This is a genomic window from Telluria sp. LT1R51-2 (assembly GCF_059685775.1).
Genome location: NZ_JCASIM010000002.1, coordinates 798,778 through 914,120 on the forward strand (window position 1 = coordinate 798,778; position 115,343 = coordinate 914,120).

Consider the following 115,343-nt stretch of genomic DNA (forward strand, 5'->3'; position numbering starts at 1 on the left):
CCTGCGCCGCCTGATCGAGCGCCACTTCAAGTACACCGGCAGCACGCGTGCGCGCAACCTGCTCGACGACTGGGCCAACAGCCGCAGCAAGTTCGTCAAGGTGTTCCCGACCGACTACAAGCGCGCGCTCGAAGAGATGCATTTCTCGAGCATGGAAGAAGCGAACGACAAGATCGATCAGGCCGCGTAAGCAGCCGCGGACCAACGACCAAGGAAAATATTGTGGGCAAAATTACCGGTTTCATGGAATTCGAACGGCAGGAAGAGGATCATCTCGAACCGGTCGCGCGTCTGAAGAACTACAAGGAGTTCGTCATCACGCTGACCGACGCGCAGGCGAAGGTGCAGGGCGCGCGCTGCATGGATTGCGGCATCCCGTTCTGTAATACGGGCTGCCCGGTCAACAACATCATCCCGGACTGGAACGACCTGGTCTTCCATGGCAATTACCGCCAAGCGCTGGAAAACCTTCACTCGACGAACAACTTCCCCGAGTTCACCGGCCGCATCTGCCCGGCGCCGTGCGAGTCGGCCTGCACGCTCGGGATCAACGACGATCCGGTCGGCATCAAGTCGATCGAGCGCAAGATCATCGACACCGGCTGGGAGCATGGCTGGGTGGTGCCGCAGCCGCCGGAGCAGCGCACGGGCCGCAAGGTCGCCGTCGTCGGTTCCGGGCCGGCCGGCCTGGCCGCAGCCCAGCAACTGGCGCGCGTCGGCCACGACGTGACGGTGTTCGAAAAGAGCGATCGCCTGGGCGGTCTGTTGCGCTACGGGATCCCCGACTTCAAGATGGAAAAGGACCTGATCGACCGCCGTGTCGAGCAGATGCAGGCCGAGGGTGTCACGTTCCGCACCGGCGTCCTGATCGGCAAGGACTTCCCGGCGAGCGTGAGTAATATGGCGCGCGACACCATCTTCCCCGAAGACCTGGAAAAAGAATTCGATGCCGTGATCATGGCCGGCGGCGCCGAGCAGCCACGTGACCTGCCGGTGCCGGGCCGCCAGCTCAAGGGCGTGCACTTTGCGATGGACTTCCTGCCGCAGCAAAACCGGGTCAACGCCGGCGACAAGCTGAAAGACCAGCTGAAAGCCACCGGCAAGCACGTGATCGTCATCGGCGGCGGCGACACCGGCTCGGACTGCGTCGGCACCTCGAACCGCCACGGCGCAGCGTCGGTCACGCAATTCGAACTGCTGCCACAGCCACCGGAACACGAAAACAAGCCGCTGGTCTGGCCGTACTGGCCAACGCGCCTGCGCACCTCGTCGTCGCACGAAGAAGGCTGCGAGCGCGACTGGGCGGTGGCGACCAAGCGCCTGGAAGGCAAGGGCGGCAAAGTCGAAAAGCTGATTGCCTGCCGCGTCGAATGGAAGGACGGCAAGATGACGGAAGTGCCGGATTCCGAATTCGAACTGAAAGCCGACCTGGTGCTGCTGGCGATGGGCTTTGTCTCGCCGGTGCAGCAGGTGCTCGACGCGTTTGGCGTGCAGAAAGACCCACGCGGCAATGCGCGCGCCACCACCGAGGGCGACCTGGCCTACCAGACGTCAAACCCGAAAGTATTTACGGCGGGCGACATGCGGCGTGGCCAGTCGCTGGTGGTGTGGGCGATTCGCGAAGGCCGTCAATGCGCGCGTGCAGTCGACGAGTTCCTGATGGGCGCGTCAGTTTTGCCGCGCTAAGACATTAGTCCAATGGCGGTCGTGCAATGCGATCGCCATGTTCGCCGGCTTGCAGACAACCCGGCGATGCATGACAAACTATTTATAAATTGTCACTTGCTAATTCGCAAAGCTATCCCCAATTGGATGCTGCGATGCAAAATAGCCTGGCACGCTGCCGACCTATCACGCGACTGGTATCGGGCGGGTTATGTAAATATGTTTCAATTAGTTTGATTCCCAACAAGGAATCGCAATATTGTCATGTATGCATAATCGAATGAAAACAATCGCTTACAACGTTAAATAGCTGACTGAACAGTTATTAGTGTTGTAATGTCACGTCGTCTGCCGGGGGTAAAATCGGGTCCCTCAAGCGGGTAAATAGCTTTCTGCACTACAATACCGGATTCCCTAACCTCAAATGATGCTGTGTCGAACCTAGTCGAAATCCGCGATCTGCATTTTGCTTACGGTGAGCGTTCCATTCTGTCGAATCTGCGCATGGATTTCCCACGTGGCAAGCTCATTGCTGTCATGGGTGGTTCCGGTTGCGGCAAGACGACGGTGTTGCGTCTCATCGGTGGCCAGATTCGCCCCCAGCGTGGCGAAGTCCGCATTGGCGGCGAAGTCGTGCACAGCCTCGATACGCAGGGGCTGTACCGCCTGCGCCGGCGCATGGGCATGCTGTTCCAGTTTGGCGCCCTGTTTACCGACCTGTCGGTGTTCGATAACGTGGCGTTTCCGCTGCGCGAGCACACCGACCTGCCCGAAGAACTCATCCGCGACCTCGTGCTCATGAAGCTCAATGCCGTGGGCCTGCGCAATGCGCACCGCCTCAAGCCGGCCGAGATTTCCGGCGGCATGGCGCGCCGCGTGGCCGTGGCGCGCGCTGTGGCACTCGATCCCGAACTGATCATGTACGACGAGCCGTTCGCCGGCCTCGACCCGATCTCGATGGGCGTGACCGCCAACCTGATCCGCAACCTGAACGATGCCCTCGGCTCGACCTCGATCCTCGTCTCGCACGATGTGCAAGAGTGCTTCGCGATTGCCGATTACGTGTATTTCATGTCCGCTGGCAAGATCGTCGCAGAAGGCACGCCGACCGAACTGCGCGTGTCGACTGACCCGTACGTGCGCCAGTTCGTCAACGCCGAGCCGGACGGTCCGGTGCCGTTCCACTATCCCGGCAAGACGCTGGCCGACGACCTGGGCCTGGGAGCGCGCACATGATCGCCCGCTTCCTCGGTTATATCGGTTGCTCGGTGCGCGAAGGCCTGGCCGGTCTCGGTTTCGCGATCCGCTCGTTCCTCAGCATCCTGCGCGTGTCGCCCGGCGCGTTCCGCCGCCCGGGATTGATTTCGGAGCAGATCCACTTCATCGGTAACTATTCGCTGGTGATCATTGCCGTGTCCGGCCTGTTCGTCGGCATGGTGCTGGGCCTGCAGGGCTATTACACGCTGAATCAGTACGGCGCCGAGCAGATGCTGGGCCAGGTGGTTGCGCTGTCGCTCGTGCGCGAACTGGGTCCGGTCGTCACCGCGCTGCTGTTTGCCGGCCGTGCCGGCACGTCGCTGACGGCGCAGATCGGCCTCATGAAAGCAGGCGAGCAATTGTCGGCCATGGAAATGATGGCGATTAATCCGGTCCAACGGGTACTGGCGCCGCGTTTCTGGGCAGGCGTGATTGCCATGCCGGTGCTGGCAACGGTGTTTTCGGCCGTTGGCGTGATGGGCGGCTACCTCGTCGGCGTGAAATTGATCGGCGTGGATGAAGGTTCTTTCTGGGCCCAGATGCAATCTGGCGTCGATGTGCGCGCTGACGTACTGAACGGCGTGATTAAAAGCTTTATCTTTGGCATCGCCGTGACCTTTACTGCCCTGTTCCAGGGGTACCAGGCCCAGCCGACGCCGGAAGACGTCTCGCGTGCGACCACGCGTACTGTCGTGATTGCATCGCTGCTGGTCTGGGGGCTGAACTTCGTCATGACCGCCCTGATGTTCAATAAATAACTAACACGGTTTTAGGGTAATAAAATGCATCGCAAAACTATCGACGTCTGGGTTGGCCTGTTCGTGCTGCTGGGTTTGGCGGCACTGCTGTTCCTGGCCTTTCAGGCCGGCAATCTGAAATCCATGTCGTTCGGGCAGACGTATTCCGTCAGCGGCCGGTTTGACAATATCGGCGGCCTCAAGCCGCAGGCACCCGTCAAGAGCGCCGGTGTGGTGGTCGGTCGCGTGGGCGAGATTGCCTTTGACGACAAGAGCTTCCAAGCATCTGTGCGCCTCGATCTGGACACTGACTATAAATTCCCAAAAGACAGTTCGTTGAAGATTCTGACCGCAGGTCTGCTTGGTGAGCAATATATCGGTATCGAAGCCGGTGGTGACACGAACAATCTGGCCGAGGGTGACCGCATCATTCGCACGCAGTCGGCAACCGTCCTCGAAGACTTAATTAATCAATTTATCTACAGCAAGGCTGCTGATGGAAAGGAAGGTAGTCAATGAACTACACCAACACGCTTTCGCACGTGCGTCTCTGTGCCGCCGCCGCTGCTGTCCTGGTTCTGACCGGTTGCGCGACCACCGCGAACAATCCGCAGGATCCGCTCGAAGGCTATAACCGCGCCGTCTATTCGTTCAACGACGCCGTCGACCGCACCGTGCTCAAGCCGACCGCGACCGTCTACAAGAAGGTCTTGCCGAGCTTCGCCCAGACGGGCGTGAACAATTTCTTTGGCAACCTGTCGGATGCCTGGAGCTCGATCAACAACTTCCTGCAAGGCAAGGGCGAAGCCGGCGCGACCGATTTCGGCCGCGTGGCAGTCAACACGACCTTCGGTATTTTCGGTCTGCTGGACATCGCGTCCGAAGCCGGCATGCAGAAGCACAACGAAGATTTCGGCCAAACGCTGGGAAAATGGGGCGTGCCGAGCGGTCCGTACTTGATCTTGCCGCTGCTGGGCCCATCTACGGTACGTGATACCGCAGCATTGCCAGCCGATTTCGCGGGCGACATCTGGACCTACAAGACGCCGGTCAACTGGCGCAATGTGGGTACGGGCGTTCGCATCATCGACAAACGCGCCACGCTGCTCGACGCCTCGGGCCTGATGGAAGACGCCGCACTGGACCGCTACGAGTTCCTGCGCGACGGCTACCTGCAACGCCGCCAGAGCCAGGTCTACGACGGCAATGTGCCGCGCCAGGCTGATGACGTCGCCGAGCCAGCACCTTCCGAAACGAAGTAAGTTGAAAGGAATACGATGAAACCATTCATGCACCTGATCGCCGCCGCCGCAGTCACCGCAGCCTTTTCCACGAGCGTGATCGCCCAGCCTGCCGCCAGCGCCGAAGCGCCGGACGTGCTGGTCAAGCGCATCAGCGCCGAAGTGATCGACAGCGTCAAGAGCGACAAGGCCATCCAGTCGGGCGACCGCAGCAAGATCATGGGTCTGGTCAATACCAAGATCCTGCCGTACGTCGATGCCGAAAAAATGACGCAGCAAGCCGCTGGCCGCCACTGGCGCACCGCCACGCCGGACCAGCAAAAGCGCCTGACCACCGAGTTCCGTAACCTGCTGGTCTACACGTACTCCGGTGCGCTGTCGACCATCAAGAACGAGACCGTCGAGTTCAAGCCAATGCGCGCCGCCGCCACCGATACCGATGTCGAAGTGCGCTCGCAGGTGAACGTCGCCCGCGGCGAGCCGATCACGCTGAACTACCGCCTGGCCAAGAACGGCAACGGCTGGAAGATCTATGACGTGAACATCCTGGGCGCCTGGCTGGTCGAGACCTACAAGAGCACCTTCAACAGCGAGATCAGCAAGACCGGCGTCGATGGTCTGATCAAGCGCCTGGCCGACCGCAATGCGCAACTGGCGTCCAAGCCGCTGGCTGCACCGGCAACGAATGGCTGAGGCAAACCCCATGCTGACGATCGACGCCATGACCTTCGACAGCGCCAGCCTGGCGCTGGCGCAGGGTGAGGCGGCGATCAGCGCCGGCGAGACCGTGTTCGATCTGGCAGGCGTCAAGTCCGCCGATTCGTCGGGCGTCGCCCTGCTGCTGGCCTGGCAGCGCCGCGCGCAAAGCGCCGGGCACCGTCTCACGTTCATCAACGTGCCGGACAACGTGCACAAGCTGGCGGCCCTGTACGGGGTCGACACGCTGGTCGCACCAGCATGAATACGGGCAGCTTAGGCTGCCCGTTTTTTTTGCGCGTTTCACCATGGGTGCCCGCACGGCGTCCCGCCGGGTTTCTCCGCCTGGCCCGCTTGACATTGCGATTTCACCTATAATGGACTGTTTCCCTGCACGGTCCTGGTGCGTTCCCCAGCCGGCCTCCGTTTTGTTTTGACTATCGCGCGTCGCGCCTCCCATTTCGCATGACTGCAATCCAGATTGACCGTGTCGAGAAGAGCTACAAAGGCTTCAAGGCACTCAAGGGCGTGTCCCTTTCCATCGAAGAGGGCGAGTTCTTTGGCCTGCTGGGCCCGAATGGCGCCGGCAAGACCACCCTCATTTCCACCATCGCGGGCCTGATCCGGCCCGACGCCGGCAGCGTGAAAATCCATGGCCACGACGTCGTGACCGATTTTCGCGAAGCGCGCAAGCGCCTGGGCGTCGTGCCGCAGGAGCTGGTGTTCGACCCGTTCTTCACGGTGCGCGAAACGCTGCGCCTGCAGTCGGGCTACTTCGACATCCGCAACAACGATGGCTGGATCGACGAAGTGATGCACAACCTCGACCTGACCGACAAGGCGGACGTGAACATGCGCGCGCTGTCGGGCGGCATGAAGCGGCGCGTGCTGGTGGCGCAGGCCCTCGTGCACCGTCCGCCGGTCATCGTGCTGGATGAACCGACCGCCGGCGTCGACGTCGAACTGCGCCAGACGCTGTGGAAGTTCATCGCGCGCCTGAACCGCGAAGGCGGCCACACGGTGGTGCTCACCACCCACTATCTCGAAGAAGCGCAGGCCATGTGCCAGCGCGTGGCGATGCTCAAGCAGGGCAATGTGGTGGCGCTCGACACGATGAGCACCCTGCTGCGCCGCGTCTCGGGCTCGCAGCTGGTCGTGCATCTGAAGTCCGGCGCACTGCCGGCTGAACTGCGTCCGCTCGTGTCGCACGACGAACCCAATAACGGCAACAACAAATACACGCTGCGCGTGAACGACTACGCCGATGTCGAGCCGATCCTGGCGCGCCTGCGTGAAGCCGGCGCCGTCATCGACGAGATGCAACTGCAGCAGGCTGACCTGGAAGATATCTTCATCCAGATCATGGAAGAGGGTAAGCAATGAATCTGTTCTCCATCGGGTTCCGTACCCTGTTCTACAAAGAATCGCTGCGCTTCTGGAAGGTGGCCACGCAGACCGTCGCCGCGCCGGTCGTCACCGCCATGCTGTACCTCGTCATCTTCGGCCATGTGCTCGACGGCCGCGTCGAGATGCTCGAAGGCGTGGCCTACACGTCATTCCTGATTCCTGGCCTCGTAATGATGAGCGTGCTGCAAAACGCGTTCGCCAATTCGTCGTCGTCGCTGATCCAGTCCAAGATCAGTGGCAACCTGGTGTTCATCCTGCTCGCGCCCCTGTCGCACGCCGAGATCCTGGCGGCGTATGTCGGCGCGGCGGTGCTGCGCGGGATCGCGGTTGGCGCCGGCGTGTTTGCGATCACCGCCTGGTTTGCGCACCTGACGTTTGTCGCCCCCGTGTGGATCGTCGTGTTCGCGATCCTGGGCGCCGCGATTCTCGGCACGATGGGCGTCATCGCCGGCATCTGGGCCGAAAAATTCGACCAGCTGGCCGCGTTCCAAAACTTTTTGATCATGCCGGCCACGTTCCTGGCCGGGGTGTTCTATTCGGTACAAAAACTGCCGCCATTCTGGCTGGCCGTCTCGCATTTCAACCCGTTCTTTTATATGATTGACGGGTTCCGTTACGGGTTCTTCGGCCAGTCCGATGTGTCGCCGTGGACCAGCCTGGCCATTGTGTCCGTGTTCTTCGCGGTGCTGACGGCCATGGCGATCAACCTGCTCAAGCGCGGCTACAAGCTGCGCCACTAAAAATTTTTGGAGTTATTGTGGCCACCACACCCGAACTGATTCACGGCTATCTCAGCGCCGGCCTGGAATGCACCCACCTGACCGTCAATGGCGACGGCCAGCACTTCGAGGCGGTGATCGTCTCGCCGGCGTTCGTCGGCAAGCGCTCGATCCAGCGCCACCAGATCGTGTACGCCGCGCTGGGCGACCGCATGCGCGAGGAAATCCACGCGCTGTCGATGAAAACCCTGACCCCTGAAGAATTCAAAGGCTAATCATGGACAAGCTCCAGATCGTTGGCGGCAAACGCCTGCAAGGTGACATCGCGATTTCCGGCGCCAAGAATGCGGCGCTGCCCATCCTGTGCGCTGGCCTGCTCACCGCGGGTGACCTGCACCTGTCCAACGTGCCGCGCCTGCATGACGTGCGCACGATGCTCAAGCTGCTGGAAACGACTGGCCTGAAAATCGATCTGGACGACGAACACGTCACCATGAACGGCAGCGCGATCAACAACCTGGTCGCGCCGTACGAACTGGTGAAGACCATGCGCGCCTCGATCCTGGTGCTGGGTCCCCTGCTGGCGCGCTTCGGCGAAGCCAAGGTCTCGCTGCCGGGCGGCTGCGCCATCGGCTCGCGTCCGGTCGACCAGCACATCCAGGGTCTGCGCGCGATGGGCGCCGAGATCACGATCGAAGGCGGCTACATCCACGCCAGGGCCACTAAGCTCAAGGGCGCGCGCATCCGTACCGACATGATCACCGTGACCGGCACCGAGAACCTGCTCATGGCCGCAACGCTGGCCGACGGCGAGACGGTGCTCGAAAACGCCGCACGCGAGCCGGAAGTGACTGACCTGGCCAATCTGCTGGTGGCGATGGGCGCGAAGATCGAGGGCATCGGTACCGACCGCCTGGTAATCCAGGGCGTGCCGGAACTGCATGGTGCCAGCCACGCGGTGATCTCGGACCGCATCGAGGCGGCGACCTTCCTGTGCGCCGTTGCGGCCACCGGCGGCGACATCCAGCTGACCAATACCCGCACCGACATCTTCGACGTGGCGCTCGATAAACTGCGTGAAATCGGCCTGCAGCTGACTGTTGGCGCGGACACCATCCGCGCGAAGATGGATGGCCGCCCGCAGCCGGTGTCGTTCCGCACGACCGAGTATCCGGGCTTCCCGACCGACATGCAGGCGCAGTTCATGGCCGTCAACACCATCGCCGGCGGCGCCTCGCGCGTGACCGAGACGATTTTTGAAAACCGCTTCATGCACGTGCAAGAGATGAACCGCCTGGGCGCGCAGATCACGACCGACGGCAATACCGCGTTCATCGACGGCGTCACGCGCCTGATCGGCGCACCGGTCATGGCAACCGACCTGCGTGCTTCGGCTTCGCTCGTCATTGCCGGCATGGCCGCCGAAGGCACGACGCTGATCGACCGCATCTACCACCTCGATCGCGGCTACGACCGCATGGAAGTGAAGCTGTCGGCGGTGGGCGCCGACATCGTCCGCATCAAGTAATCACATCGAATCACCATGACTTTTACCAGCAATACGGACGAGACCCAGCTGATCCTGGCGCTGTCCAAGGGCCGCATCTTCGAAGACACCCTGCCGCTGCTGTCGGCTGCCGGGATCGAGGTGCTGGAAAACCCCGAGACCTCGCGCAAGCTGATCCTGCCGACCAATGACCCGGGCGTGCGTGTGCTGATCGTGCGCGCCTCCGACGTGCCGACGTATGTCCAGTACGGCGCCGCCGATTTCGGCGTGGCCGGCAAGGACGTGCTGCTCGAGCATGGCGGCGAAGGGCTGTACCAGCCGATCGACCTGCGCATCGCCGAATGCCGCATGTCGGTCGCGGTCAACGCGGGCTTCGACTACGAAAGCGCCGTGCGCCAGGGCGCGCGCCTGCGCGTGGCGACCAAGTTCGTCAACACGGCGCGCGAGCACTTTGCCCGCAAGGGCGTGCACGTCGACCTGATCAAGCTGTATGGCTCGATGGAGCTGGCGCCGCTGGTGGGCCTGTCCGACGCCATCGTCGACGTGGTCTCGACCGGCGGCACGCTGCGCGCCAACAACCTGGTCGAAGTCGAAAAGATCATGGACATCTCCTCGCGCCTGGTGGTCAACCAGGCTGCGCTCAAGCTCAAGCGCGAGCGCCTGCAACCGATCCTGGACGCGTTCGAACGCGCCTCCAAAGCAAAAGGCTAGACGCAAAATGGCAGTACAAATCCGCAAGCTCGATTCGACCGCACCCGACTTCGCCACCACGCTGAGCGCGCTGCTCGCGTTTGAAGCCGAAACCGACGACGCCATCGAACTGGCCGTGGCCGGCATCCTGCGCGATGTAAAAGCGCGGGGCGACGCCGCCGTGCTCGAATACACGAACAAATTCGACCGCATCCCGAACGGCGGCGCGACCTCGATGGCGCAGTTCGACGTTCAGCAGGCCGAGCTCGAAGCAGCGCTGGCTGCGCTGCCCGGCGACCAGCGCGCCGCGCTGCAGATCGCGGCCGACCGCGTGCGCGTGTACCACGAGCGCCAGAAAGAATCGTCGACCGGCTTTACCTTCACCGAGCCTGACGGCACCGTGCTGGGCCAGCGCGTCACGCCCCTGGACCGGGTCGGCATCTATGTCCCGGGCGGCAAGGCAGCGTATCCATCGTCGGTCCTGATGAACGCGATTCCGGCCCACGTGGCGGGCGTCAAGGAAATCATCATGGTCGTGCCCACCCCGGACGGCGTGAAGAACCAGATGGTGCTGGCCGCGGCGGCGATTGCCGGCGTCACGCGCGTGATCACCATTGGCGGCGCGCAGGCGGTTGGTGCGCTGGCGTATGGCACCGAGACCATCCAGGCCGTCGACAAGATCGTCGGCCCCGGCAACGCGTATGTCGCCGCCGCCAAGCGCCGCGTGTTCGGCACGGTCGGCATCGACATGATCGCGGGGCCATCCGAAATCCTCGTGCTGTGCGATGGCACCACCGATCCGGACTGGATCGCGATGGACCTGTTTTCGCAGGCCGAGCACGACGAACTGGCGCAAGCCATCCTGCTGTGCCCCGACGCCGACTACATCGCACAGGTCGAAGCGAGCATCCACAAGCTGCTGCCCACGATGCCGCGCGCGGCCACCATCACCACGTCGCTGGGCGACCGTGGCGCGTTGATCAAGGTGCGCAGCATGGATGAAGCGTGCGAGATCGCCAGCAGCATCGCGGCCGAACACCTCGAGATCTCGGCTGAAGCTCCACAACAGTGGGCCGATAAAATCCGCCACGCCGGCGCGATGTTCCTGGGCCGTTACTCGTCCGAGTCGCTGGGCGACTATTGCTGCGGCCCGAACCACGTGCTGCCGACCTCGCGCACGGCGCGCTTCTCGTCGCCGCTGGGCGTGTACGATTTCCAGAAACGCTCGTCGATCATCCAGGTCAGCGAAGCGGGCGCCCAAACGCTGGGCAAGGTCGCGGCCACGCTGGCGTATGGCGAAGGCCTGCAGGCGCACGCGCGCAGCGCGGAACTACGACTCGATCCCGTTCCTTTGCCAACTGCACCCCAGGCATCATGAGCGACTGGGTCAACCAGGTATTCTGCGAGGATGCGCTGTCAGGATTGGCGCGCATCCCGGACGGGTCCATCGACCTGATCCTGACTGACCCGCCGTACAACCTGGGCAAGGACTATGGCAACGCTTCGGACCAGCAAAGCGTCGAGGCCTACCTGGCCTGGACCGAACAGTGGATCGATGCGGCGGTGCCGAAGCTCAAGCCCAACGGCAGCCTGTACATTTTTCTCACGTGGCGCTTCACGCCCGAGATCTTCGTGATGCTGAAAAAACGCATGACGATGATGAACGAGATTATCTGGGACCGCCGCGTGCCGTCGATGGGCGGCAGCGTGCGCAGCTTCTCGTCGGTGCACGACACGATTGGCTTTTTCGCCAACCGCAAGGATTACTACTTCGACCTGGACGCGGTGCGCATCCCGTATGACGCCGCGACCAAGAAAGCCCGCTCGCGCTCGATCTTCATCGGCGCCAAGTGGCTCGAAGTGGGTTACAACCCGAAGGACGTCTGGAGCGTCTCGCGCCTGCACCGCGAGCATCCGGAGCGCGCCGACCACCCGACGCAAAAGCCGCTCGAGATCATCGAGCGCATGGTCAAGGCGTCGTGCCCGCCGGGCGGGATCGTGCTCGACCCGTTCATGGGCAGCGGCACGACGGCCATCGCCGCCAAGCGCCTGGGGCGCCAGTACACCGGCTTCGAACTCAATCCCGCGTATTGCGCCATCATCCACGAGCGCCTGGCGGCGCCGGAGGTGCCAATGACCGGGGCAAAAAAACGCAAGGCGGCCAAGGCCGCCATGGCCACACTCTCCACGGAAGAAACTTCATGACCGACATCGCCAAACTGATCGAGAACACCATTCGCGCCGACGTGCGCGCCGTGGGCGGATACCACGTGCCGGACTCGGTTGGCTACGTCAAGCTCGACGCGATGGAAAACCCGTACCAGTTGCCGGACGACCTGCGCACGCAGCTCGGCGCGCGCCTGGCCGACGCGGCCCTGAACCGTTATCCGGTGCCGTCGTACCGCACGCTGAAGGACGCCATCTGCGCCAAGCTGGGCATCCCGGCCGGCTACGACGTCCTGCTCGGCAATGGCTCGGATGAGCTGATCACGATCCTGGCGACCACGATTGCGCGCCAGGAACGCGACGGTTCCAAGCGCGCCGTGGTGATGGCGCCGGTGCCGGCGTTCGTCATGTTTTCGCGTTCGGCGCAGTTTGCCGGCGCCGATTTTGTCGGCGTGCCGATCAAGCCCGACTTTTCGCTGGACCTGCCGGCGATGCTGGCCGCTATCGACGAGCACAAGCCGTCGCTGGTCTTTCTCGCGTACCCGAACAACCCGACCGGCAACCTGTATGACGCGGCCGACATGGAAGCGATCATCAACGCGCTGGGCGAGCATGGCGTGGTCGTCGTCGACGAAGCCTACCAGCCGTTCGCCAAGGTCAGCTTCATGGACCGCCTGCCGCAGCACCCGAACATGGTCGTGATGCGTACGCTGTCAAAGCTCGGCCTGGCCGGCATCCGCCTCGGCTACATGACGGCGGCCGCGCCCCTGCTGGCCGAATTCGAGAAGGTGCGTCCACCGTACAACGTGAATATCCTGACCCAGGTGGCGGCCGAATTCGCCCTCGAGCATCTGGATGTGCTGGACCGTCAGGCCGAGCTGCTCAACGTCGAGCGTACCCGCCTGGCCACGGAACTGGCTGGCCTGCCGGGCGTGGAAGTGTTCCCGTCGGCCGCCAATTTCATCGCGCTGCGCGTGCCCGATGCCGAGCGCGCCTGCAAGCTTCTCCACGGCGAGAAGGTCCTGATCAAAAATTTGAGTAAAATGCACACATTGCTGGCCAACTGCATCCGCGTCACGGTCAGCACGCCGCAAGAAAACGACCAGTTCCTGACCGCCCTGAAGGCTTCCCTGTAGTAGCGTCCCGTAGTTACGTACCTTGAAAAGCGCCCGAGCAATGACCCGTACCGCCGACATTACCCGCAATACCAACGAAACGCAGATCCGCGTCTCGATCAACCTGGACGGCACCGGCCGCCAGAAGCTCAACACGGGCGTGCCGTTCCTCGACCACATGCTCGACCAGATCGCACGTCACGGCATGTTCGACCTCGAAGTCGAAGCCGTGGGCGACCTGCACATCGATGCGCACCACACGGTCGAAGACACCGGCATCACGCTCGGCATGGCCGTGGCCAAGGCCATTGGCGACCGCAAGGGCATCCGCCGCTATGGCCACGCCTACGTGCCGCTGGACGAAGCGCTGTCGCGCGTCGTGATCGACTTCTCGGGCCGCCCGGGGCTGGAAATGCACATCCCGTTCACGCGCGCCATGATCGGCACGTTCGACGTCGACCTGACCGGCGAATTCTTCCGCGGTTTCGTCAACCACGCCGGCGTGACGCTGCACATCGATAACCTGCGCGGTGTGAACGCGCACCACCAGTGCGAAACCGTGTTCAAGGCATTCGGCCGCGCGCTGCGCATGGCCAGCGAACTCGATGAACGCGCCGCCGGCATCATCCCGTCGACCAAGGGCAGCCTGTAAGGCGAGACGCGACATGGCCAATAAAATTGTTGTGGTCGATGGACTGGGCAACCTGCGCTCGGTGGTCCAGGCGCTGCGCGCCGCCGCGCCCGAAGCCGACGTGCTCGTTTCCAGCTCGGCCGCCGACCTCGATGCGGCCGACCGCATCGTGCTGCCGGGGCAGGGCGCGATGCGCGACTGCATGAGCAGCTTGCGTGAATCGGGCCTGGAAGACGCGCTGCTGCGCGCCGCGAAGACGCGCCCGATCATGGGCGTGTGCGTGGGCGAGCAGATGCTGTTCGACGCCAGCGAAGAAAACGGCGGCACGCCGGGCCTGGGCCTGTTGCCGGGCAAGGTCGTGCGCTTTCAGCTGGATGGAAAACTGCAGAACGACGGCTCGCGCTTCAAGGTCCCGCAAATGGGCTGGAACCGCGTGCGCCAGTCGCGCGCGCACCCGCTGTGGGATGGCGTCGACGACAACAGCTACTTCTATTTCGTGCACAGTTATTACGCAGCGCCCGAAAACGCGCATGATGTGATCGGCGAAGCCGATTACGGCGGCCCGTTCTGCTGCGCTGTCGGCCGCGATAATATCGTCGCCACCCAGTTCCACCCGGAGAAAAGTGCGGCAGCGGGTTTACGCCTGTACCGTAATTTCATCCACTGGAATCCTTGATTCATCCTCGTATTTAACCCGTTAACTCTACCGACAACGACCATGCTGCTGATCCCCGCCATCGACCTGAAAGACGGTCACTGCGTTCGCCTCCAACAAGGCGATATGGAACTCGCCACCGTGTTTTCCGAAGATCCTGCCGAAATGGCGCTGCACTGGCTCAAGCAGGGCGCGCGGCGCCTGCACCTGGTCGACCTGAACGGCGCATTTGCGGGCAAACCGAAGAACGAATCGGCCATCAAGTCGATCCTGCAGATCGTGCAGGAATACGCCGAAGACAACGGCATCGACGAAATCCCGGTCCAGCTGGGCGGCGGCATCCGCGACCTCGACACCATCGAGCGCTACCTGGATGACGGCATCAGCTACATCATCGTCGGCACCGCCGCCGTGAAGAACCCGGGCTTTCTGCACGACGCCTGCGGCGCCTTCCCGGGCCACATCATCGTGGGCCTGGACGCGCGCGACGGCAAGGTCGCTACTGACGGCTGGAGCAAGATGTCGGGCCACGAAGTGATCGACCTGGCCAAGAAGTTCGAAGGCTACGGCGTCGAATCGATCGTCTACACCGACATCGGCCGCGACGGCATGATGGGCGGCGTGAACATCGACGCGACCGTCAAGCTGGCGCGCGCGGTGAAGATTCCCGTGATCGCCTCGGGCGGCGTGCACGTGCTGGCCGACGTCGAAGCGCTGTGCGCGGTGCAGGACGAAGGCATCGAGGGCGTGATCTGCGGCCGTTCGATCTACGAAGGCACGCTCGACCTGGCTTCGGCCCAGGACCGCGCCGATGAACTGACCGAAGGCGCTGGCGCCTGATTCCATGCTCGCAAAACGCATCATCCCCTGCCTTGACGTCACTGGCGGCCGGGTCGTCAAGGGCGTCAACTTCAACGAGTTGCGCGACGCCGGCGACCCGGTCGAAATCGCGCGCCGCTATGACGCACAAGGCGCCGACGAAATCACCTTTCTCGACATCACCGCCTCGAGCGACGGCCGCGACCTGATCCTGCCGATCATCGAAGCCGTCGCCTCGACCGTGTTCATTCCGCTCACCGTCGGTGGCGGCGTGCGCAAGGTGGAAGACGTGCGCCGGCTGCTCAACGCCGGCGCCGACAAGGTCAGCATGAACACGTCGGCCGTCACCAACCCGCAGCTGGTGTTCGACTGCGCCCACAAGCACGGTTCGCAGTGCATCGTGGTGGCGATCGACGCCAAGCAGATTACGCCGGGCCGCTGGGAAGTCTTCACCCATGGCGGGCGCAATGCGACGGGGCTGGATGCCGTCGAATGGGCGCGCAAGATGGAAAGCCTCGGCGCCGGCGAGCTGCTGCTCACGTCGATGGACCGCGACGGCACCAAGTCGGGCTTCGACCTGGGCCTGACGCGCGCCGTGTCCGACGCCGTGGGCATCCCCGTGATCGCCTCGGGCGGCGTCGGCGGCCTGGAAGACCTGGCCAACGGCATCCTGCAGGGCCACGCCGACGCCGTGCTGGCGGCCAGCATTTTCCACTATGGGCAGCACACGGTCGGGGAAGCCAAGCGCTTCATGCATGACCGCGGTATCCCGATGCGCCTGGAGTAACGCAATGACAACGAATGCCAAATGGCTCAACAAGGTGCGCTGGGATGAACAGGGCCTGGTGCCCGTCATCGCACAAGAGGCAACCAGCGGCGACGTGCTGATGTTCGCCTGGATGAACCGCGAAGCGCTCACCCGCACCGTCGAATCGGGCGAAGCCGTGTACTGGAGCCGCTCGCGCAAGAAGCTGTGGCACAAGGGCGAAGAGTCCGGCCACATCCAGAAGGTGAGCGAAATCCGCCTGGATTGCGACGAAGACGTCGTCCTGCTCAAGATCGAACAGGTCGGCGGAATCGCCTGCCATACCGGACGCCACTCATGCTTCTTCCAGAAGTACGACAACGGCGACTGGCACAGTGTCGAACCGGTGCTGCAGGACCCCGACACGATTTACTCAAAAGACAAGAAGACCCCATGAGCGTTACCCTGGCCCGCGTCGCGGCCGTGATCGAATCGCGCAAACCCGCCAATGGCGGCGACCCGGCCGCATCGTATGTTGCCAAGCTGTTCGCCAAGGGCGACGACGCCATCCTGAAAAAGATCGGCGAGGAAGCTACCGAACTGGTGATGGCCGCCAAGGACGCCCGCGTCGATGGCGACGCCGCCAAGGTGCTGTACGAATGCGCCGACCTGTGGTTCCACTCGCTGGTGCTGCTGGCCAAGTTCGACCTCACGCCGCAGCAGGTGCTCGACGAGCTGGCGCGGCGCGAAGGCGTGTCGGGGCTGGACGAGAAAGCCGCACGCACCGACGCCTGAGCCTGCGCGCCGGCCGGCGTGCCAACTGTTTGAACCGGTGTCATAATCAGTGCCTCGTCGTCATGGCGATGTCATGGAGCCTTGGTACGATGCCGGTGCTCGCTTGCGTGTCATGCAATGTAATCATCTGGAGACCGAATGGATAACTGCATTTTTTGCAAGATCGTTGCCAAGCAAATTCCGGCTGCCATCGTCTATGAAGACGACGACGTGCTGGCGTTCAAGGACATCAATCCGGCAGCGCCCGTGCACTTGCTGGTGATTCCAAAGGTGCACGTGGCCACGTTGTCCGATTGCACCGACGAGCATGCGGCATTGTTGGGCAAGATGCTGGCGCTGGCGCCGAAACTTGCCGAGCAAAATGGTATTGCGGTCAAGACATCGGCCGATGGCACGCCAAGTGGCGGTTTCAAGACGCTGATCAATGCCGGTCCGGATGGCGGGCAAGAGGTGTATCACCTGCACTTGCACATGTACGGCGGTCCGCGTCCATGGCGCGGGCTGGGACTGTAGGCAGCGTCTAAGTCTGGGTTAAGTTCGGGTTAAGTTCGATTAGGAGCAACGGGCTCCCGCATCGCATATACTCGGTGTGTATGCAGTTTGCGCTTCACTAATTTTTCAGGCGCCAGGCGCCATCAGGAGAACAACATGGGTGGATTGAGTATTTGGCACTGGGTCATCGTGCTGGTGGTCGTGATGCTGATTTTCGGCACCAAGAAGATCAGCAATATGGGTTCCGATCTGGGCAAGGCCGTCAAGGGCTTCAAGGATGGCGTCAAGGGTGACGAAGAGCGCGCTGCCGAAGCAGAAGCCGCCCGTGTCCAGGCAACGCAGCAGGTGGCCGACAAGTCGACCATCGACGTGGAAGCCCGCGACAAGACCCGCCTGTAACCCGGCGTCCTCATGATCGATCTTGGACTGTCGAAAATCGCGATCATCGGCGTTGTCGCGCTGATCGTGATCGGGCCGCAAAAGCTGCCCAAGGTGGCGCGCATGGCTGGCACGCTCTATGGGCGTGCCCAGCGTTACCTGCATGACATCAAGTCCGAGGTCAGCCGTGAAATCGAACTCGACGAACTGCGCAATCTGCACAAGGAAGTGCAGGACCGCGCGCAGTCGTTCAAGAACGACGTCGAATCGGCGACGAGCGAATTCGGCTCGTCCGTGACCAGCCACGTCGATGAAGTCGAGGCATTGTGGGACGAGCGCGGCTCGGATCCATCTGCCCACGTGATCATGCCCACCGTGGCCGACATCGACCGCAAGGCCAAGGACTTCCGCCGCAAGAAGCTGGTGCGCACTTCCAGCGTGCCGGCCTGGTACAAGAACCGCCATGGCACCAAGCGCCATGTGATGTCGGGCGCGGCCCGCGTGCGCAAGTACCGTCCCGGTGCCGGCACGAATTCCACCTCCTCTTTTTTCTGATCGCCTAGCTGATGACTGAACAAGCCGCCGGCGAAGATACCTTCATCTCGCACCTCGTCGAGCTGCGTGACCGCCTGGTCAAGGCCTCGATCGGCATTGCGATCGTGTGCGCCGCGCTGATGGCGTGGCCTGGCCCGTCGCAGATCTACGACCTGATCGCAGCACCGATGATCGCGTCGCTGCCGCCAGGCTCGACCATGATCGCTACCGGCGTGATTTCGCCGTTTCTGGTACCGATGAAGGTCACGCTGCTGCTGTCCTTCATCCTGGCGCTGCCCTGGGTGTTTTACCAGGCCTGGGCCTTTATTGCGCCGGGCTTGTACGCCCACGAAAAGCGCCTGGTGATGCCGCTCGTGATTTCGTCGTCGCTGCTGTTCATCGGCGGCGTGGCGTTCTGTTACTTCTTCGTGTTCGGCCGTGTGTTCCACTTCATCAGCGCGTTTGCACCGACGTCGATTGCCGTCACACCGGATATTGAAAACTACCTCGATTTCGTGATGTCGATGTGCCTGGCGTTCGGCGCCTCGTTCGAAGTGCCGGTGGTCGTCGTGATCCTGGTGCGCATGGGCATCGTGCCGATCGAGAAGCTGCGCGAAGTGCGCTCGTATGTCATCGTCGGCGCGTTCGTCATCTCGGCGATCGTCACGCCGCCGGACGTGGTCAGCCAGCTGGCGCTGGCCATTCCGATGTGCCTGCTCTACGAGCTGGGCCTGATGGTCGCACCGATGTTCGCCCGCGCCACGCGCGCACCCGAAGAAACGGCGTAACAAACGTCCCGTCACGATCCGGGGGGGGCGGCACCTCAAGGTGCCGCCCCCTTCACACTTTTACTGCATCAACTCCGAAATCATCTTGACCGGCGCATTGCCGTAGCTCAGGAACTGGTCGTGGAACGCCTTCAGGTTGAAACGCTCGCCCAGCTGCGCCTTGCGACGCTCGCGCAGTTCCATGATCTGCTCGTAGCCGCTGTAGTAGCTGGTCAGCTGGACCGACGTCAGCGTCGCGCGGCGCCATTTCTCATCGGCTTCCTGGCGTGTCTGGAAGGCCTGGCGCGTCAGCAGATCGATCGCCTGCGCCTGGTTCATGCCGTTCACGTGCACGCTGTAGTCCAGGATCGTGTTGGTCACGCTGCGCAGGTTCCACTTCGAGTACATCAGCCACATCTCGGGCGCGTTGTCGCCATAGCCCGATTCGAGCATCATGCGCTCGCCGTAGACCGCCCAGCCTTCGACCATCGCGCCATTGCCGAACAGTGACTTGATCAGCGACGGCGAGCGGTTCGCGTGCACCAGCTGCGCATAGTGGCCGGGAATCGCTTCGTGGATGTTCAGGATCTGCAGGATCCATTCGTTGTACTCGCGCAGGCTGCTCTCGGCCTGGGCATCCGTCAGGCTGTCCATCGGCGTGACGTTGTAGTACGTCTTGTCCTTAGAACGATACGGGCCCGGTGCATCGATGCTCGCGCCGGCGACGCCACGCTGGTACATCGGCGTTTCGCGCACTTCGAGGGGTTTGCTCGGGTCGAGCGTCAGCAGGTCATGCTTGATGACCCAGTCCTGCAGCAGCGGGATCTGGCGCCGGATCTCGGTGAAGAAGTCCTGGCGCTTGACGTGACGGGCGGACAGCTTGTCGATCATCATGCCAATCTTCTGGAAGCGCTCGGCTGGCTTGGTCACGCCGGCCATGTAGCGCGGCCACAGTTCGTCCGAAATCTTGTCCATGTGCGTGAGCAGCTCTTCGCGCGTGGCCAGGGCCTTGCGGTAGGTCTGCTCGGCGCTGCTGGACGACTGGATGTCGAGCGCGAACTTCTGCTCGTACAGCGCCTTGCCGATGCGGAACGGCCGGGCCTGGCCATTGGCGGCCTGGCGCTTTTCCATGTCGCTCAAAAAGTCGACGTAGCCCAGCACCGCAGTACCGGCGTTGGCGATGCGCTGCGCGAAGATGGTCTTTTCCTGCGTGGTCAGGATCGATTCCTGCGCCGCCTTGCCCAGGTCGGCCAGCACCGCCAGCGTGCCCGGCGCCTGGCTGATCGCCAGCTGGGTGTGCTCGCGCGTCGGCGTCTTGATCGACGCCTGTGCGGCCGCGTAATAGGCAGGCACATCGGTCAGGCGCTTGAGGATCGTGCGCAGGCGCTGCGGCTTGGCCGCGTAATCGGTATTGAGGATCAGGTCGAGCGGCGCGGCGATGTTGTAGGCCGACGGGTTCCACTCGAACTCGCGCCAGGTGGTCAACGCCCAGCGGTCCTTTTCCAGCTTGTTGAGCAGCAATACCAGGTCGGTGCGGTAGCGCGGCGAGAGCTGCTTCGGATCGAGCTTGCCGAATTTTTCCAGCCACTCGTTGGCAAAGGCCAGCTGCTTGGCGCGGGTGGCAGGGTCAGGCAGCGTCAGGTTCGCGGCCTGGTCGAACTTGCCGACATAGATACCGCCTTCCGGGTCGACGCGCCACAGCGCAGTCAGGTACTGCATGCTCAGCGTGGACATGCGGCGATCCAGGCGGCCTTCGCTGGCTTTCGCCGGCGCGGCGCTGTCGCTGGCGCTGGCACTGTTATTTGTACTCGTGCTGGCGGCAGCGGCGGTCGCCCCAATGGCGGCGGCGCCGACGACGGCCTTCTTGGCCTTGGTCGACTTCTTGACGACCTTCGTCGACTTCGCCTTGCTCTTGGCTGGCTTGGTGGCGGCGCTGGCCGGCGCCAGTGCGAAGCAGGCCAGCACGGCTGCCAGCGCGATTTTCGTTTTTATCATCGTATTCGGCCCTGTAACAAGTGTGAATTCGTGATCCGCAACGGCGCGAATCGCGTGCAGGTTAGCACCAAACCCGCCGTTTGCGGACGGATGAAACATTCCGACACGAACGGGACAAAGTGCAATATTACTGTTCTATCAAGGCAGTGTTATCTGCCCAGTCCCGTGCGCAGCATGTCGAGCATATCTGTTGGTGACATGCGCGCGGCCATCTCGGTGCCTTCGAGCAGGCTGTCGGCCAGGTCGCGCTTGTGGCGGTGCAGGTCGACGATGCCTTCTTCGATCGTGCCGCGCGCGACCAGCCGGTAGATCGTCACCGGGCGCTGCTGCCCCATCCGGTGCGCGCGGTCCGAGGCCTGGTCTTCCACCGCCGGGTTCCACCACGGGTCCATGTGGATCACGTAGTCGGCCGCCGTCAGGTTGATGCCCACGCCGCCCGCCTTCAGGCTGATCAGGAACATGTCGCCGTCGCCGGCCTGGAACGCGTCGACCCGCTTTTTGCGCTCTTGCATCGGCGTGGACCCGTCAAGGTACTGGTAGCGCACGCCCTGCGCGTCGAGGTGCTGGCGGATCAGGCTCAGGTGGTCGACGAACTGGCTGAACACCAGCACCTTGTGGCGGTTCTCGATCAGGTCGGCCGTGAGCCGCGCGAACGCGGCCAGCTTGCTGCTGATGATGCCGGCGCCCGGCGCGACCAGCTCGGGATTGCAGCAGGCGCGGCGCAGCCGCATCATCTCGGCCAGGATCTCGATCGACTTCTGGCCTTCGGGTGCTTCGAGCGCAGCCAGCTTGTCGAGCGCCTGGCGCCGCAGCGATTCGTACAGCGCGCTTTCCTCGGCGCTCAGTTCGACCGGGATGACGATCTCGGTGCGCGGCGGCAGTTCGGCCAGTACCTGCGCCTTGGTACGGCGCAGGATGAACGGCGCGGTCAGACGCCGCAGGCGCGCGCGGGCGGCAACTTCGGCGCGCCGGTCCTTCACCTTCTCGGACTGGGCTTTTTCAATGGGGCCGGCAAAGCGCAGCTGGAACTGCTCGGCACTGCCCAATAAACCCGGATTGATGAAGCGGAACAGGTTCCACAATTCGCCCAGGTGGTTTTCCAGGGGCGTGCCGGTGGCTGCCATTCTAAAGTCGCCCTGCAGCGCCATCACGGCCTGCGAGCGCTTGGTGTGCATGTTCTTGATCGCCTGCGCCTCGTCCAGCACGATGCTGTGCCAGCGGCGGCCCTTGAAGCGCGCCGCCTCCTGCTGGAGCAGGCCGTAGCTGACGATGACGACGTCGAATGGCCCCGCGTCGTCGATCGTCGCGGCGCGCTCGCCGGGCCCGAACAGTTTCAGGTTCAGCGTCGGCGCAAAGCGCGCCGCCTCGTCGATCCAGTTCAGGCACACGGTCGTCGGCGCGACCACCAGCGCCGGGCCATCCTTGGCGCGCGTGAGAAGCAGCGCCAGCGCCTGCAGCGTTTTACCCAGACCCATATCGTCGGCCAGGCAAGCGCCCACGCCCCAGTGGGCCAGGCGCGCCAGCCACTCGAAGCCGTCGAGCTGATAGTCGCGCAACTCGGCCTGCAAGGTCGATGGCAGCGTGGGCGTGAAGGCGGCGCTGTCGGCCATGCGCGTCAGGTGCGCCTGCCAGGCCTTGTCCCCGTCGACACTGCCTGCCTCGCCCGCCAGTTCACCCAGCGCGAAGCTGGCCAGCGCGTGGGTGCGGATGCCGTCGCCATGCAGTTCGCCATACGCGCCCAGCTCCATCAGGCGCCGGTGCAGTTCATCGGACAGGGCCAGGTAATCGTTGTCGCCCAGCGCGACAAACCGGCTGCCGCTCTCGCGCAGCTTTTCCAGCAGCGTGCGCAGGCTCATCACGCGGCCTTCGTCGATGACGATGTCGCCGCTGGCAGCAAACCAGTCGCGCTCGCGCCGGATCTGTACCCGCACCGATTTGGAGGTCGCTTTTTTGGTGACGCGGAACGATTCGCCCTCGGGCCAGGCCACGACGATCGAGGCCGGGTCCAATCCCCTGAGCTCCTCGACCAGTTCGAGTGCCAGCATCGGTTGCCCGAGCAGCCATTCGCCGTGTTCCTGCTCGCCCTGTTCCAGCACGACGCAGGCGCCGACGAGCTGACGTTCGGCCTCGCGCTCGGCGTTCATGTCGCGCTGCGCTTCGGTGCGGATGCCGTCGACATCGGCGATCACGCTGGCCGCGCCTTCGCCCGGGCCGTAGTAGGCACCGCCTGGCAGCGGGCGCACCAGCAACTGCATGCGCAGGCCTTGCTGGTAGGGCCGCAGGTGAATGTGCATGCGCGCATCGGCCGGCACGGTCTCGATGTCGGCGCTGCTCGCACCGATGTCCGACTGCACGGTGACGCTGGACGCCACCGCGCCGATGGCGCGCAGCACGCGGCGCTCGGCCGACAGCGGCACGTCCAGCCCGGCGCCGACAATGGCGGCGATGCGGCGGTGTTCGTCGTTGATGCGCACCAGGCGCAATCGCGTGGGCGTCTCGAGCGTGATGACCACGTCGCCGTCTTCGTTGTCGATCGGCGGCTGCAGCGCGATCGACACCTTGTCGCCCTGTTTTTTCACCAGCAGTTCCGGTTCGCCTGGCAGCAGTTCGACGCGTGTGCCGGGGGAGGCCATCCAGAACAGCAGCGGATGGCCGACCAGGGCGGCCAGCGCCTTGTGCACTTCGAGCTCGAAGCGGATGCCGCTGCCGGCGTAGTAACGGCGCCCGGCAATCGCATTGATCGCCTGCAGGTCCTGCGCCGTGAGGAACTCGAGCTGCGCGCCTTCTTCGGCCAGGCGTTTCAGGCCCAGCGCGCGGCCGCGGCTCCACGCGCCTTGCGCATCGCGCTTCTGCTCGCGCGGCTCGATTTCCTGCACGCCCAGGTGCGGGTCGTGGCGGATCAGCCAGACCAGGCGCGATTCCTTGACCTGCTCCACCGTAAGGGCGGGCTGCAGGTTGATCAGCGCGTTGAGCTGGCGCTCCCACGGCTCTTCGCGCGTGAACCAGAGCGCCATGTCGGGCAAGCGGTGGCGCTGGCGCAGTTCGCCCGCACGCGCCTCGTGAATCAGATAACCCGCCTGGCCCATCTGGGCCAGCACGCCGGCCAGCTGCGCCGACCACAGGTCGAACCCGGCCAGCTCGGATTGCGCCAGCATGTCTTCCAGGCGCGCACGCTGGCTGTTCAACGCGGGCAGCGCCAGCCAGTAGTGGATCAGCGCACGGAATACGGTCGGTTCCAGCGACAGTTCCCAGCTGCGGGTGGCGAATAGACCCGCGTCGACGGTGCCGCGCCGGATTTCATGCAGCATGCCGAGCTGGAACCAGATCGCGTTGTCGGGCCGCTGCACGGCGCGTGTTTCGATCTCGAGCCAGGCATCGGCCAGCTTGCGGTGCGCCGGTTCAGTGCTGCGCAACAGGGCGGCCACCGCGATGTGCGCGCAATGGCCGCTGAAGGTGGCCTTGCGCTTGCCGGTCTCGCGCCGCAACTGCTTCAGGGCCGCGTCGACGCCCGCCAGGCCGCCGTCGACATCGTCGCGCAGCAGCTGCACGACGCTGCGCAGGAACAGGCCCGGTGAATCGGTCATGTCGGCGACCAGGTCAAGCGCATCGTCCAGGCGCCCGCACAGGATGTAGTGCTCGCCCAGCGCGCGGCGCAGCAGGCTTTCCGGGCTGCTATGCATGATGTAGCCCTCGGCGCAGGCGCGCACCGCCGGGGCCAGCGCCGGCTCGCTGCGCACATGCACGACCAGGACGTGCAGGACGGTCTCGCGCAGGCGCGGGTGGATGCGCTCGATCAGCGCCGGCGTGAACGGACGCGCGCAGACGTCGACCAGCGGATGCAGATAGCTCGCCTCATGGCAGGCCAGGCAGGCGTCGAGCAGCGGCGTGACGACGTCGATGTCTTGCCGCGTCAGCAGCGCGATGCGCAGCAGGGCCAGGCCCTGGCGGTAACTGCGCAGCATCAGGTGGCCCTGCCAGTCGCGGCGCACGGTCGACACCGCGCCATACGCACCCGCGACGACGTCGAACAGGCCGCTGTCGAGGGCAAAGTCGAGCACGGGCCAGCTGGCCACCGGGGCCAGCCCCAGCCCGCGTTCGTTGGCATCCACCAGCAGGCCTTCGGCCTTCAGGCGCGCCAGTTCGTCGGCCCACTGCGCGGCCGGCAACGGGGCATTCAGTGCCCGCATGTGCTCGAGGATGCGCTGGCGGCCCATCGGCTCGCCGGCGATCGCCAGCAGCGTCAGGATCGCGTGTTCTTCGGCGCTGCAGGCCGCCAGTTGCGCCCGCACGTCGTCAGGCAGTGGGCCACCCTTCATGCGTCGAGATTCTCGATCTCGATGGCGGGCAGGTCGGCCGGCACGGCAATGCCGAACACGCGCAGGTAGAAATACAGCTCGGCTTCGAGCGTGCGCACCACGCTGTCGGCCTTGCGGAAGCCGTGGCCTTCGCCTTCGAGCGTCAGGTAGGCCACCGGCAGCTTTTGCGCGCGCAGGGCGTCGACCATGCTTTCGGACTGCTGCGGCGGCACGACCTTGTCGTCCAGGCCCTGGAAGAAGATCATCGGGCTGCGCAACTTGTCGCTGTGGTGGATCGGCGAGCGTTCGCGGTACACGGCCTGGGCGCGCTCGGGCGGCGCGGTCAGGTAGGCGTTGTAGCGCGACTCGAACTTGTGCGAATCCGCATCCAGCCCGGCCAGGTCGGACACGCCGTAATAGCTGGCGCCGGCCTTGAACACGTCGTGGAAGGCCAGCGCCGACAGCACCGTCAGGCCGCCGGCGCTGCTGCCGCGAATCAGCAGGCGCTCGGGGTCGACCGCACCGATGGCCGCCAGGTGGCGTGCACCGGCCACGCAATCCTCGACATCGACCACGCCCCACTGGTGCTGGAGCAGGTTGCGGTAATCGCGCCCAAAGCCCGTGCTGCCGCCATAGTTCACGTCCAGCACCGCGAAACCGCGGCTGGTCCAGTATTGGGTGGAGAGCTTGAGCGTGCTGGTGGCCATGCTGGTCGGGCCGCCGTGGCCGATCACGATCAGCGGTGGCAGTTCGTCCGGCAGCGGCGCGTAATCCGGATTGGCCGGCGCATAGTAGAACGCGTACGCAGTGCGGCCGTTGGCGCTTGGATAGCTGATCGCCAGCGGCACGGCCAGATACGACGTGGCCGGCAGTTGCGGGATCGAGTGCGCCAGCACCTCGAGCGGCGCGCCGGCCAGGTCGATGCGCGCCAGTTCGGGCGCAATGGTCGGCGCGCCGCCCAGCAGCGTCACGATGTCACCGCTGACCTTCACGTCGCGGATGTCTTCATAGGGCGTTTCCAGTGGCATCAAGCTGCCGTCGTGGGTGGAGACGATGCCCAGGTGGCTCACGCCCATCTCGATATACGCGCACACAATCTGTTCTTCGGAGCGGAAAGCATACTGCGACCCGCCAAAGTTCCACTGCGGGACGCCGAATTCGGCCGCGCGCTCGCACAGGGCGTGAACGGCGTCAGCGGCGTAACGGTACAGATTCCACCAGCCGCTGCGATCGGACACGAAGTGCAGCACGCCGCCAGGTGACCATTCGGGCTGGCAGATCGCTTCATCCGCCCCGCCGGCGATCAGGCGCCGGTTGACGATCGCGCCATCGGCGGCCACGTCGCCCAGCCACAGTGCGGTGCCTTCCCACGGCATGTGCGGCAGCTCCCAGCACAGCCAGGCCAGCTGGCGGCCATCGGGCGACAGGCGCGGCGCGGCGTAGAAGTCGCTGCCCTCGACCAGCACGGTCTCGGCGCCGTCAAAGCCCACCGCGCACAGCGTGTTGACGGGATAGGTCGCGCCCGGCGAATGGTCTTCGCGCACCGCCACCAGACGATCGCGCCCGGCGTCGAGCACGAAGTCGGCAAAGCGGTGGCCGGTGTCGGCGGCCGTGACGGCAACCGGCTGGCCAGCGTTCTCGACCCGGTACAGGCGGTTGTCCGCATGGTGCGAGAACCAGGCGCCGCCGCCGCTCAGCAGGTACGCGCCACCGCCATATTCATGCACGCGGCTGCGCACATTGAACGGCGCCGGTGTCAGCTCGCGCGTGCCGTCGGCGTCGTGCACCATCAGCGTCATGCGCCCGCCTTCGCTGGTGCGCCCCTCGAGCCAGCCGATGGCGGCGCCGTCGGGCATTGGCTGCGCCAGTGGCACGGCGCCGGCAGCAACGACGGCGGCAGTGATCGGGGAAGTCCAGGCGCCGCATGGCGTGGCTTGTTTGCTGGTGGCAACGGTCATAGAGGGGCTTTTTCGAAGGGTGGACGAGCATTATAGTGCGCCCCCAAGAATGCGATAATAGGCGTCTGCCTATCAAACCGATGCCTCCCATGCCACAATTTGCCCCGCTCCAGAACGACACCTTCCTGCGTGCGCTGCTGCGCCAGCCGACCGACTACACCCCGGTCTGGCTGATGCGCCAGGCGGGCCGCTATCTGCCGGAATACCGCGCCACCCGCGCGCGCGCCGGCTCGTTCCTGGGCCTGGCAAAAAATCCCGATTACGCCACCGAAGTCACGCTGCAGCCGCTCGACCGCTTCCCGCTGGACGCGTCGATCCTGTTCTCGGACATCCTGACCGTGCCGGACGCAATGGGCCTGGGCCTGTATTTCGCCGACGGCGAGGGCCCGAAGTTCGAGCGTCCGCTGCGCACCGAAGAGCAGGTCCACGCGCTGGAAGTGCCCGACATGGCCTCGCTCGACTACGTGTTCAAGGCCGTCACGCAGATCCGCGGCGCCATCAATGGCCGCGTGCCGCTGATCGGTTTCTCGGGCAGCCCGTGGACGCTGGCCTGCTACATGGTCGAAGGCGCCGGCTCGCGCGAGTTCCACACCGTCAAAAAGATGCTGTACAGCCGGCCGGACCTGATGCACCGCATCCTCGACATCAATGCCAAGGCCGTCACCGCCTACCTGAACGCGCAGATCGACGCCGGCGCGCAAGCCGTGATGATCTTCGATTCGTGGGGCGGGGCGCTGGCCGATGGCGCCTACCAGACCTTCTCGCTGCACTACATGCAGCAGATCCTGGCCGGCCTGCAGCGCGAAAAGGATGGCGTGCGCATCCCGGCCGTCGTGTTCACCAAGGGCGGCGGCATCTGGCTCGACCAGATGGCCGATATCGGCGCCGATGCGCTGGGCCTGGACTGGACCGTGAATCTGGGCACGGCCCGCGCGCTGGTCGGCGACCGCGTGGCGCTGCAGGGCAACCTCGACCCGGCGATCCTGTTTGCCGCGCCGGACCAAATTGCAGCGGAAGTCGAGCGCTCGCTGACCGCCTACGGCACGCCATCGAATGGCCACGGTCACGTGTTCAATCTGGGCCATGGCATCTCGCAATTTACCCCGCCGGAATCGGTCACCGCAATGGTCGAGGCAGTGCACAGCTTCAGCCGCAAGCAGCGCGCCGCGTAATCCTGTTCACGGCTTGCTGCGCACTCGCAAGAGCGCGATCGCAAGCCGACTTCCTCACTTGTTCACAACTTCCGCAAATCCGATAAACCGTCCTGTGGACATCTCGACTTTTCGTGTTTACGCGCAAGTCGATGATTCATAAGTGTTTTCTTTCTTGCTTATGCGATCTGGCTGTCTTCTCGCTAAACCTTGTCCAGGGGAATTCAGCCTGATTTGGCGCCTTGTTCACAAAGTTATCAACAGGCGCTGCAAAGACGGGGAAAAGTGCTTGGTTTACCGAGACTTAGCGTGAAACTTCATGTGTTGCCTTAACTTTATGACGCATCGCAGCGAGTTTTCCACGGAAAATTGCAGAGTTATGCACAAGGCGCGAAATGTGCTCGAGGTTGTTAACAGGTTTTCGGGTGATTTTGCAAGTCGTTGATTATGAAGACTAAAATTATCTTGAATTCGAGAATTTTCGTCTGTGACTTGATCTAACGTAAACCTTTGATGGGGTCAAGTCCCCCACTATTCACAAAGTTCTCCACAGATTTGCACAGGGTCCAGATTGTCAACCAGCACTCCCGCACCGGTCGAACCGTACTGCTTTCTCGAAGTCGTGATCGATACGCCGCTCAACAGCAGTTTCGACTACCGCTGGCCCTGTCAGCCGGGTGATGAACCGCTGCCCGGCCAGTTGGCGCTGGTGTCGTTTGCGCGGCGCGAGGTGATGGCCCTGATCGTCGCGGTCAAGTCCATCAGCGATGTGCCGCCCGAAAAACTCAAGGATGCGCTGGCTGTGCGGAGCGAACTGGCGCCACTGTCCGGGCGCTGGCTCGCGCTGGCGCGGTTCGCTGCCGAGTACTACCAGCGCCCGCTCGGCGAAGTCGCGTTGCCCGGCCTGCCGAAGAACCTGCGGGTGCCCAAAACAGTGGCGCTGGGGCGCGCGCTCAAAAAACTGGCCAAGCTCGACGCCGGGCAGGACGCGACCGCAGTGGGCATGCCCGTGCTGAACACGGCCCAGCAGGAGGCGGCCGACGCCATCGGTGGCGCCACCGGTTTCAAACCGTTCCTGTTATGGGGCGTCACCGGCAGCGGCAAGACCGAGGTCTATCTGCAAGCCTGCGCCCAGGTGCTGGCGCGTGATCCCCAGGCGCAGATCCTGATCATGGTTCCCGAGATCAACCTCACGCCGCAGCTCGAAGGCAATATCCGGGCGCGCTTCCCGGGCATGATGCTCGCCACGCTGCACAGCAGCCTGTCCGAGGGCGAGCGCATGCTGCACTGGCTGGCCGCGCACCTGGGCCAGGCGCGCATCGTGCTGGGCACGCGGCTGTCGCTGCTGGCGTCGCTGCCCCACTTGCAGCTGATCGTGATCGACGAAGAGCATGACCCGTCGTACAAGCAGCAGGAAGGCTTGCGCTATTCGGCGCGCGACCTGGCGGTCTGGCGCGCGCACCAGCTGGGGATTCCGATCGTGCTGGGCTCGGCCACGCCATCGCTCGAATCGTGGCACCACGCCCGCTCGGGGCGCTATACAAGGCTCGACCTGCGCGAGCGTGCCGTGCAGGATGCGGTGCTGCCGCGTGTGCGCCTGATCGACATGGAGCGCGACCGCGGGCGCGATGGCCTGACCGCCGAGATGGTCGCTGCGCTGCGCCTGCGCCTGGAGCGCGGTGAGCAGTCACTGCTGTTTCTGAACCGGCGCGGCTATGCCCCTGTGATCTCCTGCGACGCCTGCGGCTGGATCAGCGATTGCACGCGCTGCACTGCCTTCATGGTGCTGCACAAGCCCGAGAACCGGCTGCGCTGCCACCACTGCAGCCTGGAGCTGCGCATCCCGCGCTCATGCCCGACCTGCGGCAACGTCGACATCCAGCCGCTGGGCAGGGGCACGCAGCGCGTCGAAGAAGGCTTGCGGGCGATGTTCCCCGAGGCGCGCATCCTGCGCATCGATGCCGACTCCACGCGCCTGAAGGGCAGCGCGCAGGCGGCGTTCGACAGCGTGCACCGGGGCGAGGTCGATATCCTGATCGGCACCCAGATGGTCGCCAAGGGCCACGACTTCAAGAAGCTCACGCTGGTGGGCATCCTGAATCCGGATACGGCGCTGTTCTCGCAGGACTACCGCGCCAGCGAGCGCCTGTTCGCGCAGCTGATGCAGGTGGCGGGGCGGGCAGGGCGGGCCGGGGCCCCATCCGAGGTGCTGGTGCAGACCCGTTACGTGCAGCACCCGCTGTACGGCGCGGTGATGCGCCACGATTACGAGCGCTTTGCCGGCCAATTGCTCGATGAACGGCGCGAAGCGGGCCTGCCGCCGTACATGTACCAGGCCTTGCTGCGGGCCGAGGCGCGCGAGCTGCCGATCGCAATTGCATTTCTGGAAAGCGCGCGCGACTGCCTGGCGCACGACGGGATCCTGATCAATGACCCGATCCCGATGACGATGACGCGGGTGCACAATATGGACCGCGCCCAGTTGCTGGTGGAGTCCAGCTCGCGCCCGGCCTTGCAGGCATTCCTGCGCGCGTGGATGGAAGCGCTGCGGGCCATGAAGGCCCGCGTGAAGTGGTCGCTCGAAGTCGACCCGCTCGATATTTAAGCTGCGCTGGCAGCCTTGCGTGCTGCCTGACGCCGACGGCTGGCATAACCCATCATGCCCAGGCCGGCGCCCAGCAGCAGGCCGCTGGCCGGTTCAGGCACTTCACCCGGCGGCACTTCGCCGCCGACTGTTTGCACGCCGAACGTGATGGTGCCGAAGTTCCAGATGCCGTCCGGGCCATCGAAATCATCGAACCCTTCGAAGAATTCCAGGCGCAGGATGCCGTCGGCGCCGACAGCGAAACTCAGGTCCAGGTCGACCAGGTCGGCGAAACCGTTATACGTTGCGGTGCCCGGGCTGTCATCGTTGAAACCGGGGTTGAAGTACACGCCATCGGTCTGGTCGGCGTTTTCGAACGCGAGGGTCAGTTCAGACAACCAGCTCGGCGAAAACGCGGTCAGGTTGGCCGAAAAGGAAACGTTGGTAATGATCGAATTGGCGCCGACGTTATAGGTCAGCACCGTGTTGCTGGCGTCGCCGTATTCCCCAAAACTGGTAATGCCCGACACGTTGACGACCAGCGGTGCGGCAAATACGGATGAGCAAGCGAACAGCGACAGGCTAACAAGCAATTTGTTCAGCGTAGCGAGTGACATGACATCTCCTGGGTTGGGTTGAGCCCGGGGTGTATGCAAATACCGTGCCGCAGTGAAGAACCCATCCATCCTGTTGATTCCGTTAGGAAAAATTAAAGCAATATAAATTGGTGTTCGGAATCTGTAAAAGTGGTCGACATGGTTTTATGCCTATTGGTTTTGATTCTTTGGCGCGCTGGCGCGGCGTCCCGCCCGAATCGCCACCATGACGCGTGAAATAGCGTATCGTTTTGCCTGTCAACAGTGAAAGAGCACCATGAAACAACTGAACGTGGATGTCGCCGTCATCGGCACCGGCACCGCCGGCATGACGGCCTATCGCGCGGCCAAGGCCCAGGGCGCGCGTACCGTGGTCATCGAGGGCGCGCACTATGGCACCACCTGCGCCCGGGTCGGCTGCATGCCGAGCAAGCTGCTGATCGCCGCCGCCGAAGCGGCGCACACGCTGCACTCGTCGGGCCCGTTCGGCGTGCATGCCGGCGAGGTGCGGATCGATGGCCCGGCCGTGATGGCGCGCGTCCAGCGCGAACGCGACCGTTTTGTCGGTTTCGTGCTCGAGGCCGTGGAAGCCATTCCCGTCCAGGACCGCCTGCAGGGCCACGCGCGCTTTACCGGCCCGTGCACGCTGCAGGTCGACGACCATACCGAGATCCACGCCGGGCGCGTCGTCATCGCCACCGGCTCGACACCGCTGCGCCTGCCGCAGCTCGAGAACGTCGGCCCTGGCATCGTCACCAGCGACGACGTGTTCTACTGGAACGACCTGCCGGCCTCGGTGGCCGTGATCGGCACCGGCGTGATCGGCCTTGAACTGGGCCAAGCCCTGAGCCGTCTCGGCGTGCGCGTGCGTTTCTACGCGCGCGGCGGCTCCATCGCCAACATCAGCGATCCCGAAGTGCTGCGCTGCGCGGCGCACGTGCTGGGCGACGAAGTCGACATCGCGTTCCAGAGCCAGATCATGGGTGCAGAACAGGAGGGCGACGAGGTGGTCTTGCGCGTGCGCGACGCGCTGGGCAAGGAGAGCAGCGAACGCTTCCAGTACGTGCTGATGGCGGCCGGGCGCACGCCGAACGTGCATGACCTGGGACTGGAGCTGACCGGCCTGGAGCGGGGCGACGACGGCATCCCGACTTTTGATGCGCGCACCATGCAGTGCGGTACCAGCCATATCTTTATCGCGGGCGACGCCAACGACGAGCGCCCGTTGCTGCACGACGCGGCCGACCACGGCAAGATCGCCGGCGACAATGCGGGCCGCTACCCCGACGTGCGCCCGGGTCTGCGCCGCACGCCGATCGCGGTGGCCTTCACCGAGCCGAATATCGCCACGTTGGGCAAGAGCTATCGAGAATTGTGCGCGGGCGGACAACGCAAGTTCGCCGTGGGCAGTGTGTCGTTCGAGAATCAGGGCCGCAGCCGTGTCATGTTGCAGAACAAGGGGATGCTGCGGGTGTATGCCGAATACGGCTCGCGCCTGTTCCTGGGCGCCGAGATGATCGCGCCGCGCGCCGAACATCTGGCGCACCTGCTGTCATGGGCGTGCCAGATGCGTCTCACGGTCGACCAGATGCTGGAGATGCCGTTCTATCATCCGGTGATCGAAGAGGGCGTGCGCACGGCGCTGCGCGACCTGGCGACCAACCTGGCGCAGGGCGAAAGCAGCACCCTCGCAGCCGACTCCCAGCCGGGTCTGTAAACTGCGCCGCCGGATCGCCGGATCGCCGGATCGCTGAATCAGTTGAGCAGCGTGGTGGCCAGCTTGCCCTGGCCGGCCAGCTGGCGCAGGATGCGCACGGTGTCGATGTCGGCTTCTTCGTAGGCCGACTTCTTGAATTCGTCGTACATCGCATTGGCCTGGTCGACGTGTTCGCCCATGCCGTCGTCGTAGCAGAAGCGCACCAGCAGCATGGCGCTGGTGGGCGCCTCGATCACCATGCGCAGCGTCGAGGCGGCGATGTCGCCCTGCGCCGGCACGTCGTAATGCACTTCCTGCAGCGGGGTCAGGGTCACCTTGTCTTCAATCACCAGCGGGCCGAAGGTCAGGCGGCGGCGCATGATGCCGGCGTCGCGCTCGAGGATCTCACAGGTGTCCAGGTGCGGAATGAACAGTTTCGGCTGCTCGGCGCGCAGCACCAGGCCGTGCCACAGCTGCTCGCGGGTAAGCGTGTCGAGCAGCGGGTTCATCGGATCGTTGATTTCGACGAGATGTTCGAATTTCATGGGGCAGATTTCCAGAAAAATAGGGCGGCAGCGTAGCGCGTGGCGTCGCGCGCTGCAAAGGTCGCATGGTACCCGATCCCGGTCTGCCTCGCAGGAGCATGCGGGGAAGCAGGCGCGCAACGGCGCCCTGTTGCAATCCGGCCTGGCTGCCGCGCGCCATCGCCCGCTGTGCGCGCCAGATTGTTACAATCGCTCTCTGTCCCACCGAAAACTTCCCCATGTCAAACGCACCAAAGTTCGGCCTCAACGGGCCGCAGAGCGAAGCCGCGCTGTATCTGGACGGCCCTTGCCTGGTGCTCGCTGGCGCCGGGTCCGGCAAGACGCGCGTGATCACGCAAAAGATCGCCTACATGATCGAGCACTGCGGCTACGATCCGCGCACCATTGCCGCGCTGACCTTTACCAACAAGGCGGCGCTCGAGATGCAGGAGCGCATCGCCAAGCTGCTCAAGCAGCCGAAGCAGGCCAAGCAATTGACCGTGTCGACCTTCCACTCGCTGGGCGTGCGCATCTTGCGCCAGGAAGCAGCCGGGGTGGGGCTGAAGGACAAGTTTTCGATCATGGACAGCGACGACTGCTACACGATCGTGTCCGACCTGGCGCTGAGCACCGACAAACAGGAAATCCGCCGCATCCAGAACACGATTTCGCTGTGGAAGAACGGCCTGGTCGACCCGGAAGACGCGATCAAGGCCGCGCGCGACGAAGACGAGGCGCAAGCCGGGCGCGTCTACCGCAGCTATGTGGCCACGCTGCAGGCCTACCAGGCGGTGGACTTCGACGACCTGATCCGCCTGCCGGTGGAACTGTTCCGCAACAACGAACCGATCCGCGACCGCTGGCAGCGCCGCCTGCGCTATCTGTTGATGGACGAATACCAGGACACCAATACCTGCCAGTACGAGCTGGTCAAGCTGCTGGTAACGGGCCTGGGCAAGAAGCCGATGTTTACCGCCGTGGGCGACGATGACCAGGCGATCTACGCCTGGCGCGGCGCCTCCGTCGAAAACCTGAAAACGCTGCAGGTCGATTTCCCCGACCTGCGCGTGATCAAGCTCGAGCAGAACTACCGCTCCACCACCCGCATCCTGCAGGCGGCCAATGCGGTGATCGGCAACAACCCGAAAATCTTCGAGAAGTCGCTGTGGTCCGAGCACGGCCTGGGCGAGCCGATCAAGGTGATGGGCATGCAGAACGACGACCAGGAAGCGGACCAGATCGCGATGCTGATTTCGTCCGAGCACTTTCAGCGCAAGAACAACTGGTCCGATTTCGCGATCCTGTACCGTGGCAACCACCAGGCGCGCGTGATGGAGCAGGCGCTGCGCAAGGAGCGCATCCCGTACACGATGTCGGGCGGCCAGAGCTTCTTCGACAAGGCCGAGATCAAGGACATCATTGCCTACCTGCGCTTGATCGCCAACCAGGACGACGATCCGGCCTTCATCCGCGCCATCACGACGCCCAAGCGCGGGGTGGGCATGGCCACGCTCGAAGTGCTGGGCGAATTTTCGAAGCAGTGGAACTGCTCGCTGTTCGAGGCGGCGCGCAAGGGCGGCATCGAGGCCAAGCTGGCCGAACGGCAACTGGGATCGGTGCGCAACTTTTGCCACTTCATCAGCGAGCTGGAAGACCGCGCGACGCGGCCCGGGCCGCTGGGCGCCGGCGACCATGCGGCCGAGGTGCTCGACGACATGATGAAGGAAATGAATTACGAGCATTACCTGTACGAAGGCTTCGACGACCGCGCGGCCCAGGCCAAGTGGCAGAACGTGCTCGAATTTACCAACTGGCTCAAGGACCGCGGCCGTGGCGGGCGCGACCGCGATGGTGAAGAAAAGAACTTGCTGGAACTGACGCAGATGGTGGCGCTGATGTCGATGCTCGAAGGCCAGGACGAAGAGCAGGATGCGGTACGCATGTCGACGCTGCACGCGTCAAAAGGGCTGGAATATCCGCACGTGTACCTGGTCGGCGTGGAAGAGGGGATCCTGCCGCACAAAGGCGACCCGGACGCCTCCATTGAAACGATCTCGGCGCGCATCCAGGAAGAACGGCGCCTGATGTACGTGGGGATTACGCGCGCCCAGCGCACGCTGCACGTGAGCTGGTGCAAGCGGAGAAAACGCGCTGGCGAGCTGGTCAATTGCGACCCGTCCCGTTTCATCAAGGAAATGGCGCTGGACGTCGGCGAGGCCGCGCCGATGGAGTCGGAAATACTCAGTCCGAAGGCAAGACTGGCGAGTTTGAAAGCCTTGCTGGCAACACCGAGGCCGGTTCCGGAGTAGACCGTGGCGCGGCGGCGGTGTCGGGTTTGAACCTGCCATGGCGTGATCCTCGGGCAAGCCTGTACTGCTGGCATAATGCCGGTTTTACCGGAGTGCGCCGTGGACCAGGAAGAACGTTTCGTCAATCTTGAAATCAAGCTCTCCCAGCAGGAAGACCTGCTCGATGAGCTGAACAAGACCATCTACCGCCAGGAGCGCCGTATCGACGAGCTCGAGGCGATGGTAGGCAAGCTGGCCGACCACCTGCGCTCGCTGCGCGACGCCGGCCAGGCGCCACTCAACGAACGCCCCCCGCACTACTAAGTCACCCGACTTGCGTCAGGTGCTGCCCCAGGCGCTGGCCCAGGCACAGCAGGGTCAGTGTCGGCGGCAAGCCCCATGGCTTCGGGATCACCGACGCATCGCACACATACAAACCCGGCGCGCGCGTACGCAGATCGGCGTCGACCCCGGCGCCGATGCGCACGCTGCCGCCCGGATGCGCGGCGAAATGCCAGCTCTTGAACACGTGCTGCGCGCCGGCCGCCTCCAGGATCGTGCGCGCCATCCGTTCGCCCTGCTGCAGCCGCGCGCGATCGCCAGCGCTCAGGCGCTTGTCGGCCCAGCGCGGTCCGACGCGCCCGCTGATATCGTCACGAATCTTGACCATGATGCAGAGGGTGCGCCGGTGCGCAAACAAGCGGTCCACGCGCCCGACCTGCGTCGCGAAGGCCTGGTACATCGGGCGCGGCAAGGTCAGGTCGGCCAGCGCGATGCCGGCTTCCGGGTCATGCCAGCCGGCCGCCATCGGCACTTCGGCGCCGCCATCGATGTCGGCCACACTGCCCATCACGGCCACCACCGGATCGCTGAAGAACGGCGCATCGCGCGGCCCCAGCCCTGATGCATGCAGGATGCGCGGGCTGCCGATCCCGCCGCCACTCAGAATCACCAGCGGCGCGTGGATCGTCTGCAGCTGCCCGTCCTGCTTCACCTCGACACCACTGGCCCGGCCCTGTTCCAGCAGCACGCGCGTGACGCGGCTGCCTGTTTGCAGCACGGCGCCAAGCCCCACCGCCTGCTCGACGAAATCACGGGCACTCCACTTGGCGCCGTACGGGCAGCCATAGGTGCAGCGCCAGCAGCCGCTGCGGCACAGCGCCGGCCGGATCATCTTGTCGAGTTTTTTCCAGTCGATGCCGGCCGCATGCGCCGCCGTCATGATGCGCGTGGCCATGGGACCGACCAGCGTATCGGGCAGGGGCGCGAGCGGCAGTTCCGCGCGCAGTGCGGCCAGGCTCGGGGCCAGGTCGATGCCGTACGCAGCGAAGTACGCCGCCGGTGGCGCAGCGGCAGTGGCGAAATTGACCGCCGAGCTGCCGCCCAGCGTCGTGCCACCCACCAGCAGCGACGCATCGCGGTGGATGAAGGCGCCGCGCCCGGGCACGGCCGCCATCGACGCCATCTGGGTGACGGTGCCGGCGAGCGGTGCGGCGCCGCCCTGTTCGAGCAGCAGGACCCGGCTGCCGGCGCGCGCCAGTTCGCGCGCGACGCTGGCCCCGCCAGGGCCGGTGCCAACCACGATGGCGTCGAAGGAAGAGGAAGAAAGGGTCATGGAAAGGGGCTGCAAAGGGGCCCCGATGCTAGCACGAGGCTCACGAAATCCCGTCAATACAGCGGCTGCGGATTGATACATTGCGCTACTTTTTAATTGTTACAAGCGCCATGCAAGCCTGCTATGATCTTCAGCGCACTGCTGTCGAGCCGTTGGCGACAGCGCCCTTCCTCAGTGTTAGCGAAAGACCTCATGATCCGTCCTCAACTGCTCATCGTGGCAGCCGGCGTCGCGCTGGCGTGTTCCGCCATCGCAGCGCCTGCCGCACCCGCCCTCGACGCTTCCAATCCGTTCGCCAAGCCCAGCAGCCTGCCGCTGCAATACCCGGCGTTCGACAAGATCAAGGATGCGCACTACCTGCCTGCATTCGCTGCCGGCATGCGCGAAGAACTGCGCGAAGTCGAGGCGATTGCCAACGACAAGGCGGCGCCGACCTTCGACAATACGATCGTGGCGCTGGAAAAATCCGGCCAGTTGCTGGCGCGCGTGAACGCGACCTTCAGCAATCTGCACGGCGCCAACACCAACGACACGCTCGACGCGGTCGATCGCGAGATGTCGCCCAAGCTGGCGGCGCACACCGATGCAATCCACCTGAACGCGAAGCTGTTCGCGCGCGTCAAGGCGCTGCACGACAAGCGCGCTTCGCTCGGCCTGGATGCCGAATCGACACACCTGCTCGAGCGCTACTACAAGGAATTCGTGCGCGCCGGTGCCAACCTGTCGGCGGCCAACCAGGCCAAGCTGAAGGCCTACAACGGCGAGATCGCCTCGCTGCAGTCCGACTTCCAGCAGCGCGTGCTCAAGGGCGCGAATGCCGCCGCCCTGATCGTGAACACCCGCGCCGAGCTGGCGGGCCTGTCGGACGCCGAGATCAATGCCGCCGCTGCTGAAGCGACCAAGCGCGGCCAGAAGGGCAAGTTCGCGATCCCGATCGTCAACACGTCGATCCAGCCTGGCCTGTCGGTACTGACGCACCGCGCCACGCGCGAGCGCCTGATGAAAGCCTCGCTCGAGCGCGGCACCAAGGGCGGCGAATTCGACACCACCAAGCAGGTGCTGCGCCTGGCCAAGCTGCGCGCCGAACGCGCCGTGCTGCTGGGGTACCCGAATTTTGCGGCCTACTCGCAAGAGCTGGAAACCGCACGTGACCCGGCCGCCGTCAACAAGCTGCTGGGCGACCTGGCCAAGCCGGCCGTCACCAACGCGAAGAAGGAAGCCGTCGAGATCCAGGCTGCAATCAACAAGGACGGCGGCAAATTCGAGGTGGCAAGCTGGGACTGGCCGCTGTACGCCGACAAGGTGCGCGCTGAGAAATTCAATTTCGACGACAGCCAGCTGCGCCCGTACTTTGAACTGAACCGTGTGCTGGTCGATGGCGTGTTCTTCGCCGCGACCAAGGAATACGGCGTCACGTTCAAGGAGCGCAAGGACCTGCCGACCTACGACCCCGACGTGCGCACCTTCGACGTGTACGACGTCGACGGCAAGCTGCTGACGATCTTCATCTTCGACCCTTACGCACGCAGCAACAAGCAGGGCGGCGCCTGGATGAACGAGTACGTCTCGCAATCGCACCTGCTGGGGCAGAAGCCCGTCATCGGCAACCACCTGAACATTCCGAAGCCGCCAAACGGCGAGCCGACGCTGCTGACGTACGACGAAGTGGTCACCGCGTTCCACGAGTTCGGCCACGCGCTGCACGGCATGTTCTCGGATGTGAAGTACCCGAAATTCTCGGGCACGAACGTGCCGCGCGACTTCGTCGAGTATCCGTCGCAGGTCAACGAAATGTGGGTGACCTGGCCTGAAGTGCTGGCCAACTACGCCAAGCATTACAAGACCGGAGCGCCGATGCCGAAGGACTTGCTGGACAAGGTCGTCGCGTCGAAGAAGTTCGGCCAGGGCTACACCACCACCGCCTACCTGGCGGCGGCGCTGCTCGACCAGCGCTGGCACCAGATCACGCCAAGCCAGGTGCCGACCGACGTGCTGAGCTTTGAAGCGAAGGCGCTGGCCGATGCGGGCGTCGCGTACGCGCCGGTGCCACCGCGCTACCGCAGCGCGTACTTCTCGCACTCGATGGGCGGCGGCTATTCGGCCGGCTACTACGCCTACCTGTGGAGCGAGCGTCTGGACGCCGAGACGGTCAAGTGGTTCACCGAAAGCGGTGGCCTGACGCGCAAGAACGGCGACCATTTCCGCAAGACGCTACTCTCGCGTGGCGGCACGCAAGAAGCGATGGACCTGTTCCGCAACTTCCGTGGCCGCGATCCGGTCATCGGCCCGCTGCTGGAACGCCGCGGCCTGACCGCGACGCCGTCGAACGACTGATGCCAGCGCGCCGCATGTGCCGCCACGAGCGGTGCATGCGGCGCGCTGCGCCATTGAGGTACCCTTTTTCTCCCATCGCACAAGAGACTTCATGAACCGTCCAAAACTGCTGCTGATCGCAGCCGGCGTTGCCCTTGCCACCATCGCGTTTTCCAAGTCGGCCAGCGCCGCGCTGCCAGCCTCGAATCCGTTCGCCAAGCCGAGCACCCTGCAGTACGGCTACCCGGCCTTCGACAAGATCAAGAACGAGCACTTTGCGCCGGCGTTCGACGAAGGCATGCGCGAGCAGGCCGCTGAAATCGGCAAGATTGCCAACAACAAGGCGGCGCCGACGTTCGACAACACGATCGTGGCGATGGAGCGCTCGGGCCAGCTGCTGGGGCGCGTGCGCGCCGTGTTCTACACGCTGACCGGTTCGTACACCAACGACACGCTGCAGGCGCTGGACAAGGACCTGGCGCCGAAATTCGCGGCCCACAGCGACGCGATCCGCCTGAACCCGGCCCTGTTCGCCCGCATCAAGACGCTGCACGACAAGCGCGCCACGCTTGGCCTGGACGCCGAATCGGCATTCCTGCTCGAACGCTACTACAAGGACTTCGTGCGCGCCGGCGCCAACCTGTCCGCGGCCGACAAGGTCAAGCTCAAGGACTACAACGGCAAGCTGGCCGCGCTGCAGACCCAGTTCAGCCAGAACGTGCTGAAGGAAGTCAACGCCTCGGCCTTCGTCGTCGACACCCGCGCCGAACTGGCCGGCCTGCCCGAGAAAGCCATCGACGCGGCCGCTGCCGAAGCGAAAAAGCGCGGCCTGGAAGGCAAGTTCGTCATCCCGGTCGTCAACACCACGCAGCAAGCGCCATTGGCCGTACTGACCAACCGCGCCACGCGCGAAAAACTGCTCACCACGTCGATGATCCGCGGCAGCCGCGGCGGCGAATTCGACAACCGCGACGTCGTGCTGCAACTGGCGAAACTGCGCGCCGAACGCGCCGAGCTACTGGGCTACGAGAACTACGCCGCCTACTCGCTCGAAGACCAGACGGCCAAAAACACCACGTCGGTCAACAAGCTGCTGGGCGACCTGACCGCGCCGGCCGTGCGCAACGCGAAGAAGGAAGCGGCCGAGATCCAGGCCGTGATCGATGCAGAGAAGGGCGGCTTCCAGCTGGCCGCGCAGGACTGGGCGATCTACAGCGACAAGGTGCGCACCGCCAAGTACGCGTTCGACGCCAACCAGCTCAAGCCGTACTTCGAATTCGACAACGTGCTGGAGAAAGGCACGTTCTTCGCTGCGACCAAACTCTGGGGCATCACCTTCAAGCGCCGCACCGACCTGCCGACCTACGACGCCGACGTGCGCGTGTATGACGTGTTCGAAGAAAACGGCGCCCACCTGGCGATCTTCGTGGTCGACCCGTATGCGCGCCCGAACAAGCGCGGCGGCGCATGGATGAGTTCGCTGGTCGACCAGAGCTTCCTGCTCGACAAGAAGCCCGTCATCACCAACAACCTGAACCTGACCAAGCCAGCCCCGGGCGAGCCGACCCTGCTGACCTGGGACGAAGTGCGCACGACGTTCCATGAATTCGGCCACGCGACCCACGGCTGGTTCTCGAAGGTGAAGTACCCGCGCTTCTCGGGCACCAGCGTGCCGCGCGACTATGTCGAGCTGCCATCGCAGGTCTACGAAATGTGGATGGCCTGGCCCGAAGTGATGGCCAGCTACGCGAAGCACTACCAGACCGGCGCCGTGATGCCGAAGGAACTGCTGGACAAGCTGCGCGCGTCGCAGAAGTTCAATGAAGGCTACCGCACCACCGAGTACCTGGCCGCCGCCGTGCTCGACCAGCGCTGGCACCAGCTGGGTTCGAAAGCCATTCCGACCGACGTGAAGACGTTCGAGCAGCAGGCGCTGAAGGACGCGGGCCTGGACTTTGCACCGGTCCCGCCGCGCTACAGCAGCACGTACTTCTCGCACGCGATGGGCGGCGGTTATTCGGCCGGCTACTACAGCTATCTGTGGGCCGAGCGCCTCGACGCCGATGCCGGCGAGTGGTTCAAGGAAAACGGCGGTCTGCAGCGCAAGAACGGCGACCGCTTCCGCACGATGGTGCTGTCGAAAGGCGGCACCGTCGATGCGGTCGAGATGTACCGCGCCTTCCGTGGCCGCGATCCGGTCATCGAGCCGCTGCTCGAGCGCCGCGGCCTGAATTGACGCCAGGGCAGCCGGCTTGCGCCGGCTGCCAGCAGGTCCTTATCCTCATCGTGAAGAGTAAAAGAACATGAAACATACCCACCTTATCCTGGCGGCCGCCGTCAGTGCCGCGGTCGCCAACTTCGCATTCGCCGCACCTGCACCAGCGACTGCCGCACCAATGACCGCTGCGGCACCGTTCGATGCGAGCAACCCGTTCGCCAAAGAGAGCAGCCTGCAATACAACTACCCGGCCTGGGACAAAATCAAGGACGAGCACTTCGCGCCGGCCTACCTTGAGGCGATGCGCCAGCATGCGGCGGAGATCGAGAAGATCGCCAACAACAAGGCTGCGCCGACGTTCGAGAACACCATCGTGGCCATGGAGCGCTCGGGCCGCATGCTGAACCGCGTGAGTGGCGCCTTCGGCACGCTGTCGGGTTCCTACACCAACGACACGCTGATCGCGCTGGGTCGCGATATCGCGCCGAAGCTGTCGCAGCACAGCGACGCGATCCGCCTGAACGGCAAGCTGTACGCCCGCATCAAGGCGCTGTACGACAAGCGCGCCAGCCTGAAGCTCGACAGCGAATCGGCCTACCTGCTGGACCGCTACAACAATGACTTCGAGCGCGCCGGTGCCAAGCTGTCGGACGCCGACAAGGAAAAGCTGAAGGCCTTCAACAGCCAGCTGGCCGCGCTGCAGACCAAGTTTGCGCAAGACACGCTGAAAGAAGCCAACGCCTCGGCGCTGGTCGTCGGTTCGCGCGCCGAACTGGCGGGCATGAGCGACAAGGCCATCGACGCCGCTGCCGCCGAAGCCAAGAAACGCGGCCTGGATGGCAAGTTCGTTTTGCCGGTCGTGAATACGACGCAGCAGGCATCGCTGTCGGTGCTGACCAACCGCGCCACCCGCGAAAAACTGCTGGCCGCGTCGATGGCGCGCGGCAGCCGTGGCGGGGAATTCGACACCCGCAACACCGTGCTGCAGATCGCCAAGCTGCGCGCCGAGCGCGCTGTGCTGCTGGGCTTCCCGAACCACGCCGCCTACAACCTGGAAGAGCAGACCGCCAAGACCACCGACGCTGTCAACAGCCTGCTGGCCGAACTGGCCACGCCGGCCGTGAACAACGCGAAGAAGGAAGCGGCCGACATCCAGAAGGTGATCGATGCGGAGAAGGGTGGCTTCAAGGCAGCAGCCCATGACTGGAGCTTCTACAGCGACAAGGTGCGCGCCGAACGTTACGCGTTCGACGCCAGCCAGCTGCGCCCGTACTTCGAACTGAACCGCGTGCTGGTCGATGGCGTGTTCTTTGCCGCCACCAAGGAATTCGGCATCACGTTCAAGGAGCGCAAGGACCTGCCGGGCTACAACGAAGACGTGCGCGTGTTCGACGTATTCGACGTCGATGGCAAGCAACTGGCGATCTTCACGCTCGACCCGTACGCCCGCTCGAACAAGCGTGGCGGCGCCTGGGCCAACGCCTGGGCCAGCCAGAGCAAGCTGCTGGGCACGAAGCCCATCATTGCCAACAACCTGAACATTCCGAAGCCGGCCGCCGGCGAGCCAACGCTGCTGACCTACGACGAAGTGCGCACCATGTTCCACGAATTCGGCCATGCGTTGCACGGCATGTTCTCGGACGTGCAGTATCCGCGCTTCTCGGGTTCGCGCGTGCCGCGTGACTACGTCGAGTTCCCGTCGCAGGTCAACGAGATGTGGATGGCCTGGCCGGAAGTGCTGGCCAACTATGCCAAGCATTACCAGACCGGCGAGCCGATGCCGAAAGCGCTGCTGGACAAGGTGCAGGCGTCGTCGCAGTTCAACGAAGGCTTCCGCACCACCGAGTATCTGGCCGCGGCGCTGCTGGACCAGGCCTGGCACCAGCTGGCGCCGAACCAGATCCCGACCGACGTGCTGGCGTTCGAAGCGCAGGCGCTGAAAAAGGCCGGGGTTGACTTCGCGCTGGTGCCGCCGCGTTATCGCAGCACGTACTTCTCGCACACGTTCTCGGGCGGTTACTCGGCCGGTTACTACGGTTACCTGTGGGCCGAGAAGCTCGACGCCGACACGGTCGAGTGGTTCAAGGCCAATGGCGGCCTGACGCGCAAGAACGGCGACCATTTCCGCAAGACGCTGCTGTCGCGGGGCGGTACGCTGGACGCGATGCAGATGTACCGTAATTTCCGCGGCAAGGATGCGGATATCAAGCCGCTGCTGGAGCGTCGTGGGTTGACGGGTAATTAACGGCATCGCGCGTTGCCGAACAACGAGGGCTCCTGCGCAGGCGGGGGCCCCTGTTCATTTCGCTCTCCGCACGGCCGTGTTCTCTCCCACGCCCTCCATGCCTTACAATGAAATCGACCAATCCACGGAGACCACGATGCAACCCGAACACGATGCCGACCTGAAGGCACGCCTGAAAGCCCTGCACCGCGAACTGCAGGAAACCGGTGACACCGATGTCGAACTGGAAACGCTGCTGCGCCAGCTCGATGGCGATATCGAGAAAGTGCTCGACCGCCGCGCCGAGCAGGAGCTCGATGCGAATACCTACGGCCTGGGCTCGCGCACGCAAGAGCTGGCAGCCAGTTTTGCCGCCCGCCACCCGCGCGTCGAGCACGGCTTGCGCGAACTGGGCCAGATCCTGTCGAACATGGGCATTTGACCTGCGCTGCTGAAATAGTAGGCTAATAGCCACAAGTCATTGATTTTAAGCCATTTTTCGGGGCCTTCCATGCTCCGTAAATGGTTTTCCGGTACAATGCCGGGCAATGAACTCCCCTGCCAATCTCTTTGCGACGGTCGCCAAGCGCTCCAGCCGCGCCCCGACCGCACCCTTCCTCCCGATGTCCCGCGCCGAAATGGACGCATTGGGCTGGGATTCGTGCGACATCATCCTGATCACGGGTGACGCCTACATCGACCACCCGAGCTTCGGCATGGCGCTGGTCGGCCGGCTGCTCGAAGCGCAGGGGTACCGGGTCGGCATCATCAGCCAGCCCGACTGGACCTCGGTCGAGCCGTTCCGCGCACTGGGCAAACCCAATCTGTACTGGGGCGTCACCGCCGGCAATATGGATTCGATGGTCAACCGCTACACGGCCGACCGCAAGATCCGCTCCGACGACGCTTACACGCCCGAAGGCGCACCGAACAAGCGCCCCGACCGCGCCGTGACCGTCTATTGCCAACGCGCCCGTGAAGCATTCCCCGGCGTGCCGGTGATCGCCGGCAGTATCGAAGCCTCGCTGCGCCGTATCGCCCACTACGATTACTGGTCCGATAAAGTGCGCCGCTCGGTGCTGTTCGAATCGAAGGCCGACCTGCTCATCTTCGGCAACGCCGAGCGCGCGCTGGTCGACCTGACGCGCCGCATCGCCGCGGGCGAAAACATCAAGACGATCCGCGACCTGCGCGGCACGGCGTTCCTGGTGCCGCTGGGCTGGCTGCCGGACGAAGAGTGGAGCGTGCACAATTCCACCCGCGTGGACGTGCCGGGCCGCATCGACAAGCAGCCGAACCCGTACGCGATGGCGCTGGAAGACCCGACAGCCTGCGCGCTGGACAACGCGGCGCCCGAGCCCGAGGTCAAGCCGATCATGATCATGACGCGCGAGCAGCGCCAGGCCGCGGCCCGCGAAAAAGCGGCCAAGACCGTCGTGCGCCTGCCGAGCTTTGAAACCGTCAGCGTCGACCCGGTGATGTACGCGCACACGTCGCGCGTGTTCCACCTCGAGTCGAACCCGGGCAATGCGCGCGCGCTGGTGCAGGCGCACGGCGACCGCGACGTCTGGCTGAACCCGCCGCCGCTGCCGCTGGCAATGGACGAGATGGACAATGTCTACGACATGGCCTACGCCCGCGCGCCGCATCCGAGCTACGGCAAGGCGCACATCCCGGCCTGGGAAATGATCCGCTACTCGGTCAACATCATGCGCGGCTGCTTCGGCGGCTGCACCTTCTGCTCGATCACCGAGCACGAAGGGCGCATCATCCAGAGCCGCTCCGAGCCGTCGATCCTGCGCGAAATCGAACTGATCCGCGACACGACCAAGAACTTCGCCGGCACCATCACCGACCTCGGTGGCCCCACCGCGAACATGTACCGCCTGGCGTGCAAGGAAAAGACGATCGAGGAAAGCTGCCGCCGCCTGTCGTGCGTGTACCCGACCATCTGCAGCAACCTGGGCACCGACCACAGCAAGCTGATCTCGCTGTACCGCAAGGCGCGCGCGATCCCAGGCATCAAGAAGATCCTGATCGGTTCGGGCCTGCGCTACGACCTGGCCGTGCGCTCGCCCGAGTACGTCAAAGAGCTGGTTACCCACCACGTGGGCGGCCTGCTCAAAATCGCACCGGAACACACCGAAGCGGGCACGCTGTCGAAGATGATGAAGCCGGGCATCGGCGCGTACGACGAGTTCAAGCGCATGTTCGACAAGTACTCGCTCGAAGCCGGCAAGAAGCAGTACCTGATCCCGTACTTCATCGCGGCGCACCCGGGCTCGACCGACGAAGACATGCTGAACCTGGCGCTGTGGCTGAAGAAAAACAACTTCAAGCTCGACCAGGTGCAGACGTTCACGCCGACGCCAATGGCGATGGCCACGACGATGTACCACTCGCGCCGCAACCCGCTGGCCAAGGTGACCGAGGATTCGGAAATCGTCGAGACGGCAAAGAGCGGCAAGACGCGCAAACTCCACAAGGCGTTCCTGCGCTATTACGATCCCGAGAACTGGCCGATCCTGCGCGAGGGCCTGTATCGCATGGGTCGTGGCGACCTGATCGGTAACAGCGACCGGCACCTGATCCCGGCCCCGGGCGGCGAGATGGCCAGCGGCTCGCTGCGCGAAGAGCGCCGTGGGCCGGGCATGGCGCCGAAAGGGCGGCCAGCCGATGGTGCGCCGAAGCGCACGATGGGCGCCGGCGCACCACGCGGCCGCACCGACCGTACGCCGGCCACCACGCCGTTCATGGCGCCGCCGTCGAAGGTCAAGCCCTCGATCCTGTCGACCATCAAGGCCAAGCCCAAGACCGTGCGCAAGTAAGCGCGCTCGAAGCACCAAAAAAAACCGGCGCTTGATGCGCCGGTTTTTTTTCGACAGTACCTTATTGCCCGTTACGGTTTGGTCTTCAGTTTCGCATTCGGCGTTGGCGCGCCGCGCCGTTCGCGCGCGATGTCCAGGTCCATGCTGGCCTGGCGCGTGCGCAGCGAATTGGCATAGCGGTGGCGCGCCCGCAGGCGCGGGTGCGTGACCAGAACGCCCAGCGTCTCGCCGATCACCATCACCACGCCCAGCAGCGGCAACACCAGCATCAGTCCCACCACGCCCGCCAGCATGCCGCCGACAAAGATCATCAGCACCGTCACCAGCGGATGGATGTGCAGGCTGCGTCCCAGCGTGGCCGGCATGAAGATGAAGTCGTCCAGCAGCCGCACCAGCACGAACACGCCAATCGCGCCGTAGGCCATCAGCGGGTTGCCCGGCGCATCGGTCGACGCGACGATGACGACCAGCGCGCAGCCGGCAATCGAGCCGACGAACGGCACCCACGCCAGCACCGCCGAGATCAAACCCAGCAGCAGGGGCGAGGACACGCCGATGATCCACAGGCCCAGCGCCAGCACGATCGTGTCGAGCACGGTCAGCTTGAGCAGGCCTTCGAAGTAGCGGCGTGCGGTCTGGTCGACTTCGTGCAGCAGGTACAGCGCCGGCTCGAAGTAGGCGTTCGGCACCGCGCGCGCCAGGAACTTCTTGAAGCGCACACCGTCGCGCAGCAGGAAGAAGCTGAGGAACGGCGCCAGGAACAGCGACGGCACCCAGGTCACGATGCCGACGACGATGTCGCCCAGGTGATTCTGCGCAAAGTCGCTGGTGTAGGTGGTGAACGCGCGGTTGACGGTCGAGGTCAGGCGCATCTCGGCCAGCAGCGGGAATTTTGCTTCCAGCAAACCCATCGAGTTGCGCACGAAGGCGACGCCGCCGTCGAGATACAGGCTGATCGTCGCTTCCCATGAATCTTCTTCGGGGCCGTCGCCCCAGGCCATGGCCGCCGTCAGCGCCAGCGCGGTCAGGGCAAAGAACAGCGTGCAGACCCACAACGCGGCGGCGTTGCGGCCAAAGCCTGAACGCACCATGCGCTGCATCGGGCCTAGCAGGATGTAATACAGGACAGCGCCGAAGATGAAGGGCAGGGCGAGCCACAGCAGCTTCTGGACGACGAGCAGCAGCAGGCAGGTACCGCCGATGATGCCGGTCCAGACGACCGGGCCGGCCCGCTCGGGGCCGTGGGCAGGGTCGAGGTGGGTGCTCACAGCGCTTCCAGCTGCGGCCGGCCCGTGCCCATCCATTCACGCAGGCGCAGGCCAATGTGGCGCGCCAGTGCCAGCGAGATCTTGTAGCCGATCACGGCGTCGGTTTCCATCAGGCCCAGAAAGTCGGCGCGGAAGAACACGGCCACTTCGCACGGTTCCAGGGCGCGCGCCTGGGCATTGCGGGGCGAGTTGTCGAGCAGCGCCAGGTCGCCAAAGAAGCCGCCCGGTTCGAGTTCGGCCACGACCTGCGTCATGCCCTCGTGCAGGCGGCTGATGCGCACCCGGCCGCTCATCAACAGGTACAGCGCCTGGCCTTCTTCGCCCTCGTCGAACATGATTTCGTCTTTCAGATAGCGGCGCTCGTGCAGCAAGCCATCGACGATCTTGAGTTCCAGCGGCGTGAGTGCCGCAAACAGCGATGAGCTCTTGAGCCGATGCAGGCGCGGCGACATGCGCGGCGGTTTGAGAAAACGAAAAATCAAGGCGTGCTCCAGGGTGGTGCGGTCTGTTGTCTGTTTGATTATCCGCGATCGTATGCTGCCACGCATCAAAAAGCGTCGCGTGCGCACGGCGGTGTGGCGGCATGTCCATAGCCCGCGTCAAGCGTGCGCTCGCCCGCATTAAAAAACGTGTAACATAATTCCATAGAGCAACATAAATGGTCTTTTTGTAATTTCCGCACGCGCTGGGAGGCGAGGCGGAGCGCAAGTGCCTTTTCAAGGACAGGCAGTGATTGATATACAGACTTTTCTTCTTGCACTCGGTATCGGCAACGTCGGTTTTGCGGTTCTGATGGCGGGATATACCCACTGTGCGGCGCCCAGTCCCGGGCTGCGCCTGTGGATGTGGGCGCGGCTCGGCATGGGCGTAAGCCAGCTGATCGGCTGGGCGAGTCCGTTGCTGGGCTGGCCGCTGATCGTCGGCCTGGAGGGCCTCGTCTGGATTCTGGCGATGTCGCTGGAAATGGCGGCCTATTGTGTTTTTTTCGGCTTCGCGCGCTGGGGCCGGGTGCTGCTGCCGATCACGCTGCTGTCTTCTGCCATCGTTGTGGCTGGCGCAGTGCGTGGGGCCGATCACGTCCAGCTCAGTGCGCTCGTGGGCGCCGTGGTGGCGTTCTTCGCCGCCGCCATGGCGTGGGCGCTCCTGCGCCGGCGCAGCGCTTCGCTGCTGCAGCGGATCATCGGCGTCAACGATGCGCTGTTCGCCACGGCCGTTGCCGTCTGGGTCGTGTCGGGATGGCTGGGCGAGGGCCCGCTCGATCACGGCATCGCCCAGCAGGTGGCGTACCTGACAGGCTACCTGCTCATGATCGTCAACGGCTTTGGGTTTTTGTTGCTGTGCAAGCAGAAGGACGATCAGCGCATGGCGAAGCTGGCCTCGACCGATTGCCTGACCGGGCTGCCCAACCGTCACGCATTTCTGGAGCAGGCCGACGGCGCGCGCCTGCTGGCCCAGCGCCAGCGTACCGGTCTTGGCCTGTTGATGATCGACATCGACCACTTCAAGCAGATCAATGACCGCTGGGGCCATGCGTCCGGCGACGAGGCACTGGTCGTGTTCGCCCGCACCGTGCGGCATCTTCTGCGCGAGCACGAAACGATCGGCCGCCTGGGTGGTGAAGAATTCGCGCTGCTGCTGCCCGGCGCCGATCTCGATGGAGCGGTGCAGGCGGCCGAGCGGCTGCGCCGGGCGATCCGTGAAGCCACGGTCATCACCAGCGGGCCGACCTACCGGATGACGGTCAGCATTGGTGTGGTAGTGCTCGATCCGCATGAAGATCTGGGCGGGGCGATGGCGCGCGCCGACCATGCGTTGTACGCGGCCAAGCGCGCGGGGCGGGATCGGGTGGAAATCGGGGAGCTGGTGCGCAAGCGGGCCTAGCGTGAAAGCAGGGTGGCAAAGCGACGCAGAAAAAGAAAAAGGGCCCGACGAATCGGACCCTTCTTCAGTGATGCTGGCGGAGCGGACGGGGCTCGAACCCGCGACCCCCGGCGTGACAGGCCGGTATTCTAACCAACTGAACTACCACTCCGTTTTACTAAGATCAGCCTTCGATCCATCGTCGAGATGCTTGGTGGGCGCTGAGAGGCTCGAACTCCCGACCTAATCCGTGTAAGGGATCCGCTCTACCAACTGAGCTAAGCGCCCATCTCGTTGATGTCTACTGACGCTTGTCATTGCGTCGAAGAGGACCGAATTATAGAGGGTGGGTTTGAGGGTCTGCAAGAGGTTTTTCGAAAAAATATCGAAAGCGCTATTTTTTCTGGTCATCCCCCCCTGCCGCGGCCAACGATATGCATGTGTTGTAATCATGGCGTCAACGAGTTATTTGCTTGCCCGACTGATAACCATCACGGACAATACCGCCTTTAGCAAGTCGGCAACCTTAAAACATCGCAAAGATGGGCGCCATAGATGCGCGTTGCCGAGGGCGGGGTAGCACCGCCCGCGCACCCGGCGGGGGGGCGTTGGAAAAGAAGAACGGAGACACCGGTTCTTTTATCATCACCAGGAAAATACTCCATGACCAAGATGTCCAAGATGCACAAGCGCGTCACCTGCTCCCATGGCGCAGCGCTGGCGTTCCTCGTCCTGCTGCCGATCGCCCAGGCTGCAGCCCAGACGGCGGCCCCGGCCGAACCGGCACCCGAGTCCCTGCAGCTGCAATCGGTCACCGTGACCGCGCAGCGCCGTACCGAGAACATCCGCGACGTGCCGGTGTCGGTAACGGCCCTGAAGGGTGACAAACTGGACGTCCTGGTCTCCGGTGGCGATGACATCCGCCTGCTGGCCGGCAAAGTGCCGAGCCTGAACGTGGAATCGTCGAACGGCCGTACCTTCCCGCGCTTTTACATCCGCGGCTACGGCAATACCGACTTCAACACCTTCGCCTCGCAGCCGGTCTCGCTCGTGTACGACGACATCGTGCAAGAAAACCCGATCCTCAAGGGCTTCCCGATCTTCGACCTGGCCAGCGTCGAAGTGCTGCGCGGCCCGCAGGGCACGCTGTTCGGCCGTAACACCCCGGCCGGCGTCGTCAAGTTCGAGTCCGAAAAGCCACGCCTGAACAGCACCGAAGGCTACTACAACGTGTCGGCGGCATCGCACTACACGTTCAATGCCGAAGGCGCCGTCAACGTGCCGCTGTCGAGCAACGTGGCAATGCGCGTGTCGGCCGTTGGCCAGCACCGCGACGACTACGTCGACAACTACAGCACCCCGGCCAAGACCACCAAGCGCGGTGAGCTCGACGGCTACAACGAACACGCCGAGCGCGTGCAGTTCCTGTACAGCAAAGACGGTGTTACCGGCCTCCTGGGCTTTCACCAGCGTCAGACCAATGGCAGCGCGCGTCTGTTCCGCGCCAACCTGATCAAGAAGGGCAGCAACACCTTCGCCGATGGCACCGATCTGGACCAGATCGTCAGCAATGCCCAGAATGACCAGGACCTGAAAACCAACGGCATCAACCTGCGTCTGGAATGGGATCTGGGCGGCTACAAGCTGTCGTCGATCACCGGTTACGAGCACATCATCGGCTACTCGAGCCGCGGCGACATCGACGGCGGCACGCCGACCGGCCCGGGCTTCATCCCGTTCCAGGTCGAGACCAACGGCTACATCAACAATCTGGACCAGTACAGCCAGGAATTCCGCGTCGAATCGCAGAACACCGGCCCGTTCAACTGGCAGACCGGCGTCTACTTCTTCGATGAAGACGTCACCGGCGGCAGCGACAACTTCGACAGCACCACCTACGCGCGCACCTCGCGCCTGGTGTCGACCCAGAAGAACAAGGCCTGGGCCGCGTTCGCTTCGGCAACGTACAACCTGACCCCTGACTGGACCATCCGCGGCGGCCTGCGCTACACCAAGGACGAGAAAGAGTTCCGCACCATCGAAGCGACCAACGTCGTCCAGATCGGCCCGTCGTCGGTCGAAGCGGACAAGAAAAAGGTCAGCTGGGATCTGTCGGCCACCTACAAGCTCACGCCTGACGTGAACGTGTACGGCCGCGCCGCAACGGGCTTCCGCGCCCCGAGTATCGCTGCTGCGTCAGCCTCGGTGCCGATCACCGTGGCCGATGCCGAGACCATCAAGTCGGTCGAGCTGGGCATCAAGGCTGACCTGTTCGAGCGCCGCGCACGTGGCTCGTTCTCGATCTATGACTACACGATCGAAGACCAGCAGCTGACCGTGGTGGGTGGCAATTCGAACGTCAACCGCCTGATCAACGCCGACAAGACCAAGGGCCGCGGCGCCGAGTTCGACTTCGAAGCAGCGATCAGCACCGCCCTGCGCATGAGCGCCGGCGCGAGCTACAACTACACGCAGATCCGCGACGGCAGCCTGTCGGTCAACCGCTGCGCGCAGTGCACGATCACCGATCCGATCAACGGCGCCGGCCGTGTCGTGATCGATGGCAATGCACTGCCACAGGCACCGCGCTGGACCTTCAACGCGACGGCCCGCTACGGCGTACCGTTCCGTGACGGCGAGCTGTACTTCTACACCGACTGGTCGTACCGCAGCAAGGTCAACTTCTTCCTGTACGAGTCGACCGAGTTCACCGGTGCACCACTGACCGAAGGCGGCGTGCGCGTCGGCTACATCTTCGGCAATGGCAAGTATGAAGTGGCTGCCTTCGGCCGCAACGTGCTCGACCAGCGCCGTATCACTGGCGCGATCGACTTCAACAACCTGACCGGCTTCACCAACGAGCCGCGCCAGTGGGGCATGCAATTCAAGGGTAATTTCTAAGAATTACCCGGCCTCGCAAGAGGCTGGCGTGTCACAAACCGAAAGGGCCGCGCATTGCGCGGCCCTTTTTTGCATCTGAGAACGATGCGATAAACCTTCGTCAACAAATTTTAGGTATCAAGTATTTGGCCGAATTTATGCTTCGCCGAACAAAACATGGTTTTGCAAAATTCAGGCATGTAACCGTTGTATGCACGCTTCACTCCCGCAGGTTTGCGTTCCGGTAAATCTTTCTTTCGCGCTACGCTGGCTGAGCCGCCTCGATGCGGCGCCGGCAATGTCCGGACTTACAACGATACGGGCGAGCCCTTTCGCCCGACGGAAAACCTTGAACAAGGAAGAAAAATGAAGCAAACGCATTCGATTCGTCCTGTCGTATTGAAGATGTGCGCTGCGGTATCCCTGGCGCTGGCCGCGGGCGCGGCCGTGGCGGCCGCAGGCGATGCGGCGTCCCCGGGACCGCAGTTCATCGTGGAAACCGACCGTATCATCGTGAAGTACCGCGACGCGCAACCGGCCGTGAACGGCCTCGCTGCGCGTGTGGCCAGCACCAGCAGCGAACGCAAGGCCAAGCTCGACCGCGCCGGCCAGCAGTTCGGCATGGTGGTCAAGGAAAGTCACCCGATTTCCACCGGCGCGAAAGTGTTCAAGCTCGACCGAAAGCGCAATCTTGCCGAAGTGAAGTCCCTGGCCGCCGAGATGATGGCGCGCGATCCGTCGATCGAATATGCCGAGCCGGACCGCATCATGACGCACATGGCCACGCCGACCGACCCGCGCTATACCGACCAGTGGCACTACTACGAAACCGCGGGTGGTCTGCGCCTGCCGGCCGCCTGGGATGTCTCGACCGGCGCCGGCGTGATCGTGGCCGTGATCGACACCGGCTCGCGGCCCCATGCCGACCTGAGCGGCCAGCAACTGGCCGGCTATGACTTCATCAGCACCGCCGCCATCGGCAACGACGGCGATGGCCGCGACAGCGATGCGAGCGACCCGGGCGACGCGGTCACCGCCGGTTCCTGCGGCAATGGCCAGCCGACCCGTGACCAGCCATCGAGCTGGCACGGCACGCACGTAGCCGGCACGGTGGCAGCGCGCACCAACAACGGCGCCGGCGTCGCAGGCGTGGCCTACAACGCCAAGGTCCTGCCGGTACGCGTGCTGGGCAAGTGCGGCGGCTACACGTCCGACATCGCCGACGCGATCACCTGGTCGTCCGGCGGCACGGTCTCGGGCGTGCCGGCCAACGCCAACAAGGCGCGCGTGCTGAACCTGTCGCTGGGCGGTGGCGGCGCCTGCGATGCAACCACGCAGAACGCCATCAACGGCGCCCGCTCGCGCGGCGCGGTGGTGGTGGTCGCTGCCGGCAATGACGCCGTCAACGTCAGCAACGCCAGCCCCGCCAACTGCTCGGGCGTGATCGCAGTGGCGGCTACCGGCCGCACCGGCGGACGGGCGTCGTACTCGAACTTCGGCACCCTGGTGGATGTGGCAGCGCCTGGCGGCGATGGCGCCTCGGGCGTGCTCTCGACGCTCAACAGTGGCACCGGCGCACCGGCTGCGGACAGCTACGCGGCCTATCAGGGCACGTCGATGGCCACGCCGCACGTGGCCGGCGTGGCAGCGCTGATGCTGGCGGTCAACACCAACCTGACGCCGGACGAGATCGAGTCGAAACTGAAGTCGACGGCGCGCGCGTTCCCTGCCAGCTGCTCGGGTTGCGGCACCGGCATCGTCGATGCGGCCGCTGCCGTGGCGTCGGCCACGGGTGGCGGTGGCGGCACACCCGTCACCACGCTGGCAGAGAGCGAGTCGAACAACACAACGGCGACGGCAGACCCGGTCACTGCCAGCAACACGACTGTCACCGGCAACCTGGGCAGCACGACCGACACCGATTACTTCCGTGTCGATCTGCCGGCGGGCAAGACGTTGGCAGCCAGCCTGACCCCAACGTCGACGACGGCCGACTACGATCTGTACGTGTACAGCAGCACCGGCGCTCAGCTGGGCACCAGCCAGAACGGTGCCGGCGCGACCGACAGCGTCAGCTCGGCCAACACCACCACCAGCACAGCGGTCCGGTATGTCCGTGTGACGTATTACGGAGGTGGCACCGGCGCAACCAATGGCCGTTATACGCTGAAACTGAACTGGTAAGACCGTGACCCCTGCGTCCTGGCATGCCATGGGGCAGGGCAGTTCTTGACTCCGGAACACGCGCGAATCGTTCGCGCGTGTTTTTTTTTGCGGTCAGGATTATCTGTTCATGATTGTTAATTAACTGAAAAAGGGCGTCACATATTTTGTATTTACAAAGTTGCGCCAAAGAAAAAATGTTATTGAGGAAACGACTTGTGTAAGTGTTGTAACGATGCCGACCGGGTGTGAATTTCCACGCGACATGATATTTCCTTCAGGCTACTCTGGCTGAGCCGCTAGGGTGCGGCACCGATGCCGCTGGTCAGCCATGACTCGGATGCATCGACATACCTGATGCAGAACTTGAACGGGGACAAATCATGAAGCAAAGACATTCGACACAAACTGCGGGATACACGCGGTGCGCAACTCTCTGGTTGGCGCTGGCATCTCTTCCGGCGTTCGCGGCTGGCACCGGCGCGGGTGCCCAGGACCTGCAGTCCATCGTGGAAACCGACCGCGTCATCGTGAAGTACCGTGATGCCCAGCCCGCCGGCAATGGGCTGGCGGCGAGCATGGCCGATACCAGCACCCAACGCAAGGCCAGGCTCGATCGCGCCGGCCAGCAGTTTGGCGTGATGGTGCGGGAAAGCCACGCGCTGTCGAACGGCGCGAAAGTGTTCAGGCTCGATCGCCGGCACAAGCTGGCCGAGGTGCGTTCATTGGCAACCGAAATGATGATGCGCGATGCCGCCATCGAGTATGCCGAGCCGGACCGTATCCTGACGTATGCGGCCACGCCGACCGACCCGCGCTACACCGACCAGTGGCACTACTACGATACCGTTGGCGGGCTGCGTCTGCCGGCAGCCTGGGATATTTCCACCGGCGCCGGCGTGGTGGTGGCCGTGATCGACACCGGTTACCGTCCACACGCCGATCTGAGTGGGCAGATCCTGCCTGGCTACGACTTCATCAGTACGGCCGCGATCGGCAATGACGGCAATGGGCGCGACAGCGACGCGAGCGACCCGGGCGACGGCGTCACGGCCGGCGCCTGCGGTGGTGGCCAGCCGCTCTATGACCAGCCATCCAGCTGGCACGGCACGCACGTAGCCGGCACGGTAGCAGCGCGTACCAACAACGGCGTCGGCGTGGCGGGCGTGGCCTACAACGCCAAAATTCTGCCGGTGCGCGTGCTGGGCAAGTGCGGCGGCTACACATCCGACATTGCCGATGCCATCACCTGGGCGTCCGGCGGTACGGTTGCGGGCGTGCCGGCCAATCCCAACAAGGCGCGCGTGCTGAACCTGTCGCTGGGCGGGGGCGGCGCCTGTACTGCGACGATGCAGAATGCGATCAACGGGGCCCGCTCGCGCGGCGCGGTCGTGGTGGCTGCGGCGGGCAATTCGGCCATGGACGTCAGCAACGCCAGCCCGGCCAATTGCGCCGGCGTGATTGCGGTTGCCGCCACAGGCCGTACTGGCGGGCGGGCACGCTATTCCAACTTCGGCGCCCAGGTCGCGCTGGCCGCGCCGGGCGGCGACGGTGCGTCGGGCATACTTTCCACACTCAACAGCGGCCGGAGCGGACCGCTGGCGGATACCTACGCGGTCTACCAGGGCACGTCGATGGCCGCGCCGCACGTGGCCGGCGTGGCCGCACTGATGTTGGCGACCAACACCAACCTGACGCCGGACGAGATCGCAACAAGGCTGAAGTCGACGGCACGCGCGTTCCCGGCCAGTTGTGCCGGGTGCGGCGCTGGCATCGTTGATGCAGCCGCCGCGGTGGCAGGGGCCAGGAGCATTGCTGCGCCCGTCGTGGTTACCGAAAGCGAAGGGAACAACACGATCGCCACGGCCAATCCGATCAACGGCAGCATCACCGGTAATATCGGTACGACGACGGATACCGATTACTTCCGGGTCGATCTGCCAGCCGGCAAGACATTGAAAGCCAGTCTGAGCGCGGTGCTGGCTACGGCCAACTACGATCTGTACGTGTACGACAGCGCAGGCAGGCAACTGGGTGGTAGCGTGAACCTGGCGGGCGTGGCCGACGCCATTGGGCTGACCTATATCGGCACCGGCACGGCAGTCGTCTATCTGCAGGTACGCTATGTCAGCGGCGGCACCGGCACGAGCAACGGTCGGTATGCGCTATCGGTGACACGGTAAGCTGCGGGTTCGCACCTTGCCGGTGCGTGCGCGGCCAGGTTGGCAGCGTGATCTGCGTTATTTCACATGGCACGTTGATTGCATGCATACAGGGTTCCCTGCCATGCAGTCATCGACCGGAGTCCATCATGAAATTGCGCACCATTACGCTCGCGACCGCCCTTGCCCTGGCCATGTTTGCACCCGCAACGGCGGTGTTCGCCCAGACCGCCGACAAGCTCCCGCTGCAACCGCTGGCCGACAAGCCAGGGCGGGTCGTTGTTCCCGGCACCAAACACGAGGTGTATTACGTGCCCTCGACGGTGGAGACGGTCACCTGGGGCTACTTGCCGAACGCGGCCACCAAACCGGTGCTGTCGATCCCGTCCGGCGCGACGATTGTCTTCGATACGCTGTCGCATGAAGGCCTGGTCGAGGACCAGGGCCGCAATCCGCTGGCGTATTTTGGCAGCCAGGGCATTCCGGCCAATATGGTCCTCAAGGATGGCATCGCCATCACGGGCTCGTCGATGGCCCATGATTTTGCCAAGGACGGGCCGCATATCGTGACGGGACCGGTGGCGATCGACGGCGCCGAGCCGGGGGACGTGCTGAAGGTCGAGCTGCTGTCGGCCGTGCCGCGCGTGCCGTATGGCGTGATTTCGAATCGCCACGGCAAGGGAGCGTTGCCGGGCGAGTTCCCGGAAACGCCGAAGCCGACAGCAGATGCCTCGGCCGCCAACCCGGGCGCGTACAACAATGTATCGGTGTTCACCCCGATCCGGCGCACCAAGGCCGGCAAGTGGGAAGCCGTGATGAAGACCGCCAACGGCACCGAAGTGACGTTCCCGACCGCGCCGTTCATGGGCGTGATGGGCGTGGCGGCGGACACGACCAAGCCGGTGCACTCGGTGCCGCCCGGCCTGTACGGCGGCAATATGGACATCAACGACCTGGGCGTCGGCTCGACCGTCTACCTGCCTGTGCTGGTCAAGGGCGGTAACTTCTACACGGGCGACCCGCACATGGCGCAGGGTGACGGCGAGGTGGCGTTGACCGCACTCGAGCATTCGATGCGCCCGACCTTCCGCATCACGGTGCTGAAAAAGGGCGACCCCGGTATTCCATCGCGCTCGGGCAGCCTGGCCAGGCCGCTGGGCGAGACCGCCGATCACTGGGTGACGATCGGCCTGAACCCCGATCTGGACGAAGCGATGAAGGACGCCACACGTGAATCGATCCGCTTTCTGACCGAGATGCTGGGGATGGACCGTCCCACCGCATTTGCCTACCTGAGCGCGGCCAGTGACTTCCAGGTCAGCCAGGTCGTCGACGGCACCAAGGGCGTGCACGGGATGATCCGCAAGGCCGACTTCAGCAAGGTAAAGAACGGGTTCACCGAGAAGGCTGCCAAGAAATAAGCAAGATTTGCACGGGGGAGATTTTTAGAAGATACTGTATGCAATTACAGTCATCGACCCCGGCAGTGTGTGATCGCATGGGGCGGCCCGCCAGCGTGAACGCCCCAGCCCGAAAAATCATCCACTGCGATTGCGACTGCTTTTATGCATCGGTCGAGATGCGCGACGATCCGTCGCTGCGCGGCCGGCCGCTGGCAGTCGGCGGGCGTGCCGACCAGCGTGGCGTGGTTGCCACCTGCAATTACGAGGCGCGCCGGTTCGGCATCCATTCGGCGATGGCCACGGCCCAGGCGATGAAGCTGTGCCCGGAACTGGTGGTGATTCCGCCTGCGATGGAGAAATACCGCATCGCGTCCAGCCAGATCATGGCCATCTACCAGGATTACACGGAGATCGTCGAGCCGCTGTCGCTCGACGAGGCCTACCTGGACGTGACTGATTCGCCGCACTGCAAGGGCAGCGCGACGCTGATCGCACAGGAGATCCGGCGCCGTATCGTCGAGACGGTGGGCATCACGGCTTCGGCCGGCGTGGGCCCGAACAAGTTCGTCGCCAAGATTGCCAGCGACTGGAACAAGCCCGACGGCCTGTTCCTGGTGCGGCCCGAAGAAGTCGACGCGTTTGTTGCGGCGCTGCCGGTCAAGAAGCTGCACGGCGTGGGCAAGGTCACGGCCGAGAAACTCAACCGGCTCGGCGCCCAGACCTGCGCCGACCTGCGCGGCTGGAGTCTGGACAAGCTGCAGGAGCACATGGGCAGCTTCGGCGTGCGGCTGTATGACCTGAGCCGCGGGATCGACCATCGCGAAGTGAATACCTCGCGCGAGCGCAAGTCGATCAGCACTGAAGAAACCTACACGCCGGACGTGCCCGACCTGGCCGCCTGCCTGAAGCTGCTGCCCGACTTGCACGAGCATTTGCTGGGCCGCATCAAGCGGGCAAATGCTGAAAAATTCATCAACAAGCTGTTCGTGAAGATCAAGTTTTCGGACTTCCAGCAGACAACCGTCGAATGTGTGGGATATGCGCCAATGATCCCGACGTATGCGCGTTTACTGGAGACCGGCTGGGCGCGCGCCAGCCGGCCGGTGCGATTATTGGGCGTCGGCGTGCGCCTGGGCGACACCGAGATTGTGGAGCAGTTACGGCTGTTCGACGATTCTCTGGATGACGCGACAACCCCCTGACATTTTTGACGCTGCGGCTGCTGTGCAGCGTAGAATGTCGTTCCCTTGTATTAGTGAAACAATCGGATTAAGCCTATGTGGTTCAAGAATCTCCAGATCTACCGCCTGCCGGCCCCTTGGGCCTACACCCCTGAACAGCTGGAAAAGGCTCTCGAGCCGGGCAGCTTCGTGCCTGCTAACAGCAACGAATTGTTGCGCCAGGGCTGGGACGCACCGCGCCCGAATGGCGGCCTGGTCCATGTCGTGAACAAGCAGATGCTGATCATGCTGGGCACCGAAAAGAAATTGCTGCCAGCATCGGTCATCAACCAGGTGGCCAAGGCCAAGGCGGCCGAGATGGAAGAAGCGCAGGGCTTCCCGCCTGGCAAAAAAGCCATGAAGGAACTGAAGGAGCGCGTGGCCGACGAACTGCTGCCGCGCGCCTTCACGCTGCGCAGCAACGTCTGGACCTGGATCGACCCGGTCAATGGCTGGCTCGTGGTCGATGCGGCCAGCCCGGCCAAGGCCGACGATGTCGTCAAGCTGCTGCTCAAGGCCGTCGACAAGATGCCGCTTGAGTCGCTCCGTGTGCAACGCTCGCCGGTTGCCGTGATGACCGGCTGGCTCGAAGCCGATGAAGCGCCGTACGGCTTCACGATCGACCAGGACACCGAACTGCGCGCTACGGGCGAGAGCCGCGCTGCAGTACGCTACGTGAAGCACACGCTGGAACCGGACGACATCCGCCGCCACATCGCCGCCGGCAAGCAGTGCACACGCCTGGCCATGACCTGGAACGACCGCGTCAGCTTCGTGCTGACCGAGTCCCTGGCGATCAAGGGCATCAAGCCGCTTGACGTGATCAAGGAAGGCGAAAGCGCGACCCACAACGACGACGAACGTTTCGACAACGATATCGTCCTGATGACGGGGGAGCTGTCGAAGATGCTGGCCGATATTGTCGAAGCGCTGGGCGGCGAAGCCAAGGCGTAAGCAGGCGTCAGATACACGGCCCCCGAGCGGGCGTCGGCCGGATCGAACGGCTGGACATGGCGTCCGGCCGTTTTTCGTTTTTCTTTATAATTCCTGGAACACGCCGGCGCTGCGGTTCTTGGTCACGTTATCCCAAGGGAACACCTGACCGTTCATCGCCACGTAGACGCCGGCCGGCAGCACTTGTGCGACGCCGCAGGCGAAGCCCAGGTTGAACAGCGCGTCGGAATTGGCGATCGAGTAAGGGATCATGGCGCCGGTCAGCACGATGGTCTGGTCCAGGCCCGCCGCGCCCAGCACAGCGGCCGTCTCGCGCATCGTGTCGGTGCCATGCACGATCACGATGGCCTTCTCGGATGCGGCTTGGCACGTCGTCAGCACTCGCTCGCGGTCGGCATCGGCCATCTCGAGCGAATCAAGCAGCGGCAGCACGTCCAGCGCTACCGGCACCGTCATGCGGCTGCGCTTGATGACCTCGGGTAAATGGCTTTCGGCGAAGCCCAGCACGCCATTGAGTTCGTTGTAATGCTTGTCGAAAGTGCCGCCGGTGGCGATGAGTCGCAAAGTCATGTTGGTTTATCCACTCGCTGAAAAAAGGTCCTCATGATATCGCCAAACCATCAGCGATCTCCAGGCGACTGCGCTAGAATCGTCCGGATCGGATGAGTATTTTCCCCATCGTTTTCCTTTTCTCCTGTCTATTTCCATATTTGCCATGAAAGCAGTTGCCCCCGGAACCGTGATCTTCCAGCGCCATCGCGGCTATGGCGTGATCACGCATGTCAACCTGCTCACCGGGTGGGTGTCGGCGCGCTTTGGCAACGAGTCGCGCGCGCAAGACCTGAACCTGTCGAACGACGAGGTGCAGCACGCCGACGGCGAGCCGATCCTGTTCCGGCGCGCCCCGCCCGACCGCATGCCGCACGCGCGCCTGATGGCCGTCGTGCGCGCGCTGCACGAGGCCGGTTACCAGAAACTGTATCTGTACTCGTGGCCCAAGCCGTCCGGCCTGCACTGGCGCTGGCACCTGTTCACAGGGCCGCGCAACTGGATGCAGCGCACCTGGCGCGAAGGCTGGTATGGCTCGGGCGCCGAGTACAACAACAACCCGGTGATGGGCTGGAACGATGTGCCGGGCGCGAGCACCGATGAGCTGATTCATGCACTGGCCAAATTCGATCCGCAAGGGCTGGCCGAGGCGCTGGGCCGTGACGAGGATCACACAGCGTGGTTCGCACAGGCATGCGACCTGCTGCTGCCCGGCTACATGTATAGCCTGAACATGGAGCGGCCGCCGGGTGGCGGCCTGATCGAAGCGCCACCGGTGCCGATCGTCCCGGTGCGCGCGGGCCTCAAACCCTATGCCGGGCCGGATATCGGCTGGCCGCCAGGCTGGGCCGGGCTCTGGACCGGCACGCATGTGCTGCCGGCGCCGAAGATCAACATCAAAGGCGAGCCGGAACTGCGCTGAGCCTGCGGTGTCTTGTAATCAGCGTTTGTCCAGCGCTTCCGGATTGAGAATATTGGTCGGCGTACCCTGCGCGAACTGCACGATATTCTCGAACGCCGCCCTGAAATACAGCTCGTAACTGTCCTGTTCGACGTAGCCGATGTGGGGCGTCGCCAGCACGGTCGGGATGCGCAGCAACGGTGAATCCGGTCCCAGTGGCTCGCTGGTAAACACGTCCAGCGCCGCCATGCCCGGGTGACCTTTCTTCAAGGCGCTTTCCAATGCGCCATCGGCCACCAGCTCGGCGCGGCTGGTGTTGACGAACAGTGCGTCCGGCTTCATCCGTGCCAGATCGCTTGCCGTGACGATGCCACGGGTCGATTCGGCCAGGCGCAAGTGCAGGCTCAGCACATCGGCCATTTCGAACAGCGCCTCGCGCGATGGCGCCGCCTCAAAGCCATCGGCGACTGCCGCCTGCCGGCTGGTGTCGCTGCCCCACACCACCACGCGCATCCCGAACGCCCGCGCATAGCCGGCCACCAGCTTGCCGATCTTGCCGTAGCTCCAGAGCCCGAGCGTGCGGCCGTGCAGCACGCGGCCCACGCCATTGAGCACCGGATTGGTCGAGGCCGTCTGCCACAGTCCTTCTTTCAGATTGGTGGCATACGGCACGATCTTGCGGCTGGCCGCCATGATCAGCGCCCACGTCAATTCTGCTGGCGCAACCGGTGAGCCGACACCTTCGGCAATCGCGATGCCGCGCGCAGTCGCGGCCGCCACGTCGATGTGGCCGCTGACCTTGCCGGTTTGCGAAATCAGTTTCAGGTTGGGCAGCTTGGCGAGCAGGGCCGCAGGGAAGGCGGTGCGTTCGCGGATCAGGACTAATGCATCGAACGGCGCCAGCCGGATGGCAAGCTGGCCCAGGCCACGGGTCGAGCTCTGGAACACCTTGACCTCGTGGCCATCGAGCAGGGGAAAGCACGCGAGACGGCGTGCAGCATCTTGATAATCATCAAGAATCGCGATTTTCAATGGTGTTGTCACAATTGTATGATCTGCCTGTAAACAAATAACACGATAGGGCAAATGCCCAAATAGCCTACTACATTAGTCGGGTATTTTTCCTACTTTTTTGTAGTGAAAGCCGTCGAAACGTCGTTTTGCGGGTGTACAATCGGCGCAGAACTTAAGCGAATGACACGTATCCAACGGTGCTCACGAGACGCACCGCACAGCTTCACTCGAAGCTGCCGACCTGCCCGCTGTATCGTCAAGTGTTAATTCCTGCTTCTGCCGCAGAGTGCTTGCCCAACGTCGTGATCGACCGCAGGGCGCCCCGGCCGAAGACGATGCAAGGTAACGGTCCACCCGAATTCTTAATTGGCATTTGGAGGTATCCCCATGAACCAACCCGTGATGGGCGGCGTCGCCGCACTGAACGTCCCAGCTTACATCAAACATCAAAAACTCATCAATTGGGTGGCTGAGATTGCTGCGCTGACCAAGCCTGACAGCATTTACTGGTGCGACGGTTCGGAAGACGAATACGACCGCCTGTGCGCCGAGATGGTTGCCGCCGGCACGATGAAAAAGCTGAACCCGGCCAAGCGTCCGAATTCCTACCTGGCCTGGTCCGATCCGTCGGACGTGGCGCGCGTCGAAGACCGCACCTACATCTGCTCGGCCACGAAAGAAGAAGCCGGCCCGACCAACAACTGGATGGAACCGGCCGAAATGCGCCAGACGCTGCACGGCCTGTTCGACGGTTGCATGACCGGCCGCACGCTGTACGTCGTGCCGTTCTCGATGGGCCCGCTCGGTTCGCCAATCGCCCACATCGGCGTCGAACTGTCCGACTCGCCATACGTCGCCGTCAATATGCGCATCATGACGCGCATGGGCCGCGCCGTGTACGACGTGCTGGGCCAGGACGGCGACTTCGTCCCGTGCGTGCACTCGGTCGGCATGCCGCTGGTCGATGGCCAGGCCGATGTCGCATGGCCATGCAATGCCACCAAGTACATCGTCCACTACCCAGACACCCGCGAAATCTGGTCGTTCGGCTCGGGCTACGGCGGCAATGCGCTGCTGGGCAAGAAGTGCTTCGCACTGCGCATCGCGTCGAACATGGGGTACCAGGAAGCGCAGCAGGGCGGCACCGGCTGGCTGGCCGAACACATGCTGATCCTGGGCGTCGAATCGCCACAAGGCGACAAGAAATACATCGCCGCCGCGTTCCCGTCGGCCTGCGGCAAGACCAACTTCGCGATGCTGATCCCGCCACAGGCATTCGACGGCTGGAAAGTCACGACCATCGGCGACGACATCGCCTGGATCAAGCCGGGCGCCGATGGCAAGCTGGTCGCGATCAACCCGGAAGCCGGCTACTTCGGCGTGGCCCCGGGCACCAACGACAAGACCAATCCGAACTGCATGGCTTCGCTGCGTGAAAACGTCATCTTCACCAACGTCGCGCTGACCGACGATGGCGACGTCTGGTGGGAAGGCATGACCAAGGAAGCACCGGCCCACCTGATCGACTGGCAGGGCAAGGACTGGACGCCGGCATCGGGCACCAAGGCGGCGCATCCGAACGCGCGCTTCACGGTCGCCGCAACGCAGAATCCGGTGATCGATGCAGCCTGGGACGATCCGGCTGGCGTGCCGATCTCGTCGTTCATCTTCGGTGGCCGTCGTTCGACGACCGTGCCGCTGGTGACCGAAGCGCGCGACTGGGTGGAAGGCGTCTACATGGCCGCCGCAATGGGTTCCGAAACCACCGCCGCCGCTGCCGGCCAGATGGGCGTCGTGCGCCGCGATCCATTCGCGATGCTGCCATTCATCGGCTACAACATGAGCGACTACTTCCAGCACTGGCTCGATCTGGGCAAGAAAGTCGAAGCCATTGATCCGGCGGCCTTGCCGAAGATCTTCTGCGTCAACTGGTTCCGCACCGATGCGCAGGGTAACTTCGTGTGGCCAGGTTACGGTGATAATATGCGCGTGCTGAAATGGATCCTGGACCGCACCGCCGGCGCCACCGGCGGCACCGAGCACCTGTTCGGCACCACGCCGAATTACACCGACCTGAACTGGGAAGGCGTGGACTTCAGCGAAGAGCAATTTGCGCAGATCACGTCGATCGACAAGGATGCCTGGCGCGAAGAACTGAAACTGCATACCGAGCTGTTCGAGAAGCTGGCCTACCACCTGCCGCAAGAGCTGGTGGCCACGCGTGACCGGCTGGAGAAACAACTGGCTGCTTGAGCGTAAGCTCGAACTGCCTGGTGGGGGAGGCGCCGTCTTCGCGACGGTGAAAATATAAAAAAAGAACAGGGGCAGCGCCGGTGGCGCTGCCCCTGATTCATTTGTGGTGCTGTGATCGTTGGCCTCAGCTATTTGCTGATGGCGTTGCCGCAATTCATTGTAGGCTTGACCCTCACGTGGCGTCAGGCTCCATCCTGTCTTGGCGCATGAAGAAAGGATGACGACGATGCTGCTGAAAATTGGGGAACTGGCAAAACGCACTGGCTTGACGGTCCGTGCCTTGCACCACTACGACGCGATCGGGCTGTTATCGCCTTCTGCGCGCTCCGATGCCGGCTACCGGCTGTACAACGAAGCCGACATCGCCCGCCTGCACCGCATTCTGGCATTGCGCAGGTTCGGGCTGGCGCTGGCCGACATCGGAACCACCCTCACCAGAGCCGACTTGTCGCTGGCCACGGTCGTCGCGCGCCAGATCGGCCTGCTGACCGAGCAGATCCAGCAGGCCAAAGCCTTGCGCAGCCGCCTGTCACAACTGCAGGGGCAACTGGCCGATGGACAAGAACCGGATCTGGCCGATTGGCTGACAACACTGGAGCACATGACCATGTACGACAAATATTTTTCGCAGGAAGAACTCACGCAATTACCGATCTATACCCAGGCCGATGATGTCGAGCCCGAGTGGCAGGCACTGGTGGCGCAGGTGCAGGCGCTGATGGATGCCGGCACCGATCCTGGCGATCCGCAGGCGCAGGTTCTGGCGACGCAGTGGATGGCCATGGTCAGGCGCGATACGGGGAACAATCCGATCCTGTTCGCCAAGCTGAACGCGATGCACGAACACGAACCCAGCGTGCAGGAGCGCACCGGCATTTCGCCGCAGATGATGACGTTCATCCTGGCGGCATCGAAGGCGCACCAGTTGTCGATCTACCGGAATTATCTCGACGACGATGAATTTGCTTTCATGCGCGCCAACTTCGGCAAGCGCGATGCCGAGTGGCCGCCGCTGGTGGCGCAGGTCCGCACGGCGATGGACGAAGGCCATGCGCCCGACTCGCCGCAGGCACGCGCGCTGGCGCTGGCGTGGTTCGATCTGTTCCGCTCGTTTGCAGGCGACCAGCCCGCGACCCAGCAAAAGATCCGGCAAGCCCTGCAGAACGAGCCGGCATTGCGGCAATCCGGGATGGTCGACGAGCGCATGGGCGCGTTCATTAGCGCGGCAATGCAGGCCTTGCGCGCATAAAAAAACAGGGGCAGCGCCGCTGGCGTTGCCCCTGTCTGATCGTGCTGCCTGAAGCAGCGTATTACGCTTTCGCAGGCGCCTTCAACAATGGCTTCAGATACTTGCCGGTGGCGCTGCCCTTGTTCTTGGCCACGTCTTCCGGCGTGCCCGTCGCCACGATGACGCCGCCGCCGGCGCCGCCTTCCGGCCCCAGGTCGACCACCCAGTCCGCCGTCTTGATGACGTCCAGATTGTGCTCGATGATCGCCAGCGTATTGCCCTGGTCGCGCAGGCGATGGATCACCTTGAGCAGCAGGTCGATGTCGGCAAAGTGCAGGCCGGTCGTCGGCTCATCCAGGATATACAGCGTGCGGCCCGTGTCGCGCTTGGACAGCTCGAGCGACAGTTTCACGCGCTGCGCTTCGCCGCCCGACAAGGTCGTCGCACTTTGTCCCAGCTTGATGTAGCCAAGACCCACGTCCAGCAGCGTCTGCAGCTTGCGCGCAATCACCGGTACCGGCTTGAAGAACTCGTGCGCATCCTCGACGGTCAGTTCCAGCACCTCGGTGATGTTCTTGCCCTTGTAATTCACTTCGAGCGTTTCGCGGTTGTAGCGCTTGCCGTGGCAGACATCGCACGGCACATACACGTCCGGCAGGAAGTGCATCTCGACCTTGATCACGCCATCGCCCTGGCACGCTTCGCAGCGTCCGCCCTTGACGTTGAACGAGAAGCGGCCCGCGCTGTAGCCGCGTTCCTTGGCCGTCGGCACCGTCGAGAACAGATCGCGGATCGGCGTAAACAGGCCCGTGTACGTCGCCGGGTTCGAGCGCGGCGTGCGGCCAATCGGCGCCTGGTCGACCGAGATCACCTTGTCGAAGTGTTCCAGGCCGTGGATCGACGTGTGCTCGGCCGGCTCGGTCTGCGAGCCGTACAGGTGACGCGACAGCGCCGGGTACAGCGTGTCGTTGATCAAGGTTGACTTGCCCGAACCCGAGACGCCCGAGATGCAGGTCATCAGGCCCACCGGCAGCGTCAGGGTCACATCCTTCAGGTTATTGCCCTTGGCACCCGTGATGACCAGCTGGCGCGCCGGGTCGGCCTTGGTACGCTTCTTCGGCACTTCGATCCGGCGCCGGCCATCGAGGTACTGGGCCGTGACCGAATGCTCGTTCTTCATGATCTGCTCGAGCGTGCCTTCGGCGATGATCTGCCCACCGTGCACGCCCGCGCCCGGCCCCATGTCGACGATGTAGTCGGCAGTGCGGATCGCGTCTTCATCGTGCTCGACCACCAGCACGCTGTTGCCGATATCGCGCAGGTGTTTCAGGGTTGCGATCAGGCGATCGTTGTCGCGCTGGTGCAGGCCGATCGACGGCTCGTCGAGCACGTACATGACGCCCGTCAGGCCCGAGCCGATCTGCGACGCCAGGCGAATACGCTGCGCTTCGCCGCCGGACAAGGTGTCCGCGCTGCGGTCGAGCGACAGGTAATCCAGGCCGACGTTGTTGAGGAACTTGAGGCGCGAAATGATTTCCTTGATCACGCGCTCGGCGATGTCCTTCTTGGCGCCGGTCAGTTCCAGCGTTTCGAAGAACTCGAGCGTATCGCGCAGCGGCTTGTCGGACACTTCATAGATCGCACGCTGCTGGGCGCCCTGGCCGATTTTCACGTAGCGCGCTTCGGTGCGCAGACGCGCGCCTTCGCACGACGGACACTTCTTCTCGTTGATGAACTTCGCCAGCTCTTCCTTGACGGCCATCGAATCGGTTTCGCGATAGCGGCGCTGCAGATTGTTGACGACGCCTTCGAACGTGTGTTCGCGAATCACGGTGCGGCCGCGCTCGTTCACATAGCTGAACGGGATCGCCGTCTTGCCCGAGCCGAACAGCACGGCATCCTGCGATGCCGCCGGTAACTTGTCGAACGGTATGTCGAGGTCGAAGTCGTAGTGCGACGCCAGGTTTTGCAGCATCTGGAAGTAGAACTGGTTGCGGCGATCCCAGCCCTTCACGGCGCCGGACGCCAGCGACAGGTGCGGGAAGGCCACGACCCGTTTCGGATCGAAGAACTCGATGTGGCCCAGGCCGTCGCATTCCTGGCAGGCACCCATTGGGTTATTGAACGAGAACAGGCGCGGTTCCAGCTCTTGCAATGAGTAGCCGCAGACATTACAGGCGAACTTGTTCGAGAACACGGTCATGTTCTCGGTGTCCATTTCGTACGCTACCGCGCGGCCATCGGCCAGGCGCAGTGCGGTTTCGAAACTCTCGGCCAGGCGCTGCTTGATGTCCGGATTGACCTTGATGCGGTCGATCACGACGTCGATCGTGTGCTTCTCGGTCTTTTTCAGCTTGGGCAGCTCGTCGATCTCGTAGATCTTGGCCGCGGCCACGCCGCTGGCAATACGGAACCGCACGAAGCCCTGCGCCTGCATCGACAGGAACAGGTCGCCATGCTCGCCCTTGCGGCCGGCCACGACCGGCGCCAGGATCATCAGCTTGGTGCCTTCCGGCATGGCCAGCACCGAATCAACCATCTGCGACACGGTCTGCGCGGCCAGCGGATGGTGCGGGTGCTGCGGGCAATACGGCGTGCCGACGCGCGCATACAGCAGGCGCAGGTAATCGTGGATTTCGGTGACGGTGCCGACGGTCGAGCGCGGATTGTGCGAGGTCGCCTTCTGCTCGATCGAAATCGCCGGAGACAGGCCCTCGATCAGGTCGACATCGGGCTTTTCCATCAGCTGCAGGAACTGGCGCGCGTAGGCCGACAGCGACTCGACGTAGCGGCGCTGGCCTTCGGCATACAGGGTGTCGAAAGCGAGCGACGACTTGCCGGAGCCCGACAGACCCGTGATTACGATCAGCTTGTTGCGCGGCAGATCCAGATTGATGTTCTTCAGATTGTGCGTGCGGGCACCACGAATGCGAATTTCTTCCATTAAGTTGGGCAGACTTTCTATTAGTTTATGTGGGCCACCGTGGCGGAGCCGCGAACGCTAAGCGACCGGGTCAGCGGGCCAATCGGGGAGAACCCGTTAGTGTAGCTGGTTTTTGTTACGGCTGTATATTTGTCCAGTGGTTCTAATGTGCGCATTGCCGGATCGGCAAGCGCATCCGGGTGGCGCGATGGCCTGGACAACGACATGTCCGCCGTATGTGGGTCGCCCTCGGAACGGTTCAATGACAAAGCATTCAGATTCGCAAAATAAATTTCCCTGTCGAGCTATGGAAGAGGTCGGATTGACAACAAAAAGTGGAACATGACGCCAGCATTGCGGCTGACACGCGCCAATAAAACGCTATGGCAAAAGTCGATATCGGCCTCATAATGGTGAGCTGTACTACCACGTTCCCTAACGCCTAGAACCACGCAGAGTCAGGGCTGATCATACCCAGCAGGAGTAATCAAATGGCATCAGTTAACAAGGTCATCATCGTTGGCAACCTCGGCCGCGATCCGGAAGTGCGCTACATGCCGAGCGGCGACGCTATCGCGAACATCGCGGTCGCCACCTCGTACAAATCCAAAGACCGCAACACCGGCGAGCAAAAAGAGCTGACCGAATGGCACCGTATTTCGTTCTTCGGCCGCCTGGCCGAGATCGTCGCGCAATACCTGAAAAAAGGCTCGTCGGTCTACGTCGAAGGTCGCCTGCAGACCCGCAAGTACACCGACAAGGACGGCATCGAGCGCTACGCAACCGATGTCATCGCTGAAAACATGCAGATGCTGGGCGGTCGCCAGGGCATGGGCGGCGACGGCGGCGGCATGGGTGGCGGTATGGGCGGTGGCGGCATGGACGACGACTACTCGGCGCCACAGCAGCCACGCCAGCAAGCGCCACGCCAGGCGCCACCGGCACCGGCAGCACGTCCGCAGCCGAAACCGGCACCGAACTTCTCGGATATGGATGACGACATTCCGTTCTGAGACCGAATGTTGTTGAAGCGATCGAAGCGCCGTGGGTCTGTGACTCACGGCGTTTTTTTATCCGTGCAGGGTGCGCGATAAACTGGCGCATGGCGCGGCTGACATGCGATGCCGGTCAGCCCTGATTGGATAACGATTCGGAGAAACACCTGGATGAACGATCAATCCCGCGCCAGGTGGCGTTGGTCGGCTACGGCACGCGCTTTCTTCACAATGGCAACACACTTGAAAACTGACACCGCCACGACATTCATGACGCAACGCTGCCCCGATGCTTGACCTGACCGATGTCCGAATCTTTATTCAGGCCGTCGACGCGGGCGGATTGTCGGCTGCGGCGCGTCTGCGAGCCATGCCGAAATCGACGATCAGTCGGGCACTGGTGCGGCTTGAAGGCAAGCTCGGTGTCGTGCTCCTCGAGCGCTCGACGCGCGGCCTGCGGCTCAGCGATGCAGGCCAGCTGTTCCTGCCGCACGCGCGCCGTTTGCTTGACAGTGCCGAGGAAGCGCAACTGGCAGTGGATGGTCTGGCAGGCCAGCCGCAGGGGGTGTTGCGGGTGAATGCGGCCTTCACGTTCGCACTGGGCGTCGTTGCACCGATGCTGCCATCGTTCCTGGCGCGGTATCCCGACGTGTCGGTCGTACTCGACAGCGATAGCCGCATCATCGACCTTGCGCGCGGCGATGCGGATGTCGCGATCAGGCTCGGTGCGTTGGCCGACTCCGACCTGATGGTGCGCCGCCTTGGCGTCATCGAACTGTGGCCTTGCGCCAGTGCGGCTTACCTCGACGGGCGGGACGTGCCGGCCACGGTGGCGGAACTGGAGACGCATCGCCTCATCGCTTGCCGCGCAGGGGAAACAAGCTGGAAATTCCGCACGGACGACGGCGCCGAAGCGCATTGTGCGGTCGCGCCGGGAACTGCGATAGCCGAGCCGGCGGTACTCCAGGCAGTGGTGCTGGGCGGTGCCGGGGTAGGGCGGCTGCCTGATTTTCTGGCGAGGCCGCACCTGCAGTCCGGCCATCTGGTCCGCCTGCTCCCCGGGTGGCACAGCGACGGTATTCCAGTCAACGCCCTGTATGCCAGGAACCGCAGCATATCGTCCAAAGTAAGGTTGTTCATCGATGCGCTGCAAGAGCACATGTGGGTTGCGCCCGACGCCAACTCCGGCGCTTAGCCGTTCCGTTGAATGGAACAGCATGTTCCCTTCCGCCAGCCTTATGGTGGCATCAAGCCCGGCATATCATGTGGCCCAACCAAGGAGATCGCATGCAGAACACACCTTACGAACGTTCCCAGCCACAGCGCATCACGCTTGCCGGCATCACCGGCGACCTCGGTGCGCGAATCGGCAGGGCGCTGGTAGCGCAGGGCGCCAGCGTCAACGCCATCGTTCGCCCCGGCACAGCGCCCGACACATTGGCAGCCCTGCGCGCGCTTGGCGTCGATGTCAAAGCAGTGGAGATGCGGGATGCGGCAGCGCTGCGCGCGGCAATGCGCGGGTCGGGTTGCCTCGTGTCGGCACTCAATGGCCTGGCGCCAGTGGTGATCGATACCCAGCAACGTCTGCTCGACGCGGCAGTGGCCGAGGGCGTCGCCCGCTTTATCCCAAGCGACTATTCACTCGACTTCACCAACACGATCCCCGGCGAAAATCGCAACCTCGACCTCCGCCGCCGTTTCATGGCAACACTGGACGCAGCGCCCATCCGCGCCACCTCTGTCCTGAATGGCGGCTTCATCGATCTGCTGGCTGGCCAGGCGCCCATCATCGCCGCCGGAATCCGGCGCGTCATCCACTTCGGCGATGCGCAGCAGCAGCTCGATTTCACCAGCAAGGACGATGTCGCGACGTTCACTGCGGCTGCCGCGATGGACGACACCGCGCCGCGCATTCTTCGTATTGCCGGGGATACCGTGTCGCCTGTCGACCTCGCCCGCATCATGACCGACGTGACGGGCCAGCGCTACGCCACACTGCGCGTTGGGAGCATTGGTGCGTTGTCGGCGATGATCGCGATTACCCGGAAGCTGTCGCCGGCAAGTGACGCGCCGTTTCCTGCGTGGCAGGGCATGCAATATCTACGCGACATGATGAGCGGGCGCGGCAAACTGCACCCGCTGGATAACGATCGTTACGGCGTGCGCGCATGGACGGGCGCGCGTGAAGTGCTTGCGGAAATACATGCGGGCTGAATGCGCGCTGGATTTTGGCAGGCCCTGGTTCACCGCTTCAGGGCGTCACATCGACACCCTTCCAGAACGCGATGTGGCCAGTGATATTTGCCGCAGCGGATTTTGGAGCCGCATACAGCCAGGCCGCATCCTTGTTGACCTTGCCGTTCACCTCGACGTTGTAGTAGCTCGCTGTGCCCTTCCAGGGGCAGTTGGTCGTCGTACTCGAGTCGCTGAAAAACTGGCGATTTAACGAGGCCGGTGGAAAATAATGGTTGTTCTCGACAACGACCGTATCATTCGACTGCGCCAGCACTTCACCATTCCATATTGCTTTCATATGCCCTCCGGTAGCGCTTCGGATCTGAAGCGCAGACCAGTCTACACCCGTCGGGTGAGAGAGATGCAGCAACTCTATCAGCCAGCCATCTCTGAAATCTCGATCAGATTCAGATCCGGATCGCGCACATACACCGAGCGGATCTTGCCGGTTGCCCCAGTCCGCTCCACTGGCCCTTCGACAATGGGCCAGGCGCAGTTGCCCAAGTGCGCAATCACCTGATCAAGCGGCACTGACGCAATGAAACACAGGTCCAGCGCTCCCGGCACCGGCAGGTGCGCCTTCGGCTCGAACTCGGCGCCGCGCTGGTGCAGGTTGATCTTCTGGTTGCCGAATTTGAAGGCGATGCGCCCCGCGCCGAAAGTTTCCAGACGCATGCCCATGACCTCCGTATAGAAATGCTTGGTCGCATCAAGGTCGGTGCAGGTCAGCACCAAATGGTCGAGATGGGAAATCATGGCAGGCGGTCCTTGAATAAAGATGATTACAACTCGGTGCGCAACTCGAACAACTCCGGGAACAGCACGACATCGAGCATCTTGCGCAGATACCCCACGCCGTCCGTGCCACCGGTGCCGGTTTTAAAACCGATCACGCGCTGCACCGTCGTCACATGCCGGAAGCGCCACAAGCGAAACGCCGTCTCGATATCCACCAGCTTCTCACCCAGCTCATACAGCGGCCAGTAGTGGTCAGTATCTCGATACACGACCATCCACGCCGCCTTCACCGACGGATCGGACTGCGTCGCCTGATGCCATGGCCCGGCAAGCCGCGCCGCATCCACCGCCAATCCACTGCGCGCCAGCACCATGATTGCTTCGTCATACAGCGACGGTTTGTCCAGCACGCCCTGCAGCGCCACGTGTGCGTCAGGCTTGTGCTGATGCACCTGCAAATGCGTGACGTTCTTGTTCCCCAGGATGAATTCGATCTCGCGATACTGGTGCGACTGAAACCCCGACGACGCGCCCAGGTACGGGCGGATCGCCGTGTACTCGGGCGGTGTCATGGTCGCCAGCACATCCCATGCATGCACAAGCTGGTTCATGATCGCGGCCACGCGCGCCAGCATCTTCATCGCTGCCGGCAACTGGCCCCGCGCGATGTTGTCGCGCGCGCCGTGCAGCTCGTGCAGCATCAGCTTCATCCACAGTTCGCTGGTCTGGTGCTGGACGATGAACAGCAGCTCGTTGTGCTCGGGCGACAGCGGATGCTGGGCGTTGAGGATCGTGTCGAGCGACAGGTAGTCGCCGTAGCTCATGTCCCTGCTGAAATCGAGCTTGGCGCCGTGGTAGCCGGGCTGCGCGACAGGGCAGCCGCCCGCATCCACATTGTTGTTGGACGAATCCGGATTGACAGGGCGGGGCATCGTGTCCTCTCTTGAGAATCGCTCGAGAATCGCTCAGGTCACCGCAGTGCGCTTGGCATCGACCTGATAGTCGCTGCGGTCCAGGATATCCTTGAGCACCATCACCGCCTGCCACACATCGTCATACCCCGTGTACAGAGGCGTGAAGCCAAAGCGCATCACCTGCGGCTCGCGGTAGTCGCCGATCACGCCGCGCGCGATCAGGGCCTGCATCACCGCGTAGCCATGCGGATGCGTGACGCTCACTTGGCTGCCACGGTCCGCGTGATTGCGCGGTGTGATCAGCGCCAGCGGATGCGCGGCGCATTCCTGTTCGAGCAGCGCCAGGAACAGGTCCGACAACGCCAGCGACTTCTTGCGCAGCGCCGCCATCGTCACGTCCTGGAACACGGCCAGCCCGCATTCGATCAGTGCCAGCGCCACCACCGGCTGCGTGCCGCACATCGCGCGCTTGATGCCGGCCACCGGCGCGAACGCCGGCTGCATTGCGAACGGCTGGCGGTGCGCCCACCAGCCTGTGAGCGGCTGCGTGAATTGCGCGTGGTGGCGCTGCGGCACCCAGATGAACGCGGGCGCGCCCGGCCCGCCGTTGAGGAATTTATAGGTGCAGCCCACCGCGAAGTCGGCCTGCGCGCCATTCAGGTCGACTTCCACTGCGCCAGCCGAATGGGCCAGGTCCCAGATCGCCATCGCGCCGGCGGCGTGGATCTGCGCCGTGATCGTCTTCATGTCGAGCATGCGCCCGGTCCGGTAGTTCACGTGCGTGAGCATCACGACCGCCACCTGTGCGCCGGCATCGCCTTCGAGGGCGGCCGGCAGGTCGGCCCAGCTGTCGAGCAGGCGCAGCTCGTAGCCGCGTTCGAGCCAGCCGATCAGGCCTTCGGCCATGTAGATATCGCTCGGGAAGTTGTCGCGCTCGGTGAGGATGATGCGGCGGGCGGCGTGCGCCGGCGCGTCGGCCTGCATTTTCAGTGACGCAGCCAGCGCCTTGAACAGGTTCACCGAGGTCGAGTCGGTGACCACCACTTCATCGACCGCAGCGCCGATCAGCGGCGCGATCAGGGTGCCCAGGCGCTGCGGCAGGTCGTACCAGCCGGCCGTGTTCCAGCTGCGGATCAGGTCATTGCCCCATTCGGCGGCGATCACGTCCTGCGCGCGTTGCAGGGCCGCGCGGGGGCGGGCGCCGAGCGAATTGCCGTCGAGGTAAATCACGCCGTCCGGCAGCGCAAAGGCATTGCGCTGGGGAGCCAGCGGATCGGCCGCGTCGAGGGCCAGGCAGTCTTGTCGTGTGATCATGTGAACGGTCGCGAAGAAGGAGTGGGTGCCGGCCTGGCCGGACGATACCGCCATTCTAGGCTAGGGAAGCACTGATTTATTCTGGGGGATGGAATTGGCTGCGGAAAAAGCCGCCATGCAAGGCGCAAATCGCAGCAATAGCGAGCTATTGCGAGAATTTGCAACGCCGCAAGGTGGCTATTTTCCGTGCCAAGTCCGCCTCCATGAATTAATCAGTGCTTCCCTAGAGGCCAAAGAATGCGGTGACAGTGGCGCACCCTGGCTGTAGAATCGCGCCCAATCAAGTGAATGGTGCCGTCCTGCTCGTCTGCAGGAAGGTGAAACGGGAAGCCGGTGACGTGTGCGAATCCATCGCACGCCAGTCCGGCGCAGCCCCCGCTGCTGTATGCCTGACGACCCTCGTCGAACGCCACTGTGCCCCGTGCACGGGAAGGCAGGACCCGGGAAGGATGACGGCAAGCCAGAAGACCGGCCTTCACGATGCATTGCGTACGTCCCGGGGTGTGGGCGTGCCGGTTGGTAGTTCGTCGTTCCTTCTGTGTTGCCAATGCGCTCGCGCAGGCGTTCGCACGTACGCGTGCGCATGGCTTGTTGCGTCCAGCGTGGAAGGAAGACGTCTGCCCGTTGTCATGCGCGCTGATGGCGCGCAGCTGAAAGGTCGACGTTCACATGAACACTGCTTCGCTTGCCCGCGCCTGTACTGCGCTGGTGCTTTTGCTCGCGTCCCTGCTCGCCTGCGCCCACAGCCACGCCGCCACCATGTTCGCCGTGGTCACCGAGCGCGCCGCGCCGGGCGCGATCGAGGCTGCCCACCGCCACCTGGCCAGCCACCCGCGCGACCGGATTCAGTTACGCACGCCGGCCCAGTTGATGGCCGCCAGCGAACGCGAGGTGGGCCAGTGGATCGCCGGCGCCGACACGGTGCTGGCAGTGTCCCTGTTCGGCGATCCGGCGCGCCGCATGAAGGATGCGCTGGCGCGTCACGCAAAACCAGGCACCGCGGTGCTGGCCTTCAATGGCGAAGCAAGCCTGAACCTGATGACGCGCGCGGCGCACGGCAGCCTGGCCGGTTTCGCGCCCGAGCTGCTGCGCGAACTCGCAGCCGAAGCCCCGGCGCCTGCCGCGCTGCAGGCGGCAGAGGCCAATCCCGCCGCCCGCCACTGGCTCGCGGCGCGGCGCGTCTGGCAAGCGGGCGGCGTGGACAACACCACCGCCCTCATCGCCAACCTGCTGCATCCATCGACAGCCCTGGGCGCGCCGCTGCCCGAGCCGACACTGCGCCTGCGCGTCGGCCAGAACGAGCTGCAGGATGCCGCGGCCTGGGGCAACGCCGCCAAGCTGGGTCTGAACGACCGCCCGACCGTCGTCGTGCTCGACCTGGCGAACATGGATGGGATGGTGCCGGCTGCGCTGTGCCGTCGTATCGAAGAACAGGGCCAGGCCTGCGTGCAGCTGCTCACACGCTGGGGCGGCGCCTCGCGCGAAGCGCTGGTGCGCCTGCCCGAGCTGATCGCGCCAGCGAAGCCCGCGGCGCTGGTGGTGCTGCAGGACTTCGTCGTCGGCGCCGCCGAAGGCCGCGAAGTCGTCAGCGAAGCCTTCAAGCGCCTCGATATTCCCGTGTTCAAGGCGATCCGCCTGTCGGACCGCACCGCCATGCAATGGCAGCTCTCGCCCGACGGCCTGCCGCCGGACTCGGTCCAGTACCGCGTCGCGCTGCCCGAGCTGCAGGGCATCGGCCAGCCGATGGTGGTGGCGGCGCTGGGCCAGTCGCAGCGCGATCGCCTGACCGGCATCGAGAACCGCCCGCCGGTGCTGCTGCCGGCCGAAGTCGATCGCATGACGGCGCGCGTGAGCCGCTGGCTGGCGCTGCGTGCCAAGCGCAATGCCGACAAGCGTGTCGCGATGGTCTATTACAACCACCCGCCGGGCCGCCAGAATATCGGCGCCGACAACCTGAATGTGCCGGCGTCACTGTTCGACATGCTGCATGCGCTGAAAGCCGCCGGCTACACGGTCGGCGATCTGCCGGCCACGCCCGAAGCGCTGCTCGACATGATCATGGCGCACGGCGTGAACCTGCCCGAAGACCGCGCCGCGCTGCGCGAGATGAGCGCCACCGTCAATAGCGTCAGCGCGGCCGACTACGCGCGCTGGTTCGCGACGCTTGCACCGCGCGTGCAAGGCGAGATGAAGGACGGCATGCTGGGCCGCCTGCATGCCGACGTGCTGGTCGCCGAAGCGCAGGGCGAGCGCGCGCCGGGCCGCAAGCAGGCCGAGACGATCATCAAGGAATTGCTGCACCTGGTCGAAGGTGTCGACCATCCGCAGCGCGTCCAGGCCACACGCGACCTGCATGCGCTCGAAGACGGCTACCGCGCCTGTCTCGATGACAGTAAACCCAGTCCGTGCAAGGCGCTCGCACCACTGTATCGCCGCCTGATCGGCTACGGCATCGAAGGCATGCGCGGCTGGGGCCCGGCGCCCGGCAAGGTGATGGTCGACAGCGGCAAGCTGCTGGTGCCGGGCCTCATGTTCGGCAATGTGTTCATCGGCCCGCAGCCGCCGCGCGGCTGGGAAGTCGATGAAGAACTGCTGCACGCAAATACCAGCATCACGCCGCCGCATCAGTACCTGGCCTTCTACCACTGGATCCGCGACCGCTTCAAGGCCGACGCCGTCGTGCACGTGGGGCGCCACTCGACCTTTGAATTCCTGCCCGGTAAAGCGGTGGGCCTGTCGAGCGACGATTATCCCAGCGTGATCGCAGGCGACCTGCCGGGCATCTACCCGTACATCGTCGACGGCGTGGGCGAAGGCACGCAGGCCAAGCGCCGCGGCCTGGCGATCATCGTCGACCACCTGACGCCACCGCTGGCAACGACGCCGCTGTACGACGAGCTGCTGTCGCTGCGCCAGATCGTCGAAAGTTTCGAAGCCGCGTCGTCCGAATCGCTCAAGACGCAGGCCGCGCAACTGATGCGCGAGCGCGTCGTGGCGCTGAACCTGCGCGCCGAACTCGAAGCGTCGATGTCCGACGTGCTCGAAGTGCGGGGCATCGGCTTTGATGCTGCCGATGACGATTTGCTGGCGCACGAGGTCGGCCATTACCTGACCAAGCTGCAGGAGAAGTTCATGCCGTTCGGCCTGCACGTGTTTGGCCGGCCGTGGGACCAGAAGTCCCTCGACCTGATGCTCGATTCAATGACCAAGAGCGGCATCGACGACCCATCCATCGCCGACAAGCTGCGCGACTCGCCGCGGCGCGAAATGGTGGGTTTGCTCGCGGGCCTGGATGGCCGCTACATTGAGCCGGGCAAGGGCAACGATCCTCTGCGCTCGCCCGAGGCGCTGCCGACGGGCCGCAACTTCCACGCGGTCGATGGCGACATCCTGCCGACGCGCCTGGGTTTCGGGCTGGCACAAAAGATGGCGGCCAAGGCGATGGCGCGCAGCAAGGGCGACGCCGCGCGGGAGCAAGGCAGCGAAGGCATCATCCTGTGGGCGTCGGACGCCGTGCGTGATGAGGGCGTGATGGTCGGCTTCGCGCTGGCCATGATGGGCGCCGAGCCGGTATGGAATGCGCGCGGCATCGTCACCGACGTGCGCCTGGTACCGGGCGCCGTGCGGCGCGATGCGCTGGTGACCACGTCTGGCCTGTTCCGCGACCTGTACCCGAATCTGATCCGCCTGATCGACCGCGCCGGCCGGCTGGCTCTGGCGGCGTCCGCCGAGACGATGGCGCGCCAGGACCCGGTCCTGCGCGAGGCGCTGCAAGCCGCGCTGGCGCCACTCCAGGGCGCCGCCTGGGGTAGTGAGGCCGTGCAGGACAACCGGGTCGCGCGCGAGTGGCTGGTGCGCCAGCGCGCGCTGGTCGCGGGCAGTGCCTCGACCATCGAAGCGGGGCAGGGCGCCGCGCTGCGCGTGTTCGGCGATGCGCCGGGCGCGTACGGCACGGGCGTGAACCGCCTGACCGAACGCTCGGGCGCCTGGCGCGAGCGTGAGGAAATCGGCCGCGCCTACCGCAATCGCATGGGCCACGCGTACGGCCTGGACGCCGACGGCGACGCGCAGCACCGCGCCTTCGACGTGGCGCTGGACGGCATCCACCGCACCTACCACGGCCGCGCCAGCAATCTGTACGGCCTGCTCGACAACAATGACGCCTTCGACTATCTGGGCGGCCTGTCGCTGGCCGTCGAGACGCGCACCGGCCGCGTGCCGGACGCACTGATCCTGCAGCACGGGCGGCCCGGCCAGGCCGACGTCGAGCCGCTGGCCACCGCGCTGCTGGGCGAATTGCGCGGGCGCTTTTTGAACCCGGCGTGGCTGCGCCCGTTGATGGACAACGGCTACTCGGGCGCACGGACGATGGGGCAGGAATTCATCGAGAACCTGTGGGGCTGGCAGGTCACGCGCCCGGACCTCGTGAAAAACTGGGCCTGGGACGAGGTCAAGGCCGTCTACTTCGACGATGTGCACAAGCTCGGCCTGCCCGAATTTCTGGGCCAGCGCCACAACGCGCACGTCAAGGCGCACATGCTGGCCGTGTTCATGGTGGCTGCCGAAAAAGGCTTCTGGAAGACCGACCCGGAAACGATCCGCACGATGGGCGGCGAGCTGGCGCGCCTGGTTGCCGCCAATGGCTTGCCGGGCAGTGGCCACACGTCGCCCGATCACCCGATGTGGGGCTGGCTGGCGCCGCAACTCGATCGCGGCGACGCGCAGCAGCTTGGCGTGACGCTGGCAAAGGCGCGCGGCGAGATGCTGCCGGCGCTTGCGGTCCCGGTGCCGGCCGGCGCGCCGGCAGCGGCGGCATCACCGGCCGCGGCGCCACCACGCGCCGACGCGCAGCAAGGACAGGCGCCTTCTGCGCCCGCACCCGCGGCCCCGCCAGCCATGCGCGTGTATGAACTCAACCAACAACCCGAACCCGCGCCGCTCCCTGGCCTGCGCATCGTGCAGGTCCTGGTCATCCTGGCGACCTGCTTTGCCCTGTTTGCGCTCGGCCTGTGGCGCGGCCGCAGCATCCCTCAACCTGTAAGGAGTACCTCATGATCGATCACTTGTCCTATGCCTGGCTGCACGACGCCGTCAGCTGGCTGCTCACGCCTTCGCTGGTGGCGCTGCTGGCCGGCTGCGCCATTGCGCTGGTCGAATCGGGCATCGCCGTCGGCGAACGCTTTCACGGGCTGGCCCGGCTGCGCGCATCCGGCAACGTCGAGCACGTACAGAAGCTGGCCCGTCACCGTCTGGAGCGCGCCGACCTGCTGGCGCGCATCCCGCCGATGCTGGGCCTGATGGCCACGATCATTCCGCTCGGGCCTGGCCTGGCCGCGCTGGGTGAAGGCGATCCGGCCAAGCTGGCCAGCGCCGTGACGGTTGCCTTCGATGCGACCGTGCTGGGCCTCGTTGCCGGCATTGCCGGCCTGGTGATCGGCAAGCTGCGTCGCCGCTGGTACGAAGAGACGCTGGACGCGATGGAGCCGCTGGCATGAGCGCCCCGGCACGTGGGCGTCTGCGCCTGTACCGCCATCTCGACGCGCGCTTTGACCAGAGCGACGAAGACCCGCGCGCGAGCCTGGTCAACCTGGTCGACGTGATGCTGGTCTTTGCCTGCGGCCTGATCGCGGCGATCGCCGGCTCGCAAGGGGCCATCAAACCACCGCAACCGGTCGAGAAAGGCCGCCAGATCGAGCGCCCCGCCAGCGGCGTCACGCAGGACGGCAGCGGTTACGACCGCGTCGGCGAAGTCTATCGCGATCCAAAAACCGGCAAGCTGGTGCTGATCGAGCCCACGGAAACCCCCGCAAAAAAATAAAGCAGATGATGAAAACAACCTTGTTGCGCGCGCTGCCGGCCACCATCGGCCTGCTGTGCGCCACCGGCGCCTTCGCCCAGGCCGTCCCCACCGTCACCATCCACGCCAGTGCGGACGACGACGGCCTGGCGTTCGACCGCCCCAACAGCACCGGCAGCCGTCTGGATATCAGCACGCTCGACCTGCCCGCCAGCGCCGAGACCATCAGCGCCGCAACGATCGCGGCGCGCGGCGACCTGTCGGTCAAGGACGCCGTGACCCGCACCACCGGCCTGACCGACAGCAGCTCGCCCGGCAGTGGCATCAGCTATTCGGCGCGCGGCTTCAACGGCAACAGCTCGGTCGCGCTGCTGGAAAACGGTCAGCGCCTGCTGGTCGGCTCCGGCACGGCCACCTATCCATCCGATCCGTGGGGTTACGAGACTATCGAGGTGCTGCGCGGCCCCGGTTCGGTGGTCCATGGCAGCGGTACGACCGGCGCCATCATCAATGCCGTGCGCAAGGCGCCGCGCCGTGAAGCGTCGCTTGAAGTGATGGGCGGCATCGGCGGTGGCCAGGCGCTGCGCGCCGGCGTGGGCGCCACCGGCGCGCTGGGCGAGCAGGGCGCATTCCGCATCGATGCCTATGCCGGCCGCAGCGACGGCTTCATCGAACGCGGCGACGCGCGCCACGGCAAGATCCTGACCAGCATGACCACGACGCTGGCGCCAGGTGTGACGCTGTCGGCGCAACTCGATCACGCCGAGCAGGAACCGGTGCGCTACTTCGGCACGCCGCTGGTGAACGGCGCCCTAGCCAAAGCACTGCGTGACGAGAACTACAACGCCGGCGACGCCGTGCTGCGCTACGTCGACGACAAGGCCGTCGCGCGCCTGGACTGGCAGGCTGCCTCGAACCTTGCGATCAGCAATGAGCTGGCGTACTTCAAGGCGCGCCGCGACTGGCGCAATATCGAATCGTACTCCTATGACCCGGTGCGCAATGTGGTCGATCGCAGCGACTACATCGGCATCCGCCACAATCAGGAGCAGACCGCAAACCGGCTGGAAGCGCGTTACCAGCACGGCGCCAACCAGATCGTCGCCGGTTGGGAAGTCTCGACGATCAACTTCCGGCACACGAACAATGCGCCGTACGGCGGCGCGTCGACCGTGGCGCCGACCGGCTTCGATCCGGGCAGTTTCAGCGGCGCGACCGATGCCTTCGTGCCGAACTTCGCGACCGACACGCTGACGCACGCGTTCTACGTGGAAGACGCGTACCGCGTGAACGAGCGCCTGCTGCTCACGGCCGGTGCGCGCCATGACCGCTACCGGGTCGATTATCAGGACTTGCGTGCTGCAAGCGGCAACCACAACGCGACGCTGCGCTCGACCGCTGTGCGCCTTGGCGCGAGCTGGAAGCTGGATCGGTCCACGTCGCTGTACGGCCAGTTCAGCACCGGCAGCGACCCGGTGACGAGCCTCCTGTCGATGAACCTGGCCAACAGCCGCTTCAAGCTCACCGACGCGCGCCAGGTCGAGGCGGGCATCAAGGGGGTGCTGGATGGCGGCGCGGCCGAATGGACCGCGGCGCTGTACCGCATCGAGAAAGACGACATCATCACGCGCGACCCGGACAACGCTGCCATCTCCAGGCAGGGCGGTTCGCAGACGTCGCAGGGTGCGGAAGTCAGCGCCAGCGTGCGCCTGGCGCAGGCCTGGCGGATCGAGGGCAATCTGGCGTACACGAAGGCCGAATTTGATGCGCTGCTTGAGTCGGGCGCAGGGGGAAGCAGCATCTCGCGCGCCGGCAACCGGCCCGCCGACGTACCGAAGCTGTCATCCAACCTGTGGCTGACGTACCGCACCGCAGGTTGGCGCACGAGCGCCGGCCTGCGGTACGTGGGCGAACGCTTCATCAGCAACGCCAATACGCAGACGCTGCCGGCGTACACGACGCTCGACGCGTCGTTCGGCTGGACCGTAAATCGTCATGTGCAGGTGCAGCTCAACCTGCGCAACCTGACCGACCGCCTGTATGCGATCACCGGCTACGGTCCGAGCCAGTCGCTGCTGGGTGACGAGCGGCATGCCGAGCTGACCGTCCACTGGCGTTACTGATCGGGCGTGCGATGGCTTCGATGAAGCGCCAGCTGCACCTGTGGCATCGCTGGCTGGGGATCGGTATCGGCCTGCTGGTGCTGCTGTGGTTTGGCTCGGGCATCGTGATGATGTATGTCCCGTATCCCGAGCTGACCGAGGCGGAGCGCCGGACGTGGCTTGCGCCGCTCGATCCGGCGCGGATCCAGGTGAGCGCGGATGCGGCATGGCGCGAGACGGCATTGCAGGGCATGCCCGATGCGGTGCGCCTGAATACGGTGGCGGGCCGGCCGGCCTGGCATTTTGGCCATGACGGCACGTGGAACTCGGTGTGGGCCGATGATGGCGAGGCGCTCGTGGTCGACGAACTGGTGGCCGCGAGCAGTGCGCGCAGCGCGGCGCCGGATGCGCGCACGCTGTCGTTCGAAGCCATCGACGTGGACCAGTGGACATTCGGCGCGGTGCGCGTGCACCAGCCGCTGCTGCGCGTCACGGCCGACGATGACGTTGGCAGCGTGGTGTACGTCTCGAGCCGCACCGGCGAATTGGTGCGCGACACGATACGCAGCGAGCGCGCCTGGAACTGGGTTGGCGCCGTCGTCCACTGGATCTACGTCACGCCACTGCGCAAGCACAACGAAGCATGGCGCCTGGCCGTGATGTCGACGTCCGGCGTCGCACTGCTGCTGGCCGTGACCGGCATGGTGCTGGGCATCCAGCGGCTGCGCGTGCAGCGCCGCTATGCGGGCGGGCGCATGTCGCCGTACAAAGGGTGGCAGGGCTGGCACCACTGGCTGGGCCTGAGCGGCGGTGTGCTCGTCATCACCTGGCTGTTCAGCGGCTGGCTGTCGGTCGGTCCTTTCGGCTTTCCGTCCAACCCTGGCGCGACCGCGCAGGACCGCCTGGCGTTCGCAGGCGGGGCGCTGACGGGCGATGATCTGGCAATCGATGCGGCCGCATTGCTGCGGGCGCATCCCGGCACGCTCGAACTGGAATGGCGCCGCGTGGGCGGCACGCTGTACCTGAGCGCCCTGGGGCGCACCGTGCGCACGCTGCTGCGCGCGCAGGATGGCGCCGTGTCCAGCGTGCTGCCGCAAGCGCTGCTGCTGCGCAGCGCGCAAGCCATCCGACCTGGTGTGGCGATGACGACGACGATGCTGGGCGACGCTGACGACTATTACTATGGCCACCACAGGCAGGCGTCCTTCCCGGTGCTGCGCACCCGTTTTGCCCTGCCGGACGCGCCGGTGTTCTACATCGATGCGGTGCATGGTCGCGTGGCCGGTTTCGTCGACCGCAACACGCGCTGGAACCGCTGGCTGTTCAACGGCATGCACCAGATGGATTTCGCGTTCCTACGACGCCGGCCGGTATGGGACGTGGCCGTGATTGCCCTGTGCACGCTGGGCGCTGCGTTGACGTCGACCGGGCTGGTGCTGGGGTGGAAGCGTCTGCGAAAGTGGACGTGAGTGACGTGACCAGGCACACGCCGACGTGCGTGGTACGCGATTGAGCGAGGTTGGTTTGAACGCGTGGACGGCATAGCCGTCCACGCTACATCGGAGCGTAGGGTGGATGGCTATGCCATCCACGCGTCCAACGGTCGTCACTGCACCACAAAGCGCGATTGGCTTGCACACCCGATCAGCGCTTCTCCCCCAACCCCGTCGCACTCCAGTAAATCCCACCCAGCAGATGATTCAGGTACTGCGGATCGCGGTACATCTCGCCATTGTGGCCCAGCGTGGTAACGAACACGCGCCCCTGTTCATGCCGGTGGTGCCAGGCGATCGGGTGGTCCTTGCCCATGCCCTTGACCGTTTGCCCCGGCCAGATCTTCGTCGTGTCGTAGCTCGACTCGTCCACGCTCAGCACCGTGTCGATCTTCACCTGATATGGATTGGTGGTGACGTAGAACTCGTCGCTCCAGATCCAGCGTGCGGGCAGGCCGAAGGTGGCGGGGAAGTTCTGGTCGACGACCGTCACCACACCCGTCTGCAGCTTCGGGTGCGGGCCGACCGAGCGGCCCACCATTTTTTCGTACCAGACCCAGTCGTTTGGCGGCGTGATCGCGGCGCGGTGTACGACGATCGCGTTGCCCCCGCCGCGCATATAGGCCTCGAACTTGGCGCGCTGCGCCGCGTTCAGTTCTTCGCCCGGCGTGTTCAGGAACATCACGGCTGCGTACTGCGTCAGGTCGCCCTCGAACACCTGCGGCTTGTTGGTGTAGGTGAGTTCGAACGCGTGCAGCTTGGCCATGCGCTCCAGGCTGTCGCGCGCAATCGGGATGTACTCGTAGTGGTATTTGCCGGGCATGGCCAGCACCAGCAACTTGAACTGGTCCTCGGCCATGCCATCCGCTGCCGCTGCCAGCAACAGCGCTGCGCCCAGCGCCCTGGTGATGCGTCTCATCGTGGTGTCCTCAGTTGATCTGCGTTGCGTACAGCGCGTGGTGGGTCAGGATGAACAGCGTGCGTTGGTTTGCGCCGCCAAACAGCAGTTGCAGCGGCCGCTCCGGCACGTCGATGCGCCCCTTCTGCTTGCCGTCCTTGCCATAGATGAAGACCTGGCCGTTGGCCACATACACGTCGCCATTCGGTGCAACTGCTGCGCCTTCGCCGCCGCGATTGGCCACGAGCTTCAGGTCAGTGATTCCACCGCCAGCGCCCACCACGCCGCTGAAGGTGCGGTTTTCCGAGCCGTTGGTGAATACGACGCGGCCGCCCACCGGGGCCGTGACGAATCCGTGCGTCTGCAGCGAATCGGCCCAGCGCCAGCCCAGATGGTCCTCCGCGCCCTGGCGCAGTACGCGGTAGGCCGGCAGTGCGAGGCTGCCGTCAGGCGAGACGTATTCATTGGCTTTCGGGAGCGCTACGTCGCGCGCGAACATCTCTGCCAGCGTCGTGAATTCGTAGGTATCGGGATTGAGCTGGTCCTTGAATTCGCCGTTCTGCCAGAAGTTGACGGGTACCGCGATGCGGCTACCGTTGCGGGCCGCTACGGGCGTCGGTTGGATCATCGTCATGTCCAGGCCAGGCTTGCGTGGATCGAACGCATACACGCTCGCCTGCGGGCCGTACGACGACAGCACCATCAGGTTGCCGCTGTTGTCGATCGCCAGGTTGACCGGATCGAGCGGCGCATCGCGCACCACGACCAGGCCCGCATCCTTCGTCCAGCTGAAGATGCGCTTCCAGTGGCGGTCGACGAAGTACAGCTTGCCCTGTGCATCGACGGCGCCGCCGGCGATCGAATAGAAGCCGCCTTCGAGCTTGGCCAACTTGCCCAACGGCGCAGGCGCCTTGCGCTGCGCGCCGCTGTAGTCGAACACGGCGAATTCGCGCTCGCGCACATCGAGCTTGTTGGTCACGTCGCGGATCGCGTTCTCGTAGGCGAACTTGCTGGCGCGCAGATAGGTGGCGCAGCCGGCGTCATCGCAGCTGGCAAAGCCGCTCTCGCCGTTCACGTGCACATTACGAAAACGGATGTCGCTGGAGTTGGTGACCAGGATCGCGGCCGGCATCGGCTTGTACGAACGCGTCACGCGGTAGCCGTGGTAGTTCGCGAACAGGATGTTCTTCGAGTTGCGGATTTCGACCGATACCGCGTCGGCGCCGTCGCGTACTTCTTCCTCGGTCTGCGGCGCTAAAAATTCCCAGTTCTGCACGTTGTCCAGCACGATCTCAGCGCGGATGTGGTGCTCGGCCGAGAGTTCGTAGACCTTGCCAGGCGTCGTCGTATTGGTGACGTAGAAGCCGGCCTGCGCATAGCCGCTGGGCGACCAGATACCCGAAAACGTACCGCCGCCGCCGTCGGTCACCCAGACGCTCGGATACTGGCGATCCCAGTGTGCGGTGGTGTCGAATTTGGCGTCCTTCTTGTACGGGTCGGCGCGGCTGCCGTCGTACAGGCGCGTGCCGTGGCCGCCCTGGATGCGTACGTCGTCCACCAGCGACTGCTCACCCGCGCGCCACAGCAGCGCCACGGCGCGGTTGTTGACTTCACCGGTGGCCAGGCCGAGACCCGAGACGATGCCGTCGCCGCCACGTGCGCTCTCTAACAGTGCCTTCGGGCTGCCGATGCCCTGGTACTGCGGCGAGCCATTCGGAATCACGAGTTGCGTCAGGCCCGGATGCAGCGCGATGAGCACCGTGTCCGGTTTCATGCGGATCGTGTCGTTGACGACGTAAAAGCCCAGCGGCAGGTACACCGTGCGCTTGCTGTCGATGGCTTTCTGGAGCGCCGCCGTGTCGTCGGTGCTGCCGTCGCCCTTGGCGCCGTACTCCAGCACATTGGCCCAGTCGTTCGATGCCGGCAGGGCGCGCAGCGCGCGCGTTGGTGCCGCATTGGCCGGCAGCGCCGCCGTCTTGTAGTTGGTCGAGAACTGGCCCGGCTCGCCCATCTGCTGGATGAACAGGCCGTAGTTGAATTCCTTCACCAGGTAGTCGTGGCCCTTGCCGGCCAGCGTCTTGCCACTGTCGCGAAAGCGCACGAACGTCGGCACGTTGCGCGCGCTGGCGTTTTCCATGCCGACCTGCGTGTACACATTGTTCTCGTTGCTGACGATGAGCGCGGCGCGGCTGACGTTCTCGAAGCGCACATCCTTGCCCCACAACCAGTCGCCATAACCACGGTTAATCTCGACCCCGACCGGCGTGTTGCGGATGTCGACATTGACCAGCGTGAGGCTCGCTTCATGTTCGCGGATCGCGGCATCGCGCTGGCCATCGAAGGTCGAATCGAGCAGCGTGAATTGCCAGGCGGGCGAGGTCTTCTCGCTCAGGATGCCGTAGCGACCACCGTGAAAGCGCAGGTTGTAGGCCACGTTGCCGACTTGATAAACGCCTGCCAGGCCCGAGCCGATATGGAAATCGATGTGGCTCAGGTTCGAGTGCTGCGCCGTGTGCATGCGCACCGCGGCGGCGGCCGGGTTGCCGTCCTTGATCTCGAAGTCGACGTTCGACAGCGCCGAATAGAAGGTCGATGAATTGGCGTTGCGTACCGCCTTGCCTTCTTCCGCGCTGAACGGCACGGCGCTCGGCACCGGCATCGGCACCTTGCCTACGCTGTACTGGTCGCCACCAGTGAAGATCACCATGTTTGCGACACCCTTCTGGAAGCCAGGCGTGTTCTCAGCCAGCACGAACACGGGGCGTGTCGGGCCGACACCATACACGCGCACCGCCAGCGGAATCAGGATCGAGCGCGTGACACGATAGCGCCCGGACGGCAGGAACACCACGCCGCCCTGGCCGCCGTTGGCCGCGCTGTTGATCGCCGCCTGCAGCGCAGCACTGTCGTCGGTGACGCCGTCACCGGTGGCGCGCACGACGATCGCGCGCGGGTCGACCGGCATGGCAGGATAGGCCGACAGTGACGCGGCGGATGCGGTGGCGGAGAGAAACAGCAAAAACGCGAGGGCGCGCGACAGTACAAACAGCCTTGTCATCATGGTGGTTTCCTTGAAACGGATCACAGCGATAAAAGTTGGGACAGCAGCAGGACGAACAGCAGGCCGAAGACACCGACCAGCGTTTCCATCAGCGTCCAGGAGCGGAACGTGTCCTGCAGCGACAGGCCAAAATATTCCTTGAACATCCAGAAGCCGGAGTCGTTGACGTGGCTGCACATCAGGCTTCCGGCGCCGATGGCCAGCACCATCAGGTTCGGGTCGACGCCCGAACTCTGGACGAGCGGGGCGACGATGCCGCCAGCCGTCACGCCCGCCACGGTGGCCGAACCCAGGCAGATGCGGATCACGGTCGCCACCAGCCAGCCCAGCACCAGCGGAGACACTGGCAAGTCCGAGAGCAGCGCGCCGAGATCGGCGCTCACGCCCGATTCGACCAGCACCTGCTTGAGCGCGCCGGCGCCGGCGATGATCAGGAGGATCGGCGCGATCTCGCGCATCGCCTCGGCCGGACCCTGCATCACCGTGACGAACGAGCGGCCCTGCGCCAGGCCGAGCGAGACGATCGCCACCGCATACGACACGAGCATCACGACCAGCGGATTGGCAAAGAACACCAGCACACCATTCAGGTCGGGCCGCGCCATCGTCAGCAGCGTCGTTGCGCCCAGCAGCAGCACCGGCAGCAGCGCGGTGGCGAAGCTGTTGAACGCGCCGGGCAGCTGCGCAATCGGCGCCTGCTGGCTCTCCTGGAAGATGGCGGCCGGTTTGGCCTGGATGCGCGTGAGCGTCATGGCAAACACCGGGCCGGCGATGATCAACGTCGGCACCGCCACCAGGATCCCGTATAGCAGCGTGGTGCCCATGTCGGCGTGGATCGCGGCCACCAGCGCCACCGGCGACGGGTGCGGCGGCAAAAAGCCGTGCGCGATCGACAGGCCCGCCAGCAGCGGGATCGCGAGCGCCACGGCCGGACGCCCCGAGCTGTAGACGAGCGAGAAGATCAGCGGCACCAGCAGCACGAAGCCGACGTTGTAGTACAGCGGAATGCCGACCACGAAGCCGGTGATCGTCAGCGCGATCGGCAGGCGGCGCGGCCCCAGTGCATCGACCAGGCAGGTGGCGATGCGCCGCGCCGCGCCGCTGTCGGCGATCAGTTTGCCGAACACGGCGCCCAGGCAGATGATCACCACCAGGGAGCCGAGCAGGTCGCCGATGCCTTTTTCGATGGCGCCGGGGATGCGCGCCAGCGGCACCCCCAGCAGCAGCGCCGCCAGCAGCGACGCCGCCACGAAGGCCAGCAGGGGCTGCACCTTGCCCCACGCGATCAAGAGCGTGAGCAGGCCCACCGCCAGCAGTACCGAGACGATATCGAGCATGCCGCCGCCGGTCAGAAGCCGTAGCGCAGGCCGGCCCGGTACGTGCGCCCGACCACGTCGTACAGCGCCGGGTTGATGCCGTAGCTGGCATTGGCCTGCGGCGCCGGTTCCGGATCCTTGTCGGCCAGGTTGTCGATCTTGAAGTAGAGCTGCAACTGCTTGGACACGTTGTAGCTGCCGCCCAGGTCGAAGTAGGTCGCGCCCTTCATCCGGTTGTTGAAGATGGTCGGGTGGATCAGCGTCGACACCGGGCAACCGGTCTGGCACTCGATGAAGTCGTTGCGGTAGGTGCCGTCGCTGACCCAGCGTTCGGTCAGCGTCAGACTGAGCTTGTCGTGCTCCCAGGTTTGCTGCGCCAGTACCTTCCACTTCGGCGTGTTGCTCATGTTCGAGCCGGCTGCGTCCACCGGGATCGTGCCGACCACGCCCGTGTCGGTGATGAAGTGCAGGTTGCGCGTGCCCAGCGCGCGGAACGTGAAGCGCCCCGGCAGGTTCACTCGTTCGAGTCCTGTTCTGTACGAGGTCTCGATATCGAAGCCCTTGGTCTGCAGCGAAGCGAGGTTGAAGTTCTGCAGCGTGACGTAGTTGTTGCCCGGGCTGTTGAGCACCATCGCTGCGCAGATTTCCTGGTTGCCGGCCACGCACAGATCGACTTCCTGCTGGATCGTCAGTGCCGCAATCACGCCCTTGACCTTGATGTCGAAGTAGTCGAGCGACACCGAGAAACCCGGCGCCCACGTTGGCTGGCTCAGGACAATGCCGAACGAGTTGTTGCGCGCGATCTCGGGCCGCAGCGCCGTGTTGCCGACGGTGCGCTCCTGCACGCTGATCGTGTTGCCCTGGTACTGCACCACGTTGTTGACCACGACCGGCGCGGCATACAGCTCGCTCAGGTTTGGTGCGCGCACGTCTTTGGACGTCACGCCGCGCAGGCGCAGGCCGTCGACCGGCGTTTGCCAGGTGGCGCCCATCTTCCAGCTGCCCACGCTGCCGGCGGTGCTGTACTTGGTTTCGCGGTCGGCCAGGTTCAGGTTCGCTTCGCCCCAGGTGGCCGTTTTGAACAGCGGGATGTTCAGCTCCACGTAGGCTTCACGGACGTTGTAGCTTCCCTCGCCGTTGTGGAAGTTACCGGCGTACCAGTTGTTGCCGACCGTGGTGTCGAGCAGCGGGTCAACCGGATACATGGCGTTGTTCGGCGACGCCGGCGACACGCCGTTGCCGTAGGCGTCGCCGCGCACGCGGTACTTCTCGCGCCGGTATTCGGCGCCCGTGGCGACCGAGACCGGACCGGCCCAGCCTTCGAACAATTCGCCATTGATGTTGAAGCTGCCGACATCCTGGCTTTGCGTGGTGCGCTGGCGCGGGCCGTTCTCGGGCGCGATATAGGCCCAGGCGGCCGGATCGACCGGGTTGTTGCCGATGATATTGAGCGGCACGCAGCCCGACGCGGCGGCCACCGGATTGCGGCAGACGATCTGCCCGTTCGGCGCCCGCACGGCGTCGATCGCGGCGTTGTAGCGGCGGTTGATCGTCATGTTGTTGGCGTCGAGATTGGTCTTGTTCTCGCCATGCGTGACGTAGGCGTCGTACGCCCACGATTTGCCGAACAGGTCGAACCGGCCTTCGGCGCCGATGACGAAGCGGCGCTGGGTGCGGGTCGGCTGCACGTCGATGTTTTCGGGGAAGATCGCGTTCGCGGTGCCGTACTGGAAGCTGGTGATGTTGTTCTGCGCGCAGGCGGCCAGGATCGACGCCGGCAGGAACGGGTTCGAGCACTGGACGGTCAGGTTGGCGTTCTTGGCCGCGCCCGGGTTGGGCGAGAAGCGCGAGGCCACCTGGCCGTAATTGGCGGTGAAGTAGACCTGGTTGTCCGCATCGAGGTCGTACGAGACGCGGGTGTAGGCCACCTGGCGCTTGAAGTTCATCGCCAGATTGGTGCCCGAGCCCACGCTGCCGCTCAAGTCGCCGCCGATGCAGAATGGATTGACGCAATTGGTGACCGCGCCGGTGCCGGTCGGGCGGCCGTTGGAGCCATACTGGAACTGGTACGGCACGCCGCCGTCGCCGAATGCGGTGCCCTGCAGCGGGCCGTTCGTGATCAGGCCGTATTTCGAGTACTGGTATTGCTGCGCGTTCGAGATCACGCGGTATTGCGGCAGGCCGTCACCGGTCTGGTTCAGTGGCCGCACCGAATAGGCCGGGTTCTGGTACCAGGTGCGGCCGTTCGGCCCGACGCCGCCAATGCCGGGCGATTCGATGCCGTTTTCTTTGGTGAATTCGCCGCTGGCCGTCACGTGCAGGCGGTTGTCGAGGAACGCCCGGCCCCAGGCTGCCTGCACCGTGGCGCCGCGGTCGTCGTCGTATTTGGTCTGGCCCAGCTGGACGTTGGATTTGAACCCGGTGAAGGTTTTGTCGGTGACGAAGTTGACCACGCCACCCACGGCGTCCGAGCCGTACGACGCCGAGGCGCCACCGGTGACCACATCGACGCGCTTGACCAGCAGTTGCGGGAACTGGCTGACGTCGGTCACGCCCGTGACGTTGGCGCCGACGACGCGCTGGCCATCGAGCAGCGTCAGGGTCCGGATGGTGCCCAGGCCGCGCAGGCTGAGGGAGCTCAGGCCCTGGATGCCGCTGCTGGTGCTGTTGGTGCTGGTCGTGCGGCCCGTGCTGCCCTGCAGCGCCGGCAGTTCGGTCAGCGTGTTGAACAGGTTCGGCTTGGCGGCCTTTTCGAGGTCGGCGGCGCTCAGGCTCGTGGTGGGCGTTGGCTGCGAAAAGCCGCGCGCGGCGATGCGCGAGCCCGAGATGCGCACCACGGACGTGGAGGCCGGTTCTGCCGCTGCCGCTGCCACTGGGCCAGCCAGGCTGGCATCCGGCGCGGTCGCCTCGGGTGCGGTGTCGGTGGCAGGCTCGGTTTGCGCCTGCTGGGCGTGGGCGGCGGCGCCGACCATCCAGCAGGCGCTGGCCACGGCCAGGCTGATGAGAGTGCGTTGAACGGGTGTGCGCATGATGGTTGTCTCCTCGATGCTCGTTGGTTGAAAGCGCGCCGCCTCTATGGGTGGGTGGCTGCGCCTGCTGGCAAATGGGTAAGGGCTGCGCTGACGATCAGGCGCTGGCCGTGATGCGTTCCACCAGCGCCTGCGGCGCCAGCGTGATGTCGAGGGTCAGCCCGGTTTCGTCGGGCTGCAGCGGTTCGAGGATCCGCAGCTGGCTTTCGAGCAGCGATGGCGGCATGTAGTGGCCGGGGCGGGAGGTCATGCGCGTGGCGATCAGTTCGCGCGGGCCGGCCAGGTGGACGAAGCGCAGGGCAGGATCGGCGTCACGCAGCAGGTCGCGGTAGCGTCGCTTCAGCGATGAGCAGGACAGCACCAGGCCGTGACCCTGTTCGCGCGCGGTGCGGATTTCCCCGGCCAGGCTGGCGAGCCAGCCGGCGCGGTCATCGTCGTCGAGCGGGATGCCGGCGCTCATCTTGCTGACGTTGGCGGGCGGATGATAGGCATCGCCTTCGAGGAACGGGACGCCGTCGTGGGCGGCCAGCATGGCCCCCACCGTGCTCTTGCCCGATCCGCTGACCCCCATGACGACCCAGCGCAGGGCGGGGGATGTGCTGCTTGCCGACATCGTATCTCCTCAATTCGTTAGCGCTAACATCGCGCTTTTTTTCAGTGTTGTCGAGGTTGTAGAATTTGTAAACTGATTATCGATGTTGCAACGCAATGCAATCCGGCGGGGCAGTGCGGGTGTCTTGTGGGAAATTTCGGGGAGATTCGATGGCGCTGACTCGGCGTGTGTACGCGCGACTTGATAGCGCTATCATTGCTGCGATGCGCCAACCTCATGACAGGAGTGTTGTATTTACTCTACGGAAGAGGCAGGCCGGAGCGTAGATCGGCCCCGGCCCGTGACTTATTCTTCGTCGACGATCGAGTAGACATCGCCGGCAGTGGCGCCAGCATCGGGCCGGCGGGCCCGCAGGTCGCGGTAGACGGCGGCGCGCATGATCATCATCGACACCACAGGCGCCGTGAGCAGGATGAACAGCGTGATGATCACTTCATGCACGACGGGCCGCGATTGCGCGATCGTGAAGTACAGCATGGAGGCCAGCAGCAGGCTGCCGGCGCCGATCGTGACCGTGATGGCCGGGCCGTGGATGCGCTGGTAGAAAGTCCGCAGGCGCAGCAGGCCCAGGGCGCCAATCAGCACGATGCTCGCGCCCACGATCAGCAGCAGCGAGACGACGAGGGCAGCCCAGTCGGGCAAGTGTTCGATGCCATTCATTCGATGATCTCCCCGCGCATCAGGAACTTGGCGATCGCGATGGTCGAGACAAAACCGACCAGCACGGTGAGCATCGCCACCTCAAAATAGATTTGCGTGCCGAAGCGGATGCCCAGCACCAGCGCGAGCAGCATGCCGCACATCCACAGGGTATCGAGCGCCAGCACGCGGTCGTGGGCCGAGGGCCCGATCAGCAGGCGGATGGCGCACAGCAGCATTGCCGCCATGGCGCACACGAGGGCGTAGCCGATCGACAGTTCAAGCAGGGTCGCCATGGGGGCCTTTCTTCTCGAAGATTTCAATCAGGGGTTGCTCGTAGCGGGTCTGGATGGTGTCGACCCACCAGTCTGCATCGTGCAGGTCGAACACGTGCAGGACCAGCTCATGGGTGTCGGGCTGGATCTCGGTCCATACCGTACCCGGCGTCATGTTGATCAGGCACGACAGCGCGGCCAGGCCGTACTCGTCGCGCATCGTCAGCGGCACGCGGATGAACTCCGACTTCAGGTTGGCGTAATCGGCAAACAGGATCACGCGGCTGACGTTGAAGCATGAGCGCACGACCTCGACCGACGCGAAGCCGAGCAGGCGCAGCGCCACGACGGGTGCGCGCAGGCGCGGGTAACCGAGCGGGTTGAGATGCCGCGTGAGGATCGGCGCGGCGATGCCGAGCAGGGCGCCGAGCAGGACGTGGCCCGGGTAGAATGTCTGGTTCAGCAGCAGCCACAGGCCGCACAGCAGCAGCGAGACGACGGGATGGGGGAGCCAGCGCTTCATGGCGCCTCCGGTGTCAGGTTGATGGTGGGGGCGGGCGAGGATGCCGGTCCGGGCAGACTCGGTTCGGACAGCACGCGGCCGATATAGCTTGCCGGACGATGGATCGCGTCGCTGGCGCGCGCCAGGTAGCCAAACAGCGCGTTGGCCTGGATCGTCATCCCGATCGCCAGACCCAGCAAGAAAATAATCGGCATCACTTCGGTGCGGTGCAGCTTGGGCGGCACCAGCACGCCGCTGGCCCAGAAGGTGCGCACGCCGAAGCGCATCATCGAGATCACGGCGATCAGGCCCGACAGCACGATCAGCGCGATCAGCGTCCAGCCGGCAACCGGAATCGTCGTCGGTCCCGTCATGACGCCGTTCGCGGCGGTGGCCACGACCTGCGGATGAAGCACCGCATGGAACATGCCGAACTTGGCGATGAAGCCCGGCAGCGGTGGCAACCCGGCGATCATCAGCGCGCACGCGGCAAAGGCCAGCGACAGGAAAGCCATCACGGCCGGCACGCAGCGTCCGACCGGTTCGACCGGGGCGTCTTCGACCGCGTAGGCTTCCATGGTCAGCGCCAGCATCGCCGAGCGCGGCGTGCGGATGCGGTCGATCAGCTCGATCAACAGCAGGAATGCGGCCACCGCCAGCGTCGAGCCGATCAGGTAATAGATACCAGCGGTGACCAGGTTCGGCTGGCCATAGCCGATCACCGCCAGCAGCGTGCCGGACGAGATGATCGCGGCGTAACCCGCCATGCGTCCGGCCGTATCGGTCGAGAGCATGCCGGCGGCGCCGAACACGATGGTGGCCATGCCGCCGTACAGCAGCGCATCCTTGCCGAATCCGGCAGCAGCGCCGGCGTCGTCCGAGAAGATCAGCAGCCACAGGCGCAGCACCACATACGCGCCGACCTTGGTCATCAGCACCAGCATGGCCGCGACCGGCGGCGATGCGGCGGCGTAGGTGGTGGGCAGCCAGAAGCCCAGCGGCCACATCGCGCTCTTGGTCAGGAAGGTCAGCGCCATCATCGTGGCGCCGATCTTGAACAGCGCCAGGTCATCGCCCGCCAGCAGCGGCACGCGGCCCGCCACATCGGCCATGTTCAGCGTGCCGGTGGTCGCGTAGATCAGCGCCAGGCCCAGCAGGAACAGCAGCGCGGCGGCCAGATTGATCGCGATGTACTGCATGCTGGCGCGGATGCGCTCGGCGTTATACCCGTGCAGCACCAGGCCATACGAGGCGGCCAGCATGACTTCGAAAAACACGAACAGGTTGAACAGGTCGTGCGTCAGGAAGGCGCCGTTGATGCCCATCAGCAGGAACTGGAACAGCGTGTGGAAATGCACGCCGATCCGGCCCCAGCGCTGCTTGGTGAAGTGCAGCGACGCCAGGCCCAGCAGGGCGGTGAGCAGCAGCATGATGCTGCTCAGGCGATCGGCCAGCAGCGCGATGCCGAACGGCGCACTCCAGTTGCCGGCCAGGTAGATGCCCATGCCGTCTTGCCAGGCGCCGCCGTCCGTCATGTGGACCAGCGCCAGTGCGTTGGCCACCAGGCCCAGGATCGAGGCGTAGCTGAGCCAGAACTTCAGGCGGTGCCAGCCCTGCGTGAGCGGGGCCAGCGCGGCGCCGACCAGTAGCGGCAGTATTACCGGCACCAGGATCAGGTGCTGGGTCCAGTGCAGACTCATAGATCGGGCTCCTTGCCGTCAACGTGGTCGGTGCCGGTCAGGCCGCGCGAACCGATCATCACCACCAGGTACAGGGCGGTGGTGGCAAAGCCGATCACGATCGCGGTCAGGACCAGCGCCTGTGGCAGCGGGTCAGCCAGGATGGCCGGATTGGGCAGGGTGCCGGCCGGGGTGAGCGGCGGGGCATCGATCCACAGACGCCCCATCGCGAAGATGAACAGGTTGACGGCGTACGACATCAGCATCAGGCCGCACAGCACCTGGAAGCTGCGCGGACGCAGGACAAGCCAGATGCCGGAGGCGAACACGATGCCGATGGCAAGCGAAAGAACAAGCTCCATCAGAGGATCTCCTTGGCAGGTGGAATGGTGACGCGCGTGGCGTCGGCGGCCAGGCGGTGGCTGCGCAGCGACTGGTGGGCCAGCGCGACGAGCGTGAGCATGGTCGATCCGACGACCACCAGGAACACGCCCAGGTCGAACATGAACGCGCTCGGCGCGTGCAGTTCACCCAGCACGGGCAGGTCGAGGTGGGCCGTGTGGCTGGTCAGGAACGGGTAGCCGAGGAACCAGGCGCCGATGCCGGTGAAGCAGGCGCAGAACAGGCCCCACGAAATCCAGCGGTGCGGGCGCAGGCGCAGGTGCGATTCGACCCAGTCGGTGCCGGCAACCATGTACTGCACGATCAGCGCGGTGGCAAAGATCAGGCCGGCGACGAAGCCCCCGCCAGGCAGGTTGTGGCCGCGCATGAAGAAGTAGGCCGCCATCACGCCCATCACCGGCAGCAGCAGGCGCAGGTAGACGGCCGGGATCATCAGGTAGCCGCTGCGCGCCTGCGCGGCCGGCGCCTGGTCCTTGGTCGGATCGACGTCGCTGGCCTGCTGCACGGGAATCGCGATCGATTCGGTGGCCGGGCGGAAGCGGCGCAGCAGTGCATACACGGTCAGCGCCACGGCCGACAGCACGGTCACTTCGCCCAGCGTGTCGAAACCGCGGAAGTCGACCAGCAGCACGTTGACGACGTTCGAGCCGCCGCCTTCGGTGAGGGCGCGCAGCACGAAGAATTCGCCGATCGATGGCGGCGGGCTGCGCATCAGCACCGCGTAGCTGGCCGCAGCGATACCCAGGCCGCCGCCAACGGCAATCAGGCTGTCGCGCGAGCGCCGGAACCACGTGCTTGGCGGCGCCTTCGTGAGCTTGAGCACCTTCGGCACGAGGCGCGGCGGCAGCCAGCGCAGGCCGAGCAGGATCAGCACCGTGGTCACGGTTTCGACCATCAGCTGGGTCAGCGCCAGGTCGGGCGCCGACAGCCAGACGAAGGTGATCGCGGTGACGATGCCGGTGCCGCCGACCATGCTCAGTGCCGCCAGGCGGTGGTACTTGGCCTTGTAGGCCGCGCCGGCGGCGCAGGCGGCGCCGATCAGCCACAGCACGGCAAACAGCGGTTCGATATTCAGCAGGTTCACCGCTGGCAGGCTGAACCACGGATCGACCAGCAGCAGCGGCACCACGATCATGAACGACATCAGCACCAGGAGCTGCGGCTGCAGGCGCCGGGTGCCGGTCAGGCGGATGATCCAGGTCGCGCCCAGCGACAGCGCCAGCATCGTGCTCTCGTAGGCCTGCGCGCCTTTCAAACGGTGCAGCACCGGCACGCGCGTGCGTTCGCGCAGGTCGTGGCGGCGCAGCAGCACCCAGTACAGCAGGGCGCCCAGCACCAGGGCCGCGCCGCTCATGCCGAGCGCCAGATTGAAGCCGTGCCAGATCGCCAGGTCGTAGGCCGGCATGGCTGCGCCCAGCACGGAGCTCGAGGCCACGGCCAGGATGTCGCCCACCACGCGCTCGGGCATCACGCCCACGGCGATGCACAGCACCACCAGGCATTCGACCGGGAAGCGCATCCAGCGTACCGGCTCGTGTGGCTCCTGCGGCAGGTCCTTGGCCAGCTGGCCGAAGAACACGCTGATGAAGCGCAGCGAATACGCCACGCTGAAGATGCCCATCGCCACCGCTGCATACGACATCTTCCAGTCTTCGGTGCCGCCCACGTGGGCGGTTTCGGCAAAGAACATCTCTTTCGACAGGAAGCCGTTCAGCAGCGGCACGCCGGCCATCGAGGCCGATGCGACGATCGCCAGCGCTGCGGTGACCGGCATCGCGCGGCGCAGGCCGCGCAGCACGCGCATGTCGCGGGTGCCCGTCTCGTGATCGATGATGCCGACAGCCATGAACAGCGAGGCCTTGAAGATCGCGTGGTTCATGACGTGGAAGATCGCTGCCACCACCGACAGCGGCGAGCCGATGCCCAGCAACACCGTGATCAGGCCCAGGTGGCTGATGGTCGAATAGGCCAGCAGCCCTTTCATGTCATTCTGGAAGATCGCAAACAGGGAACCCAGCAGCAGCGTGATGACGCCGGCCCCGCCGATCAGCCAAGTCCATTCGGGCGTGCCGCCCAGCGCCGGCCACAGACGGATCAGCAGGAACACGCCGGCCTTGACCATCGTGGCCGAGTGCAGGTAGGCCGAGACGGGCGTGGGCGCGGCCATCGCATGGGGCAGCCAGAAGTGGAACGGGAACTGCGCGCTCTTGGTCAGCGCGCCCAGCGCCACCAGGATCAGGGCCGGCAGGTACAGCGAATGGGCGCGGATCTGGTCGCCGGCGGCGAGCACCGCATCGAGCTCGTAGCTGCCGACGATGTGGCCCAGGATCAGCACGCCGGTGAGCAGGCACAGGCCGCCGGCGGTGGTGACGGTGAACGCCATACGCGCGCCGCGGCGGGCATCGTTACTGTCCTGCCAGTAGCCGATCAACAGGAAGGACGTGAGGCTCGTGAGCTCCCAGAACACCACCAGCTGGATCAGGTTGCCGGACAGGACCACGCCCATCATCGAACCCATGAATGCCAGCATGTAGGCATAGAAGCGCGCCACCGGGTCTTTCTTCGACATGTAGTAGCGCGCGTACAGGATCACCAAAAGGCCAATGCCGAGCACCATGATCGAGAACAGCCAGGCCAGGCCGTCCATGCGCACGATGAAGTCCAGGCCGAACAGCGGCAGCCACTCATAGCGCTCCAATACCACCTGGCCGGCGCCGAGTTCGTCGAATTTGGAGATGGCGATGATGAGCGCTGCCAGGGTGAACACGCCGGCAGCGGCGGCGGGCCGGTTGCGCGAGGTGTTGGGCAGGCAGGCGGAAATGATGGCGCCCGCGAAGGGGAGAAGGACGAGGAGGATCAGTGGCAGTGAGGTCATCGACATCATCCTTCGGGGCAGTGCGACATGTAACGACGCGCGCACAGGCGCAGGGCAGGTTGGAACTGGTTCATGGTGTTCTCCGGCGCGCGCAGCCGTGATGGATGCGCCGCGCCATGGGCAAGCGTCGCCGGCGCCACGGGTACGTTGCGTACCATCGTGGTCACCAGCGAAGGTGATAGTTGGTTGGCTGTCTGCCGCAGTACGACCTGCAGCCTGGCGGAGCAGGCGTGCAGATGGTTGGCAATCAACGATCCGGGGGGCGTAGTTGGGCTAAATTCTGGCATGCGCCGCCTCGTGAAATACTTCTCGGAATGCGACACTTTACCGTAGTTGACGACCTGACTACAACGCGTTTCGTCGTTTATTTCGATTTTACTGCTTGTAACTTCGGGTGCAGCGCAACAAAATCAGGCATCAAGCCGTGATGTTCAACGCCGGTTCCGCGGCCTTGTCAACGCCATACGTGGCGCGCACTTCGGCCGTCAGCGCATCCTGTGGATCGGCTTCTTTTGCGGCGGCCGCCTTGGTTTCGGCAGCTGCCTCGGCCTGCTGGCGCAGCTTGGTCTCGTAGGCAGCCTGCTCGTCGTCGCTGACGGTCTTGTCCGAATCGGTGTCGGCTTCGGCGACGTAGTCGTTGGTCGTTGACGCCGTGGTGGACGTGGCCGTCGATGCAGCCGGCGCCGCGCCGCCGGTCGGGGCCGCTGCTCCCCCTGCGGGTGCGGCTGCCTCGCTCGACGCTTCGCTCCCGGTTGCCGTTGTCGTGTCGCTTTCAGTGCCTGCTTCGTCTACGGCGCGCTGCACGCGCGATGCGTCGGCCTGGGCACTCAACTGGTCGCCCAGGCGCGCGCTGGCGGCCGATTCGGCGCTCTGGGTCGTTGCGCTGGCGGCTGTCTGGTCGTCGGTCGTGGCGGCCGGGCCGGGGGTGGCAACCGTCTCATCGGGTGTCTTCCTGGCGGCCGGTGCGTAGGTGGCCTGGGTTGCGGTGCTGCTGCTGATGCTGGAAACCATGATGTTTGTCCTGTGGCGAATCGTATGTATTTAACGACCTGGTACTGACTGCACAACAGGGTGGCAAATGTAAAGCGGCGTAAAGCTGGCCTCTTGGTAGTCGTCCTGGTTCGACACGCAGGCTGGTAGGATGTCAGGCTCGTCCCGGTCAATCCTGTCCGGCGATGCAAACAACCTATCCCCGCCATGATGACGTCTCCCTTTACCCGCACGCGGCGCCCGCTGGTGCGGCCGCTGATGTTGGCGCTGGCGCCGGTCGTGCTGATCATGATCGCCACCGCTGCAGTGCGCACGGCCTACCCTGGCATCGACCTGACCACCGTGATCTGGCTATTGGTCTGGACCAAGCTGTTCATCGTGACCGTGGTGGTGTGGCGCTTTGCCTGGCAACTGTACCGACAGGAAGTCGCGCGCAGCCTGAACGACGAATAAGGCTCCGCCGTTACGGCGAAACGGGCGTCAGGTAATCCTTCAGCGCCGCGACCACCAGCGCATGGTCGTCCGGCCCCGGCAACCCCGACACAGTCACCGTGCCGACCACGCCCTGACCGCGCACGATCACGGGGAAGGCCCCGCCGTGAGCGGCATAGTCGCGCATGTCCAGGCCCGGCAGCGCGTCATGGTCGCCCCCGGCCTGGCGCACTTCATTGTGGGTATAGAACGAACTGTGGCCGGTGCGCCCGACCAGATTGTTCTTGCGGCGGATCCAGTCGGCGTGATCCGGTGACGCGCCCGGCATCGCCTGCCTGAACAGCACGGTGTCGCCGCGCGAGACCTGGATCGTCACGGTCTTGTGTTCGCGCTCGGCGCGCGCAACGAGCTGCGCGCCGACGGCCCGCGCGGTGGCATCGTCGAAGCGATCAAATTGGAGTTGCTGTTCTTCGCGCAGCAGCGCGGCAAGCGAGACGGTGGCAGTGTCGGTCATGGCATGGGGCGTGAGCGCGGACAGCGCCGCGGTCACGTACACCAGCGGCGCGTTCCAGTTGATGGCGACCTCGTTGGCGGCGTAGCTGCAGGCGTGGTCGAGATAGGACAGCGCCGGCAGCTTGCCCGGATACGGCGGGCAGTCCCTGGCGTCCTGCTGGCCCGGATTCGGGCCGCCGGCCAGCCAGCCCGGCACCGGCGCGGCCACGCCATCGGCGATCGATGGCCGGTGGTGCGGATGCATGACCGGGCGCGCGCCAAAGCCCGTGACGAACGTGTAGCCGGTGGCGTTACGGCCCAATACGTAATCGAGACTCGACTGCGCCGCCTGCAGATAGGCCGGCGTGCCGTTGATGCGATAGGCCTGCAGCAGCATCATGCCCTGGTTCAGGATCACCGCATTGCTGCCCCAGACGATGTCTTTTGATGCCAGCGGCACCCGGTAGCCGCTTTCGGCCTTGCCTGCGAGCTGGCTGGCCAATGCATCGATGCGGCGTTCGACCAGCGCGCGGTCGATGCCGGGCTTCAGGTTGGCGCGGTGGTGTGCCAGCGACATCCAGCCCAGCGCCGCCACATTGTCCCAGGCCGGTGTGCTCAAGGCCGCGTCGCGTCGCATGAAGGCTTGCGCATACACATCCTGCCCGGTCGCGATGAACAGTTCGGCCGCGGCCCACGCGAATTCGTCGGCCAGCTGCGCGTCGCCGTATTCGCCGGTGACGACATCCTTCGGGTTCTTGAAGACGACGTTCGGGTGCGCCTCGGCCCAGCGCCACGCGGCCTGCGCCGCTGTGAGCATGCGCTGCGACAGGCCGGGCCACTTCGCGTCGTACGGCGCCAGCACGCGGCTGGCGGTGGCCATCGTGGCGGCGAAATCGAGCGCCGCCGCCGTGCTCTTGGCCACCACATAGCGCGGGGTGGTCGACGCCGCGTGCGGCATGACCATCCCGTCGAAGCGCAGGTTGGTGAGCTTGTGGTACACGCCGCCATCGGCCGGGTCCTGCATCGTCAGCAGCCAGTCGAGGTTCCACAGCGCCTCGTCGAGGATGTCGGGTACGCCGTTGCCGGATTCGGGAATGCCGATGTCGCGCTTGAAGACATCGGGGAAGTGCTCGAGTGCAGCCAGCAGCGTGTAGGTTGAGATACCCGAGTTGACCACGTACTTGTTGTAGTCGCCGGCGTCGTACCAGCCCTTGGGACTGGCGATGACCGTGCCTTGCGGGCGTGTTTTTGATGTTGCCGACGCATGCACGAGCACCTTGTCGTCGGGATGGCCGGCGGGCCGCGCCCACGCGCCGGCATATTCCGGCGTCAGGGCGATCGCACTGCGGTTGAAGTAGAACGCCTTCAGGGCCGCGTCGCCCAGCGCGCGGTAGCCATCCTGGCCGACCGTGAACGGATCGGAGACCAGGCTGCCCACGCGCACGCGATAGGCGCCAGCCTGCGTCAGCGCACTGAAGTCGGCCACGCGTACGGTTTCGCCCGACGGCGCCCAGCGGCTCGCCGCGCCCAGCGCGCCATCCAGCACGACCTTGCCGTCAGCATCGACGACCTCGAACCGGTTCGCACCGACCGCCTGCGGGATCACGGCCAGCTTGTGCGATTGCGGCAGGAAGCCCACCGCATTGACCTTGATCTCTGCAGACCCGGCGCCGGCAGCAAGCGTCAGCAGCGCCGCGGCGAGCACGGTGCGCTTCATGCCGGCACCGTCTTGCCATCCGTGTCGATGCCTGCCGCCGGCGTGCTGCCGTCATCGTGATAGAACGGCGCGTACCAGGTGGCGATGAACGACGGGATGGTCGCGACCATCACCAGGCCGAAGTAGGCGACGTACCCCATCATCTCCTGCAGGTGGCCGCTGATGACGCCCGTGACCATGCCGCACAGACCCATCAGGCCGGTGCCGAACGCATAGTGCGTGGTCGTGTACTTGCCCGGTGCGAGCTGCTGCATCAGGTAGATCATGAAGCCGACCGCACCGAAGCCGAAGAAGAACTTTTCGATGGCCACGCCCAGCGTGATCAGCACCAGGCTCGATGGCGTGTAGATGCTCATGACCAGGAACGCGACATTCGGGATGTTGATCGCGCAGCACAGCACGAACAGCGTCGACTTCAGGCCACGCTTGGCGACATACAGGCCGCCCAGCAGCGAGCCGACCAGCACCGCGGCCAGGCCATAGGTGCCGTAGATCAGGCCCAGCATCTCGTTGGACAGACCGAGGCCGCCTTTCGAGGCCGGGTCGACCATGAAGAACGGACCGATCTTTTCCAGCAGGCCGACGCTGAAGCGAAACAGGAACGCGAACGCGATCATGCGCCACACGCCGCGCTTCTGGAACAGCGTGACGAAGGCATCGACCAGGATACGGCCGGCGTCCTTCGCGCTCGATGGCGTGTCGGCGGCGCGTGCGCCTTCAGGCATGAAGCGCCAGTGCCACAGCGCCATCAAGAGCGTCAGGCCGCCGACGAGCAGGAAGATGATGCGCCAGGCGTCGATCCAGTCCGGGCCGAACACGCCCGGGTCATGGCCGAACACGTGGGTGTGCAGGTAACCGCTCAGGTAGACCATGCCGCCGGCGGCGACGATTGGCCCGATATTCCACGACAGGCTCTGGATGCCGCAGTACAGCGACTGCGCGCGCGCGTCGAGCGACGTGACATACACGCCGTCGCTGGCGATGTCCTGCGTCGCGCCGATGAACGACAGCGCAAAGAAGATCGCCATCAAAAAGGTCATGTAGCCGGGCAGTTCCATCAGCAGCGCCACGCCGGCAAAGCCGGCGCCGATGGCGAGCTGCGAACACAGCACAAAGAACTTCTTGGTGCGGTACATCTCGACGAACGGCGCGAACAGCGGCTTGACCGTATAGGCCAGGATCAACAGGCTCGAATACTGGGCCGCGCGGCCGTTGTCCATGCCCAGATTCTTGAACATGATGGCGGTGACGCTGGTGAGCATCACGTAGCCAAGCGCCATCGTGAAGTAGCCGGTCGGGACCCACAGCAGCGGTGATACGGTTTTGGCAGGGCGCATGATGATCCCGTTGATCAAGCCTTGATGCGGCTGGCGATGAATTCGCGGTACCACAGCGCGCTGTCCTTCAGCGTGCGCTGCTGGTTCGCATAATCCACGTGCACGATGCCGAAGCGCTTGGCGTAGCCCGAATTCCACTCGAAGTTGTCGAGCAGGCTCCAGAGGAAATAACCGCGCACGTCGACGCCCGCATCCATCGCATCCTTGAGCGCGGCCAGGTGGCTGCGCACGTAGGCGATGCGCGCCGTATCGTGCACGCGGCCGTTTTCCAGCACGTCCGGATTGGCCATGCCGTTTTCGGTAATGTACACCGGCGGCAGGTCGGGATACTCGGCTTTCAGTTTGAGCAGCAGTTCGGACAGGCCTTCGGGGAAGATTTCCCAGCCCATGTCGGTCACGCCGTGGCGCGCCGGCGCCGGTACGGGCGGCGTACTGGCGCTGCACCACGAGCGGAAGTAATAGTTCGAGCCGAGGAAGTCGATCTTCTGGTGGATGATGGCCAGGTCGCCGTCAGCGACGACGGGGGCGTTCTCGCCATGGCCGCGCAGCGCCAGTTCCGGGTAGCGGCCCTTGAAGATCGGGTCCATGAACCACTGCACCGAGCGTGCATATTCGAATTCGGCCATGTCGCGGTCGGCCTGCGAATCGGTGGCTGCATCGGCGGTCCACTGGTTCAATACGATGCCCAGCTGCGCGCTGCTGCCAACCTCGCGCATCGCGCTCATGGCCAGGCCGTGCGACAGCAGCAGGTGGTGCGAGACCTGGATCGATTGATTCAGGTCGGCCACGCCGGGTGCGAACTGCGCATTGCCGTAACCCAGGTTGGCCGTGCACCACGGTTCGTTGTGGGTGGCGATGGCCTCTAACCGGTTGCCGAAGCGGCGCGCGATTTCGCGTGCGTAATCGGCGAAGCGGTAGGCGGTCTCGCGATTGAGCCAGCCGCCATCGTCCTGCAGGCCTTGCGGCAGGTCCCAGTGGTACAGGGTCGCGTGCGCGCGAATGCCTTTGCTCGCCAGTTCGGTCAGCAGGCGGTCATAGAAATCGAAGCCCGCTTCGTTCCAGGCGCCCTTGCCATCCGGCTGGACGCGCGCCCAGGCGAACGAGAAGCGGTACGCATCCACGCCGATCGAGGCCATGATGCCGACGTCTTCCTGGTAGCGGTGGTAGTGGTCGCAGGCGACAATGCCGTCGCTGCCATCCTTGATATTGTTCTGGTCCAGGCAGAAGGTGTCCCAGATCGACGGCCCCTTGCCATCGACGGCGGCAGCGCCCTCGATCTGGAAGGAACTGGTGGCCACGCCCCAGGTGAAGTCGGAAGGAAAATTGTTGCGGAAGTCGAAGTCGGGGCTGTTGGTCATGGAACTCTCGGATCGCTGCGAAGGACGGATTCAGGTCAAACAAAAAAAGCAGCGCGCCCGACCGGGCGCGCTGCCATGCTTCAGCTTTTAGAAATCAAAGCCGGTATTCACGCCAACCGTACGTGGTGGCTTGTACTGCGCCAGCCAAGGGCCGAAGCCGTTGAAGGCGCTGGTCTTGATCTTCTTGTCGCCGACGTTGCGCACGAAGGCGTCGACCCACCATTTGTCCTTCGCGTAGCGCAGGCCAAGGTCGGCGCTGGCGTAGGCTTTCTGGCGGTCTTCCGGACCCAGGTCGAACACGCTCAGGCTGACGTCATCCTCGTAGCGCGCCGTGATGCGCGGCACCAGGGTAGCACCATCGGCCAGGCGGAACGTGTGCTGGTACTGCACCGTGGTCGAGAACTTCGGTGCGTGCGGCAGCTTGTGACCGCTCACGTCCAGGCAGGTCTCGATGCGGGTGTCGACCGTGCACGGTGGCAGCGCATAATCGTTCGAGCCGGCGACCAGGTGACCGAGCTTGGTGTCGAGCACCGCCAGCGCGATCGACAGGCGGCCGTCTTTCGCGATACGGGCGGCGATCTCGGTTTCCAGACCCATGACTTTCGCGCCATCGGCGTTCTCGATGGCCAGGCCACGGCTGCCGTCGGAGAAGCTGACCGGCGAATTGAACTGGAAGTCCTTGAAGTCCATGTAGAACAGCGCGTTGTTGATACGCAGCGCGCCATCCATGAAGGTGCTCTTCGAGCCGATCTCGAAGTTGGTCAGCGTCTCTGGCTGGTACGGCAAGCCGCGATCCTGCACGCCGCCCGCCTTGTAGCCGGTCGACACGCTCGCATACACCATATTGCTGCGGTCGATGTCGTAGTTCACGCGCAGCAGGCCGGTGGCCTTGTTGTCGCTGTAGCGGCCATCGTTCGGCACGCCGGACTGGTAGCCGTTGACCGGATCGCGCGGATCGATCTGCGGATTGAGCGGCAGTTGTGGCGCGCTGGCGTCGTACGCCCAGGTGTAGCCGCGGCCGCCAATGTGGACGCGCTTGTCGTGGGTGTAACGCACGCCGCCGGTCAGGTGCCAGGCGTCGGTGAGGTTCCAGGTGGCCTGGCCGAAGACGGCCGAGTTTTCCACGGTCTGGTCGGGCTGGATGAACGAACCCTGCCATGCCACGGTGCCATCTTCGGTGCCGTTCATGCCGCCGATATCGAAGCGGATATTGTTCTTTTCCTTGCCGTAGTAGGCGCCGACCTGCCAGTCGATGGCGCGCGTGCCGACCGACTGCAGCAGCACTTCGTGGCTGTAGCTGCGGTAGTTGGAGTCGGTCGTGGTGTGCTCCTGGAACTTGCCGCCCGAGATGATCGAGGTTGGGAGGATCGTGCCGCCGTCCTGGTCGAAGCGCATGTCGCCGCTGTACTTGGACCAGCCGGCCACGTATTGCAGCGCGAGGTCGGGGCTGATGTCCCAGCTCAGGCGGCTGCGCACGTTGTCGCTGTCACGGTTGACCCATGGCGACGAATCGGACAGCGTCGACCAGTGGTCCTGGCCCGCCCGCGGCGTCTGCATCAGGTTGGCGCTTGGGGTGCCGCGGTCGATGAATTTTTCGTAGGCGATGTTCCAGCGCAGGTTCGGCGCCAGGTGCCACAGCAGCGACATGCGCGCAGCAGTCTGGTCCTGGGCGCTGTACTTGTCGCCGCCGGAGACGTAGTTGTTCGGATTGATCGGGCGGAAGCCGGCAGCGGCGCCGCCGGCAGCCAGGTAGGCGGCGCGCTGTTGCGCGATCGACGGGTTGGGGAATTGCTGGTAATCGACATAGCCATCATGACGCTCGTGCACAACGGCAAAGCGCAGTGCGGCCGTTTCGGACAGCGGCACATTGACCGCGCCGCGCGTGCCGATGCGGTTGTAGTCGCCGATGCCGCCTTCGACATAGCCCGAGCGGCTGTTCAGCTCCGGCTTGACGGTCTGGATGTTGACGGCGCCGACGGTGGAGTTGCGGCCCCACAGCGTGCCTTGCGGGCCGCGCAGCACTTCGATGCCTTCGACGTCGAACAGCAGGGCAGTGGCGCCTTCGGCGCGTGGCGAGTACACGTTATCGACGAACGAGGCGACTTCAGGGTCGGCGTATTCGGTCTTGGCGCTGTCGTTGCCGATGCCGCGCAGCGTCATCGTGGTCACGCCGTGGTCACCCTGGGCCGTGGCCTGGAAGCCCGGGACCAGTGCGACGACGTCGAGCAGCGTCTGGACATGGTTGTCGGCCAGCGTGGCGGCGGTCAGCGCGGTGACCGCGATCGGGGTGCGCTGCAGCGAGGTCGAGCGCTTGGTGGCGGTCACGACCACTTCGGCGATGCGGCCATTGTCGACGACGGCGGCCGGGGTGGCGGCGGCAGGCGATGCCGGATCTGAAGCCGATTGTGCGTGGGCTGTACCGATGCTGGAGAGCAGCGTCAGGATGGCCAGGCGGATAGGGGCGGACGAGGGCGTACGGACCCCTGCCAGTTGGGGCGTCATGATTGTCATGCTTGTCTCCGATATAGTTTTATGGATGCTGCTTGCGTTAGGACTGATAAGAAATCGGTTTCATCAATCTTGAAAACGGTTTCATAGTAATTTCAACGGTAAAAAAATGTCAATTAGTATTTATGATAGGGAGTAGTGGGTTTGTTGCAGGTCAACGACGGATTGTTTATGAAAGCGTTTCATAAGCATGGTTCAGCGGCCTTTTTATGTGAAAGCTGCGTGATATACTTCAAGCAACAAATTGCCCCGGACCTGTCCAGAACGCTTCATGAAAAACATCGATAGCGGTATCACCACGCTGTACCAGGTCGCCAGCAGGGCAGGCGTGTCGCCGGCGACCGTTTCGCGTTTCCTGAACGGCACGGCGAAAGTGTCGGATGACAAGCGGCGCACGATCGAGCGTGTCATCGATGAGCTCAACTACAAGCCCAACCGCCTGGCGCAAAGCCTCAAGATGGGCAGCACCAACACCATCGGCGTGCTGACCCAGTCGCTCGAGAGCGGTTATTTCAACCGCGCCATGGTCGGCATCGAAGATGCAGTCAAGGCCTCCGGCTATGCGCTCCTGATCATGAGCGGCCACTGGCATGCCGACGAAGAAGCCGAGCGGGTCGAACTGTTGATCGGGCGCCGCGTCGATGGCGTGGCGATCCTGACCGGCAATATGAGCGACAAGCAGATCCTCGACTTTTCGCGTCGCGTGCCGATCGTGGCGTTCGGGCGCGAAGTGCAGGGCGAGCGCACGCAGGCGTTTTGCCTGGACAACTACGGCGGCGCCTGCGAAGCGGTGGAATACCTGATCAGCCAGGGGCACCGGCGCATTGCCCATATTGCCGGGCCACCCGATCACCGCGACGCGCGCGAGCGCCTGGCGGGCTACAACGATACGCTGGCCAAACACGGTATCGCGAGCGACCCGCGGCTGGTCGTGACGGGCGACTTCAGCGAGTCCAGCGGCTTGCTGGCACTGAACAGCCTGCTGGTGGCCAATGTGCGTTTCAGCGCGATTTTCGCGGCCAACGATTTGACCGCGTACGGCGCGCGCCTGGCGCTGTACCGCCGCAATATCCGCGTGCCCGAAGACATTTCGCTGGTCGGGTTCGACGATCTGGAAAGCTCGATGTACACGACGCCGCCACTGACCACTGTGCGCCAGCCGCTGTATGAAGTCGGCACCGGGATCGGGCGGCGCATGCTGGCGATGCTGGGGCATCAGCAACCGGCTGCCAATGTGCCGGGGTTGAGTCTGGTGGTGCGGGAATCAGTCCGGCTGGTGTAGGCGCCGTGTTGTCGGCAAGCTGGCACAACAGGCTCGAATAAAATCGCTTGCTATTAAGTAGCGAGCTATGTAATATGTTGTTCATGGCAGCGCCGAACGTACCCCACAACAGGTAAGCGGGTCGGCGGGCCAAGGCAACAACCCATTTAAATAGCGCGCTATCTAATAGCGTTACATAATTCGGCGGTCATCCGCCACCCTCTCAAGGAGTCTTATCATGGCAATCGAAAACGTTCTCTACCGCGCCAACGCCACCGCAACGGGTGGCCGCGAAGGCCGCGCCGTGTCGTCCGACAGCGCACTGGATGTGAAGCTGACCACCCCGAAAGAACTCGGTGGCAATGGTCTGCCTGGCACGAACCCTGAGCAATTGTTCGCTGCGGGTTACTCGGCCTGCTTCCTGGGCGCGATGAAATTCGTCGCCAACCGCGACAAACTGAAGATTTCGCCGGACGTCGCAGTAGAAGGCACGGTCGGCATCGGCCCGATCCCGACTGGCTTCGGCATCGAAGTGCTGCTCAAGATCAGCCTGCCAGGCGTGCCAGCCGACGAAGCGCAAACGCTGATCGACCGCGCGCACATCGTATGCCCATACTCGAACGCCACCCGCGGCAACATCGACGTGACGCTGCAACTGGTGTAAGGCACGACTGCCTGGGAAAGCAGAATAAACAGCCGGGGTCAGGTCTGACATTCGGACACGATCTCGACAGTCAGGATAAACAGCCGGGGTCAGGTCTGACATTCGGACACGATCTCGACAGTCAGGTAGTTCGAACGGATTAGTACCAGGCCAGCTTCATTGGGCATGGCGGTATTGGAAGTCGTTAAGGCTGAGGTCGTGTCCGAATGTCAGACCTGACCCCGGCTTTGATCTGTTGCAACTGTTTTAAGATAAGGCCGCTTGGGAAACCAAGACCGTGCCGATGACGAGAAAGGCTGCCTGTGGGCAGCCTTTTTTTGTGTCGATGCACTAAAAATAAATGGCATTTTTGAGTCTTTATTTAACAATTGGCGTTTGCTTCAATTGATGGTCTGGTCGCGGCAAGGTACTTTCCTGAGAAAAATCTTTGTCACGACGTTTTCTTCTCTTAGCAGGTCATTGGAGTGCCGTATTGGCACCAGGATTTACGCTGTTTGGTGCGTCGCAATAAATTCAGATCGCGAATAGTAATCCTTTTAATACCGCAAGAGACGCAATAAATCGTTACATATTCCTCGATAAATAGGATTTTCTGGCGGCTTTCGATATGTAATCGTTATCTGGTGATATGTCCAAGCCAATGATTTCATCATTCATGTGTGAGTGCAAAACAACGGTTGCAAATATTTTTCCGCTTAGAAAACCATAGCGGAAAAAGGTGTTTAGAATTGCGCTCCATCAGATGCTTGAAGTAAATATTTCACGCGCGGCTGGCTTCTGAAGAGCACTTTGGCAATCCTTTGACACTTCAATAATTTAACAATTCACCGCTTTCATGCACACCCCTGTTTCCGCGCCGCGCCGTTCGTCGTTTGTCCTCGTCCAAGCCCAGCAATATTCCCTCCCACTCGTCTTCGCACTGTTCGGCCTGATCATGGGATCGTGGGCTGGCCGTATCCCCGCGCTGGCCGCCGGCGTCAATGTGTCGCATGCGGCATTGTCGATGGTGCTGGTCTGCGGCGGCCTGGGCGCTGTGCTGTCGTATCCGGTGTCATCGTTCATGATGAAACGCTTCGGCGCCCGCAAGACCATCCTGCTCGCGGGCATGGCGCTGTTGAGTGTGCTGGTGTCGATCGGCATGGCGCCGACGGTACCGCGCCTGATGACGTCGGTGCTGATGCTGGGCGTGACCGCCAGCATCTTTGACGTGGCAATGAATTCGGCGGCAGCGCGCCGCGAAAAAGTCAGTGGCAAGTCGGAAATGTCGCGTCTGCACGGCCTGTGCTGCGCTGGCGGCCTGGCCGGCGCCACGCTGGGCAGCCTGATGGCCAGCCTCAAGATTGCGCCAGCCACCCACTTCCTGATGCTGGCCGGCCCATTGGCCGTCGTATTGTGGATGGCCTACAGCGTGCTGGAAGCCGACGAGGTCGGCGTCCAGGTCGAGAAGAAATCGTTTGCCCTGCCTCGTGGTCCGCTGGTGCTGCTGGGCCTGCTGGGTTTCTTCGGCTCGATGGCTGAAGGCAGCATCGCCGACTGGAGCGGCATGTTCCTCAAAGAACACTTCGGCGCATCGGATGGCCTCGCGCCGCTGTCGCTGTCCGCTTTCTCGGTGATGATGCTGATCTCGCGCATGTTTGGCGACAAACTGAAAGAGCGCCATGGCGCCAAACGCCTGGTAAGCACCGGCGCGATGGTCGCGGCGGCCGGCCTGTTCTTCGCGGTGCTGGCCCCGAACGCCTATGTGGCGCTACTCGGCTTCGCGGTTGCGGGTGTTGGCCTGGCGCTGGTGTTCCCGTTCGTGTTCAGCGCGGCCGGCGCGCAAGGCCCGGCAGCCCTGGCCGCGGTGGCCAGCATGGCGTACAGCGGTAGCCTGATGGGCCCGCCAGCCATCGGCGCCGTTGCCCACTTCATCGGCATGCAGGCAGCCATTGCCTATATCGGCGCGCTGTCGATCGTGATCGCGATGGTGGCATGCCGTACCCGCATGCTGAAGTAATGGTTGTGCGGCCCTGAATGGCCGCATGCCTGACCTGCAAACATCAATGCAGACGTTGCCGCAAGGCCCGTCTGCATTGTCGTTTCTGGATCAGCCCGTTGCTTGCTTGAGCCACTCGCGCGGCGAGGCGCCCATCATCGTCGTGAAGGCGCGCGTGAACGTGGAAGGGCTGGTATAGCCAGCGCGGCTGCTGACCTGCTTGACCGGCATGCCCTGGCGCAGCAGACGGCTGCCGACGCCGATGCGCCAGCGCGTCAGGTATTCGCCCGGTGGCATGCCCATCACGTCGCGGAAGCGTTCGGTGAACGCAGCGCGCGACATGCAGGCTACCTTGGCCAGCGATTGCAGGCTCCATGGTTCATGCGGGCGCTCGTGGATGGCGGTCAGCGCCAGCGACAACTGGCGGTCCGACAGGCCGGCCAGCAAGCCCAGCGACAAGCGCCCGCTGTCGAATTCGCGCCGGATCACCTGGATCAGCAACACATCGCACAGGCGATCCAGGATCACCTCGCGGCCCGGTTCGGCCTGGCTGGCTTCGCTGAACAGCAGGTCGAGCGTCGAGCGCAGTCCGGCAATTTCGCTCAGCGGCATGACCAGGCAGTTGGGCAGCACGCGCGACAGCGGATTGCTCATCTCGTCCTGGAACTGGATATGGGCGCACAGCAGGTTGGCGGTGTGGCCGGGATGCACCTGCAGACGATGGCTGGCGCCGCGTGGATAAAACAGCAGCGACGGCTCGGTGACGGTGATGACCTCACCATCTGCATGGATGAAATCGACTGGACCCTCGCGCACCACGTGCAGCTGGCCGGTGACACCGTTTTCAGTGAAGTGATTGGTATCGCAAAACGCACCGTTATAGAAAATACGGGCGTTGAATGAGTGGCGACCGACCAGTGATGACAGTTTGTCCATGACAATACGATTTAGATAGATAGCTAGCTATTCTGGACGAAAAGCGATATTTCTGCGTGGAAATCCGTGAGATTTCATCCGGAATACAACGCTCTCTGATCATGAAGACCACACAATTTTCTCTAACAAATTAGGGACTTAGAGAATAATTAGGCTTGGCAAAAGCCGGGCGGAAATTAACAACGTGCAACATAACCTGTCTATACATATCCAGGGCAGCGATCATCGATTACATCGGTTCAATCTCAGTTCAGGGTGTACTCAGGTTGCTGCCATCCATGCTGGTTGATAGTCCTGATGATCCTGTAATCCATCCTCGTCATTCAAGACAATGTGCGGGCAACCGCACCGGATCCATAACCATGAAAGGCGGTATGATTTGATGATCTCATTGACCGTCCATCGACCATGCTGCATACGCCCGCCTCATTTACCCCACTGTTTGCCCCGCACCCCGATCCGGCACCACTGAACTTCCTGTTTCACAAGGGACAGTTGCTGGTGCGTGAAGACGGGCCGGCGCTGCCCGATGCCGCTGTCCTCGATCAGATTGGCGTCCTGCGCGAATACCTGCAACCCCTCGGTCTGCTCGACGGTCGCTATTGCCAGACCGGCTGGCTCGATGCTGAACCGGTGCTGCCGGCAGGGTATGCGTGGCGTGGCTTGCGCGCGCTGTTTGGCGTCATGGATGAATCGCTGGTGGGCGTGGCCGGTCGC

At 64.2% G+C, this 115,343-nt stretch carries 92 protein-coding genes, 2 tRNA genes and 1 riboswitch (2 of these 95 only partly in view); of the genes, 59 read left to right on the top strand and 35 right to left on the bottom strand.

All coding sequences use genetic code 11. The features are described from left to right. The 26 genes from AC56LH_RS21775 to tatC all read left to right on the top strand — a co-directional run. On the top strand, positions 1 to 190 hold the 3' end of the coding sequence (locus tag AC56LH_RS21775) for a glutamate synthase-related protein (protein WP_499649598.1). It extends 4,526 nt beyond the left edge of the window; only the last 190 of its 4,716 coding nucleotides appear in the window; its start codon lies beyond the left edge, outside the window; the stop codon is at positions 188 to 190. Positions 191 to 222: 32 nt separating this feature from the next. Continuing rightward, entirely contained in the window at positions 223 to 1,686 is a 1,464-nt protein-coding gene (locus AC56LH_RS21780; RefSeq protein ID WP_499649600.1) for a glutamate synthase subunit beta, read from the top strand. Between the two features lie 411 nt (positions 1,687 to 2,097). Further along, positions 2,098 to 2,901, top strand: a complete 804-nt coding sequence (locus AC56LH_RS21785; RefSeq protein ID WP_183555094.1) for an ABC transporter ATP-binding protein — start codon at positions 2,098 to 2,100, stop codon at positions 2,899 to 2,901. Further along, positions 2,898 to 3,680, top strand: coding sequence for a lipid asymmetry maintenance ABC transporter permease subunit MlaE (mlaE, locus tag AC56LH_RS21790; protein WP_183555096.1), 783 nt, complete (start codon positions 2,898 to 2,900; stop codon positions 3,678 to 3,680). Before AC56LH_RS21785 ends, mlaE begins: the two co-directional genes overlap by 4 nt. 24 nt (positions 3,681 to 3,704) lie before the next feature. Further along, on the top strand, positions 3,705 to 4,178 hold the full coding sequence (gene mlaD / locus AC56LH_RS21795) for an outer membrane lipid asymmetry maintenance protein MlaD (RefSeq protein WP_183555097.1): 474 nt from the start codon (positions 3,705 to 3,707) through the stop codon (positions 4,176 to 4,178). Further along, positions 4,175 to 4,921, top strand: coding sequence for an MlaA family lipoprotein (locus AC56LH_RS21800; protein ID WP_499649602.1), 747 nt, complete (start codon positions 4,175 to 4,177; stop codon positions 4,919 to 4,921). The genes mlaD and AC56LH_RS21800 overlap by 4 nt, the downstream gene beginning before the upstream one ends. A 15-nt stretch (positions 4,922 to 4,936) precedes the next feature. After that, the gene (locus AC56LH_RS21805; RefSeq protein WP_499649603.1) at positions 4,937 to 5,593 is read left to right on the top strand and encodes an MlaC/ttg2D family ABC transporter substrate-binding protein; all 657 of its coding nucleotides are present in this window, start codon (positions 4,937 to 4,939) and stop codon (positions 5,591 to 5,593) included. Between the two features lie 10 nt (positions 5,594 to 5,603). Next, positions 5,604 to 5,861, top strand: a complete 258-nt coding sequence (locus AC56LH_RS21810; protein ID WP_258836820.1) for an STAS domain-containing protein — start codon at positions 5,604 to 5,606, stop codon at positions 5,859 to 5,861. Positions 5,862 to 6,061: 200 nt separating this feature from the next. Continuing rightward, the gene (locus AC56LH_RS21815) at positions 6,062 to 6,979 is read left to right on the top strand and encodes an ABC transporter ATP-binding protein (RefSeq protein WP_183555105.1); all 918 of its coding nucleotides are present in this window, start codon (positions 6,062 to 6,064) and stop codon (positions 6,977 to 6,979) included. Further along, a complete protein-coding gene (locus AC56LH_RS21820; protein WP_183555107.1) occupies positions 6,976 to 7,743 on the top strand; it encodes an ABC transporter permease in 768 nt (255 codons plus the stop codon). Before AC56LH_RS21815 ends, AC56LH_RS21820 begins: the two co-directional genes overlap by 4 nt. 17 nt (positions 7,744 to 7,760) lie before the next feature. Further along, the gene (locus AC56LH_RS21825; protein WP_183555109.1) at positions 7,761 to 7,997 is read left to right on the top strand and encodes a BolA family protein; all 237 of its coding nucleotides are present in this window, start codon (positions 7,761 to 7,763) and stop codon (positions 7,995 to 7,997) included. A 2-nt stretch (positions 7,998 to 7,999) separates the two neighbouring features. Then, entirely contained in the window at positions 8,000 to 9,250 is a 1,251-nt protein-coding gene (gene murA / locus AC56LH_RS21830; protein ID WP_499649606.1) for a UDP-N-acetylglucosamine 1-carboxyvinyltransferase, read from the top strand. A gap of 15 nt (positions 9,251 to 9,265) precedes the next feature. Beyond that, the gene (hisG, locus tag AC56LH_RS21835) at positions 9,266 to 9,940 is read left to right on the top strand and encodes an ATP phosphoribosyltransferase (protein ID WP_183555113.1); all 675 of its coding nucleotides are present in this window, start codon (positions 9,266 to 9,268) and stop codon (positions 9,938 to 9,940) included. A 7-nt stretch (positions 9,941 to 9,947) separates the two neighbouring features. After that, positions 9,948 to 11,297 (top strand): histidinol dehydrogenase, encoded by a 1,350-nt coding sequence (gene hisD / locus AC56LH_RS21840; RefSeq protein ID WP_499649607.1) that lies wholly within the window; start codon positions 9,948 to 9,950, stop codon positions 11,295 to 11,297. After that, complete coding sequence (locus tag AC56LH_RS21845) at positions 11,294 to 12,124, top strand: DNA-methyltransferase (protein WP_258836816.1); 831 nt, start codon at positions 11,294 to 11,296, stop codon at positions 12,122 to 12,124. The genes hisD and AC56LH_RS21845 overlap by 4 nt, the downstream gene beginning before the upstream one ends. After that, positions 12,121 to 13,221, top strand: coding sequence for a histidinol-phosphate transaminase (hisC, locus tag AC56LH_RS21850; protein WP_499649610.1), 1,101 nt, complete (start codon positions 12,121 to 12,123; stop codon positions 13,219 to 13,221). Before AC56LH_RS21845 ends, hisC begins: the two co-directional genes overlap by 4 nt. A gap of 40 nt (positions 13,222 to 13,261) precedes the next feature. Beyond that, positions 13,262 to 13,852, top strand: a complete 591-nt coding sequence (gene hisB, locus AC56LH_RS21855; RefSeq protein WP_183555121.1) for an imidazoleglycerol-phosphate dehydratase HisB — start codon at positions 13,262 to 13,264, stop codon at positions 13,850 to 13,852. Between the two features lie 13 nt (positions 13,853 to 13,865). Continuing rightward, positions 13,866 to 14,507, top strand: a complete 642-nt coding sequence (gene hisH, locus AC56LH_RS21860) for an imidazole glycerol phosphate synthase subunit HisH (RefSeq protein ID WP_183555123.1) — start codon at positions 13,866 to 13,868, stop codon at positions 14,505 to 14,507. Between the two features lie 42 nt (positions 14,508 to 14,549). Further along, positions 14,550 to 15,326, top strand: coding sequence for a 1-(5-phosphoribosyl)-5-[(5-phosphoribosylamino)methylideneamino]imidazole-4-carboxamide isomerase (gene hisA / locus AC56LH_RS21865; RefSeq protein WP_258836814.1), 777 nt, complete (start codon positions 14,550 to 14,552; stop codon positions 15,324 to 15,326). A gap of 4 nt (positions 15,327 to 15,330) precedes the next feature. Continuing rightward, a complete protein-coding gene (gene hisF, locus AC56LH_RS21870) occupies positions 15,331 to 16,092 on the top strand; it encodes an imidazole glycerol phosphate synthase subunit HisF (protein ID WP_499649612.1) in 762 nt (253 codons plus the stop codon). Between the two features lie 4 nt (positions 16,093 to 16,096). Beyond that, positions 16,097 to 16,507 carry a phosphoribosyl-AMP cyclohydrolase gene (gene hisI / locus AC56LH_RS21875; RefSeq protein ID WP_183555129.1) on the top strand — a complete coding sequence of 137 codons (411 nt, stop codon included), beginning with the start codon at positions 16,097 to 16,099 and terminating at the stop codon, positions 16,505 to 16,507. Beyond that, positions 16,504 to 16,845, top strand: a complete 342-nt coding sequence (locus tag AC56LH_RS21880; protein WP_258836813.1) for a phosphoribosyl-ATP diphosphatase — start codon at positions 16,504 to 16,506, stop codon at positions 16,843 to 16,845. Before hisI ends, AC56LH_RS21880 begins: the two co-directional genes overlap by 4 nt. 138 nt (positions 16,846 to 16,983) lie before the next feature. Then, entirely contained in the window at positions 16,984 to 17,358 is a 375-nt protein-coding gene (locus AC56LH_RS21885; protein ID WP_183555133.1) for a histidine triad nucleotide-binding protein, read from the top strand. A 135-nt stretch (positions 17,359 to 17,493) separates the two neighbouring features. Further along, positions 17,494 to 17,736, top strand: a complete 243-nt coding sequence (tatA, locus tag AC56LH_RS21890; protein ID WP_183555135.1) for a Sec-independent protein translocase subunit TatA — start codon at positions 17,494 to 17,496, stop codon at positions 17,734 to 17,736. 12 nt (positions 17,737 to 17,748) lie between these two features. Continuing rightward, a complete protein-coding gene (gene tatB / locus AC56LH_RS21895) occupies positions 17,749 to 18,270 on the top strand; it encodes a Sec-independent protein translocase protein TatB (RefSeq protein ID WP_499649614.1) in 522 nt (173 codons plus the stop codon). Positions 18,271 to 18,281: 11 nt separating this feature from the next. Then, on the top strand, positions 18,282 to 19,037 hold the full coding sequence (gene tatC, locus AC56LH_RS21900) for a twin-arginine translocase subunit TatC (RefSeq protein ID WP_499456012.1): 756 nt from the start codon (positions 18,282 to 18,284) through the stop codon (positions 19,035 to 19,037). A gap of 60 nt (positions 19,038 to 19,097) precedes the next feature. Here tatC and AC56LH_RS21905 read toward each other — a convergent pair whose 3' ends face one another. The 3 genes from AC56LH_RS21905 to AC56LH_RS21915 form a co-directional block, all read right to left on the bottom strand. Further along, positions 19,098 to 21,011, bottom strand: coding sequence for a DUF885 domain-containing protein (locus AC56LH_RS21905; protein ID WP_499649616.1), 1,914 nt, complete (start codon positions 21,009 to 21,011; stop codon positions 19,098 to 19,100). 149 nt (positions 21,012 to 21,160) lie between these two features. Further along, entirely contained in the window at positions 21,161 to 25,327 is a 4,167-nt protein-coding gene (locus AC56LH_RS21910) for an SNF2-related protein (RefSeq protein ID WP_499649618.1), read from the bottom strand. After that, positions 25,324 to 27,264, bottom strand: a complete 1,941-nt coding sequence (locus AC56LH_RS21915; protein WP_499649620.1) for a dipeptidyl-peptidase 5 — start codon at positions 27,262 to 27,264, stop codon at positions 25,324 to 25,326. The genes AC56LH_RS21910 and AC56LH_RS21915 overlap by 4 nt, the downstream gene beginning before the upstream one ends. Before the next feature lie 89 nt (positions 27,265 to 27,353). Here AC56LH_RS21915 and hemE point away from each other — a divergent pair, with 89 nt between their 5' ends. Together hemE and AC56LH_RS21925 are read left to right on the top strand one after the other, a co-directional pair. Further along, positions 27,354 to 28,436 (top strand): uroporphyrinogen decarboxylase, encoded by a 1,083-nt coding sequence (gene hemE, locus AC56LH_RS21920; RefSeq protein WP_499649621.1) that lies wholly within the window; start codon positions 27,354 to 27,356, stop codon positions 28,434 to 28,436. Between the two features lie 550 nt (positions 28,437 to 28,986). Then, positions 28,987 to 31,020: a primosomal protein N' gene (locus tag AC56LH_RS21925; RefSeq protein WP_499649623.1), complete on the top strand. Its 2,034-nt coding sequence runs from the start codon at positions 28,987 to 28,989 to the stop codon at positions 31,018 to 31,020. On the opposite strand, the gene AC56LH_RS21930 is transcribed toward AC56LH_RS21925, so the two are convergent. After that, positions 31,017 to 31,616, bottom strand: coding sequence for a PEP-CTERM sorting domain-containing protein (locus AC56LH_RS21930; RefSeq protein ID WP_499649625.1), 600 nt, complete (start codon positions 31,614 to 31,616; stop codon positions 31,017 to 31,019). The genes AC56LH_RS21925 and AC56LH_RS21930 overlap by 4 nt on opposite strands. Positions 31,617 to 31,872: 256 nt before the next feature. Here AC56LH_RS21930 and AC56LH_RS21935 point away from each other — a divergent pair, with 256 nt between their 5' ends. Next, on the top strand, positions 31,873 to 33,312 hold the full coding sequence (locus AC56LH_RS21935; RefSeq protein WP_499649627.1) for a dihydrolipoyl dehydrogenase: 1,440 nt from the start codon (positions 31,873 to 31,875) through the stop codon (positions 33,310 to 33,312). A 38-nt stretch (positions 33,313 to 33,350) separates the two neighbouring features. Here the strand turns inward: AC56LH_RS21935 and AC56LH_RS21940 are convergent, their stop codons facing one another. Then, positions 33,351 to 33,836 carry an SRPBCC family protein gene (locus AC56LH_RS21940; protein ID WP_499649629.1) on the bottom strand — a complete coding sequence of 162 codons (486 nt, stop codon included), beginning with the start codon at positions 33,834 to 33,836 and terminating at the stop codon, positions 33,351 to 33,353. Between the two features lie 218 nt (positions 33,837 to 34,054). Here AC56LH_RS21940 and AC56LH_RS21945 point away from each other — a divergent pair, with 218 nt between their 5' ends. Next, the gene (locus AC56LH_RS21945) at positions 34,055 to 36,124 is read left to right on the top strand and encodes a UvrD-helicase domain-containing protein (protein WP_183555152.1); all 2,070 of its coding nucleotides are present in this window, start codon (positions 34,055 to 34,057) and stop codon (positions 36,122 to 36,124) included. Between the two features lie 99 nt (positions 36,125 to 36,223). After that, on the top strand, positions 36,224 to 36,427 hold the full coding sequence (locus AC56LH_RS21950; RefSeq protein ID WP_183555154.1) for a SlyX family protein: 204 nt from the start codon (positions 36,224 to 36,226) through the stop codon (positions 36,425 to 36,427). Position 36,428: 1 nt separating this feature from the next. On the opposite strand, the gene AC56LH_RS21955 is transcribed toward AC56LH_RS21950, so the two are convergent. Beyond that, the gene (locus AC56LH_RS21955) at positions 36,429 to 37,718 is read right to left on the bottom strand and encodes a GMC family oxidoreductase N-terminal domain-containing protein (protein ID WP_499649631.1); all 1,290 of its coding nucleotides are present in this window, start codon (positions 37,716 to 37,718) and stop codon (positions 36,429 to 36,431) included. A 192-nt stretch (positions 37,719 to 37,910) separates the two neighbouring features. Here AC56LH_RS21955 and AC56LH_RS21960 point away from each other — a divergent pair, with 192 nt between their 5' ends. The 5 genes from AC56LH_RS21960 (at position 37,911) to AC56LH_RS21980 (ending at position 47,301) form a co-directional block, all read left to right on the top strand. Continuing rightward, the gene (locus AC56LH_RS21960; RefSeq protein ID WP_499649633.1) at positions 37,911 to 40,052 is read left to right on the top strand and encodes a M3 family metallopeptidase; all 2,142 of its coding nucleotides are present in this window, start codon (positions 37,911 to 37,913) and stop codon (positions 40,050 to 40,052) included. A gap of 91 nt (positions 40,053 to 40,143) precedes the next feature. After that, positions 40,144 to 42,267: a M3 family metallopeptidase gene (locus AC56LH_RS21965; protein WP_499649635.1), complete on the top strand. Its 2,124-nt coding sequence runs from the start codon at positions 40,144 to 40,146 to the stop codon at positions 42,265 to 42,267. Positions 42,268 to 42,334: 67 nt separating this feature from the next. Beyond that, positions 42,335 to 44,494, top strand: a complete 2,160-nt coding sequence (locus tag AC56LH_RS21970) for a M3 family metallopeptidase (RefSeq protein ID WP_499649637.1) — start codon at positions 42,335 to 42,337, stop codon at positions 44,492 to 44,494. A gap of 136 nt (positions 44,495 to 44,630) precedes the next feature. Further along, positions 44,631 to 44,915, top strand: a complete 285-nt coding sequence (locus AC56LH_RS21975) for a DUF4404 family protein (RefSeq protein ID WP_499649639.1) — start codon at positions 44,631 to 44,633, stop codon at positions 44,913 to 44,915. Between the two features lie 106 nt (positions 44,916 to 45,021). Continuing rightward, complete coding sequence (locus tag AC56LH_RS21980; protein ID WP_258836799.1) at positions 45,022 to 47,301, top strand: YgiQ family radical SAM protein; 2,280 nt, start codon at positions 45,022 to 45,024, stop codon at positions 47,299 to 47,301. A 71-nt stretch (positions 47,302 to 47,372) separates the two neighbouring features. Here AC56LH_RS21980 and AC56LH_RS21985 read toward each other — a convergent pair whose 3' ends face one another. Together AC56LH_RS21985 and AC56LH_RS21990 are read right to left on the bottom strand one after the other, a co-directional pair. Beyond that, positions 47,373 to 48,569, bottom strand: coding sequence for an AI-2E family transporter (locus AC56LH_RS21985; RefSeq protein WP_499649641.1), 1,197 nt, complete (start codon positions 48,567 to 48,569; stop codon positions 47,373 to 47,375). Next, complete coding sequence (locus AC56LH_RS21990) at positions 48,566 to 49,051, bottom strand: cyclic nucleotide-binding domain-containing protein (protein ID WP_221290483.1); 486 nt, start codon at positions 49,049 to 49,051, stop codon at positions 48,566 to 48,568. The genes AC56LH_RS21985 and AC56LH_RS21990 overlap by 4 nt, the downstream gene beginning before the upstream one ends. A 247-nt stretch (positions 49,052 to 49,298) precedes the next feature. Between AC56LH_RS21990 and AC56LH_RS21995 the strand changes: the two genes are divergently transcribed. Continuing rightward, complete coding sequence (locus tag AC56LH_RS21995) at positions 49,299 to 50,450, top strand: GGDEF domain-containing protein (protein ID WP_499649642.1); 1,152 nt, start codon at positions 49,299 to 49,301, stop codon at positions 50,448 to 50,450. Between the two features lie 74 nt (positions 50,451 to 50,524). On the opposite strand, the gene AC56LH_RS22000 is transcribed toward AC56LH_RS21995, so the two are convergent. Then, a tRNA-Asp gene (locus tag AC56LH_RS22000) sits at positions 50,525 to 50,601 on the bottom strand. Between the two features lie 40 nt (positions 50,602 to 50,641). Next, positions 50,642 to 50,717, bottom strand: a tRNA-Val gene (locus AC56LH_RS22005). A gap of 375 nt (positions 50,718 to 51,092) precedes the next feature. Between AC56LH_RS22005 and AC56LH_RS22010 the strand changes: the two genes are divergently transcribed. From AC56LH_RS22010 to AC56LH_RS22035, 6 genes are all read left to right on the top strand, one after another. Beyond that, positions 51,093 to 53,330, top strand: a complete 2,238-nt coding sequence (locus tag AC56LH_RS22010) for a TonB-dependent receptor (RefSeq protein ID WP_499649644.1) — start codon at positions 51,093 to 51,095, stop codon at positions 53,328 to 53,330. A gap of 345 nt (positions 53,331 to 53,675) precedes the next feature. Then, positions 53,676 to 55,493 carry a S8 family peptidase gene (locus AC56LH_RS22015; RefSeq protein WP_499649646.1) on the top strand — a complete coding sequence of 606 codons (1,818 nt, stop codon included), beginning with the start codon at positions 53,676 to 53,678 and terminating at the stop codon, positions 55,491 to 55,493. Between the two features lie 488 nt (positions 55,494 to 55,981). Beyond that, on the top strand, positions 55,982 to 57,655 hold the full coding sequence (locus tag AC56LH_RS22020) for a S8 family peptidase (RefSeq protein WP_499649648.1): 1,674 nt from the start codon (positions 55,982 to 55,984) through the stop codon (positions 57,653 to 57,655). Between the two features lie 128 nt (positions 57,656 to 57,783). Continuing rightward, the gene (locus tag AC56LH_RS22025; protein WP_499649650.1) at positions 57,784 to 59,055 is read left to right on the top strand and encodes an acetamidase/formamidase family protein; all 1,272 of its coding nucleotides are present in this window, start codon (positions 57,784 to 57,786) and stop codon (positions 59,053 to 59,055) included. Between the two features lie 77 nt (positions 59,056 to 59,132). Next, positions 59,133 to 60,239 carry a DNA polymerase IV gene (gene dinB / locus AC56LH_RS22030; RefSeq protein ID WP_499649821.1) on the top strand — a complete coding sequence of 369 codons (1,107 nt, stop codon included), beginning with the start codon at positions 59,133 to 59,135 and terminating at the stop codon, positions 60,237 to 60,239. A 75-nt stretch (positions 60,240 to 60,314) separates the two neighbouring features. Next, entirely contained in the window at positions 60,315 to 61,211 is an 897-nt protein-coding gene (locus AC56LH_RS22035; RefSeq protein WP_183555176.1) for a recombination-associated protein RdgC, read from the top strand. An 84-nt stretch (positions 61,212 to 61,295) separates the two neighbouring features. Here AC56LH_RS22035 and AC56LH_RS22040 read toward each other — a convergent pair whose 3' ends face one another. Then, positions 61,296 to 61,781 (bottom strand): asparaginase domain-containing protein, encoded by a 486-nt coding sequence (locus tag AC56LH_RS22040; RefSeq protein WP_499649652.1) that lies wholly within the window; start codon positions 61,779 to 61,781, stop codon positions 61,296 to 61,298. A 145-nt stretch (positions 61,782 to 61,926) separates the two neighbouring features. On the opposite strand from AC56LH_RS22040, the gene AC56LH_RS22045 reads away from it, so the two are divergent. Then, positions 61,927 to 62,682 (top strand): L-asparaginase, encoded by a 756-nt coding sequence (locus AC56LH_RS22045; protein WP_183555178.1) that lies wholly within the window; start codon positions 61,927 to 61,929, stop codon positions 62,680 to 62,682. 18 nt (positions 62,683 to 62,700) lie between these two features. Here AC56LH_RS22045 and AC56LH_RS22050 read toward each other — a convergent pair whose 3' ends face one another. Then, positions 62,701 to 63,693, bottom strand: a complete 993-nt coding sequence (locus tag AC56LH_RS22050; RefSeq protein WP_499649654.1) for a D-2-hydroxyacid dehydrogenase family protein — start codon at positions 63,691 to 63,693, stop codon at positions 62,701 to 62,703. A gap of 369 nt (positions 63,694 to 64,062) precedes the next feature. Here AC56LH_RS22050 and AC56LH_RS22055 point away from each other — a divergent pair, with 369 nt between their 5' ends. Next, positions 64,063 to 65,928 (top strand): phosphoenolpyruvate carboxykinase (GTP), encoded by a 1,866-nt coding sequence (locus AC56LH_RS22055; protein WP_499649655.1) that lies wholly within the window; start codon positions 64,063 to 64,065, stop codon positions 65,926 to 65,928. Positions 65,929 to 66,154: 226 nt separating this feature from the next. Beyond that, positions 66,155 to 67,177 (top strand): MerR family transcriptional regulator, encoded by a 1,023-nt coding sequence (locus AC56LH_RS22060; protein WP_499649657.1) that lies wholly within the window; start codon positions 66,155 to 66,157, stop codon positions 67,175 to 67,177. Positions 67,178 to 67,238: 61 nt separating this feature from the next. Here the strand turns inward: AC56LH_RS22060 and uvrA are convergent, their stop codons facing one another. Further along, positions 67,239 to 70,100 (bottom strand): excinuclease ABC subunit UvrA, encoded by a 2,862-nt coding sequence (gene uvrA, locus AC56LH_RS22065; RefSeq protein WP_499649659.1) that lies wholly within the window; start codon positions 70,098 to 70,100, stop codon positions 67,239 to 67,241. A gap of 470 nt (positions 70,101 to 70,570) precedes the next feature. Between uvrA and ssb the strand changes: the two genes are divergently transcribed. The 3 genes from ssb (at position 70,571) to AC56LH_RS22080 (ending at position 73,288) form a co-directional block, all read left to right on the top strand. After that, the gene (gene ssb / locus AC56LH_RS22070) at positions 70,571 to 71,092 is read left to right on the top strand and encodes a single-stranded DNA-binding protein (protein WP_258836787.1); all 522 of its coding nucleotides are present in this window, start codon (positions 70,571 to 70,573) and stop codon (positions 71,090 to 71,092) included. Positions 71,093 to 71,363: 271 nt separating this feature from the next. Beyond that, positions 71,364 to 72,269, top strand: coding sequence for a LysR family transcriptional regulator (locus tag AC56LH_RS22075; protein WP_499649661.1), 906 nt, complete (start codon positions 71,364 to 71,366; stop codon positions 72,267 to 72,269). A gap of 68 nt (positions 72,270 to 72,337) precedes the next feature. After that, positions 72,338 to 73,288: an NmrA family NAD(P)-binding protein gene (locus tag AC56LH_RS22080; RefSeq protein ID WP_499649663.1), complete on the top strand. Its 951-nt coding sequence runs from the start codon at positions 72,338 to 72,340 to the stop codon at positions 73,286 to 73,288. A 37-nt stretch (positions 73,289 to 73,325) separates the two neighbouring features. Here AC56LH_RS22080 and AC56LH_RS22085 read toward each other — a convergent pair whose 3' ends face one another. The 4 genes from AC56LH_RS22085 to kynU all read right to left on the bottom strand — a co-directional run bounded on the left by AC56LH_RS22085 (position 73,326) and on the right by kynU (position 76,275). Further along, positions 73,326 to 73,607, bottom strand: coding sequence for a DUF427 domain-containing protein (locus AC56LH_RS22085; RefSeq protein ID WP_499649665.1), 282 nt, complete (start codon positions 73,605 to 73,607; stop codon positions 73,326 to 73,328). Positions 73,608 to 73,684: 77 nt separating this feature from the next. Beyond that, a complete protein-coding gene (locus tag AC56LH_RS22090; RefSeq protein ID WP_499649667.1) occupies positions 73,685 to 74,065 on the bottom strand; it encodes a VOC family protein in 381 nt (126 codons plus the stop codon). Positions 74,066 to 74,091: 26 nt separating this feature from the next. Next, positions 74,092 to 74,979 (bottom strand): tryptophan 2,3-dioxygenase, encoded by an 888-nt coding sequence (kynA, locus tag AC56LH_RS22095; RefSeq protein ID WP_499649669.1) that lies wholly within the window; start codon positions 74,977 to 74,979, stop codon positions 74,092 to 74,094. Between the two features lie 33 nt (positions 74,980 to 75,012). Next, positions 75,013 to 76,275: a kynureninase gene (kynU, locus tag AC56LH_RS22100; protein WP_499649671.1), complete on the bottom strand. Its 1,263-nt coding sequence runs from the start codon at positions 76,273 to 76,275 to the stop codon at positions 75,013 to 75,015. 272 nt (positions 76,276 to 76,547) lie between these two features. After that, a riboswitch (cobalamin riboswitch) is annotated at positions 76,548 to 76,766 on the top strand. Between the two features lie 178 nt (positions 76,767 to 76,944). Here kynU and AC56LH_RS22105 point away from each other — a divergent pair. The 5 genes from AC56LH_RS22105 to AC56LH_RS22125 are packed head-to-tail and all read left to right on the top strand — an operon-like array spanning position 76,945 to position 85,643. After that, positions 76,945 to 81,330 (top strand): cobaltochelatase subunit CobN, encoded by a 4,386-nt coding sequence (locus tag AC56LH_RS22105; RefSeq protein ID WP_499649672.1) that lies wholly within the window; start codon positions 76,945 to 76,947, stop codon positions 81,328 to 81,330. Continuing rightward, positions 81,327 to 81,770 carry a MotA/TolQ/ExbB proton channel family protein gene (locus AC56LH_RS22110; RefSeq protein WP_499455973.1) on the top strand — a complete coding sequence of 148 codons (444 nt, stop codon included), beginning with the start codon at positions 81,327 to 81,329 and terminating at the stop codon, positions 81,768 to 81,770. The genes AC56LH_RS22105 and AC56LH_RS22110 overlap by 4 nt, the downstream gene beginning before the upstream one ends. Beyond that, on the top strand, positions 81,767 to 82,093 hold the full coding sequence (locus AC56LH_RS22115; protein WP_343025948.1) for a DUF2149 domain-containing protein: 327 nt from the start codon (positions 81,767 to 81,769) through the stop codon (positions 82,091 to 82,093). Before AC56LH_RS22110 ends, AC56LH_RS22115 begins: the two co-directional genes overlap by 4 nt. Positions 82,094 to 82,098: 5 nt before the next feature. Beyond that, entirely contained in the window at positions 82,099 to 84,195 is a 2,097-nt protein-coding gene (locus AC56LH_RS22120; protein WP_499649673.1) for a TonB-dependent receptor, read from the top strand. An 11-nt stretch (positions 84,196 to 84,206) separates the two neighbouring features. Further along, complete coding sequence (locus AC56LH_RS22125) at positions 84,207 to 85,643, top strand: PepSY domain-containing protein (protein ID WP_499649675.1); 1,437 nt, start codon at positions 84,207 to 84,209, stop codon at positions 85,641 to 85,643. 175 nt (positions 85,644 to 85,818) lie between these two features. Here the strand turns inward: AC56LH_RS22125 and AC56LH_RS22130 are convergent, their stop codons facing one another. The 13 genes from AC56LH_RS22130 to AC56LH_RS22190 form a co-directional block, all read right to left on the bottom strand. Next, positions 85,819 to 86,586: a ThuA domain-containing protein gene (locus AC56LH_RS22130; RefSeq protein ID WP_499649677.1), complete on the bottom strand. Its 768-nt coding sequence runs from the start codon at positions 86,584 to 86,586 to the stop codon at positions 85,819 to 85,821. Between the two features lie 10 nt (positions 86,587 to 86,596). Beyond that, the gene (locus AC56LH_RS22135; protein ID WP_499649678.1) at positions 86,597 to 89,626 is read right to left on the bottom strand and encodes a glycosyl hydrolase family 28-related protein; all 3,030 of its coding nucleotides are present in this window, start codon (positions 89,624 to 89,626) and stop codon (positions 86,597 to 86,599) included. A 20-nt stretch (positions 89,627 to 89,646) separates the two neighbouring features. Next, the gene (locus AC56LH_RS22140) at positions 89,647 to 90,963 is read right to left on the bottom strand and encodes a gluconate:H+ symporter (protein WP_499649680.1); all 1,317 of its coding nucleotides are present in this window, start codon (positions 90,961 to 90,963) and stop codon (positions 89,647 to 89,649) included. An 11-nt stretch (positions 90,964 to 90,974) separates the two neighbouring features. After that, positions 90,975 to 93,971 carry a TonB-dependent receptor domain-containing protein gene (locus tag AC56LH_RS22145; protein ID WP_499649682.1) on the bottom strand — a complete coding sequence of 999 codons (2,997 nt, stop codon included), beginning with the start codon at positions 93,969 to 93,971 and terminating at the stop codon, positions 90,975 to 90,977. A gap of 97 nt (positions 93,972 to 94,068) precedes the next feature. Continuing rightward, positions 94,069 to 94,584, bottom strand: a complete 516-nt coding sequence (locus AC56LH_RS22150) for a gluconokinase (RefSeq protein ID WP_499649684.1) — start codon at positions 94,582 to 94,584, stop codon at positions 94,069 to 94,071. A gap of 285 nt (positions 94,585 to 94,869) precedes the next feature. Next, positions 94,870 to 95,244, bottom strand: a complete 375-nt coding sequence (mnhG, locus tag AC56LH_RS22155; protein ID WP_499649686.1) for a monovalent cation/H(+) antiporter subunit G — start codon at positions 95,242 to 95,244, stop codon at positions 94,870 to 94,872. After that, complete coding sequence (locus tag AC56LH_RS22160; RefSeq protein WP_499649688.1) at positions 95,241 to 95,519, bottom strand: K+/H+ antiporter subunit F; 279 nt, start codon at positions 95,517 to 95,519, stop codon at positions 95,241 to 95,243. Before AC56LH_RS22160 ends, mnhG begins: the two co-directional genes overlap by 4 nt. After that, the gene (locus AC56LH_RS22165) at positions 95,503 to 96,021 is read right to left on the bottom strand and encodes a Na+/H+ antiporter subunit E (protein ID WP_499649690.1); all 519 of its coding nucleotides are present in this window, start codon (positions 96,019 to 96,021) and stop codon (positions 95,503 to 95,505) included. Before AC56LH_RS22165 ends, AC56LH_RS22160 begins: the two co-directional genes overlap by 17 nt. Further along, the gene (locus AC56LH_RS22170) at positions 96,018 to 97,700 is read right to left on the bottom strand and encodes a monovalent cation/H+ antiporter subunit D (RefSeq protein ID WP_499649692.1); all 1,683 of its coding nucleotides are present in this window, start codon (positions 97,698 to 97,700) and stop codon (positions 96,018 to 96,020) included. Before AC56LH_RS22170 ends, AC56LH_RS22165 begins: the two co-directional genes overlap by 4 nt. Further along, positions 97,697 to 98,041: a Na+/H+ antiporter subunit C gene (locus AC56LH_RS22175; protein ID WP_499649694.1), complete on the bottom strand. Its 345-nt coding sequence runs from the start codon at positions 98,039 to 98,041 to the stop codon at positions 97,697 to 97,699. The genes AC56LH_RS22170 and AC56LH_RS22175 overlap by 4 nt, the downstream gene beginning before the upstream one ends. Continuing rightward, on the bottom strand, positions 98,041 to 100,956 hold the full coding sequence (locus AC56LH_RS22180) for a monovalent cation/H+ antiporter subunit A (protein ID WP_499649695.1): 2,916 nt from the start codon (positions 100,954 to 100,956) through the stop codon (positions 98,041 to 98,043). Before AC56LH_RS22180 ends, AC56LH_RS22175 begins: the two co-directional genes overlap by 1 nt. 5 nt (positions 100,957 to 100,961) lie before the next feature. Beyond that, positions 100,962 to 101,243, bottom strand: coding sequence for a hypothetical protein (locus AC56LH_RS22185; RefSeq protein ID WP_499649697.1), 282 nt, complete (start codon positions 101,241 to 101,243; stop codon positions 100,962 to 100,964). Between the two features lie 130 nt (positions 101,244 to 101,373). Then, on the bottom strand, positions 101,374 to 101,967 hold the full coding sequence (locus AC56LH_RS22190) for a hypothetical protein (RefSeq protein WP_499649699.1): 594 nt from the start codon (positions 101,965 to 101,967) through the stop codon (positions 101,374 to 101,376). Between the two features lie 186 nt (positions 101,968 to 102,153). On the opposite strand from AC56LH_RS22190, the gene AC56LH_RS22195 reads away from it, so the two are divergent. Continuing rightward, positions 102,154 to 102,399, top strand: coding sequence for a hypothetical protein (locus AC56LH_RS22195; protein WP_499649701.1), 246 nt, complete (start codon positions 102,154 to 102,156; stop codon positions 102,397 to 102,399). Between the two features lie 10 nt (positions 102,400 to 102,409). Here the strand turns inward: AC56LH_RS22195 and AC56LH_RS22200 are convergent, their stop codons facing one another. From AC56LH_RS22200 to AC56LH_RS22215, 4 genes are all read right to left on the bottom strand, one after another. Continuing rightward, positions 102,410 to 104,587, bottom strand: a complete 2,178-nt coding sequence (locus AC56LH_RS22200) for a heme-degrading domain-containing protein (RefSeq protein ID WP_499649703.1) — start codon at positions 104,585 to 104,587, stop codon at positions 102,410 to 102,412. Beyond that, positions 104,584 to 105,924: an MFS transporter gene (locus tag AC56LH_RS22205; RefSeq protein ID WP_183555206.1), complete on the bottom strand. Its 1,341-nt coding sequence runs from the start codon at positions 105,922 to 105,924 to the stop codon at positions 104,584 to 104,586. The genes AC56LH_RS22200 and AC56LH_RS22205 overlap by 4 nt, the downstream gene beginning before the upstream one ends. 14 nt (positions 105,925 to 105,938) lie before the next feature. After that, positions 105,939 to 107,282, bottom strand: coding sequence for a GH1 family beta-glucosidase (locus AC56LH_RS22210; protein ID WP_499649705.1), 1,344 nt, complete (start codon positions 107,280 to 107,282; stop codon positions 105,939 to 105,941). A gap of 87 nt (positions 107,283 to 107,369) precedes the next feature. Beyond that, on the bottom strand, positions 107,370 to 109,793 hold the full coding sequence (locus AC56LH_RS22215) for a TonB-dependent receptor (protein ID WP_499649707.1): 2,424 nt from the start codon (positions 109,791 to 109,793) through the stop codon (positions 107,370 to 107,372). Between the two features lie 268 nt (positions 109,794 to 110,061). Here AC56LH_RS22215 and AC56LH_RS22220 point away from each other — a divergent pair, with 268 nt between their 5' ends. The 3 genes from AC56LH_RS22220 (at position 110,062) to AC56LH_RS22230 (ending at position 113,711) form a co-directional block, all read left to right on the top strand. Beyond that, complete coding sequence (locus AC56LH_RS22220; RefSeq protein ID WP_499649709.1) at positions 110,062 to 111,072, top strand: LacI family DNA-binding transcriptional regulator; 1,011 nt, start codon at positions 110,062 to 110,064, stop codon at positions 111,070 to 111,072. A 217-nt stretch (positions 111,073 to 111,289) separates the two neighbouring features. Then, on the top strand, positions 111,290 to 111,715 hold the full coding sequence (locus tag AC56LH_RS22225; RefSeq protein WP_499582191.1) for an organic hydroperoxide resistance protein: 426 nt from the start codon (positions 111,290 to 111,292) through the stop codon (positions 111,713 to 111,715). Positions 111,716 to 112,550: 835 nt separating this feature from the next. Then, on the top strand, positions 112,551 to 113,711 hold the full coding sequence (locus AC56LH_RS22230) for an MFS transporter (RefSeq protein ID WP_499649711.1): 1,161 nt from the start codon (positions 112,551 to 112,553) through the stop codon (positions 113,709 to 113,711). 90 nt (positions 113,712 to 113,801) lie between these two features. Here the strand turns inward: AC56LH_RS22230 and AC56LH_RS22235 are convergent, their stop codons facing one another. Continuing rightward, complete coding sequence (locus AC56LH_RS22235) at positions 113,802 to 114,626, bottom strand: AraC family transcriptional regulator (protein ID WP_499649713.1); 825 nt, start codon at positions 114,624 to 114,626, stop codon at positions 113,802 to 113,804. Positions 114,627 to 115,034: 408 nt separating this feature from the next. On the opposite strand from AC56LH_RS22235, the gene nudC reads away from it, so the two are divergent. After that, a protein-coding gene (nudC, locus tag AC56LH_RS22240; RefSeq protein ID WP_499649715.1) for an NAD(+) diphosphatase crosses the window boundary here: on the top strand, positions 115,035 to 115,343 show its start. The gene runs 513 nt beyond the window's last position; 309 of the gene's 822 nt are visible here — the first part of the coding sequence; the start codon lies at positions 115,035 to 115,037; its stop codon lies off the right edge, out of view.

Coding starts and splice junctions, on each gene's coding strand:
- mlaE (WP_183555096.1), top strand. CDS start 2,898: ATGATCGCCCGCTTCCTCGGTTATATCGGTTGCTCGGTGCGCGAAGGC.
- mlaD (WP_183555097.1), top strand. CDS start 3,705: ATGCATCGCAAAACTATCGACGTCTGGGTTGGCCTGTTCGTGCTGCTG.
- AC56LH_RS21800 (WP_499649602.1), top strand. CDS start 4,175: ATGAACTACACCAACACGCTTTCGCACGTGCGTCTCTGTGCCGCCGCC.
- AC56LH_RS21805 (WP_499649603.1), top strand. CDS start 4,937: ATGAAACCATTCATGCACCTGATCGCCGCCGCCGCAGTCACCGCAGCC.
- AC56LH_RS21810 (WP_258836820.1), top strand. CDS start 5,604: ATGCTGACGATCGACGCCATGACCTTCGACAGCGCCAGCCTGGCGCTG.
- AC56LH_RS21815 (WP_183555105.1), top strand. CDS start 6,062: ATGACTGCAATCCAGATTGACCGTGTCGAGAAGAGCTACAAAGGCTTC.
- AC56LH_RS21820 (WP_183555107.1), top strand. CDS start 6,976: ATGAATCTGTTCTCCATCGGGTTCCGTACCCTGTTCTACAAAGAATCG.
- murA (WP_499649606.1), top strand. CDS start 8,000: ATGGACAAGCTCCAGATCGTTGGCGGCAAACGCCTGCAAGGTGACATC.
- hisG (WP_183555113.1), top strand. CDS start 9,266: ATGACTTTTACCAGCAATACGGACGAGACCCAGCTGATCCTGGCGCTG.
- hisD (WP_499649607.1), top strand. CDS start 9,948: ATGGCAGTACAAATCCGCAAGCTCGATTCGACCGCACCCGACTTCGCC.
- AC56LH_RS21845 (WP_258836816.1), top strand. CDS start 11,294: ATGAGCGACTGGGTCAACCAGGTATTCTGCGAGGATGCGCTGTCAGGA.
- hisC (WP_499649610.1), top strand. CDS start 12,121: ATGACCGACATCGCCAAACTGATCGAGAACACCATTCGCGCCGACGTG.
- hisB (WP_183555121.1), top strand. CDS start 13,262: ATGACCCGTACCGCCGACATTACCCGCAATACCAACGAAACGCAGATC.
- hisH (WP_183555123.1), top strand. CDS start 13,866: ATGGCCAATAAAATTGTTGTGGTCGATGGACTGGGCAACCTGCGCTCG.
- hisA (WP_258836814.1), top strand. CDS start 14,550: ATGCTGCTGATCCCCGCCATCGACCTGAAAGACGGTCACTGCGTTCGC.
- hisF (WP_499649612.1), top strand. CDS start 15,331: ATGCTCGCAAAACGCATCATCCCCTGCCTTGACGTCACTGGCGGCCGG.
- hisI (WP_183555129.1), top strand. CDS start 16,097: ATGACAACGAATGCCAAATGGCTCAACAAGGTGCGCTGGGATGAACAG.
- AC56LH_RS21880 (WP_258836813.1), top strand. CDS start 16,504: ATGAGCGTTACCCTGGCCCGCGTCGCGGCCGTGATCGAATCGCGCAAA.
- AC56LH_RS21885 (WP_183555133.1), top strand. CDS start 16,984: ATGGATAACTGCATTTTTTGCAAGATCGTTGCCAAGCAAATTCCGGCT.
- tatA (WP_183555135.1), top strand. CDS start 17,494: ATGGGTGGATTGAGTATTTGGCACTGGGTCATCGTGCTGGTGGTCGTG.
- tatB (WP_499649614.1), top strand. CDS start 17,749: ATGATCGATCTTGGACTGTCGAAAATCGCGATCATCGGCGTTGTCGCG.
- tatC (WP_499456012.1), top strand. CDS start 18,282: ATGACTGAACAAGCCGCCGGCGAAGATACCTTCATCTCGCACCTCGTC.
- AC56LH_RS21905 (WP_499649616.1), bottom strand. CDS start 21,011: ATGATAAAAACGAAAATCGCGCTGGCAGCCGTGCTGGCCTGCTTCGCA.
- AC56LH_RS21910 (WP_499649618.1), bottom strand. CDS start 25,327: ATGAAGGGTGGCCCACTGCCTGACGACGTGCGGGCGCAACTGGCGGCC.
- AC56LH_RS21915 (WP_499649620.1), bottom strand. CDS start 27,264: ATGACCGTTGCCACCAGCAAACAAGCCACGCCATGCGGCGCCTGGACT.
- hemE (WP_499649621.1), top strand. CDS start 27,354: ATGCCACAATTTGCCCCGCTCCAGAACGACACCTTCCTGCGTGCGCTG.
- AC56LH_RS21930 (WP_499649625.1), bottom strand. CDS start 31,616: ATGTCACTCGCTACGCTGAACAAATTGCTTGTTAGCCTGTCGCTGTTC.
- AC56LH_RS21935 (WP_499649627.1), top strand. CDS start 31,873: ATGAAACAACTGAACGTGGATGTCGCCGTCATCGGCACCGGCACCGCC.
- AC56LH_RS21940 (WP_499649629.1), bottom strand. CDS start 33,836: ATGAAATTCGAACATCTCGTCGAAATCAACGATCCGATGAACCCGCTG.
- AC56LH_RS21945 (WP_183555152.1), top strand. CDS start 34,055: ATGTCAAACGCACCAAAGTTCGGCCTCAACGGGCCGCAGAGCGAAGCC.
- AC56LH_RS21955 (WP_499649631.1), bottom strand. CDS start 37,718: ATGACCCTTTCTTCCTCTTCCTTCGACGCCATCGTGGTTGGCACCGGC.
- AC56LH_RS21960 (WP_499649633.1), top strand. CDS start 37,911: ATGATCCGTCCTCAACTGCTCATCGTGGCAGCCGGCGTCGCGCTGGCG.
- AC56LH_RS21965 (WP_499649635.1), top strand. CDS start 40,144: ATGAACCGTCCAAAACTGCTGCTGATCGCAGCCGGCGTTGCCCTTGCC.
- AC56LH_RS21970 (WP_499649637.1), top strand. CDS start 42,335: ATGAAACATACCCACCTTATCCTGGCGGCCGCCGTCAGTGCCGCGGTC.
- AC56LH_RS21975 (WP_499649639.1), top strand. CDS start 44,631: ATGCAACCCGAACACGATGCCGACCTGAAGGCACGCCTGAAAGCCCTG.
- AC56LH_RS21980 (WP_258836799.1), top strand. CDS start 45,022: ATGAACTCCCCTGCCAATCTCTTTGCGACGGTCGCCAAGCGCTCCAGC.
- AC56LH_RS22010 (WP_499649644.1), top strand. CDS start 51,093: ATGACCAAGATGTCCAAGATGCACAAGCGCGTCACCTGCTCCCATGGC.
- AC56LH_RS22015 (WP_499649646.1), top strand. CDS start 53,676: ATGAAGCAAACGCATTCGATTCGTCCTGTCGTATTGAAGATGTGCGCT.
- AC56LH_RS22025 (WP_499649650.1), top strand. CDS start 57,784: ATGAAATTGCGCACCATTACGCTCGCGACCGCCCTTGCCCTGGCCATG.
- dinB (WP_499649821.1), top strand. CDS start 59,133: ATGGGGCGGCCCGCCAGCGTGAACGCCCCAGCCCGAAAAATCATCCAC.
- AC56LH_RS22035 (WP_183555176.1), top strand. CDS start 60,315: ATGTGGTTCAAGAATCTCCAGATCTACCGCCTGCCGGCCCCTTGGGCC.
- AC56LH_RS22040 (WP_499649652.1), bottom strand. CDS start 61,781: ATGACTTTGCGACTCATCGCCACCGGCGGCACTTTCGACAAGCATTAC.
- AC56LH_RS22045 (WP_183555178.1), top strand. CDS start 61,927: ATGAAAGCAGTTGCCCCCGGAACCGTGATCTTCCAGCGCCATCGCGGC.
- AC56LH_RS22055 (WP_499649655.1), top strand. CDS start 64,063: ATGAACCAACCCGTGATGGGCGGCGTCGCCGCACTGAACGTCCCAGCT.
- AC56LH_RS22060 (WP_499649657.1), top strand. CDS start 66,155: ATGCTGCTGAAAATTGGGGAACTGGCAAAACGCACTGGCTTGACGGTC.
- uvrA (WP_499649659.1), bottom strand. CDS start 70,100: ATGGAAGAAATTCGCATTCGTGGTGCCCGCACGCACAATCTGAAGAAC.
- ssb (WP_258836787.1), top strand. CDS start 70,571: ATGGCATCAGTTAACAAGGTCATCATCGTTGGCAACCTCGGCCGCGAT.
- AC56LH_RS22075 (WP_499649661.1), top strand. CDS start 71,364: ATGCTTGACCTGACCGATGTCCGAATCTTTATTCAGGCCGTCGACGCG.
- AC56LH_RS22080 (WP_499649663.1), top strand. CDS start 72,338: ATGTGGCCCAACCAAGGAGATCGCATGCAGAACACACCTTACGAACGT.
- AC56LH_RS22085 (WP_499649665.1), bottom strand. CDS start 73,607: ATGAAAGCAATATGGAATGGTGAAGTGCTGGCGCAGTCGAATGATACG.
- AC56LH_RS22090 (WP_499649667.1), bottom strand. CDS start 74,065: ATGATTTCCCATCTCGACCATTTGGTGCTGACCTGCACCGACCTTGAT.
- kynA (WP_499649669.1), bottom strand. CDS start 74,979: ATGCCCCGCCCTGTCAATCCGGATTCGTCCAACAACAATGTGGATGCG.
- kynU (WP_499649671.1), bottom strand. CDS start 76,275: ATGATCACACGACAAGACTGCCTGGCCCTCGACGCGGCCGATCCGCTG.
- AC56LH_RS22105 (WP_499649672.1), top strand. CDS start 76,945: ATGAACACTGCTTCGCTTGCCCGCGCCTGTACTGCGCTGGTGCTTTTG.
- AC56LH_RS22110 (WP_499455973.1), top strand. CDS start 81,327: ATGATCGATCACTTGTCCTATGCCTGGCTGCACGACGCCGTCAGCTGG.
- AC56LH_RS22115 (WP_343025948.1), top strand. CDS start 81,767: ATGAGCGCCCCGGCACGTGGGCGTCTGCGCCTGTACCGCCATCTCGAC.
- AC56LH_RS22120 (WP_499649673.1), top strand. CDS start 82,099: ATGATGAAAACAACCTTGTTGCGCGCGCTGCCGGCCACCATCGGCCTG.
- AC56LH_RS22125 (WP_499649675.1), top strand. CDS start 84,207: ATGGCTTCGATGAAGCGCCAGCTGCACCTGTGGCATCGCTGGCTGGGG.
- AC56LH_RS22130 (WP_499649677.1), bottom strand. CDS start 86,586: ATGAGACGCATCACCAGGGCGCTGGGCGCAGCGCTGTTGCTGGCAGCG.
- AC56LH_RS22135 (WP_499649678.1), bottom strand. CDS start 89,626: ATGATGACAAGGCTGTTTGTACTGTCGCGCGCCCTCGCGTTTTTGCTG.
- AC56LH_RS22140 (WP_499649680.1), bottom strand. CDS start 90,963: ATGCTCGATATCGTCTCGGTACTGCTGGCGGTGGGCCTGCTCACGCTC.
- AC56LH_RS22145 (WP_499649682.1), bottom strand. CDS start 93,971: ATGCGCACACCCGTTCAACGCACTCTCATCAGCCTGGCCGTGGCCAGC.
- AC56LH_RS22150 (WP_499649684.1), bottom strand. CDS start 94,584: ATGTCGGCAAGCAGCACATCCCCCGCCCTGCGCTGGGTCGTCATGGGG.
- mnhG (WP_499649686.1), bottom strand. CDS start 95,244: ATGAATGGCATCGAACACTTGCCCGACTGGGCTGCCCTCGTCGTCTCG.
- AC56LH_RS22160 (WP_499649688.1), bottom strand. CDS start 95,519: ATGGCGACCCTGCTTGAACTGTCGATCGGCTACGCCCTCGTGTGCGCC.
- AC56LH_RS22165 (WP_499649690.1), bottom strand. CDS start 96,021: ATGAAGCGCTGGCTCCCCCATCCCGTCGTCTCGCTGCTGCTGTGCGGC.
- AC56LH_RS22170 (WP_499649692.1), bottom strand. CDS start 97,700: ATGAGTCTGCACTGGACCCAGCACCTGATCCTGGTGCCGGTAATACTG.
- AC56LH_RS22175 (WP_499649694.1), bottom strand. CDS start 98,041: ATGGAGCTTGTTCTTTCGCTTGCCATCGGCATCGTGTTCGCCTCCGGC.
- AC56LH_RS22180 (WP_499649695.1), bottom strand. CDS start 100,956: ATGACCTCACTGCCACTGATCCTCCTCGTCCTTCTCCCCTTCGCGGGC.
- AC56LH_RS22185 (WP_499649697.1), bottom strand. CDS start 101,243: ATGCCAGAATTTAGCCCAACTACGCCCCCCGGATCGTTGATTGCCAAC.
- AC56LH_RS22190 (WP_499649699.1), bottom strand. CDS start 101,967: ATGGTTTCCAGCATCAGCAGCAGCACCGCAACCCAGGCCACCTACGCA.
- AC56LH_RS22195 (WP_499649701.1), top strand. CDS start 102,154: ATGATGACGTCTCCCTTTACCCGCACGCGGCGCCCGCTGGTGCGGCCG.
- AC56LH_RS22200 (WP_499649703.1), bottom strand. CDS start 104,587: ATGAAGCGCACCGTGCTCGCCGCGGCGCTGCTGACGCTTGCTGCCGGC.
- AC56LH_RS22205 (WP_183555206.1), bottom strand. CDS start 105,924: ATGCGCCCTGCCAAAACCGTATCACCGCTGCTGTGGGTCCCGACCGGC.
- AC56LH_RS22210 (WP_499649705.1), bottom strand. CDS start 107,282: ATGACCAACAGCCCCGACTTCGACTTCCGCAACAATTTTCCTTCCGAC.
- AC56LH_RS22215 (WP_499649707.1), bottom strand. CDS start 109,793: ATGACAATCATGACGCCCCAACTGGCAGGGGTCCGTACGCCCTCGTCC.
- AC56LH_RS22220 (WP_499649709.1), top strand. CDS start 110,062: ATGAAAAACATCGATAGCGGTATCACCACGCTGTACCAGGTCGCCAGC.
- AC56LH_RS22225 (WP_499582191.1), top strand. CDS start 111,290: ATGGCAATCGAAAACGTTCTCTACCGCGCCAACGCCACCGCAACGGGT.
- AC56LH_RS22230 (WP_499649711.1), top strand. CDS start 112,551: ATGCACACCCCTGTTTCCGCGCCGCGCCGTTCGTCGTTTGTCCTCGTC.
- AC56LH_RS22235 (WP_499649713.1), bottom strand. CDS start 114,626: ATGGACAAACTGTCATCACTGGTCGGTCGCCACTCATTCAACGCCCGT.